Origin of the sequence: Parasphingorhabdus sp. (genome assembly GCF_048269865.1) — a bacterium.
Lineage (GTDB): Bacteria > Pseudomonadota > Alphaproteobacteria > Sphingomonadales > Sphingomonadaceae > Parasphingorhabdus.
On the sequence record NZ_JBLWUA010000006.1, the window covers coordinates 1 to 115,343 of the forward strand.

Below are 115,343 nucleotides of genomic sequence, written 5' to 3' on the forward strand. Positions count from 1 at the left end.
CCTTTCGATCCCGACGAGATCGACGAACGCGACGCAAAGCTCAGGATCGGCGCTATCGCCAAACGCCGCGCCGCCGACAAAGCCGCTCAGGCCAAAAAATCACGCTGACAAGGCGGCGTCCTCGCCACGCTTACCCAGAGGAAACTTTGGCGAGGTTAGAAGATGACGGTGGCCGGGAGCTGTTCGCGCGATAATCCAACTGCAGACCAAGTATGCATGCTTTCCGGAAATTTTGCTGGCCTGATTGTGCCGATGCTGGAATAGCAAAAAATATCAATGCTATGCTGCCCCAAATAGATAAATCGCCTGCTATCCGTTTCATTTCAACCTCCCCAGTCTAAAAACATTCCCGCTTTCTGCGCGCGCGAGATTTCCAACTTGTCCCGGCATCGGTGATAAGGGCGAAATGCATTTTGTGTTTTTTGCAGAGCTGCTTGCCGAATCTTTTGGTTGAGGCGGGCAGTTGCATTGTCCTTCGGCAGCGCGTTCATGAACGCGTTGGTCCAATTTTGGAATTGAGTCTTGCATTCACGGGCTATGCTACCATCAGCATCGCCTCCCCTGATGCCTGACCAATAGTCTTTGGCTGCCTCGTGCCAGAAGTCGGCTTCGGCACCGTTACCAAAAAGCACATTTGCGGGCCTCAATGTTTGCTGATCCAGATAATATATATCCTTTTCAAAAAGCGCATTGCCCAACTGTTCCTTCACGGCCTTTGAACATTTTGGATAGCATTGGGCAAAAGCAGTTCTTGCATCCCCGATCTTTCTCTCGAAAGCTGCCGCCTGCCCTCTGATTTGAGCCAGATTTCCCAATGCTTGTCCAGCTGAGCGCCCCATTCCCGCAAACAAATGTTCAGTGGGCGTCAAAAGAACGACTGATTGGGCTGAAACGGCGCCTGGCTTGCCAAGTCCAAGCAATAGGCCGACAACGACCAACAATTTTGGCAAGCTGAGCCAAGAAAAATTCTTAATTGCCATTTCGGTTCTCCTCTGCTGACTGGAAGGAACCGTAATATCCTGAATTCTGCGATTCAAATCACCATCAAAGTAAGGTTGAGAATCTTTGGCCAGCGATCAAAGCAAAGTGAGGGAGCAAAGCATGATCTTTCTCGCTTCAGTTAACTAGTAAAGAGTAGACTACTCGCTTTTCGTTCTCGTTCGAGACTTGGATGGCTAATTTGGTGGCCTTGTTTGTTACCATTCGGCAAATCGCGACTCCACGCCTTATAGAGTCACGACAGCGGCTCCCAGATACGGGGTCAGTCACTCGAAGTGTCATTTTGCCCGCAGTACTGGAAATCATAACAAGAGCAGACTGTTCACGCCGGAAAGCAATATGAAACACCGCATTTTGACGAGGTGGTAATGCGTGGAAGGATTCACTTGGCCCCGAAACCGATCCCCGTAAGGTGTCAACCTCCCCCTCAATGCCGGCACCCAGAATATTTTTGGGTGTAATTATCTCTGCAACATCAGAAGGACGAAAATCATCATTTCCAATGACCGGCTCTCGGACAACATGATTAATCCCTATCAACGACTCAATTTCGGACGAATTCTTACGATTTTCGGCGGAACCTGAGATCATAGCCGCGATCGACGAACGCCTCACTTCGTCGATCTTGACATTCGTATTATTGGTAGAACATCCAGCAAAAAATATGATTCCACACGCCAAAATACTCTTGGCCGCACGATCCGTTATTCGCATGGGAAAATCAAACTGACGGATAAGCCGGCACCTTCTTCCTTGAACGCTAGGCGAGCATTATGACGAAGCGCTATCGCTTGAACAAGGCGCAATCCCAATCCATGTTTCGTATCGGTCTTCTCGGTTCTGTTCCTAAGATCTGCAAATAATGTTGCTGGTGATCGTCCCCCTAAGCCGGGTCCTTCGTCGCTGATGCTGACAAGACAGTCTCTACCCTCCCGACAAACGCCAATAAGAACCTGCCCACCTTTTGGGCCGTATCTGATCGCGTTCGATACGAGATTTCCTATTGCCGTCCGCACCAGCCAGGGATCACCAAATATTTCGACCGGCATTAGATCCAAAACCAGCAGAGTTCTCGCTTGATCCGCTGTATCTTTAAAAAGATCACAGACTTCTTGAATTGCGGCGCTAATATCAAACACCGAAAAAGCATCATCTTGTTCTCTGCCAACCTCTATTTCGGCAAGTGACAATAAGCCGTGAAATGTTGCCGACATGTCGTCGAGGCGGTCCAGCAACTGTTCGGGCAGGCGTTTATCTTCGGAATGCTCAGCTAGGGCCTCTGCTTCAGTTATCGCTTGTTCTAGCGGCCTGACCAATTCATGGGCAATATTGGCTCCAAGCCGCCGAAGTGCCAAGTTTGAACTTTCAACCTTGGCAAGCAGCAGATTGATCCGGCGAACAATCAAGGCAAAATCAGATTCGGGTGGTTCCGTCAGCCGACGCCAAAACGCACCTGCCGTGGCTTCGTCGAGAGCGCTTGCGATTCCTGCCACGGTGGCACTAGTGCGGCGGTGGGTATGGCGCACCAGAAAAAAAGCCAAAGCGATGTTTAGAAGAACGGCTCCTACAACAATGGCGATCAGCGAATTTTGTATATTTTTCTTAGACTCAAGCTTTCGAGCGACAAGCATTTCAAAGTCGCCCCCGAATCGCTCGACAAATCCCACCGCCATAAGCTCTTGACCTTCAGGTGAGAAATCAAACAATTCAGCGATCGGTACACTGGAAGGCCAAGATACAAGATTTCCGGTTAAGATTGTTCCATCAGTTCGCCGGACCGAGTAAATCATATTATCATTTTTAGCGCGGTCGACAGACAGCCGCCGATCGATATCGTCAATTGGTGCGAGTGCACCCATGCTGGGCATTCGGCTCTTCAACTCATCTGATATTTGGCGAACGTTTCGAGCTGCTTCGTCATACTCCGACCGATCAACAGCACGATCGATCGCCAGACCTGAAAGAAGGATGGTTAGAATGAACATACCAGCTAAGGCTGGAATCACGGCATAAACCGGATCTTTTGACCATCGCAGCCATGAATATTTCATGATTGAATATTGAGACTATAACCGCGTCTTCTTATAGTTTTTACTTGTGGACCGTCTGGGACATTCTTCATCTCCTGCCGTAATCTGAAAATAGCTTGGTCGATAACGTCATTCTGTGGCTCAGCCCGCCATTCCGGCCATATCTGATGCCACAGAAGTTTACGAGACACGCAACCGCCGCGACCACGCGTAAGCAATTCCAAAATTGCGAAGCTCTGCGGAGAAAGTGTGTACGCCAGCCCGCGCCAACTTGCTGTCTCGCTATGCAATCGCAATTCCAGTCCCCCATATTGAAAAATTGCGCCTTTCGATCTGCCGTAACCATAGCGTCGCAAAATAGCGGCAACTGCGGCGGCCAATTCTGCATCCTCAAAGGGCTTTTCCAGATAGATATCAGCGCCCGCTGAAAAACCGCGCGTACGCTGCAGGCTGCTACCAATCGCGCTCAAGACTATCGTCGGCAGATTTAGTTCCTGACGGCGTAGTTCCGAAATTAGGGAGAGAGCATCTCCACTACCATCGTTAAGCATTCGGTCCAAAATCAGGAGATCATGGCCGCCATGCAATGCTGTGTTCAGACCATCTTCCCAAGTCCAGCAATGTCGAAGAAGCCAGCCTTCCGCTTGCGCTATCTTTTTGATCCTAGACGCAAAATATTCTTCATCTTCCACCAACAATAACGAGGCGGGCAAGGCCGTGGTCAACTCCCTCGATTCCAGATGATTCGTTTCGTCGCCCATACGGACCAACCATATCTACAAATATGAGTTTTGGCGACAGCCACCACGCAACCTCACTGCAATGGTGAGTTTTTTTGCCTGTCGCCTGATCCTAGCATCTGTTTATCCTGAGACTTTCGAGGGATCTGAAAATCGGGCACCACATCGGCTGTCCATTAAGAAAGGACAAAATATTTATGACCATAACTATTGATAAACGGCTCAAATATGCCGCAAAAATCCTCAAAGAAAATGGTTCGCAAAGCCAAATTTCTGCAGGATCGAGCCACAACACAAAGATGACATCTTGGGGCCCTCAAATGAAAAAATAAATTGTTGGCGGAGGGATGATCGGTCCCTCCGCAACCAGAGGAATTCCGCTATGGGACCCGTGAAACTTCTAATTCTACAGGGAACTACAAAGTGCAATCTCAACTGTAGTTACTGCTATATCAAGCAAAGTGCGCGCAAAACGGGTGCGACGATGAGTCTCGAGACCGTCGCGACGGTCTTTAATCGCCTTGTGGCTAGCGATCTTATCGGAAAGGAGCTTGAATGTATCTGGCATTCTGGCGAACCTCTTGTGCTGCCGGTCTCATATTATCGAGATGCAGTCGCGAGAATTGAACAGATTTTGGAAAATGCTGGTTCAAAGTGCCGTGTCCGGTTCGGCTTCCAAACCAATGCGACTTTGATCAACGATCAATGGACTGAATTTTGGAATGATCTAGCCAAGAGGGATCGGCTTCACCTTGGCGTAAGTTGCGATGGACCACCTTCATTTCATGACGAGTACCGGCGCAACTGGGGCGGTCGTGGATCACATGCGGCAACATTGCGAGGACTCAGGTTGATCAATCGTGCCGGAATCAGTTGTGATCTTATCGTGGTGCTCGGGAAACCCGCTTTGAAAGATCCCGATGGACTTTATGACTTTTTGCATGACCACAGAGCGCTTTTTGATCAAGTTCGCTTTAACTTGCCCGACGACTTCGACGTGCGAGGAACTCTTGATTCGGTAACTGCTACAAAACTTTATGGACCGTTTCTAAAAAGATGGATTGAGCGCATCGATATTGACGGATCGGAAGCGATAATTCCCAGAAACTTTACCGAATTCTATGCCCGTTTAAGGCGCTTCGGCAATGATATTCATCCCATTGGCATACGCGCTTTTGAAGCGATAAATGTCGATTCAAATGGAGATATTTCAACTTTTCACGCGGGCCTGACCGGAGATCAGCATGCCGACCTATATGGTGACCATAAAGGCCTAATTATCGGTAACATTGCAGAAGACAACTTTGATGCGATGAAAACATCATCAAAATTCAGCAACATTCAAAGAGATTTCGTTGCTGGCGAGAATGCCTGCCATCAAAGATGTGGTTTATATTCAGTTTGCCCTTCCGGATACGCGCTCGTCAAACACAGACGTTATGGTCGATTTGACGCAGATGAAACGCCAGAGTGCAGAGTCCAAGTTCAAACTCTAGCAGAGCATCTTCTGAGCGCTATCGAACAGGATTGAGCAGACTGACAGGCGGCATTCTACCCACATTCTCTTCATTTCGGATGAACGAAGCCTGCCGGAGCGCGAGCGCCAACAAAAGAAGTGTAGGGTTTGCCCAACCACCTGTAGGAAAAACACTACTACCCGAAACAAATAAATTGGAAACCCCGTGGACTTGTCCGTCGCTATTTGTCACCGAATTAGATTTTGACGATCCCATTCGCGTCGTCCCCATATGATGGCCGCACCATGGAGGTGAAAAAGCATGATCACACAGACTGGCCCATTTACCCGCAGCACGATTAACTGCGCCAGCGCATAATAGTGACTGTTCAAAAAACATGAGGCTGCGAGACATATATTCGCGATCGACAGGGCTTATTGCCCAACTAATGGAGAGCCTAGGTATCCCATCATCGTTCATTTTGTTGATTAAAGAGATACGGTTGGACGTTCGTGGACGCTGTTCGGCCATCAACCCGAGCGACATCGCCCCGTTCGCCGAGTGATAGAAAGGATGCAGGATGGCGTGGGGCAACTTTTCTTTTTCCCTCAAAGCTCTTGGTAATGCCAGAGCTAGTGCTTTCTCGCCGCAATCATTTTGGTTGATCCGCTTGTGAATCTTACCCATCCAAGATTCATTGGGAACCACAAGCCCTGTCACTTCCTGAACAATATGCTCCATGAAGCCGCGCCCTAACCAGGAAGAGAAACGTTTCCGGTTTTCTTGATCTGCTGAAAGCAAGATGCGCGCATTTTCAAGCCCGCCAGCTGCCAAAATAACTCGGCGGATTGGAAATTCATGTCGCTGTCCTTCCGAACACCGGATAGATGCGCCTACTACTTGCTTATCATCGCTAGAGAATATCAACTCCTGCAAGACCGTATTCAAGAAAATCGGTACTGATTTTGATGGCCGTTTGGGGGCTGAAGTCTGTACGAAACGCCAAAGGCGAGGTGAAAGACCGCAATCCTTAATCGCATTTGCAATGCCGCATGCTTTGGCAATTCCCTCTGCGTCTGCAGTTTCTGAGAGGCCCAGAGCCGCTTCTGCCTTTCTGCGCCAAGAAGATAATTCACTGTACCTGACGGGCCAAATATTACTGCCATCTGTCTTTTTGCAATCAATATCATCTTGTTCCGGCCAAGCGACATAACCTCCCCACAAAGCCACAGTTCCCCCAAAACCGCGGGCGCGATATTTTTCTCCGATTAGGGGTTCAGTACCCGCACATTTGTCCCATTTAGCAGGTTCTGCAAAGGCTGACCCGGCATCAACGACGATAAGTCCGTCGATATCGGCCAGTGCTTGAGCGATCGCCAATCCACAAAATCCAGCGCCAACGATAAGGGTTTTGGGTTCGCTGGGAGATTGGATTTGAAAACTTGTATTGTCTCTAATATACATAAATTGGCGATAAATGATCTTCTCATTATAGCGAAATCACGAATATAGTCAGGTTAAAGAATACAATATTCAACCCGCATGTCGGAAATCATAACCTCAGGAGCCCCCAAACTTTAGCAACTTCAGCTCATCGGTGGGGATAGTCGATCAAGGTGCTTCTAAAAAGCTCGGCTGGCGAGAGAATCTGGATCAAGCTGCTGGCCTTTTGATGAATTGATGTTGTCAGAAACCTTAAGACAGTTCGGTCCCTCACTGTGATCCAGCCACTTTTGGAGACAGTCGATCTCTTCGGGTTCAAGCTAGCCCACTTAGCTCGAACGGGGTCTGACCCGCTTTAGGAATTCCTAGACCTTTTTCTGTCGTGCGATGTGCAGCGGTTAGTCCGAAGGCGAGCTGCTTGCACTGACGCTTAGAATATTTCCTCATCACGATTTCTCCTACGAGATAAAGCATCGCGATACCCCGGTTAGGATAATATCCCTGGGCAATGGATAGGCGATGAGGAAGGTAAGCTTCTCGTAATCGGCTTCTCATAGAAGCGCGTTACATCACATAGGGTCGTGCGATACCTATAAGCTACCTAAGTAATCTCAGGTAGCATCGAAATTGTCGTTAAGTCATTGAAAGAAATGGAGTGGGCAAAGAGATTCGAACTCTCGTCCCCAACCTTGGCAACAGAATGTAAATACCTTCCGGAAACACTCATTCGGTTTTGTTTTCTCAGGCGTTATATTGGATAGCGCAGCGAAGAATTGTCATGTGGAATATCAACAGACGTTCAAGCGATAAGAGGATCGGTGGCGGGCCGACCTTTCCTCCCCCATTGGACCCACCGGCCCGTCATCACTCGCTTGAAGCTGGAGATCGCTGTCGATGCCGCCTAGGTCGGGACACCCATTATACGAAGCGAACTTGCCGCAGCCTATTAGCATGCGGGTGGACGATGCCTGCCGCTTTACCGGAATCAGCCGCAGCACGCTCTATCTGCTCATCGCCAGCGGTGAGATTGAGATCATCAAGCTTGGCGCATCCACGCTGGTTCTGACCGAAAGTCTTAGGCGTTTCATCAATAAAAAGCGGCGACGCGGCTCCTGACATATCAGGTTAAACAACCGGCATCATAGTTTAGAAAACTGTAGGAAAATCTGGACAAGATTGTGCGCTTCGCGCATAAGAATATCACACCGGTTTTGACCATAGGCGGATGCGTGTGGGAAGAGGTGTGGTAACGAAGATCTGGGTTTGATAACCTGCAAGTCATTACAAATACTTGCAAATGTTTTCTTAATCCCACCCTGTCCGCCACAATCCCTGACCTGAATGGCAATGCGAACCCCTTCCTGACAGTAACTCATTTTTGCACAAACTCCCGAAAACAAGGGTTAGGTGCCACGCAAAGTGCACGCCACGGTGCTGGCCGGTTGGACGAACAGACTAATTGGCAACCCAAAACCCAAACACGCCATGCTGGCATTAATAGCAGTATGGTAAACCGGCCTTCCCATTATGCCTTCAGGCTGAAGAAAGATGGGCGGAAATATGGCTGCGACAGGAAATTTCGACTATATCATTATCGGCGCGGGATCTGCTGGCTGTGTGCTGGCCAACCGTCTATCCGCTGATGCCCAAAACAAGGTGCTGCTGCTCGAGGCGGGAGCCGATGACGGCTACTGGTCGATCGCCGTCCCTGGGGCCTACGCATATACGCTCGACAATCCAAGCGTGCAGTGGCCCTATCATACGCAGGAAATCGAAGGTAGCGGTGGTCGCAGCTTTGCCTATCCGCGCGGCAAGGTGATAGGCGGCAGCGGTGCCCTCAATGGACTGCTCTATGTCCGGGGTCAGGCAAAAGATTATGATGATTGGGCTTCAGCGGGAAACCCGGGATGGAGTTGGTCGGAAGTCCTACCCTATTTCATGCGATCAGAGAGCCATGCGCGCGGGCCGGATCAATGGCATGGCACGACTGGGCCCCTGCATGTCGAGCATCTCGCCGACATGGAGGACAAGAATCCGCTCAGCGAGGCCTTTTTGAAGGCCGGTCAGCAAGCCGGGATGCCGCTCGCGGAAGACGTAAACCGCGGAGATCAGGATGGTATTTCCTATTTCCAGATCAACACCAATGATGGCACAAGATGCAACACCGCGCGGTCATTTCTAAAACAAGCCCGTCATCGGCCTAATCTCGTTGTTGCAACCAATGCTTCGGCCCAGAAGATCATACTGGACGGCAAAAATGCGCGCGGCGTCCAATACGTACAAGATGGGCAACGAAAGGATGCGCTGGCCAGCCGTGCTGTTGTCTTGTCAGCCGGTGCCATTGCCAGCCCTCAAATATTGGAGCTTTCCGGTATCGGTAATCCGGCGATATTGAAAGAAAATGGCGTGGAACCACGTCATGAATTGCCCGGCGTCGGGGAAAACCTGCAGGAACATTATATGGTGCCTTTTGTATGCCGTGCCAGCGAGCCTGTATCGATGAACGAGCAGGCAAGAGGCTTGCAGCTGATCAAGCAACTCCTGAAATATGGGCTGCGGCGCAAAGGGATATTGTCCAACAGCGGCTTCCATATTCAGGGCTATTTCAAGTCTCGGGAAGAGCTGGAGCGAAATGATATCCAGATCCATTTCTTTCCGTTCTCCGGCGAAACGGACCCCGAGAAGGCCAAGAAAAACAAGTTGCAGGATCAGCCCGGCTTTACGTTCATGTTCACCCAGATGCGGCCGGAAAGCCGTGGTCACACGCATATTCAAAGCAACAATCCAGATGACATTCCCGCGATAAATCCGGCCTTTCTAACCGAACCGGAAGACCGCAGGGTATATATCGACGCGGTCAAATATGGCCGCAAGATTTTATCGCAGCCCGCTATTTCGGCTCTAACCGCGGCGGAACTGGTACCCGGACCGGATGTGGAGAGCGATGAGGACATATCAAACTTTGTGAAATTTGCTGGGAACTCCATGTATCATGGTTGCGGAACCTGCAAAATGGGTTCGGATGACATGGCAGTTGTTGACAATCGGTTGAAGGTCCACGGTATAAATAATCTGTTCGTGGCAGACGCTTCGATCATGCCCCGGATCACATCTGGCAACACCAATGCACCAACCATCATGATTGCTGAAAAGGCAGCAGAAATGATCCTGAGCCGCAACTCTGTCTGAGACTCCGATTGCCGTGGTCCTATTCACATCGATCTGGTAGGTTGATGCTCAATCATGCCTGAATCGCCTCTTTACCCACTGATATTTACTGATCTCGACGGAACCTTGCTGGATCACAACAGCTATTCGGCGAAACCGGCTGATGTGTTGATCAGACGGATAATTGACCAGTCGATGGGGACCGTTATTCCCATAACAAGCAAAACGCGCGCAGAATTGCGGTCATTGCAAAATTCGATTGCAATTGGGGAGACGATTAGCGTCACCGAAAATGGATCCGTCATCTATGTACCTCCCGATTATCCGCTCGGCCAGACGAGTGACCCACAAGTCGTCCTCTTGGGAACCGGATATGCAGAAATTTTGGACAGGATAGCGGGTCTCCCCAAGACGTTGCGGCAGCATATCCGCGGTTTCGCCGATATGTCTGCAGCTGAAGTATCAGACGCCACAGGGCTTGGAACCGATGAGTCGATGTTGGCCAAGGAACGGGAAGCATCGGAACCTTTCCTCTGGTCGGGTTCGGACGAAGCATTGGAACAATTGCGGTCGGTGATGGCCGACGCCAATATCCGGATCCAGCGCGGCGGGCGCTTTTGTCATTTTACTGGCCACGCGACCAAGGAACAGGCGATGGCGCTGATAAAAACGTCTTTCATCGAACAGAAGACCGACTACGAAGTCGTCTCCATCGCACTCGGCGACGGGCCCAATGATCTGGGAATGATCGAAGCCGCGGATTTCGGGACGATCATGCCCAATCCCGCCGGTATCACCATTCGATCCAGCAAGCTACATGTCCGCACCGCACCTGCCCCCGGTCCTGAGGGATGGGTTATGGCGATCTCGGAAATTTTTGCGGAATTGGGTATTATACTTTCGGAAAGCTGATTAGGCAGTAATCTCGGTAACTGCAGGGGAAACTATGGCGGACTTTCATCAAAATGGCATCATATCGACACTCCACAATTTAACCGACCGCAGCACGGAATCGCTGGAGGCCGATCTGATGAAGTTTCGTTCGGCAAATCCGATGGCCCTCGTGTTACCTAGCCTGTTTTCAGAGCTCGAAGGCCCCGCTCTGGAACATATTGTCGATCAGCTGTGCGAAGTCCCCTATCTCGATGACATCATTATCGGGCTCGATCGCGCGGACCGAGACCAGTTCAAATTTGCCAAGGAATATTTTGCCCGCCTGCCACAACGGCACCATATTCTGTGGAATAGCGGTCCACGGCTGACGGCGCTCGATAACGAATTGAAAGAACGTGGCCTGTCGCCAGCACAGCCGGGCAAAGGCCGAAACGTATGGTTCTGTTTCGGCTATTTTCTGTCGGCCACCAACGCCCAGGTAGTCGGACTGCACGACTGCGATATCCTCACCTATGATCGGTCATTGCTTGCCCGGCTGATGTATCCCGTGGCCAATCCGTCTTTTCCCTACGTATTTTCCAAGGGCTATTATGCGAGAAACACCGAAGAGAAATTCAATGGACGAGTTGTGCGTCTGCTTATCGGACCGTTGCTGGCAGCCCTGAAAAAGGTGTGCGAGCCGAATGATTATATAATCTATCTGAACAGCTTTCGCTATGCGCTGGCCGGCGAGTTCGCGATGGGACGACAGGTCGTCAAGAATCTTCGAATACCATCGGACTGGGGTCTGGAAGTAGGGGTTTTATCGGAGGTGTGGCGCAATCATACCACGCAAGCGATATGTCAGGTCGAGATTGCCGACAATTATGATCACAAGCATCAATCCGTCTCACACGACAATCCGGAAACGGGCCTGTCGAAGATGAGCATCGATATTACTAAATCTATCTTTCGGAAGCTTGCGACCGACGGACAGATTTTTTCCCATGGTACCTTTCGAACGCTCAAGGCCACTTACTTCCGGATCGCGCTCGACCGGATAGAGACCTATTATAATGATGCAGTCATGAACGGCCTGACGCTTGATCGGCATCAAGAAGAAACAACAGTCGAACTCTTTGCCCAAAATATCATGGCGGCCGGTGAAGTTTTTCTGGAATCACCCAACGAGACGCCCTTCATGGCCAACTGGACCCGAATTCACAGCGCCATTCCCGATTTCACGGACCGGTTCAAGGAAGCCGTCCGGCTGGATAACGAAGACTAAACCGGGTTCGGGGACGTGTTACTGATCCAGACCGATTGGTAAGGAGACAAAGTCAACTCGCCCTCGATATCCGCTATGCTATCAGCAGAAATCAAGTCCCACCATCCATGCCCCGCAATCAGATTGATGTCAGCCAGCGACAGAGTCTTTTCTTCCTTTGTCACGTTGGTGATCGCAAAAATGCTCTGTCTTCGTTCGTGGCTTTGCCGCCAGATACCAAATAGGCCCTCAGGCAGCGCCAGCGTAAACTGTACGGCGTTTGGGTGAAAGGCTGGCTGTGTCTTGCGGATTTCCACGAGCGATAAAACTCGACCGAACACCTGGGCTTCTATCGTGGTGGGGTCTGCCAACTTGCCGTCGATCTCGTCATAATTGAGTTGCCGTCGATTAATCGACCGGTTGTGTCCCGTCGTGTTCACTTCCTCATATCCATTTGGCGTCGCTAGCAGGCTATGAATATAGAGGGCGGGAATCCCCTCCAGTGCGAGCATGATTGCCATTGCCGCCATAAACCGGTCCACCTGATGCTCGTCGGGGCCATCCAATGTCCCCTGCATCGCTTCAAAGTAGGAAATATTCATCTCATACGGTTTCTCCGTACCACCCGGGCCCCGCCGCATCGAGACCCTTCCACCAAAGCTTTGTATGGCCGCGAGCATCTGGTCAACTTCGCCCTGCGGCAATGCTCCTTCAGTCGGACGCAACCCAATTCCGTCATGGCTGGCGGTGAAATTAAGGTAGGTACACCCGGTCAAGGCCGGCGGATTGCTTCTTGTCAGGCGTTTGAGATAAAGAGCGTTCCCGGTCAGCAGAGCGTGGGTAAGCAATGGCGGGAGCGAGAAATTATAGATAACATGCGCTTCATTCTCGTTGCCGAAATAGGTCAAATTCTCGTGGTTGGGGATATTGGTTTCCGTAATGATGATCAGCGTCTCGGCATCGTGATCCATCAACGTTCTCAACAGCCTTACGATTTCATGGGTTTCATCCAGATTTATCGACGATGTGCCGATCTTCTTCCACAGAAAAGCAACCGCATCGAGCCTGAATATCCGCACACCATGATCGATATAGGCCCGGATAATCTTGATGAATTCGGCCAAAACTTCCGGATTCCGGAAGTCAAAATCGAGTTGATCCGTGCTAAACGTACTCCAGACGTAGCGGTCCCCGACCGAAGTCCGAAACGGTGTCAGCAAAGGATGTGCGCGGGGACGTACCACTTGCCCGAGATCGGCAGCCGGATCGGCGGTATAATAATAGTCTTTGCCCGGTGCCTCGTTGGACAGGAACTGCTGAAACCAGGCCGATTGGCTCGATCCGTGATTGATGACAAGATCGGCCATCAAGCGGTAATCGGATGCGATCGCTTCGATATCCGACCAGTCGCCGAGATCTTCATCAACCGAAAGATAGTCAATCACCCCAAATCCGTCGTCGCAGCTATAAGGGAAAAATGGCAGGATGTGGACCGCGCCAATTGTTTCGCCGATATATTTCTTTAAAAACCGGTGCAGCGTCCGCAGAGGCCGCTCGCCATCCGAGCGAAACGTACCGCCATATGTAATGATTGCAACGTCGCTCTCATCCCACAAATGCTTTTCGGCGATTTTCCTGCGATCGATAAGCTGGCTTTTGTCCGGCCAGAACAGGTCGAAAATGCGATCTGCCAAAACTGAGCAATCATGGTCTTGATACACCACAGTCAGATGGGCCGCCAGGCGCTGAAGCAAGTGATCTATAGTAGCGCGATCATTCATTTTTTCGGGTCACTCCGGTAAGCGGGCGGAAAAGCTGCTTGACCCAGCAGGGACAATCGGGCCTTTATTGTGCAGTGCATAAAACAGTAAATCCTGATTCCACAAAAGCTTTTTTGAAAAAGCTATACGAAACTGCACTGGCTCCAGCGTTACCAGCCAATGCAATGAAAGATCTGACTTGGCCGTCTGTGTCCGGCAGAACCTACCTGCTATCGGTCGGTAAAGCTGCGACGCAAATGGCAGAAGCGATTTATGACCGGCTTCCCGATGAAGCGGAAGGCCTGATTGTTACGCGGCAGGGCTATGTCCATTCCGGCTTCGCACCAGCCGACATCCCGATCATAGAGGCCTCGCATCCAGTACCAGATGCTGCGGGTGCGAAAGCGGCTCAAGCCATCTTGTCAGCAGTCGACGAGCTTTCGGAGAATGATTTGCTCCTTGTCCTGATGTCAGGCGGTGCGAGCGCCCTGCTCCCTGCTCCGGCCGAGTCCTTATCTCTCTCAGAAAAGCAGGCGGTGACGCGCGCCTTGCTGCATAGTGGTGCGCCGATCAGCGAGATGAATATCGTCCGCAAGCATCTCTCTGCCATCAAGGGCGGGCATCTAGCGGCGAGAGCCTGGCCAGCCACAACGCATATGATTGCAATTTCCGATATACCGGGTGACGATATTGCCATGATAGGATCTGGCCCTACATTGGCCGACAGCTCAACCTGCTGTGACACATTGGCGATCGCCAGGAAACACAAGATATCCTTGCCGCCCAGCGTCGAGGCTCAGCTAGAAAATGGCACGCTTGAAACGCCAAAACCCGACGACCTCCGTATGCAGCGCTCAACCGCGACACTTTGTGCCACCCCCGCCGACATGTGTGCGGCCGCCGCGAAAGCCGCCGATGCGCATGGCTATGAAATATTGATGCTAGGTGACGCGCTTGAAGGCGATGCCTTACAAATCGGACGGGATCACGCCTTGCAAGCGCTCTCGCTCAAGGCGCAGGGCCGGAAAGTGGCATTGATTTCTGGCGGAGAGGCAACCGTAATGGTGCGCAATCCGGATGGTCGGGGTGGACGATGCAGCGCCTATCTCCTGGCCTGTGCGCTGGCCCTGAAAGGAGAACCTGATATTTGCGGTTTTGCTGCAGATAGCGACGGGATCGATGGATCTGAAGATAATGCTGGCGCTTTTCTCTGGCCTGATATTCTGGAAGCGATGGGTGGTCCTGACTATGCCGCCGAGATGCTGAACCGGGACGATAGCTATCTGGCATTCGAGAAGGCAAATGGCCTGTTGATAACTGGTCCATCCGGAACCAACGTCAATGATCTGAGAATGTTACTCATCAACTGAGATTGTTTTGGGGGCCTCGGCATGAGACGGAATGGCAGAGCGTCTTGCAGACCTGTTGAGAACGACCGCCTACCCGACTGCCAGCGAATGCCAATCAGGCGGACAATCTGCTGTCGTCAACTTCGCGATCAAGCCAGTCGGCTTCGAACTGTTCTGACGTAAGCGGCTTTGAGATATGCCAGCCTTGACCATAATCGCAGCCGTAGCGGGTCAGCAATTCCAAACAGGGTTGGTCTTCAATTCCTTCGGCGACAATCTTGTACCCGAGTGCATGAGCCATTTTAATGGTCGATAGAACCATCACCCGGTTGGCGGAATTGGTGATCATTGTTTTTACAAAGCTTTGATCGAGTTTAACTTCGTCCACCGGAAGGCGCTGCAAATAACTCATCGTGGAATGGCCGGTACCATAGTCATCTATGGATACTCTGATGCCTGCGCTTTGAATCAATTTCAGCGCAAGCGCTGATTTTTCAGGGTTCTTCAGGGTTGCAGTTTCTGTGACTTCGAAAACGATCTGCCCATTGTCGACACTCGAATTTTCAACCATGCCAATGGCTTTATTGACGAAATCTCTGTCTCCCAAAAGTTTGGCTGAAATGTTGACAGAGCAACTTAAGCCTGGTCGCAGCTTTTCCCAATTGGTCAGGTCATCAAGCGTCTTTTGCAGGACGTAACATGTCAGGCCATCAATCCGACCAGCTTTCTCGAGCAACGGGATAAACAGTTCCGGGCTGATGAAACCACGCTCTTGATGCCGCCACCGAACGAGCGCTTCTGCACCTCCGAGCATGTTGGCAGACAGGTCCCATTTCGGCTGGTACACAACATCGAGTTCTCCACCTTTAATGGCCTGATCCAACTCGATCAGGAGATTGTGTTTTTGTCCGACAGCATCATCGAATTCGGAATCGTGCCAAGCCCATTTTTTCCCGGACAACAGCGCATGTTCAGAAGCAATTTTTGATTGATCAAGAGACTCACTGCTAATGCCGAAATTGGTCTCGATCTTGATTTTCGTTTGGTGCGCCATGATCGGAGCCTGCAGCAGCGCAGAAGCGGCGTCGAAATGTCCCCGAATATCGAGCGTATATTCAGTTTTAACAATCCAGGCGACCATATCCGGATCGACATGATAAACACGTTCATCCTGAGCCAGGTAGCTTAGCCGATCAGCAAGTTTTTGGAAAAAGTCTTTGCGCGAAGCAGTATTCGTCAGAACCAGCAATTCTCGAAAATCCGCGAGACGGGCGGTAGCAATATAGCCAAATTCCTTTGTGGCCAATATTTTCTGCAACGCCGCCTCATTCGGCAGGTCACTGATTTCGTTCACATATTGACTGTTTTTCAACGCGGTCGTTGTGGTCAAAAATTTTTGGGACAACATATAGACGCCGAGGAAGAAAAGAGCGGGCACATTTGAAAATGTGAACCAGTTTAGATATTCGACGACAAGCAGTAGAAAAACCAACGCGATGATCATCGCAAAAGCGATCCCGAGCAAACGGCGTGAGGACAGTTTTTTAGTGGCCACACATAGAAAGATGATGCTCGCTGCGAGCGCGAATGCCGGAAATTTTCCAAGATCATGTAAATTCGTTCCCTGGATGAGCGTTTCGCTAGCCATCGCTTGGATAACGACGCCAGGAATCATGCCAAAGCGGCCTGTCGAATAGCGATCACCCAACTCTATCGCTGTGGCACCAATCAATATTTTCTTGCCGAATAGCTGAGCAGGCAAATCATTGGAATTAATGAGGTCGACAAAGCTTAGTCGCGGAATTGTATCTGGATCGATCGACTGATCGATCGCGAAACTCTGATCAATATCGCCAGAGACTTCCGCAATCATGCTAGCCATCGACGGTCTTGGAGTAGCATCTGTCGCCAAGCCATAGCTATAGCGGTTCAGCTGTCCGCGACTGTCAGGATGCACATTGACAGAAGCCGAAAACGCATTCTTTCTCAGTACCGGGATCGGAAGACTTTCCACATAGTCGGAGCGCAAAGTTGATGCAGGCTGGCGAAAGGTTGCTAGAATAATCGTGGCATCCGAGTTTTCGATTGCATCGGCCAGTCGTTGATCCTGTTGTGGTGTCGATTGGGACGAGAAATCGATGTCAAACGCGATTAGCGCCGCCCCCGCCGCGTTGAGCTTTTCTATTGCGACTGCGTAATACTCACGGGAGAAAGGCCAGTTGCTTGTCTTCTGCAGTGATTCAGCGTCAATCTCGACAAGGACGACATCGCCCGATGCAGGCTTTTCAACAATATTGGCGCGTACATTACTAAGGCGCTGCTCCACGTCGTTACCGAAGTCGGCAATAACTAAGCCAACACCGGCAAACAGAGCCAATAGCCAGGGTAAAAACGTCAGCCGAAACGCCGTGACCCTGATAGAGGAAAAAACAGTAGCCAATAATATCTCCGCTCGTCACCTAACGGCCGCGTTTAATGAACACCTGTCTATTTTGGGTTAATGCAGAGAATAGTCTGTTTGGCGAACTGGACCAAGAAAACCGCAGACAATCGCGGAACTCTCATTTAGCTTTGCCGTTGCCACCCGGGTTACCGTTACCATTACCACCGGGATTGCCGTTACCATTCCCACCGGGATTGCCGTTACCATTACCGCCGGGATTGCCGTTGCCATTGCCACCCGGATTGCCGTTACCATTGCCACCGGGATTGCCGTTACCATTGCCACCGGGATTGCCGTTACCATTGCCACCGGGATTGCCGTTACCATTCCCACCGGGATTGCCGTTACCATTGCCACCGGGATTGCCGTTACCATTCCCACCGGAATTGCCGTTACCATTCCCGCCGGGATTGCCGTTACCATTGCCACCGGGATTGCCGTTACCATTCCCACCGGGATTGCCGTTGCCATTCCCTCCGGGGTTGCCGTTACCATTACCGCCGGGATTGCCATTACCATTACCACCGGGATTTCCGTTGCCGTTCCCGCCGGGGTTGCCGTTGCCATTTCCAGCCCCATTCCCAGAATTGTCGGATTGGCTGCCAAATGGATTGCCATTTCCATTACCCACAGCACCCGGATTCCCGTTGTTCACTCCATTGTTGGCGTTGGCAAACGCCGGCGCTGCTGGATTTACTGCTGCCACTTTAGTTGACATATTCGATGGTGCGCCGCTGCTGACCAACCCGCCCGTCAACTGGCTAAGCGAGACAGGGGCCTCCAGCACCGGAGCGCTAATGGTTCCTTCAAACGAACCATTGGCGATTTCAACCAAAGTTGCCTCATCCATGGGCTCCGGCGTGTCCGAACTCCCTGCTGGCGCATTTGGGGAATCAATCGTACGTGCGTGCGAACCAGTTATGTTGAGGCGAAATTGCTGATCGCGATTGACGATCCCAATCATGCCCGGCGACAGCAACTGTGTCGCTCCGCCATCTAGGGTCGATACCTGGACCGCACCCTCCGTTACCTGTACTGCAGTACCGGATTCAGAAACGGTCACGCTGAAGGTCGTGCCCTTAACGACAGCTGCGAGATAAGGAGTTGCTACGCCAAAATGCGGCGTTGCCTTTTTGTCGATGCGGAAAAGGACGTTGCCAATCTCTTCGAAAAATTGAACAATTCCACCACTTTGCTTCGGCGCGCTGATTCTCAGGCGACTGTTCGGCGAAACCACAACAAACTCCTGACCACGCACCAGTACGGCCCGACTCTTTTCGCCGGTTGCGATCACATCGCCGATTTTGAGACTGCCACCCATCATGGCAATCTTTGAAACGCCAGCCCGCAATATATTTACGGTGCCGGTACGCTCAGTCAACTTCCATTGCGGCGTTTCGGCATGAGCGACCCCGGCCGTCAAAAGCGCAGCGATTGCTAGAACTTTTTTCATATCTTTAATCATCACTTTACGTTGAGACCGGAAAATACCGGGGTTCATATAGTTCTTCATAGGGCATTTTAGGCATATATCGTCGGCAAAGCGTTTAAAAACGCCCTAAATATTCCGTAAACTACCCGCCTGCTAAGGAATTCCTAATAATTGTTTCATAATATAGAATGGTTTAGTATTCAGGAGTTCTTTGTGCAAAAGCGATTAAAAATCGTGACCTGGGCCATGATAGGTGGTTGTTCATCACCTACTATTGCCCAGCCGGCCGGCAATCCGTTTGAAAGCGTAACCAGCCAGGGCGAATGGACGGTCGGCCTACCGTCGGCCGCCGAAATCGCAGCACCAGACGTCGTTCCAGATCCGCAGGTTCCTGGCACCAGCGCAGCGCCCACAATTACAATTGGCGCGATCAGTCTGAGCTCCCAGTCTCAAATTCCGGCGGAATCCATCGCCACCAGTTACGAGAAATTCATCGGTCAGGAAGCCAGTCCGGATTTGCTAAAGGATCTGGCGAGTGCAGTGTCAGCGGCAGCCCGGAACAATGGTTATATCTTTGCAAGCGCGCAAATTCCGTCTCAATCGGTAAAGATCGGTGTAGTCGAAGTTCTGCTGGATCCTGGTGCCATCGACGAAGTTCGGATCATCGGGTCGCAGAATAGGCGGCTGCGAAAAATACTGAACAAGTTGCTATCTCCCGCCGCTCGGTCGGATGTCGTCGAACGACAATTGTTGCTCGCAGGTGATTTGCCTGGAATTACCCTTCTCAATTCCAACTACAATCGCGAAGATGGCAAGGGCGTACTGACGGTATCAGTGCGAGAGAATAAGGCTAAAGGATATCTGGCGCTGGACAATTATGGGCCGAATACTCTTGGCCCGGTACGCGCCCGACTTGATCTTGAGCTCGCCGGTTTGTTGAGTGACAGCGATGTGCTGACCACCAATGTCATCAGTTCAGCTCTTCAGCCCAAAGAGCTGACCTATATCAGTGCACGATATGCAACTACTTTGGGAGATGGCGGTACGGTCGTTGGCATAACTGGCGCAGCAGGCCGAACTATTTCCGGGGGCAACCTGAGCGCTTTCAATTTTAGCGGTCATAATCGATATATCTCCCTCTTCGTCAATCGCGCTCTAAAACGCAGCAATGACCTCAATCTTTGGTTAAATGCAGAATTGGCCTATCTTGATGTAGAGCAGTCACAGAATGGTGCCCTTTTTCAGGACGACCAGATCGCCACCGCTACAGTGAATTTTTCAGGCAACTACAATCTTGGCATTGGCAGAATTTATGGCGGTGTGGGAGTAACGCAGGGCCTCGGCATACTCGGTGCGACCAGAAGCGGAGATCCCCTGAATTCACGCGCCGACGGCAGCGGTAAATTTACAAAGGCAAATTTCTGGATCAATTCTATTCTGCAGTTTGGCAACGGCTTCGGGATGCGTCTGGCCGGCAACGCGCAAATCGCCTCAAGACCGCTGCTTTCTGCGAACGAAATTGCTTTGGGCGGCCCCTATTTTGGAAAGGGTTATGATTTTAGCGAAAGATTTGGTGACGAAGGTGTCCTCGGACTGGCTGAACTGCGCAAGGAGTTCAGCGACGTAACCGACTGGCTGGACTGGGTCCAGTTCTACACCTTCGTCGATGGCGGCTATGTTTCCAATATTGGTACCGGATTCGGAGATGGCTCTCTCGCTTCGGCCGGAGGCGGCATCCGATCCCAGATCGGTCGATTCGATATGGGCATTGAGGCCACGGCACCGCTCAACAGCGACAGGTTTGAAAGCGGCGACAAATCGCCCAAATTCAATGTTCAAGTCGGATTGCGATTCTGACCAGCTTTCATCGCCCTGCCCTCAGCTTATCCGCAACAACAGGACTTGGATCCAGCGCCTGTATCCTATTCCTCTTTAACCGGGCGGGTGTTTGAACTCGCATAGCCCGCATATCCATCTGTGAAAGAGAAAAGCACGCCGTCTGCTTCTTCCTTGGCATAACTGCTTGCTTCATCTTCGGAACTGCCAAATTCCATCTCGTCTTTTTTAATCGACGCAATCATCGCGGTCCGCTCGGACGGGCAAGCTGCAGCGGCAGCCTTCTTGAAGGTACCCGTGCCGACTTTCTCATCAAGTTGGGCGGTTGTAAATTCTACCAGACAGTTTGAATAAGCGACCCGCGCGGTATCGGCGTCTTCGATAGTAGCCGCTGAAACGGTGCTGAAAAAAGCAATACTCAATAATCCAATCATGACCAATCTTCCTCAAATGGGCAGGCCTTATAGCATGGTTGGATTCTTATAATGAAGCAGATTCAACATCTATTGAACGATATTTTATCGCTAATAATCAGTACCATGGGTTCATTTGAGACTACTCGGTCTGGAGCCCACCAGGGGCCGCGTTCGAGCTCGCCCGACTCGCAGGCAATTTAATTTTAGGGTTGCATCCGAACCGATTCTGAGAGAATGGGACGGCAGATATCGGGTTTCTCTTAATCGAGAATTCAAAGGGAAACCGGTGAGGACAAGGCTTATGCCCGTTCAAATCCGGTACTGCCCCCGCAACTGTAAGCGGCTAGCCGATATGCCAAATGCCACTGGATCTCCAGATCTGGGAAGGCGGCATATCAGCAGCGATCCGCGAGTCAGGAGACCTGCCCTATATCGTCGTTCTTCAGCCGGACGGGGTGTGTCGGGTGAACGGGGTTTTCCCCTGCGTAGCGGCAATCAATGTCGTTAACACAAGGGAATCCTGATGCCTAAATACCGTCCAATTACCGCTCAGCTATTGAGTTGCGCTGCGCTATTCTATTGCCCTTCGGCTTATGCCGAGGACGATGCGGGTGCCGATAGTCTTATCGTCGTCACCGGCACGCGTTCTGGTGATGCCATCTCGCCTGAGATCGATGCAGGTTCTCTAACTGTGATCGACAGCGACCAGATTGTTAACCGTCAGGTCCGCCATGTTTCTGACATATTGCGCGATGTTCCGGGAATTGCCGTGAGCGCCACCGCCGGACAAACCCAGTTACGCCTGCGTGGCGGCGAAGCCAATCATACGCTGTTCCTGATCGACGGTATCGAGGTTTCCGATCCCTTTTTCGGGGAATTTGATGTCAGCACCCTGGTCGCCGATGATATCGCACAGATCGAAATATTGCGCGGTGAGCAAAGCGCACTTTACGGTTCGGATGCGATTGGTGGCGTTATCCACTATCGCACGCTCACTGGTGCGGATGCACCCGGCCTTTCCGCTCGTGTCGAGGGAGGTTCCTTCAATTCCGTCAACGCCGCAGCCCGCCTGGGAGGAACTTCGGGCGCGTTCGACTATGCAATCACCTCTTCCATGACCAGCACCGATGGCCAGCCCAATGCGCGCGGCGGCACACGAGATCTCGGTAGTGATAGTGCAGCTATGGCTTTTGTCGGCAATCTGGAAGCGACCGACAATCTCCGCTTTGGTGTCGTCGCTCGTTATTCCGAAAATAGCGGCGATTTTAACGGCAGTGAAAGCGACCCAACGAGCCCGCGGTTCGGCCAGATTATTGATAGTCCCGGTAGACGCTTTGAGAATATTGGAGTCTATGGCCTGGTGAAGGCAGAACTGGACCTGATGGACGGGCGCTGGTCGCACCGGGCTTCTGCACAATTTGCGAACAGCAAACGGCGTAGCTATTCGGCCTCATCGCAAACCGGCGGAAGCGTAGGCAAGCGCCTAAAGGGTAGCTACGAAACCACCTTGAAATTCATCGGCGACGCAATGGAGCATCGACTGACATTTGCGGCCGATCTGGAGCGCGAAACCTTTCGGAATACCGACCAGTCCGCCTTCGCCGGAGAGAGAAGCAACGAAAATCTCGGTCTTGTCGGCCTTTACGAACTGGAAGTCGGTAGCCGGGCATTTTTCAGTGCCGCGATCAGATATGACGACAATGAGCGTTTTGCCAATGTCACCACCTATCGTCTGCAAGGTGCCTATCTGCTGCCGTCCGGAACCAAGCTTCAAGCGGCCTATGGAACCGGCGTCAAGAACCCCGGGTTTTTTGAATTGTTCGGCTATTATGACGGCCGATTTATCGGCAACCCGGACCTCACGCCGGAGAAATCCGAAGGGTGGGAAGCGGGCATAACCCAGCAATTTCTCAGCGGTGACGGGCAAATCGGACTGACTTACTTCGAGAGCCACCTGAAGGATGAGATATTTACGACCTATCCTCCTCCGACATTTACCGCGACGCCAGCTAATCGAGCGTCTCTGTCGAAGCGCAATGGCGTGGAAAGCTGGCTGGAGATTGCCCTCGATGACAGCTGGCGAATCAATGGCAGCTACACCTATTTGCGATCGCGCGAAAATGGTGTGCAGGAAGTCCGTCGCCCGAAGCATATTGGCAGTCTGGCAGTCGACTGGCACTTGCCGAACGACAAGGCAGGCCTGACCCTGGTGGGACGCTATAATGGGTCGCAACAAGATATCGCTTATACAGATCCAAGCTACATTCCTCTCGATGTCCGACTGGACGATTATCTGCTTATCAATTTGAACGGGCGTGTCGAGATTACTCCCGGCCTTGAGCTGTTCGGGCGCGTTGAAAACATTCTGGGTGAGCGTTATGAACAGGTGTTCAGCTATGTTTCAACTGGTAGAGCGGTTTACGCAGGCGTTCGCGGTCAATTTTGAAACTTTAAATGGAGGAAACAAACATATGACTAGGCAATCTTTTTCCGGAAAATCGGAAGATATCTGGGCCGCCACAGTAGCCACCGCAGCGATCCTGGGAAGCTGGATATTCGCATGTATCACGCCCTTTTCCGCCATTGGCGTCATGCTCGCCGCCACATTGTCCCCGCGCAAGGCGATGGCATGGATGGGCGGCGTCTGGCTCGCCAATCAACTGGTCGGCTATTTAATCCTCGATTACCCGCAGACGGCAAACAGCTTCGCTCATGGTGGCAGTTTGCTGCTTGCGAGCATGGCATGTCTCTTTGTCGCTATTGAGGTTCTCAAATGGCGCAAAGACGAAACACTGGTCAGCCTTGGACTGGCTTTTGGGGCGGCATTCATAGCCTATGAAGCGGTCCTATATGTTGCAGCGCTCTATCTCGGTGGAATCGGCACCTTTGCCCCAGATATTGTCTGGCTGATCGCCAAAAATGACTTTTTCTGGTTCGTTGGACTGCTTGCGGTACGCGCCGCTTTGACCCGCGCCCTGCCGCAGTTCTACGCGCCGAACCTGTCTGCTCGCTCCGCATGAGCAGCGACCTTCGTGTCGTCTCCTTGTTGCCCAGCGCCACGGAAATTGCCGTGGCGCTGGGACTGGAAGCCAATCTCGTCGGTCGGTCGCATGAATGCGACTTCCCGAATTTTGTCCGCGATCTTCCGGTATGCACCTCAACCAAATTGGAAAAAGGCCTGCAGTCGGATGAAATAGACAAGCGGGTGCAGGAAATCGTCCGCCAGGGTCTTTCGGTCTACGAAGTCGATACGCCCCTGCTCGAGTCTCTGGCACCGGACGTCATTCTGACCCAGTCCCAATGTGCGGTGTGCGCCGTCACGCCCAATGATCTGGAGGAAGCGTTGGCAACCTGGATAGGCAAGAAACCGCAGCTGATTTCGCTGGCCCCCGACAATCTCGCCGATGTGTGGGGCGACTTCCGCAAGGTTGGCGATGCGGTCGAACGGCCAGAGATAGCCGAGCAGGCAATTGAGAGGCTGCAGAAAAGTCTGGATAGCCTGACCGCCAGCACCGCAACGCAACCGACCGTCGCCGCAATCGAGTGGATCGAGCCGCTGATGGTTGCGGGAAACTGGGTACCCGAGCTGATCGAAATCGCCGGCGGCCAGTCGCTGTTTGCCACCGCAGGCCAGCATTCACCCTGGCTGGAATGGGACGACTTGCTCGCGTCCGATCCTGACAAAATCATTTTCATGCCATGCGGCTACCAGATTCCGCAAACGCTCGCCGAGATGCCGACGATGGAGAAGCACCCGCATTGGGAGAAGCTGTCCGCCGTCAAAAGTGGCGAAGTTTTCCTCGCCGATGGCCACCATTTCTTCAACCGCCCCGGCCCGAGGCTAGTCGAATCCGCGCAAATTATTGCGGATACACTCTACGCTGATGCCGATGACGACGGGGACCTGTCCAAGGGCTGGATTCGCTGGAAAGGTTGAGGGTCGTCTTCACAGACTGATCTTGTAACCCGACAGACTTTCATAAAATGGGCGACAGGCGTTCGCCACACGCTGGGCGGCTGTATCCAGCTGTGGCGCAGCCCTTTCGCCTCCGCCAAAGCCTGTCGTTTCGAGGACCCGGCCATACCAGTGTGTCGCCCATATGCCATCGCTGTTCCGCGGACCCGCTTCCCATTCCAGCATTCCAGCATCCCAAGGGATTTCCAGCGCGGCGCAGAGTGCCCTGAGATGGGCTTCCGGGTCCCGCAAAATATCGGCGCTATCCAGAACAATTGGTGCCTTGCCGGTCATTTGCGCCGCCTGGTCGACATAGTCGAGCTGCCGCTCATAGCCGAGATCTTCCGCTTCCACTTCGACCCGCTTGGCCGTGTAGCTCGCGACGACATTCGCGGGATCGCGAATGAGAAAAGCATGCCGGTGATCAGGGAAATCGGCGATCGAAACATCAGCCACCATATGATGCGGCATATGTTTCTGGTACCAGAACGCCTTGCCACCCGGCACCGGACCGCGCATGCTATCCGCCACCGATTGCCAGTCGCAATCCATTGACGCGATCACTTCCTCGGCCATCGGCTGCCGCTGCCCCGTCTGCTTCAGAAAGGCGCCATAGAAGGGCTCGTCAGTAACCGCACAATCACAACGTCCGCCAAAGCTGCGCATCATTGCGGTCGAGATATTGCGCGGGCCGGACCACATGGCGATGCGAACAGGATCGGTCATGGGCGGTCTTCTGTCATTGCGAGCGCAGCGAACCTATCCACTGCGTCGCTTGCCTCTCTGGATTGCTTACTCGCTACGCTCCTCGCAATGACGGGACTAGGCGACATCATTTTCGATCAGCTCCTTGTAGAGGACCTGCAGGCGCTCGACCATCGGCCCCCTGCCCTCGGTCAATATCCTGCCATCGACTTCGGTGGCCGGAACCACGCCGGCGAAGGTTCCGGTCACGAAGGCTTCATCCGCGCCGTAGACATCGGTCAGCGAGAAATTCTTCTCGAACACTGGAATATCATTTTCCCGGCAGATTCGGATAACGTTGGCCCGCGTTATCCCGCCCAGGCAATAGTCTCCGCTGGAGGTCCACACCTCGCCCTTGCGGACGATGAAGAAATGGGTGCTGTTGCAGGTCGCGACAAAGCCTTGCGGATCGAGCATCAGCCCCTCGTCCGCTCCGGCCTGGGTTGCCTGGATACAGGCGGTGATGCAGTTGAGCTTGCTGTGGGAATTGAGCTTCTGGTCCTGCACCGCCGGATCGCCCCGCCGGACATGAACGGTAAACAGGCGGATGCCGTCTTCGACCGTGCTTGGCAGCGCTTCCTTATATTCCGGGATGATCACGATGGTCGCCGGCGAGATGATGACCCGTGGATCCTGGTAGGGCGTCGATCTTATCCCTCGCGTGACCATCAGGCGGATGTGAACGCCTTCCTGATCCGTCATATTGTTGCCGCTGATCGTCTCGTAAAGCCGTTCCACCAATGCGTCTCGCGATATCCCGATATCCATCGCGATTGCCTTCGATCCCTCGAAAAGGCGATCAAGATGGGCGTCCAGAAACGCGATCTTTCCGCGGTGAACGCGCAGCCCTTCCCAGACCCCGTCGCCCAGCATGAATCCGCTATCGAAAACAGACACCACCGCTTCTGCTCGTGGCGTCATGACGCCATTAACGTTGATCAAAATAGTCTCGTTGCGGGGATCGGCGGCGAAGTCATGTGTGCCCTTAGCCATGAATTTTAACCTTCTGATTTATTGGAATAATGGAAGATGAACTTTACAAACTTTACAGTGTTCAAAGAAAAGAAACCGAGTGCCTCCAGAAGGGCATGGTGCCGGGGTGTTTGTGATATTGGCACTGGCACGACTCATGGTGCGCAAGCTAGCGCAATTGGGCGCCGGTAGGAAAGTGATTTGCGCGCCAGTCACTTGGAAGAGACCTGGTTCGAGAGGCAAGTCTCCCTCTCCCGCGAGGGAGAGGGTTGTGCAGGCTTGGCAGCTTGCTGCCTAGCCGGAGCTGGGTGAGGGTGTTCTTCGCTACAGAGAGCAGAACGCCCTCATCCAACTGCGCCTAGCTTCGCTCCTCAGCAAGGCTGCGTGTCCTTCTCCCTCACGGGAGAAGGGAAAATCAGAGAAAAGTGTTCAATGGCCATCTTGGTTATTCCCGGCCGAAGGGCGGGGTCCAGAACTGTCCAGCGCGATCGTCTGGACCCCGCCCTGCGGCGGGGAACAGTTCTAACCAAACCTACATATGCAAAACGCGCCCATAGGCATCGAGCACGCTCTCGTGCATCATCTCGCTGAGCGTCGGATGCGGGAAGACAGTGTTCATCAATTCGGCCTCGGTCGTTTCCAGCGTCTTACCGATGGTATAGCCCTGGATAAGCTCGGTGACTTCCGCGCCGATCATGTGGGCGCCGAGCAACTCACCCGTCTTGGCATCAAACACGGTCTTGATGAAGCCTTCGGTCTCGCCCAGCGCGATCGCCTTGCCATTGCCGATGAACGGGAATTTACCGACTTTGACATCATGACCGGCTTCCTTTGCCTTGGCTTCGGTCAGGCCGACACTGGCGATCTGCGGATGGCAATAGGTGCAGCCCGGAATATTGTTCACGTCCATCGTGTGCGGATGGCCGCCTGCGATGGTCTCTGCTGCTATGACGCCTTCATGGCTCGCCTTGTGCGCCAGCCATGGCCCTGCGGTGCAGTCGCCGATCGCGTAAATACCCTCGATATTGGTCCGGCAATGGTCATCGGTCTTGATATGGTAGCGCTCATCCGGCTCCACACCCAGTTCGTCTAGGCCGATTGTCTCGATATTGGGCTGGATGCCAACAGCGACGATGACATGGCTGAAGTCATGGCTTTCCTTCTTGCCCTTGCTGTCCTCGATCTCGGCCTTGACGCCCTTGTCACCGACTTCGATGCTCTTGACGCCAGCACCGGTCATGATGGTCATGCCCTGCTTTTTCAGTGCTTTCTGCAGGAAAGCTGAGACCTCTTCATCTTCCACTGGAACGACCCGGTCAAGCATCTCAACCACGGTAACGTCGACTCCGATATCATTGTAGAAGCTGGCAAATTCGATACCGATCGCGCCGGAGCCGATCACCAGCAATTTGGTCGGCGTTTCCGGTGGCGTCATCGCGTGACGATAAGTCCAGATGCGCTTGCCGTCGGCCTTTGCAAAAGGCAGATCACGGGCGCGCGCGCCGGTTGCTATGATGATATTCTTGGCGCTGAGCTCTTTCTCACCCTTTTCGGTCTTGACCGTCATCTTGCCCGGCGCAGTGATTTTGCCGTCGCCCATGACGACATCGATCTTGTTCTTTTTCATCAGCCCGGTCACGCCCTGGTTGAGCTGCTTGGCGACGCCACGCGAACGCTTGACGATCGCATCGAGATCGGCGCTGATCTTCTCCGCGGCAAGGCCATAGTCGCTGGCATGCTTCATATTATGAAACACCTCGGCCGAGCGCAGCATCGCCTTGGTCGGAATGCAGCCCCAGTTGAGGCAGATGCCGCCAAGATTTTCGCGTTCGACAATCGCGGTTTTGAGACCAAGTTGCGAGGCGCGGATCGCAGCGACATAGCCGCCGGGGCCGGATCCAAGAACGATGAGGTCGTAAGTGTCTGCCATGTTATTCCTCTTTGAGAATTTTCAATTCAGCGCCGGCACCTGCACTGGCTTACCATCTGCGTCTACCGCCACAAATGTGTAGACGCCTGACGCGGCCTTCGTCATTTCATCTTCATGCCGGTCACGCCGGTAGGCGTCGACCTGAACTGTCATCGAACTGCGGCCGATCTTTGTGAATTCGGCATAGACCGACAATTCATCACCGATTTCCACCGGATGCCCAAAACGGAGATCATTTGCACCAACCACGACCGACTGGTGCTTGCTGTGCTGCGCTGCAAGGGCGCCCCCGGCCTGCGCCATCTGCCCCATCAGCCAACCGCCAAAGGCTACGCCATAGGGATTGCCTTCGGTAGGCATGACGATCGTCCGGATAGACGGAACTTTCGCGCTCAGCGCGGTCAAGCAAGCATTCCCATTGGATTTTCAACAGTTTCCTTAAATGCTTTCATAAACGCTGCGCCTGTCGCGCCATCGATGGCGCGGTGGTCGAAACTTCCGGTCGCGGTCATGATCGTTGCAATCTGGACGCTGTCATCAATCACCACCGGTTTCTTGATACCGGCACTGATCGCCAGGATCATGCCCTGTGGCGGATTGATCACCGCATCGAAAGCGGTCACACCGAACATCCCCATGTTGGACAGGCTGGCGGTGCCGCCCTGATATTCATGCATCTTCAGCTTGCCGGCTTTGGCGCGCTCGGCGAGATCCTTCATTTCGGTCGCGATAGCGCTCAGAGATTTGGTATCGGCGCTGGTAATGATGGGGGTGATCAGACCGCCCTGGATGCTGACGGCCACCGCGATATCTGCGCGCTGGTAGCGGATGAGATTATCTTCGGTATAGCTGACATTGCAGTCCGCTGCCTGCATCAGAGCGACTGCCTGTGCCTTGATCAGCAGATCATTGACGGAGAGCTTGATACCGCGCGCTTCCAGCGATGCATTCAGCTCGCCACGCAGCTTCAGCAGCTTGTCGATATTGACGTCAATGCTGACCCGGTAATGCGGGATGGTCTGCTTGGCCTCGGTCAGGCGGCGGGCAATGGTCTTGCGCATTCCCGACAATTTCTCTGCGACATGCGGAATATCGAAATCGTCTGATGTCGATGCAGCCTTTGGTGCCGGAGTCGAAGTCGGAGCCGCGCTTGGTGCTGGCGCAGTCTTCTCGCTCTTGACCGGCGCTGTACCGCCTTCCGCTGCATCGATATCGGCCTTGATAATCCGGCCATTGGGGCCGGAGCCGGACACTGCGGCCAGATCAACCCCTTTCTGCTCAGCCAGACGCCGCGCCAAGGGGCTGATTTTCATGCGGTCATCGCCGCTATCCTGTTTCGCTTTGGCCGGAGACGGCGAAGGTGCTGAATCTATCTCCGGTTCTGGCGCAGGCGACGGCGTCGGCGCAGGCTTTTCTGCCTTGGTGTCTGCCGGTTCGGCCTTTTTCTGTTTCGGTTCAGCGGGGGCTTCGATGTCGCCCGCGTCTTCGCCTTCTTCGGCGATAATCGCGATCACATCTCCGACTTTTACATTGTCGGTACCTTCTGCGACGACGATCTTGGCAATGACCCCCTCATCGATCGCTTCGAATTCCATTGTTGCCTTGTCGGTCTCTATCTCGGCCAGCAAATCACCGGACGATATGCTATCGCCCTCCTTCACCAGCCATTTGGCGAGTGTTCCTTCCTCCATCGTCGGGGAGAGCGCAGGCATTTGGAGATTGATGGGCATGGCCGGTGATCTTTCCTGAAATAAGTCCTGTTTTCGCTTAAAGCTGTCGAACATTGCGCCAATGGCGTCAAGGGCGGTTGCTTGCCTTGCGAGCATTTTTGTCGCAACAGGTATTTCTGACAGGAGGAGGAGGCTTCATGCGTACATATCTTGTGGTAATCGACGAGACCGATGAGGCAAGCTTGGCGCTTCGCTTTGCCTCGCGCCGTGCGATGAAGACCAACAGCGGGTTACACATTCTGGCGCTGGTCGAGAGCGAGGACTTTGTCGCGTGGGGCGGCGTCCAGGCGACGCTTGCCGAAGAAGCGAAAAATCGCGCGGAAGCGCTGGTATCGGGTGCGGCGGGCAGTTTGTTTGAAGAAACCGGGATCCGCCCTTCGATCACGGTCAAGCAGGGCAAGGGTCCAAAAGTCGTGCGGGAGATGATGGATGACGTCGATGGCCTTGCCGCGCTGGTACTCGGCGCGGCAGCAACCGGTGTTCCAGGCCCGCTGGTAAGCCATTTTGCCGCGACCGAAGCCGGCTCCCTGCCCTGTCCCGTGATGGTTGTCCCCGGATCGCTGAGCAAGGAAGAGATTGACCGCCTCAGTTAATTCGATGGGGCCAGCGCGCCGCGTGCCGGATAATCATGGTCCAGCGCGTAATCGATGCCCTGGAGCAATTGATCCAGCGGTGGCCTGGTAAAAGGCATGCTTTGAATGCTGGCAAAATAGAGACTGCGATCGGGCTTGACCAGCAACATCGCCGGTTCGGAAAATATTCTGGGCTCTTCGCTTCCCGGACGGCCAGATGAAATATAGAGATCCAGTTGGCGCGCAGTATCTTCGGTGAGACCATAGCCGAGCAGCAGTTCCCCGATCTCCCACTCTTCCATTGATTTCTGTGCCCGCGCCTTGTTGTCCATGCTGATTGCGACCACCGTCACACCGCGCTTCGCAAAATCGTTCAATTTGCGTTGGAGTTCGCGCACCTGCATTTTGCAGATCGGACAGTGGGCTCCCCGATAGAATAGCAACAGGGTAAAATTGTCACCAAGGCGCTGGCTGAGTTGAAACTGGCCACCGTCGATCAGCCGGACGGTAAAATCAGGCACGGGGCGGGTTGGAAGAAGTCGAGGCATTGGGGGAATTCCTTTGTGATTGCTATCCTATACGCCTTTTTGAGGCAGATGGTTAACCTCTCACAGCAAAGACTTATTTTCTTCGCACCTTTCGCTTGCGGCCTTTTATATTAGCTGGACGTCCGGGCTTGCCCTTCCGGTGCGGCTTGCCTTTGCCGGCGCGGAACGGAGCCTTTCTGCCGGGCATATGGTTTGCGCCTTCCGGGAGTTCGAACAACAGGCCACCGGTGGCAGCGTTGGCCTCGACCAGACGGAGCTCGATTTTCTGACCGATATTGTAAGTGGTACCGCTCTCCATCCCGGTCAGCTGTTGCTTCGACTCGTCATAGTCGAATCGTTCCGCGCCAAGCGTGCGCACCGGCACCAGACCGTCACCACCCAGTTCCTCAACCGTGGCAAAGAAACCGAAATTCTGGACGCCGGTAATCCGGCATTTGACAACTTCGCCGATCCGGTTGGCCAGATGAGCGGAGATATAGCGGTCGATGGTTTCCCACTCCGCCTTCATCGCACGTCGTTCCAGCTTCGAGATTTTTTCCGATATCAGCTCAAGCCGCCCCGCCTCTTCCTTGTTCAAGCCTGAGTATTCCGGAATATCGTGGTTTTGCGGCGCAGGCTGTTCGAGCTTGCAGGCGGTCGCCAGAGCGCGATGAACGATAAGGTCAGCATAGCGCCGAATCGGGCTGGTAAAATGCGCGTAACTACCCAGCGACAGGCCGAAATGACCCAAATTGGTATGTCCATAATAAGCCTGGGTCTGGCTGCGCAAAATCTGCTCCATCACCAGCGGCAAAAGCAGTTCATCGTCGATCTGATCGATCAGATTGTTGAACACCGAGGGCTTGATCACCTGGCCCATGGCAAAGCTCATGTCGAACGTCTTGAGATAGTCCTTGAGCGCGATCAGCTTTTCGCGCGAAGGGGTTTCATGGACGCGGTAGATGACCGGAGACTTTTTGGATTCGAGCATCTTCGCGGCCGCCACATTGGCGACTATCATATAATCCTCGACCACGCGGTGGGCATCAAGACGTTCGCGGATCGCAATTTCCACAATCTTGCCCTGATCATCGAGAACAACGCGCTTTTCCGGCAGATCGAGATTAAGGGGCTCGCGTTCGTCGCGGGCCTTGGCCAGCAACTTCCAGCAGGCCCATAAAGGCTCCAGCGCTTTCTTCTTCAGCGGATGGTCGAGCTTGCCGTTGATCGCCGCCTGAGCATCTTCATAGGCGATATTGCCAGCCAGTTTCACAATCGCTCTGGTAAAGCGAGACGCGATCACCTGCCCTTTTGGGTTGATCGTCACGTGGCAAACCAGAGATGCCCGGTCCACGCCCTGTTTCAGCGAGCAGACATCGGTGGACAATGCCTCCGGTAGCATGGGTACAACCCGGTCGGGGAAATAGACGCTATTGCCACGTTTATAAGCTTCCCGGTCGAGCTTGCTTCCCGAACGCACGTAATAGGAGACATCGGCGATCGCGATCAGCGCCTTGAACCCGCCCTCGTTATCCGGACTGTCATCCGGCGCCGCCCAGATCGCGTCATCATGGTCACGAGCATCGGCAGGATCAATCGCAACGATCGGAAGATGCCGCAAATCTTCGCGTTTCTCTTTCGAAATCTCGAGCTTGGTCGCCAGCTCGGCTTCCTTTGTCACCGCATCAGGAAAATGCAGGGGGATATCAAATTTGTGGATCGCAATAAGGCTGAATGACTTGGGCGCGAACGGATCACCCAAAATTTCCTTCACCCGCGCCTTCACGTCGGAACCCCGCTTCAGCGGTTCGGCCAGCACCAGATTACCCGGCTCTGCCTCGCCCAGATCAATAATAGGCGTACTGCGGCGGATCTTGCGATCAACCGGTTTCAGCCAATAGCGGTCCTTCTCGTCTTTTTCGACGATGCCGAGCAGCATTTCGCTGCTCTGGGCCAGCTTTTTCATCAGAAAGGCAATATGCCCGTTCCCGCGCTCTTCGGTCCGCGCCAGAATGCGATCTCCAATCGCCAGAGCAGCCCTCCTGCCCTTTTCCCTGATCCGCAGCTTTGGTGCCGGCGCATTGTCGGCCTCCCATTTTTCGGGAATGCCGATTGCCTCGTTGCCGTCGATTTCGACGATTTTCAGAACCGTGACTTTTGGTATTCCGCCCATCTTGTGAAACGCCCGTCCCGGAGTGCTGTCGATCAGGCCTTCGTCAGCCATATCCTTGAGCAATGCTTTCAGGGCAATTTTGTCGGAACCCCTCAACCCGAATGCCTTGGCGATTTCACGTTTGCCAACCGGTTGATCCGATCGCTCGATAAGATCCATGATTTGCTTGCGCGTCGGAACCTGCTTCGGTTTGTGTGGTTTCCTCGGGCCAGCCATTAATAGGCTTTGCCGATGATGATCCGCTCATCGGCCGGTTCGCCACTGAAGATGCATTTACCGTCCGCTGGGCCAGCATCCACTGGTACGTTGCGGAAGGTGAGCTTCAGCTTTTTGAGCCGCTCCTCGATCGCTTCGAGATCGTCGCCGGTTGCTTTGCGCCACTGCACCTCCAGCCAACCCGGATATTTCTTCTTCTCTTTGTAGAAGTTCTCGACGTCCGCCCAGTTATCGACGCCCCGGGTGATGTTGTTATCAAGACGCTGCTTCGCCTCGTCGTGCAGTGCGGACTGGATATCTTTCAGCAAGGCCGGAATCTGCGGCAAGAACTCAGCCTTCGCCAGAAATTTCGTGTCCAGTTTGCCGCTATCCTGATACAAGGCATCGCGGCGGATCATCGCCACTTTGTCTTCTGCCATGTCCCGTGGACCGATTTCCAGAATGATCGGCGCGCCTTTTTTTACCCACGACCAGCGTTTGGTCTGAGTCTTGGCACCGCTGACATCGAGTTTGACCCGAACAGCTTCGTCAAAGGCTTTGAGGCCAGCGATCTCCTTCGCCAGCGCCTTGCAATAGGCGAGCACTTCCTCGTCTTCCGGCTTGTCGCGCAGCATCGGTACGATCACCACCTGATAAGGCGCGATCAGCGGCGGCACGCGCATGCCGTCATCGTCGCCATGGGTCATGATGACGCCACCAATCATCCGGGTCGATGTGCCCCAGCTGGTCGTATAGGCAAACTGGAATTCGCCCTCCTTGTCCTGAAAGCGGATATTCTGCGCCTTGCTGAAGGTCTGGCCGAGGAAGTGGCTGGTGCCGGCCTGCAAAGCCTTACCATCCTGCATCATCGCCTCGATCGAGTAGGTCGCGTCGGCACCGGGGAAGCGTTCATTCTCGGGCTTCTCGCCGGCGACAACCGGCATCGCCAGCACATTTTCGGAAAAATCGCGGTACATTTCCAGAATATTCAGCGTTTCTTCCATCGCTTCGGTCTTGGATGCATGCGCCGTATGCCCCTCCTGCCACAGGAATTCGCTGGTCCGCAGAAACATCCGCGTCCGCATTTCCCAGCGCACAACATTGGCCCACTGGTTGATCATCACCGGCAGGTCACGCCAGCTCTGGACCCAGCGGGAAAAGGCAGTGCCGATCACGGTTTCCGAGGTTGGCCGCACCACCAGCGGTTCCTCCAGCTTGGCGTCGGGGTCGACGACCAGACCACCGTCTTTGCCTTTGGTCAGCCGGTGATGCGTGACCACCGCCATTTCCTTGGCAAAGCCGTCGACATGTTCGGCTTCCTTGGCAAAATAGCTCAGCGGAATGAACAGTGGGAAATAGCAGTTTTCATGGCCGGTCGCCTTGATCCGCTGATCCATCAGATATTGCACCCGTTCCCAGATGCCATAGCCCCACGGACGCATGATCATGCAGCCGCGTACGCCCGATTCCTCGGCTAGATCCGCTTCGGTAATTACTTGTTGGTACCATCCCGCGAAATCATCTTCACGGGTAATGGAAAGCGCATTTTTCTTCACTTGGTTTTCCTGCGGATTATAGTGGTCCGGTATCAGTTATCGAGCTTGTCGATCTTGGACTGGATATCAGCCAGTTGCTGTTTCAAAGCGATGATTTCGGCGTCTTTATCGGATGTCGATTCCGTCGATCCATCACTGGTCTCTCCATTATTGGACTGACCAAGACTCAAGGCCTTTTCAAAAACGCCGGCAAGCGGGCTTGCTTTCAGCGCATTCTCGACCGCCTCCTGAAATTGTTTCTGGTTCTTGACCGCCATCTGACCCAACGGATTTTTGTTAAGTGCGCCTTCAACAGCCTCCTGAAACTGTTTCTGGTTTTTCCGAAAATTATCCATCGACGCTTCAAGATAGGATGGCATCAACGACTGCATGCTATTGCCGTACATAGAGATAAGCTGCCGCAAAAATTTTACCGGAAGCATCTGTTTGCCACTGCTTTCCTCGTCGACGATAATCTGGGTCAGCACGTTATGCGTGATGTCTTCGCCAGTCTTGGCGTCGACGACGATAAAGTCCTGATCCTTGCGAGTCATCTCGGCAAGAAAGTCGAGGGTAATGTAACTGGACGTCTCGGTATTGTAGAGCCGCCGATTGGCATATTTTTTTATGGTGATCGGATCGCCTGGATTGCTGTTCTTAGACTTGGCCATATCAGTTCCCGATAGGTTGTAATTGCTGAAGGTCTTAATGGCCTTCTAACCATCAATTATTAAATGTTGCACAAGCACTAAACCTATTTGTGCATTGCCGCAACTTCTGTTGTTGCGCAGCATTTTTGTGCAGCATTTTTTGTTTGTGCAATTGCGTAGGTTGGAGTGGCTTATGGTCTGTTAAACCCAGTAGCGGGACAGCCGGCTGCCCAGGCCGGTGATGAGTTCATATTGCGACAATCCGGATTGGGCCGAGGCCACGCGCAGATCATAGTCGCAATCGACCCAATCGCCCTCTTCCAGATCAGGGACGTTGGTCAGGTCGATAGCGATCAAGTCCATCGAGACGCGGCCGAGCACTGGCAGTTCCCTGCCTTCATGGCGGAAGAGGCCTCGATCCGAAAAACCGCGCAGATAGCCATCGGCATAGCCCATCGCCAGAATACCAACGCGATGTTCCCGCTTCGCTATATATCGCGCGTTATAGCCAAGCTTATCCCCGACATGGAGAGTCCGGACCTGGAGAATTTCTGCCTGCGGCGTCGCTACCTGGCGGATCACCGCTGCCAACTCGGGTCGCTGGATGCCGCCATAAAGAGCAAGACCCGGGCGAGTGAGATCGAAATGATAGTCGCTGCCCAACGCGATACCAGCGCTGTTCGCGAGACTCGTTCGTTGATGCGGCACGAGTTCCAACGCCGCAGTGTACTCGGCCAACTGGTCACGGTTTTGCGGTCCGTCCTCATCGGCTGAGGCAAGATGGCTCATTGCCAAATCGATCGACATCCCGGAGAACAGTTCCAGGTTAAGGTCTGCAACATTTAGCCCAAGCCGGTTCATGCCGCTGTTGATCATGATATCGCACGGCCGGTTGGATGACTGCCACCGATTCACCTGATCGACGCTGTTGAGTACAGGCTTGGCGGATGACTGCAGAGCGAAAGGCATGTCAGCATCGCGCACGCCATTGAGGACAGACACGGATGCCTTGCCAGCGGTCAGATCTTCGATCTCTCTCGCTTCCTGCCAATTGGCAACGAAGAAATCTTCGCAGCCGGCGTCCATCAGATGGCGCACGACATCACGCGCACTCAGGCCATAGCCATTGGCTTTCACAGCCGCACCAGCCTTTGCTTTGCCGGACAGATGGTCCAGCGCCTGCCAGTTTGCCGTGAGGGCCGTTCTATCCAGCCTTACGCTGGCGGTGGCTGGTATCGCCGGTTTCTTTTCACTCATGAAACGAGCGATAATGACTTTATCAGGCTTCGTCGAGCGCCGCTTCAGGATCACTGGGAATGCCCCACCAAGCGACGATGACGCCGAAGGCAACCACAGCCCAGGTGTACCAGAGGCCGGCATAGATATCGCCGGATCGCGCAACGATGTAGCCCGCAATCAGCGGCAAGAAGCCGCCCAGATAACCTGCCCCGATATGATAGGGTATCGACATGGAACTGTAACGGATTTTGGCGGGAAACATTTCCGACAGAAGCGCCGCAACCGATCCATAGGTCATGGCGCTCAAGGCACCTAAAACCAGCAAAATGGCGACGATGCCCAATATGCTCACGATCCCCGGCTGCTGCTTGGAGAAATCATAGCCATGAGCAGTGAGCGAGTCGCGAATACCGCTGCTTCTGGCATTGCCGTCCTCGAGCCAAGCGGGGTCAATCGCGATGGGTTCACCACCGGCACTCAGTCGCAATTCACTGGCGTCGGTGAGAGTATAGGACACCCCTGCGGATATAAGAGTCTCCAGAATTTTACCGCAATCGCTCTGCTCACGACTGAACAGCTCCGAAAAAGGATCAGTGCTGCAAGCATGGCCCTCGATCCGGACCGGGTTCGCCTCGGCAGCCTCCGTCAGTCCGGGATTGGCGAGTTGGCCCAGGCCCCAAAATGCCGGAAACAGCATTAATAACGAGAGCAGTGCACCAACGACGATCGGTTTTTTTCGCCCGACCCTGTCAGACCATTTTCCGACGACAAGATAGAAGGACATCGCGATCAGACCGGAAACGAACAATATGATTTCGACGGTGCGGGCTTCCATGTTCATCGGCCCTCTCAGAAAGGACATGCCGGAGAAAAACGCGGTGTACCAGATTGTCGTAAGCACACCCGTGATGCCAAAAAGCGCCACAAAAATCCGCTTCTTGTTTCCGGGATAAGTAAAGCTTTCCACAAAGGGATTTCCGGCCGTCTCACCCGCCGCTTTCATCGCCTGAAAGACCGGGCTTTCATTCAGCTTCAGCCGCATCCACAATGAAATAGCAAGCAGGATGATCGACAGAAGAAACGGCACCCGCCATCCCCAGTCGTTAAATGCCTGTTCCGGGATCAGGAAACGACAGGACAGGATCACACCGATCGACAAAACAAAGCCACCGGCGACGCTGGCCTGGATATAACTCGTGTAATAGCCCCGTTTTTCCTTTGGAGCATGTTCCGCAACATAAATTGCTGCCCCGCCATATTCCCCTCCGAGCGCCAGCCCCTGCAATATCCGCAGGAAGATAACGATCAGCGGAGCCGCAAGCCCAATCGTCGCTGCACTGGGTATGAAGCCGACCCCCGCAGTCGCGATACCCATCAGGGTGACGGTCACAAGAAACGTATATTTCCGCCCCAGCTTGTCGCCGAGAAAACCAAAGAGGATGGCACCAACAGGGCGGAAGCCGAAGCCAATCGCAAAGGTCGCCCAGACCATCAGGACTTCAAGTGTGGGATTACCGCTGGGAAAGAACGTCGGGCCGATGATGTAGAAGAGCGTGCCGTAGATGAAAAAATCATACCATTCAAAAATGGTTCCGGCGGAAGAGGCCGCGATGACGAGACGAATTTCTTTCTGCGTCGGCTCGCGCTGCCCCGCCATTGCAACTTCACTGGCCATTCATTGCCCTCCCAAAGGCGACTGCTACTCCAGTTCGAGTATCACGGCGTCGACGGCAAGACTATCCCCTTGTGCGGCTTCCAGCGATTTGACCACGCCATTTTTTTCCGCGCGCAGGATGTTTTCCATTTTCATCGCCTCGACAACCGCGAGCGGCTGGCCTTCAACAACCGTGTCGCCGACCTCGACATGCAGGGCAACCAGCAGGCCAGGCATCGGGCAGAGCAGATATTTGGACAGATCAGGCGGTATTTTCTCGATCATATGTTTCGCATGCTGCGCCACATGAGCCGGCAGAATCCGTGCCTTGTGGGTCGCGCCATGGCTGTTGAGCGCAAATCCGTCTGCAGTCTTGGCAATCTTCACAGACAACGGCTTGTCATCCACCTTGGCGAGGATCAGACTGTCACCAGGGGTATATTCCGTCGACAGATTGACCTCTTGGCCATCGACCGTAATTTCTTCTTCGGAAATCGACACGTCCATGATCTTGTCGCCGATCTTGACCTGCCAGTCCGACGGAGGATCCAGTCGCTTGCCGAGCTGATTGTCGACGCGGCGGGCGCGATCGGCATGCGCCGTGGCAGCAAAGGCGCCGATGGCAGCCAGATTGCGCAGCAGTTCATCGGATGCCGGCGCACCCTGGAAACCGTCGGGATATTCCTCGGCAATGAAATTGGTCGTAATATTGCCTTCACGGAACCGTTCGTGCTGCATCAGCGCCGAGAGGAAATCGATATTATGACCGGGCCCCTTGATCTCGAAACGGTTGAGCGCATCGATCTGGCGGTCGATCGCCTCGATCCGCGTTTCGCCATAGGTGATCAGCTTGGCGATCATCGGATCGTAGAAGATCGAAACTTCGCCGCCTTCGGCAACACCATCGTCAACGCGGATGCCGTCTTCGGCTTCCGGCGGGCGGTATTTGACCAAGCGGCCGGTCGACGGCAGGAAGCCGCGATAGGGATCTTCAGCGTAAACTCGGTTTTCCACGGCCCAGCCTGTCAGCGTAACATCATCCTGGGTCAGCGGCAGCTTCTCGCCGTAGGCGATGCGGATCATCTGCTCGACCAGATCGAGGCCAGTGATATATTCGGTGACCGGATGCTCAACCTGCAGACGGGTGTTCATTTCGAGAAAATAGAAACTCTTGTCGGCCCCGACGATCAGCTCGACCGTACCGGCGCTGTAATAGCCAACGGCCTGCGACAGAGCGACGGCCTGCTCGCCCATCTTCTTGCGCATTTCGGGATCAACGAACGGCGACGGCGCTTCCTCGACCACCTTCTGGTGGCGGCGCTGGATCGAACATTCACGCTCGCCCAGATAGATGACATTGCCATGCTTGTCGCCGAGCACCTGGATCTCGATATGGCGCGGCTGTTCGATGAATTTCTCGATAAATACGCGGTCGTCGCCAAAGCTGGCAAGCCCTTCGCGCTTGGTCGCTTCAAAGCCTTCGCGGACATCCTGTTCATTCCAGGCCAGGCGCATGCCCTTGCCACCGCCGCCGGCGCTGGCTTTCATCATCACCGGATAGCCGATATCCGAGGAAATCCGCACGGCATGTTCGGTATCGTCAATCTCGCCAATATGTCCGGGAACAACGCTGACCCCGGCCTTCTCGGCCAATTTCTTCGACTCGATCTTGTCCCCCATCGCGGCAATCGCGTTTGGTGGTGGCCCGATGAACGCAATATCATTGTCCGCCAGTTCCTGGGCAAAGCTGGTCCGTTCGGACAAGAAACCATAGCCGGGATGGACCGCTTCCGCGCCAGTATCCTTGCACGCCTGAATGATCTTCTCGGCGATCAGATAGGATTCCGCTGCAGGCGATGGACCGATGTGAACGGCTTCATCCGCCATCTTCACATGAGGGCTGCGCGCATCGGCGTCGGAGTAGACCGCAACCGTCTTGATGCCCATTTTCTGGGCGGTACGAATGACCCGGCAGGCGATTTCACCACGGTTTGCAATCAGGATTTTCTTGAACATAGTTTATTCAGCTGCCTCTAGTTGATTTTCTCTTGGCTCGGCTTCCATCGGAACAAGGCCGAGCTTTGCAAACATAGCTTCGTCGGCATCGTCTCCGGCATTGCCGGTGGTCAGCAATTTATCACCGGTGAAGATGCTGTTGGCTCCAGCGAGGAAGCACAAAGCCTGCGTACTTTCCGACATGCTTTCGCGGCCGGCGGACAAGCGCACCATTGACGCGGGCATGGTGATGCGCGCCACTGCGATCGTGCGGACAAATTCGATGTCGTCGATCTTCGCCAGCGGCGTATCGGCGAGCATGTCGCCCAGCACCGTGCCTTTGACCGGCACCAGTGCATTGACCGGCACGCTCTCGGGGTGCTTCGGCAAAGTCGCCAGAGCATGGACAAAGCCGACCCGGTCTTCGCGGGTCTCGCCCATGCCGACGATGCCGCCGGAACAGACGTTGATGCCGCTGTTGCGAACATTCTCCAGTGTTTCGAGCCGGTCGTCGAAGGTGCGCGTGGTGATCACCTTCTCATAATGTTCGGGCGAGGTATCGATATTGTGGTTGTAATAATCCAGCCCCGCCTCGGCGAGCATCTGCGACTGTTCCTTGGTCAGCATGCCGAGCGTCATGCAGGTTTCCATGCCCATCTGGCGGACGCCCTGCACCATCTCGATGATCGCCGGCATATCGCGATCCTTGGGATTGCGCCACGCCGCGCCCATGCAGAACCGCGACGATCCGCGATCCTTCGCCTGCGCCGCGGTCTGCAGCACAGTGCGGACGTCGAGCAATTTCTCTGCCTTCAGCCCGGATTTCGCGCCAGCGGACTGGTTGCAATAGCCGCAGTCCTCAGGACAACCGCCGGTCTTGATCGACAGCAGGGTGGAGAGTTGCACCTGCCCTGCCTTGTGGTTGGCGCGGTGAACGGTAGCGGCCTGAAACACCAGATCGTCAAACGGCAGTTCAAACAGCGCAGCTATTTCCTCGCGGGTCCAGTCGTTGCGGACTGCGTCCCCTGCCTGCTCTGGTGCAGGGCGTTTTTCGTCCAGACTCATTCCGCTGCTTCCTCTTCGGGAGGCATATTATGCCCCAGCAATCTCAAAATATCAGCCGCACATTCCACAATATTGCTGCCTGGTCCATAGATTCCGACGACGCCGCTGTTCCGCAGAAATTCGTAATCCTTTGCCGGAATGACTCCGCCGGCGAAAACTTTAATATCGCCGCGACCTGATTCTTTCAGCAGATCGATCAGTTCGGGAATTAGCGTCTTGTGGCCGGCTGCCAGACTGGAAGCGCCGACGGCATCGACATCCTCCGACAAAGCCAATTCAGCGGTCTCTTTCGGGGTCTGGAAAAGCGGGCCGGAAATCACGTCAAAGCCCATATCGGCAAACGCGCTGGACACGACATTCGCTCCGCGATCATGACCATCCTGCCCCATCTTTGCGACCAGGATCTTGGGTTTGCGGCCCAGTCGCTGTGACACGGCGTCCACGCCCTCTATCACCATCGCATAGCGAGCATCGCCCTCATAGGCAGCGCCATATATGCCTTTGACTGGCGTCGGTTGGGTCTCATAGCGCCCAAACACCGCTTCCATCGCGTCGGAAATTTCGCCAAGCGAGGCACGCTGGCGAGCGGCATCAACGGCGAGCGCCAGCACATTGCCGCCGCCTTTCGCGCCTTCGGTCAACGCCTTGAGCGCAGCCTGACAGGCTGCTTCGTCTCGCTCTGCCCGCATTTTCTCGAGCCGTGCAATCTGCCCCTGGCGGACCTTGGCATTGTCGATATCCAGGGTTTCCATCGGATCTTCTTCGGGCAACCGATATTTGTTGACGCCAACGATCACCGCATCGCCCTTGTCGACCGCGGCCTGCCGTCCGGCTGCCGCTTCCTCGATCATCGCCTTCGGCCAGCCATCGGCGACCGCCTTGGCCATACCACCCTCTGTATTGACCTTTTCGATAATCTCCCAGGCCTTTTCGACCAGTTCATCGGTCAGCGCCTCGATATAATAGCTGCCGCCAAGCGGATCGACGACCTTGGTTATTCCGGCTTCTTCCTGCAGCACGATCTGCGTGTTGCGGGCGATCCGGGCGGAAAAGTCGGTCGGCAGCGCGATCGCTTCATCCAGCGCATTGGTGTGCAAAGACTGGGTTCCGCCTAATGTTGCCGCCATCGCCTCGATCGTCGTGCGTATTACGTTGTTGTACGGATCCTGCTCGGTCAGCGACACTCCGGAGGTCTGACAATGGGTGCGCAGCGTCTTCGAACGTTCGGACTTCGCACCGAGCTCGGTCGTCACCCGATACCAGAGGGTCCGCGCCGCGCGCAGTTTCGCCACTTCCATGAAGAAGTTCATACCGATGCCAAAGAAGAAGCTCAGCCGTCCGGCAAAAGCATCGATGTCCAGGCCCGTTTCCATCGCCTGCTTGGCATATTCGCGGCCGTCGGCAATCGTGAATGCCAGCTCCTGCACCGCCGTCGCCCCGGCTTCGTGCATATGATAACCGCTGATCGAAATGCTGTTGAACTTCGGCATATGCTCGGACGTGTAAGCAATAATATCGGAAATGATCCGCATGCTCGGTGCCGGCGGGTAGATATAGGTATTGCGGACCATGAACTCCTTCAGAATGTCATTCTGAATAGTGCCCGAGAGCTTGTCCTGTGAAACGCCCTGCTCTTCTGCCGCAATGATATAGAAAGCGAGACAGGGAATGACCGCTCCGTTCATCGTCATCGACACCGACATTTCGTCGAGCGGAATCTGGTCGAACAGGATTTTCATATCCTCGATACTGTCGATGGCGACACCAGCCTTGCCGACGTCGCCGACCACGCGTGGATGATCGCTGTCATAACCGCGATGCGTTGCGAGATCGAAGGCCACCGAAAGCCCCTTCTGCCCCGCCGCCAGATTGCGGCGATAGAAGGCGTTGGATTCCTCGGCAGTCGAAAAACCGGCATATTGGCGGATCGTCCATGGCCGCCCGGCATACATGCTGGCCTTCACGCCGCGCGTAAATGGTCCAAAGCCGGGCAATCCGGGATCAATCCCCTGTCCGCTGACATCCTCCGCCGTGTAGAGCGGTTTTACATCAATACCCTCCGGGGTTTGCCACGTCAGGTCCCGGCCTTTGACTTCCTTGTCAGCCAGTTCCTGCCAATCCTTGATCGTCGGTTTATCGGTCATATCTGCCCTGTGTAAAAATATTCGGCGTTAATAGTTATCAATGGCGAGACTGTCGAACCCCACCCGTCAATATAGGTCTTCCGCTGATATCCTCAGAACTGAAGGATATCATTCACCTTTAAATTCCGTCTTGCGTTTCTGCAAAAACGCGATCGCGCCTTCGCGGGCATCCTTGCTGTCTCCAGCAATCCGCTGCCCTTCGGCCTCGCGCACCAGTGCGGAAGCATAATCGCTTTCCAGGGCCGCCGCCAAATTCTGACGCATCACGCCGAGAGCCACGGTCGGGCCTGCAGCCAAGCGCTTTGCGAGTGTGTTGGTTTCTTCCATCAAGGCGTCGTCTTCAACGCATTTGTAAATCATTCCCCAATCTGCGGCTTTTTCGCCGGGAACCTTCTCACCCAGCAGCATCATTTCGGTTGCCCGGGCCTTGCCAACCAGACGGGTCAGCATCCACGAAGCACCGCCATCCGGCACGAGACCGATATTGACGAAGGCCTGAAGGAAATAGGCAGATTTACTGGCGATCGCAAAGTCACTGGCCAGCGCAATCGAACAACCCACGCCCGCGGCAGGACCATTGACGCCGGTGATGGTCGGGATGTTCAGCTTGGCCAGTTTCAGCATCAGCGGGTTATAATGCTGATTGAGCGCTGCATAGCTGCCCTGCCCGCCCGACAAGGCACTGTCATTCTTTGCCTGTAGATCGGCACCCGCACAAAAAGCCCGGCCTTCACCGGTAATCACGACGGCGCGCGCGTCTTCAAGCTTGTCCAGCGCCACGTAGATATCATCCGCCATACCCAGCGAACAAGCGTTCAAGCGCTCTGGTCTGTTGAGCGTGATCGTTGCCACCTGGTCGGCGATGTCCAGTTTGATGTTCTCGAATTCCATATTCGGTCCTTTTGAATGGTTGGTCATCCTGAACTTGTTTCAGGACCCCCTCGAGATCCTGACACAGGTTCAGGATGACGAGTTTAAGTTCAATGCCCTTTGGGCGTTTCCATAATTTCGGTTAGCATCCCGCCCATATCCTTGGGATGCACAAAAAAGATAAGCGTTCCGTGCGCTCCGATCCGTGGCTCGCCCAGGACGCGCTTACCCATCGATTCGAACTCCGCCTTGGCCGCATGAATGTCGGGCACCTCGAAGCAGATATGGTGTTGGCCACCGAGTGGATTCTTCGTGAGGAATCCGTAAATCGGGCTATCTTCGCCCAGCGGTTCGATCAGTTCGATCTGGGTGCCGTTCGTCGGCCCCTCTGCCGGCGTATCGACAAAACAGACTTTCACGCCCTGTTCCGGCAGGTCAAACGGCTCGCAAATCGAGGTTGCGCCCATGACATCACGCCAGTGGGCGATGCTGTCGGTGATCGATGGCGTAACAACGCCGATATGGTTCATTCTTCCGAGTTTCATCTAATGAGCCTCTCCATGCGGGAATATTCGGTGAACAAGCGGGGCGATAACGGCGCCGATGGCGACGCCCAACACGCCCGACAAAATGGCAAATATGATGCTGTAAAGCGTTCCGGCGATGGCCTGCGGAGCCTGGGTCACCAGCGGGATAGACAGCGATTTAATCAGGTGCTCCGGCGCGTGCCAACCGAGCTCGGCAACATTATGGATCAACAATCCACCGCCGACCCAGGCCATGGCCAGCGTGCCGATAACCGATATGGCGGCCAGCAGCTTCGGCATCATCTTGATCAGCCCTCGACCAACGGACGCAACAATACCTTCATTCTCTCTCGCCAGATGCAGGCCGATATCATCCATCTTCACGATCAGCGCAACCGCACCATAAACACCGACGGTGATTACCACCGCGATCAGCGCCAATATAATCGCCTGCTGCCACCAGACCTGCTCGGTCACTTCCGAAAGCGCGATCGCCATGATTTCGGCGGACAGGATCAGATCGGTGCGGATCGCGCTCGATACCATCTCTGCTTCGCGGCCAGGGCCCTCGTCCAGCGCGGGCTTTTCGTGCTTGTTGGTCTCGTCGATATGGAACAGTTCCAGGACTTTTTCGGCGGCTTCATAGCTGAGGAACAAACCGCCACAAATGAGAATGACCGGGATCAAAAATGGCGCAAATTGTCCTAAAACTACCGCAGCCGGTAGTAAAAAGAGCAATTTATTCCGGAACGAGCCCTTGGTAATTTTCCAGATCATCGGCAATTCGCGCGCCGGCGAAAAACCCGTCATATATTGCGGTGTCACCGCCGCATCGTCGATTACCACGCCGGCGGACTTGGTGCCCGCACGCGCTGCGGCAGCACCGATATCATCCACCGATGCGGCAGCGACTTTCGCAATGGCTGCGACATCATCGAGAAGGGCTACTAGGCCTGTGGGCATTAGAGGCTTCCAGTCATTGTGTTATTTCGCCTTCCAACGCCGATCCTGAGCAAGCCTGATAAAACTCGATCCCTATATCCGTTAGCGCAACTAGATCCACCCAAGCGGGCTGATTAGCCATCAATGGAATTGAAACTCGCACAAACTTAAAGATTCTTGATCGTTCTAGGATTTCTATGGAAAGACGATTGTCCGAATACCATTTTTTGGTTGTCATTCCCCAAACGAGACCATTGCCTTTATCCTCCGGAATTGCCCATGCATAAGTTCTAATAGGTACGGGAATGTTAGGGTTTTCGAAATGTTGATGCACGAAATTGATATTATCTCCCGTAAGCGGAAACTTTTCGATTACGCGATTTAGCAACCGATCCTGAACCAGCGGACCAAGCTTCCTGGCGGCCGCTCGCTCGGAAGCCGGCAAATGTTCGACTTGTTGTCGATAGTAAGCAACAAATTCTTCCAGTACGTTCGCCTCGTTCGGGCCAATCATGGCCATAATATCCGAAAATACAGCCTGGACATTGGTTTCGACCTGCCGCGAGCCCGCGGAAACAAAAAGATTCGCCCACCACTGAGTTATTCCGTCATTCTCCTCCGAAAAAGACGCATCAATGATCATTTTTGTAAGCAAGCCAGGCTTAATAGGGCCAATCTGAATATTGCCTTCCTTAGCAAGGGTTTCAGCTCGGTTAAAGATCGCGGGAACGCGAGACTCAAGGTGCGCTTTCAAGCCTCCACCAATAGCATCTGCGCTTGGACCAAAGACCTTATTCGCAAACCACCCTAAACCGACGAGCGCAGCTGTAGAAACGGGCTCAACCATGAGCCGTGTTACAACGGAATATTATCATGCTTCTTCCACGGATTCTCCAGCTGCTTGTTGCGCAGCTTCCGCAGCCCCAGCGCCACCCGGCGGCGGGTCGAGTGCGGCATGATCACCTCGTCGATAAAGCCCTTTTGCGCCGCGATAAACGGGTTGGCGAAGCGGGCCTCATATTCGGCGGTGCGTTCGGCGATTTCTTCCGGCGTCTTGCCGCGGAAGATGATTTCGACCGCGCCCTTGGCGCCCATCACGGCGATTTCGGCGGTCGGCCAGGCATAGTTGAGATCGCCGCGCAGATGTTTGGAGGCCATCACGTCATAGGCGCCGCCATAGGCCTTGCGGGTAATGATGGTGATTTTTGGCACCGTCGCTTCGGCATAGGCAAAGAGCAGTTTTGCGCCGTGCTTGATAATGCCGTTATGCTCTTGTGATGTGCCGGGCAGAAAGCCGGGAACGTCAACCAGAGTCACAATCGGAATATTGAACGCATCGCAATAGCGGACGAAACGCGCCGCTTTCTTGGAAGCATTGATATCGAGGCAACCGGCGAGGATCATTGGCTGGTTGGCGACCACACCAACGGTGGCGCCTTCCATCCGGCCAAAGCCGCAAATGATATTGCCGGCATGGGCTGGCTGGACTTCAAAGAAATCACCCTCGTCGAGCATCTTGCGGATGACTTCGTGCATGTCATAGGGCTGATTGGCATTGGCCGGGATCAGCGTATCGAGGCTTTCCTCGAGCCGGTCCCAGGGATCGGCGGTCGGCCGTTCCGGCACGTCCTCTCGGTTAGACAGCGGCATGAAATCGATAAAGTCGCGCGCCGCGAGCAGTGCCTCGATATCATTTTCATATGCCACATCGGCAACGCTGGTCTTGGTCGTGTGCGTTACCGCGCCGCCAAGCTCTTCCTGCGTCACGATTTCGTTGGTCACCGTCTTGACCACATCCGGGCCGGTGACGAACATATAGGAACTGTCCTTCACCATGAAGATGAAGTCGGTCATCGCCGGCGAATAGACCGCGCCGCCAGCACAGGGGCCCATGATGAGGCTGAGCTGGGGGATGACGCCGCTGGCGAGGACATTTTTCTGGAACACGTCAGCATAGCCGCCTAGCGAGGCGACGCCTTCCTGGATCCGGGCCCCGCCGCTGTCATTGATGCCGATGACCGGCGCGCCGACCTTCATAGCATTGTCCAGCACCTTGCAGATCTTTTCGGCATGGCGCTCGGACAGCGAACCGCCGAAGACGGTGAAGTCCTGTGAGAAGACATAGACAAGACGGCCGTTGATCGTACCGCTACCGGTTACCACGCCATCGCCGGGGATATGCTGCTCGTCCATTCCGAAATCGACGCAATTATGCTCGACATACATATCGATTTCTTCGAACGACCCTTCGTCGAGCAGGATATGGATACGCTCACGGGCGGTCAGCTTGCCTTTTGCATGCTGGCTGTCGATCCGCTTTTGCCCGCCGCCCAGCATGGCTTCGGCGCGTTTGGCTTCCAATTGTGCGATAATGTCTGACATGTATCCCCCGGCTGTGAATCACTTGGTTTGGAATGCCCTAGTCAATGCACAGCCGGTTAGGCAATCGTCAATAGTAATTAATCGTGCGATTAAACGTGAGCTTTGGCCGCCTGTGCCGTAGCGTTATCTATTTAAATAGCACCAATTCCTCAGCCATACTGGGGTGCAGGGCTACGGTATCGTCAAAGGCCTGTTTGGTAAGGCCTGCCTTCACCGCAATGGCCGCCGCTTGCAGGATCTCGGGTGCATCGGGGCCGATCATGTGCAGGCCGAGGATTTTCTCGGTCGGATGCTCGACGATCATCTTGTAAAGACTGCGCTCGGCACGGTCCGCAAACACGTTGCGCATGGCCCGGAAATCGGAGGAGTAGACTTTGATGTTTCCGTATCTTTCGCGCGCCTCGCCCTCTGTCAAGCCGACCGACGCGATCGGCGGTTGGGAAAAAACCGCGGCCGGGATATTGTCATAATCGACGGTGCGCGGATTGTCACCGAACACCGTATCAGCAAAGGCCTGCCCCTCGCGAATGGCGACCGGAGTCAGCTGCACCCGATTGGTCACATCACCGACAGCGTAAATATGGTCGACATTGGTCTTGCTATATTCGTCGACCTTGATCGCGCCGCTATCGTCCGTTTCAACGCCTGCTGTTTCAAGGCCAAGGCCGTCAATCTTTGGCCGACGGCCGGTCGCAGCAAGCACCACGTCAGCGCGGACCGGGCGGCTTGTCCCATTCATATAGACATCCAGCGAGCCATCGTCCTGCTTTTCAATCTTGTCGAACGAGCACTGAAATTTATAGTTGATACCCTTTGCTAGCGAGATCTGGATCAGCCGATCACGGATGCTCTCGTCATAACCGCGCAATATGATATCCGACCGATTGACGACCGTGACATCGCTACCCAGACCGTTGAAAATGCCTGCAAACTCGTTGGCGATATAGCCGCCGCCGGATATAATCACGGTCTCCGGCAGCTTTTCGAGATGAAACATCTCGTTCGATGTGGACATATGCTCGCTTCCTGGGAACTCCGCCACCGCAGGCCATGCCCCGACCGCGATCAGTATAGTCTTCGCGGTTACGGTCTTGCCGCCGGCCAGCTTGATCTCATGCGGACCAGTCAGTTCCGCCCGTTCCAGGATAATCTCGACGCCATGATTTTTGAGCGTATCGGTATAGGCATTGTTCAGCCGATCGACGTCTTTCAGAACATGATCGCGCAGCGTCAGCCAGTCGAATTTGGCATTTTCCCAGGTCCAGCCGAAATTTTTGCCGTCTTCGAGTTCTTCCGCAAAATGCGATCCATAGACCAACAGCTTTTTCGGCACGCAGCCGCGAATTACGCAGGTGCCGCCAACACGATATTCTTCGGCAACAGCAACCTTTGCGCCGTAGGACGACGAAACCCGCGCAGCACGCGTTCCTCCGGAACCTGCCCCGATAACGAACAGGTCATAATCAAATTCAGCCATCAAAATTTCCTCGTTCTCAGGGTCCAAAGGCCCGTTTTTTTAGTTCTTCGGTCGATTCATCCAACCGGTTACCGTCGTCAGCAGCCAGCTTGTTGGCCATTTGCTTGCCAAGCTCCACGCCAAACTGATCAAACGGATTGATGTTCAACAAAACGGCATTCACGAATGTCCGATGCTCGTAAAAAGCAAGGAGCGCACCCAGTGAACGTGCTTCCAATTCTTCCATTAATATGGTGACCGACGGTCTGTCACCCGGATAGTTTCGATGACTGTCATCGGAATTTTTACCCGCCATGAGCGCCGCCCCCTGGGCAAAGCAGTTCAACAGCAGACCGTTATGATGCGCAGGATCCAGGGAATCACCAGGTTCCACCACCGCCAGAAACTCGACCGGGACGAGATGACTGCCCTGATGGAGCAACTGAAAAACTGCGTGTTGAGCATCTGTGCCAACACCGCCCCAGACAACCGGGCTGGAATGCAAGGATAGCGGTGCGCCTTCGATGGTCACCGACTTCCCGTTACTCTCCATTTCCAGTTGCTGCAGATAGTCTGGAAGGAGCCCCAATCGCTCGTCATAGGCAAAGACAGCGCGGGTCTGACAGCCACGCACTTGCGCATAATATTGATCGGCAAAAGCTGCGATCACCGGAATATTGCTTTCCAAGGGTGTATCCTGGAAATGCCGATCCATCGCCGCAGCTCCGTCGAGCAGATCAGCAAAAACATCATAGCCGAGCGCAAGCGCAACACTGAACCCTATCGAGGACCACAGCGAGTAGCGCCCTCCCACGGTTTCGGAGAAAGGCAATATGCGGGTCTCGTCTATGCCCCATTTCACCGCTTGTTCCGGGTCGGCCGTTAGCGCAACCACCTGCCCCAACGGATCATCGAGGCCCTGCTCCCGCATCCAATCGACTACCGACTGGGCATTCAGCAGCGTCTCGGCAGTGGTAAAAGTTTTGGACGCAATCACCAGCAAGGTCTTGGCTGGATCAAACCGCTCCAGCACCGGTTCCAGAGCGGCGCCATCGATGTTGGACACCACTGCGAGCTCGTATTTTTCATCGCCCAGTTTGAGTGCCTGATGCAGCATTTTGGGTCCCAGCGCCGACCCGCCTATCCCAAGATGGATGATCTGGGTAAATTCACCGATCGCACCGGAATCAATGATCTCAATCAGACTTTTCATGCGTTCGTGTAATGCATGGGCGTTGTCGACGCTGGCGGGGTTGCCGATGCCACGCTCCGCGCAATGTTCCGCAGCCCGACCTTCACTTACATTGATAAGCTCTCCAGAAATCAGCGCATTGGTTTTAGCCGACAGTTCAAGGTCATCTGCCAGTTCAGCAAAAGCCTGAACGACGTCACTATTCAGGTGGGTTTTTGAAAAATCGAAATAGAGACCCTTTTTGTCAAAGCCGAGCTCTGCAACCCGGTTGCCATTGTTTTCAAAGAGCTGATTTAGCGAAACCTGGGGGAGTTCGCGAATCTTGCGCCAATGGTCTGAAGTCATTCTGTCATCCAATCTGTTGCATCTGAAGTTAGCGAACCCTTTGACCTACCCTGCACTATCCGCCGGACAGACCTGTCTCAAGTTGAAAATCAACGACTACCGGTTCGCGCAAGAAATCTTGACGGCAATGCCATTGTCAGCGAAGGGGCGCCATGACGCGAAAGAAAGCAGAAAGATCGGAAACCGGCGACTTTGTCGCGTTCCTAATAAAACTCGCCTTGTTTATCCTGATATTGCGCAGTTTCATCTTCTCCCCATTCAACATTCCCTCTGAGTCCATGCAGCCTCGCCTGATCGTGGGCGATTATCTGCTGGTAGCGAAATGGCCCTACGGCTTTTCCCAATACAGCCTGCCCTTCAGCGTGCCCCTGATTCCAGGACGAATATTGCCGCATTCCCCAGAACCGGGGGATGTGGTAGTTTTCAAAGCACCGCCAAGCGCCCATGAAGACTATATCAAGCGTGTGATTGCCTTATCAGGCGACATTGTTCAGGTGTCGAATGGTGTCGTCTCCATCAACGGGACGCCGGTTGACCACAAAAGAATCGCCGATTTCGAACTGCCGATCACACCCAACAGTCCTTGCTATCGTCCGGAGTTTGAATCCACGGTAGAAAATGGCAAAAGGGTTTGTCGTTATCCGCAGTTTCAGGAAACTCTGCCCAATGGAGTGAGCTATCGCATTCTGGATATTTACGAAGATTCGGAGGGAGACAACACTCAGGCTTTTGTCGTTCCGGAGGGTCATATGTTTCTGATGGGAGACAATCGGGACCGTAGCGCCGATAGTCGCTTTCCTGCCCAAGAAGGTCAGGCAATCGGGATGGTGCCGGAAGAGAATCTGATCGGCAGGGCTTTGATCTCGGTCTTTTCGACCGATGGTTCCGCAGAGTGGATCAAGCCATGGACCTGGTTTACCGCGGCCCGCTGGGATCGAATTGGAGAAACATTTTGAGCCGGTCAGACTTTCTCGACTGGATCGCAGAGATCACCGACGCGCAACCAGTATCTCCAAATCTCTATATCAGAGCGACGACTCATGGCAGCCACGGCGACGAAGACTATCAGCGGCTTGAATTTCTCGGTGACCGGGTCTTGGGCCTCGTGATTGCCGATCACCTCTACCACCAGTTCCCGAATGAACCCGAAGGCCAATTATCGCAACGGCTTAACGGCCTGGTTTCCGGACCTGTATGCGGGGATGTCGCCAAAACGATCGGGGTCGGGAACCACCTGCTGCTTGGAAAGCAAGCGCGTGATGACGGGGCCCGACAAAGTGTCAAAGTGTTGGGTGACGTGATGGAGTCCCTGATTGGCGCGGTTTATCTCGACCATGGCATCGAGGCGGCACGCAATTTCATACTTAAACATTGGGGTAGCCGAATAACTGCAGCAGTGACCGACGTCCGGCATCCCAAGTCCGCTTTGCAGGAATGGGCCGCCAGCAACAATCGCAAGGTTCCGACTTATGAATTGATCGACAAACGCGGTCCTCACCACGATCTAAAATTCACGGTTCGCGTGAGCATTAGCAATATCGGCGAGGTCGAGGCGACCGCTTCCGCCATTCAGGCGGCCGAGACCGCAGCAGCCAAGAAATTTCTGGAAAAATTCACATGACTCAAAAATGCGGCGTAGTGGCATTGATTGGCGCCCCCAATGCCGGAAAATCGACCTTGATTAACGCTTTGGTGGGTCAGAAAGTCGCTATTACCAGTTCCAAGCCGCAAACCACCCGGACGAGGCTTTTGGGTATTGCGATTGAAGAGGATACGCAGCTGCTCCTGGTCGACACACCGGGTATTTTTGAACCGCACCGACGCCTGGACCGTGCGATGGTGTCGGCCGCCTGGGAAGGCGCTGAGGATGCCGATATTATCGTCATGCTTGTTGATGCCCGAGCCGGCCTCGGCACCAAGGTTACCTCCATCGTCGAACGCATTCAGCATCGCTCTGAAAAAACCATTCTGGTAATGAACAAGGTCGACATCGCCGCAAAAGACAAGATGCTAGGCCACGTCGTCAAACTGCATGAACAGGCGGATTTTGACGAGACATTCTTCGCGAGCGCCAAAACTGGCGACGGACTTGAAGAACTCAAGGCCTATTTGACACAGGCGATGCCCGAAGGCCCCTGGCATTTCCCTGCTGATCAGGTTTCCGATGCCAGCGAGCGTATTCTTGCAGCAGAAATCACCCGCGAGCAGGTTTTTCGGCAACTCCATGCCGAACTGCCCTATGCTACCGCGATCGCGATGGAACAATATAAGGAGCGGCCTGACGGCTCGCTAGAGATCCATCAGCAAATCCTCGTCGAAAAGGCCAGCCAGAAAGCCATCATTCTTGGCAAGGGTGGGCACCAGATCAAGGACATCGGTGCCAAGGCCCGTGCCGAACTGTCGGAGATATTGGGAAAGCCGGTCCATCTCTATTTGCACGTCAAGGTCAGCGCGAACTGGGACGAGGACCGGAGTCTCTATCAGGACATGGGTCTTGATTGGGTCAAATAGCGGCCCTGATTTCCCAAGCGACGGCGATCTAACAATCTTCTGCTAGCCGGAGGGCGACGCGGAAAGGCGTCGTCCTCCTGATCGGCAATTCGATTATTCTGATTTGGCTTTTGCCGGTGCTTTCTTCGCGGCAGGCTTCTTTTTCGCCGCCGTCTTTTTCTTGGCAGCCGGTTTCTTTTTGGGAGCGGCTTTCTTGGTCCGCTTTTTGGCTGGACCTTTGGCAGCACGGTCGTCGATCAGCTGGGCCGCTTCTTCTAGGGTTAGCTGATCCTTGTCGACGGTTTTCGGCAGGGACGCATTGGTCGTGCCATCGGTGACATACGGACCGTAGCGGCCGTCCATCAACTTGATCTCAGCCTCGGTGCGCGGATGATTGCCCATGATCTTGAGCGGTTCCATCTTGCCGCGACCGCGGCCGCCGCCATTTTTCGCCGCATCCGCCAGTTTGGCGACCGCAGCATTCATACCGATCTCAAACACTTCCAGCGTGTTTTCGAGCCGCGCCGATTTGCCATTATGGCTCAGATAGGGACCATAACGTCCAATCTGTGCCATCACCGGTTCGCCGGTTTCGGGATGAATGCCAACCTCGCGAGGGAGCGATAGCAGCTTCACGGCCCATTCAAGGCCGAAATCTTCCGGTGGAATATCCTTGGGTATCGATGAGCGCTTGGCTTCCTTGCCCTCGCCTTTTTCAACATAGGGCCCAAAACGACCCACTTTTTTGGTGATTTTCTCATCGCTGTCGGGATCAACGCCCAGTTCTTGCGGGCCTTCATCCTCATCCGCATTGGCGCTGCCGCCCTGTGCAAAACGGCGAGTGAATTTGCATTCGGGATAATTGGAACAGGCAACAAAAGCCCCGAAACGGCCGCCACGCAGCGCCAGTTTGCCTTCGTTGCAACGCGGACAAAGTCGGGGGTCGCTGCCATCTTCTTTTTCGGGAAAAAGATAGGGCTCGAGAAATTTGTCCAGCTCCGCCGTCACTTCTGATGGCAGCTTTTCCATGATCTCAACGGTCTTCGGCTTGAAATCATGCCAGAAGGCCTCAAGGATCTTCTGCCATTGCGCTCGCCCGCCACTAACCTCGTCGAGCTCGTCTTCGAGGCCAGCGGTATAATCATAGGCCACGTAACGATCAAAAAACCGTTCGAGAAACCCGGTCAGCAGGCGTCCGCTCTCCTCTGCAAAGAAACGGTTCTTCTCGATCCGCACATAAGCGCGATCTTTCAGGGTCTTGATGATCGAGGCATAGGTCGATGGTCGCCCGATCCCCAATTCTTCCATCTTCTTGACCAGGCTGGCTTCGCTGTAACGCGGCGGTGGCTGGGTAAAATGCTGGACCGCATCCACTGCTTTCTTGGCCGGGCTGTCGCCTTTTGACATCACCGGAAGCAAACCGCTGTCTTCATCCTTTTCGTCGTCTCGGCCTTCTTCATAGAGCGCGAGAAATCCGGGAAATTTGACCACCTGACCGTTTGCTCGCAAGCCTGTCTTTCCGGTTCCATCAAGCATCTCGACCGTTGTTCGCTCCAGTCGAGCAGATGCCATCTGGCTGGCCATCGCGCGTTTCAGGATGAGATCATAGAGTTTTGCGTGGTCGCCACTGCCGGCAGTACGTTTTGTGAAGCTGGTAGGCCGAATCGCTTCGTGCGCCTCCTGGGCATTTTTTGCCTTGCTCTTGTAGATCCGCGGGCTGTCCGGAATGTAGCTTGCGTCATAACGGTCAGCGATCGCCTTGCGTGCTGCCGAAATCGCGCTGCCGTCCATCTGGACGCCATCCGTCCGCATGTAGGTAATCGCGCCATCTTCATATAGTTGCTGCGCAATTCGCATAGTATGGCTCGAGGAATAGCCCAGCTTGCGAGCGGCCTCCTGCTGCAACGTCGACGTCGTAAAGGGCGGAGGCGGATTGCGGGTCAGCGGTTTGGTTTCAATCGATTCAACGGTGAAAAGACCGTTTTCGACAGCGGCCTTGGCCAGCATCGCCTGCTCTTCATTGGCCAGATCCATCTTGCCAAGTTTATTGCCTTCATGAATCGTCAGCCGGGCATCAAAGGCTTGGCCGGCCTGTTCCATCCGGGCGGTGACGGACCAATATTCCTGAGGGTTGAACGCTTCTATTTCCCGTTCTCGCTCGACGATCAGACGGAGCGATACTGACTGAACGCGGCCTGCGGACTTAGCGCCCGGAAGTTTGCGCCACAGCACCGGGGACAAGGTAAACCCGACCAGATAGTCCAGTGCCCGACGTGCGCGATAGGCATCAATCAGATCTTCATCCAGTGCGCGCGGATGCGCCATCGCGTCTGTCACAGCAGCTTTCGTAATCGCATTAAATGTGACCCGGTCGACCGTGTCCGGAAGCGCCTTTTTGTTGCGCAATACTTCCAGCACATGCCAGCTTATCGCCTCGCCTTCGCGGTCAGGGTCAGTCGCGAGGATCAGTCGGCTGGCTTTTTTCGATTCGGCTGTGATCTCTTTAAGCTGCTTGGCTTTGTCGGTGTAATTCTGCCAGGTCATTGCAAAACCATCATCCGGGTCTACCGAGCCATCCTTGGGCGGGAGGTCGCGAATATGACCGTAGGAGGCCAATACCTTGAAGTCCGACCCAAGATATTTTTCGATGGTTTTAGCCTTGGCTGGCGACTCTACAATAACTAGCTGCATAGGTTCCGATTTCGTTGTTCTCACGTATACGCGCGAGGCTGTGACAAGGATTGGGCATAGGTCAAGGCCCTGATTGAACGTTTTTGTCAATGGCGATCACAAATTTAGCCCACCGCCCAGACATCAATCGGCAAGGCTGACTTTGGCGCCAGCGTGTCGTGTCAGCCGTCCGGCCAGCTCCAGTTCGAGCAACGTCATATGGACGGTCTGCGGCGACAAACCCGATTGTCTGACCAATTCGTCGATCGATACCGGCGTCACACTCAACAGCTCGATAAGCGGCGCGCGCTGAGTGTTTGGGATATCCGTCGGATCCCGTTGAGGCACGCTGGAACCCTGAACGTTGTCGGAGAATGCGGCAACCGGAACCGTATATTCTGCTCGATCATCAAAATGGCGGATCAATTCCAAAACATCGTCTGCCGACTGGATTAATGTCGCTCCCTCCCGGATCAGCATGTTGCAGCCGGTTGACCTGGGATCGAGCGGAGAACCCGGAACCGCCATGACCTGTCTACCAGCTTCGGCTGCCAGCCTCGCTGTGATCAGCGAACCGGAGCGCGGCGCAGCCTCGATCACCACTGTGCCTCTCGCCAGTCCGGCTATGATGCGGTTGCGATACGGAAAGTGTCGTGCGCGCGGCTCAGTGCACATAGCTTGTTCCGCCAGCAATAATCCACGTTCGGCAATTTCTTTCTGGAGTCGCTCGTTTTCGGGTGGGTAAAAAACGTCCAGTCCGCCTGCGATGACGCCTATAGTAGCCGTTGCCAGCGAGCCTTGATGGGCGGCGGTATCGATGCCTTTGGCCAAGCCAGACACGATCGTTACGCCTGATTGAGCCAAATTATTCGCTAACTCATGGGCGAATCTGCAGGCTGCAGCAGATGCGTTTCGAGCGCCGACCATTGCGACCGTTGGCCGTTCTATGAAAGCCAAGCTGCCTTGCCAGAGGAGCAGAGGTGGAGCGTTAGACAGTTCAGCCAGCAAAGAGGGATAAGCACGGTCGCCAAGGAACAACATATTGGCTCCGGCTTTCCTGATGGCGTTCAGCTCGGACTCAATCTTCTTCGCGCTGGCAACGCGAGGTGATCGTCCGCCACCACGAGCTGCAAGGTCGGGAAGAGCCTCCAGCACGGCCGCTGCCGAACCAAATCTTCGGACCAACTGTCGATATGAGACAGGGCCGATATTCTCGGAGCGGATTAGCCGAAGTCGATCAAACGCTTCCTGACTGGCGGCGTCCACTTCAAGCGCTTTTTCTGGCCCCGACTTTCGGTTCTTCGCCAGCGATCAAACGTTCGATATTCGAACGATGTTTCCACAATACCAACAGAGCCAGACCGATGAACATGGGCATCATCGCATATTCTCCCAGGGCGAAGACCGCGATCGGAACCGATATGGCGGCGAGCATCCCTCCTACGGAAGAATAGCGCCAAAGTGCAAGCGACCCCAGCCAAGTGACCGCAAATATCAACCCTGCCGTTGGTACCAGGGCAGATACGATACCCAGCAAGGTGGCCACGCCTTTTCCGCCGTTAAATTTCAACCAGACAGGATAGAGATGCCCGAGGAAAGCACCTAAGCCTGCGAGCACGCCGAGGCCGCTCGAAATTTGCAGGGCAATATAGACCGCAGCGTAGCCCTTGCCGATGTCCAGAAGGAGAGTCAGCGCTGCCAGCCCCTTGTTGCCTGTGCGCAGGACATTGGTCGCGCCAATATTGCCGGATCCCGTCTGCCGCAGATCGCCCCCGCCGGAAAGACGAGTCAATACCAGGCCAAATGGAATTGAACCGAGCAAATAGCCCAACAATAACGCAAATATCGGTTCTACCCACATAGACTGCACTCAAAATACCCTGTTGTTACGATCGCAGCTATATTCACAGGCGATAACGAGCAAGCATCTCGTCGCAAAAAACGGCCAAGGCCAAACGCTTGTCAGACGAACCGAAGCAGTTGCCGTTGCCATGCTATTCTGGCTATGGGAAAAACATGACAGAAGCACAGGCTGGCGAATGCCCTCCCCTATTATTTTTCGATTCCGGAGTGGGTGGCCTTTCGGTTTTGAGCGAGACGGTCAAATTGCTGCCTCATGCACCGATCGTCTATGCTGCGGACTATGCTGGCCTGCCCTATGGCATGAAGACCGAGGCGGAACTCGCTGCACGCGTGCCGGCGCTTCTGGGACGGCTGGTCGAGCGATATAAACCGATTTTGGCAACGATCGCGTGCAACACGGCGTCCACCATTGCGCTCGAGCATGTCCGCTCGGCTTTAGATATTCCGGTCGTCGGAACCGTGCCGGCCATCAAACCAGCCAGCGAGCAAACGCTCACGGGTGTAATCGGATTGCTGGGTACGCAAGCGACCGTCCGGCAGCCCTATGTGGACAAGCTCGCAGCCAATTTTGCATCCGACAAGATCTTGCTGCGTCATGCCGCTCCGGGACTGGTTTATGCGGCAGAGGCAAAACTGCGCGGCGAAAAGCCGGACACGGATGTCATTCGCGAAGCGATGGCCGGATTGTTTGATCAGGTCGACGGAGACCGGATCGATACGGTCATTTTGGCCTGCACGCATTTCCCGCTGCTGCGAGACGAGCTGGCGGACGCCGCAACCGGCTCGGTTGCATTCATCGATGGTGCCGCCGGAATTGCCCGACGGATCGCCTATCTGACCAAGGATGTGCGCTGGCCAGTCGAACGCCGCGAAGGCATATTTGTGACGACCGGCGATCTGGGAGATGTCGCGCCCTATCGCTCAGCTATCGCCGACCACGGCAACACCCGATTTGAAAAGCTCTAGGGCGCAAGCGGCGGAAATCTTGAAATCTTATTGCGAGCGGTTCGCGCTGGAAATTGTTGGAAAAGGCCGCTAAGAGCCCCACCAACGAGATCGCAAGGACAGATTTGACGCAGGATTTGGTGACATAGTGGACTACGACAAGATATTCTCACAAGCGATTGATCGCTTGCACACAGAAGGCCGTTACAGAGTCTTTATCGATATTCTACGGAACAAGGGTTCCTTTCCCAACGCGCGCTGTTTCGCCCATCACAATGGACCGCAGCCAGTAACCGTCTGGTGCTCGAACGATTATCTGGCGATGGGTCAACACCCCGATGTGATCGCTGCGATGGAAGAAGCGCTGCATGATGTTGGCGCAGGATCCGGCGGGACTCGCAATATCGGCGGCAACACCCATTATCATATCCAGCTCGAGCGGGAACTGGCCGACTGGCACTGCAAGTCGGGCGCCCTGCTGTTCACGTCCGGATATGTCTCGAACGAGGCAACGCTGTCGACGCTGACCAAGATCCTGCCTGGCTGTATCATCTTTTCCGATGAGTTGAACCACGCATCCATGATCGCCGGGATCAAGAACAGCGGCTGCGAGAAGCGGGTTTTCCGTCACAATGATCTGGAGCATCTCGAAGAATTGCTGGCCGCGGAAGATACTGAAGTACCAAAGCTTATCGCCTTCGAAAGCATCTATTCGATGGATGGCGACATCGCGCCGCTGCACGCGATTTGCGATCTGGCAGACAAATATAATGCGCTGACCTATTGTGATGAAGTCCATGCCGTCGGCATGTACGGAAAACGCGGCGGCGGCATTTCTGAACGCGATGCGGCAGCGAAAAGAATCACTATTATCGAAGGCACATTGGCCAAGGCCGTTGGTGTTATGGGCGGCTATATTACGGCCGACCAGAAGATCATCGACGTGATCCGGTCCTATGCTCCCGGCTTTATTTTCACCACCAGCCTGTCTCCGGTTCTCGTTGCTGGCGCGCTGGCCAGCATCCGCCATTTGAAGCAGTCGACCGCCGAGCGGGACGGCCAGCAGGCAGCGGCGCAGACGCTCAAGGACCTGTTCAAAAATGCCGGCCTGCCGGTGATGGAATCCTCGACCCATATCGTTCCGCTACAGGTGGGTGATCCGGTCAAGGCCAAGAAAATCAGCGATATATTGCTCGCAGAATATGGCGTCTACGTACAGCCAATCAACTATCCGACCGTACCCCGCGGCACCGAGCGCCTGCGCTTTACCCCGGGTCCGGCGCATAGCGAAGCGATGATGGTCGATCTGACCAATGCACTGGTCGAAATCTGGAGCCGGATGGATCTGGAGCGGGCGATAGCAGCCTAGATATATGCGGTGGAGCAAAGTCAGGTCACTCGTAGTGTCTAGATTTGCTCCCGGCTTGAAGGGCAGATTAGATATTCACAGTACAGCCTATGGTAATTGTTCCTGCGGTCACGCTTGGCTAACATTCGACGGGAAAGTGATAGCCAATTTTTGCACCAGAGCATATTACAACGCTCAAGGATTCGAGACAAAATCGCCTAGCCCCAATGGAATGTACAGCGATCACCTGACCTCATATGGTGAATTGAGTCGGCAAGATGCCTATGAAGCGTGCTGGTCATTTCTTCACGAATTGTCGATTGAGGAAGCCCTGGCCGAACCAGATCCATTAATTCAGAGTTTGGCAGTAGCGGACTCCTGGCTAGGCAAGAGGCGACTGCTAAAATTGGACGCATCCAGCTTGCACCCGTTGGCGCAGTTCATTCTGGAACAACGAGTTCCCAAATCCTGCGGCGTTGTAACAGCTTAGCTCGCTGAAATCACATTCGCGAATAGCGCGGGATCAACATTGCCGCCGGACAAGGTGATAGCCGTGCCATCAGTCAGCGGTACCTTGCCGGCCAGGACCGCAGCGAGCGCTACCGCGCCGCCTGGCTCCACGACCAGATGCAGTTTTTCAAAAGCTATGCGCATGGCGTGGTGCACTTCCTCCGCTGATACCGACAGGCCGAGGGCATTGCGGGCCTTCAATATATCAAAGGTAATCGGCGCCACGCGCATGGTTTGCAGCGCGTCGCATTCGGTTGCCGGCGGATTGTCGCCAACAGGAACGATAGAGCCGCCCTCGAGCGATCGTTTCATATCGTCCCAGCCTTGCGGTTCGACGACGACGATGCGCGCGTCGGGATTGGCCAGAGCCGAGCCGGTCGCCAGCCCGCCACCGCCGCAGCAGGCAACAATCTGGTCGGGCTCTGATCCGGTCAAGGCAAGCATCTGCTCGCGGATTTCGAGCCCGCAACTGCCCTGCCCCTCAACAATCCAGGGGTCATCGAAGCTAGGGACCACCACCGCTCCGGTTTTGCCCGCCAGCTCGGCGGCAAGCTGTTCGCGCGAGCCACCCATACGGTCGTAGGTCACAACCTCCGCGCCGAGCTCACGCGTATTGTCCAGTTTCGCCCTGGGGGCGTCGTCCGGCATCACGATGATAGCCGGGACACCTAGGCGCCGCGCGGCCCAGGCGACGCCCTGCGCGTGATTGCCGCTGGAAAAGGCGACCACGCCGCGGGGGCGCTGGTCGTCGGTAAGATCGGTCAGCCGGTGCCAGCCACCACGGATTTTGAACGCCCCGATCGGTTGCAGGCACTCAGCCTTGCACCAGACGACCCGGCCCTCGACTTCGAGCGGCAGCAGCGGCGTATTCGGCAATATGGCAGCAATTTTCTTCGCTGCGCGCTCCACTCCCTCCAAAGTTGGTTGCCGCTCAGGATTCATCAGGTGTTGTTCTGTCATGACCTCTCCCTATATGCGGTATTCTACTTTCTCCAGCATTTAGAGTGAAAAGCATGAGCAAAATATTGGTAATCGGTGCAGGCGGCGTCAGTTCGGTGGCGGTGCACAAGATGGCGCAACTGATCGCGGCGGGCAATGCCACGTTTGGCGAGATAGTGCTGGCCAGCCGCACGCTGTCCAAATGCGAAGCGATCGCCGAGTCGGTCAAGCAGCGGACAGGCGTAGCCATCACCACCGCGCAGATCGATGCCGATGATGTGCCGGCGATGACCGCCCTGATCGAAAAGGAAAAGCCCGATCTGGTGGTCAATCTGGCACTGCCCTATCAGGATCTGCCAATCATGGACGCTTGCCTGGCGACCGGCACCGATTATCTCGACACTGCCAATTACGAGCCGCGCGACGAGGCGAAGTTCGAATATAAATGGCAGTGGGATTATCACGACCGGTTCAAGGAAGCGGGGATCATGGCGTTGCTCGGCTCCGGCTTTGATCCCGGCGTGACCAGCGTGTTCACCTGCTGGCTAAAGAAACATCATTTCGACCGGATCGATACGCTCGACATTCTGGACTGCAACGGCGGCGATCATGGCCAGCATTTCGCGACCAATTTCAATCCCGAGATCAATATCCGCGAAGTAACTGCCAATTCCCGCCACTGGGAGAAAGGCCAGTGGGTTGAGGGGCCGCCGCTGACCCAGAAACAGGAATTTGATTTCGAGGCCGTAGGCCCGAAGAATATGTATCTGATGTATCACGAGGAAATCGAATCGCTGAAGACGCATCTGCCGGAGATCCAGCGGATCCGTTTCTGGATGACCTTTGGTGATGCCTATCTCACGCATCTGGCGGTGCTGCAGAATGTTGGCATGACCCGGATCGACCCGGTGATGTACGAAGGCCGCGAAATCATCCCGTTGCAGTTCCTGAAAGCCGTATTGCCGGAACCGGCCAGCCTCGGCGAGACGACCAAGGGCAATACCAATATCGGCGTGATCGCAACGGGTATGAAGGACGGCGTGCAGAAGACGCTCTACGTCAAGAATATCTGCAGCCATGAAGCCGCCTATGAGGAAACCGGCAACCAGGGTGTCAGCTATACCACCGGCGTGCCGGCAATGATCGGCGCGGCGATGATGTTGTCCGGCCAGTGGCAGGGCAAGGGCGTCTTCAACATGGAAGAGTTCGATCCGGACCCGTTCATGGAGATGCTGAACCAGCATGGTCTGCCCTGGACCGTGGAAGAATTGGAAGCACCTTTGGCGTTTTGACCATGGAGACCAAGGCAGGCGATCCCGGCGCTTTTGCGCATTTTGATCTGGGGCGGGTGCCCTCTCCTGCTTTTGTTGTGGACGAGGTTGCGGTGCGCCGGAATCTGGAGATTCTGGCCGATATCAGTGCGCGGTCGGGGGCCAAGGTGCTGCTGGCGCTGAAGGCCTTTTCGATGTGGTCGCTGGCGCCGTTGATCGACGAATATCTGGATGGCTATTGCGCTTCGGGCCTGTGGGAAGCGCGGCTGGCGAAGGAGCATTTTCGAGGTCCGATCAGCACCTATTCTCCCGCCTATAAAGCCGAAGACTTAGCCGAGCTGACCCGGATATCGGAGCATATCACCTTCAACAATCCGCAGCAGATCGAACGCTGGAAAGGTGCATCCAATCAGGATATTGTGCTCGATAGTTCTGAAATTGGTTTAAGAATAAACCCCCAGATCGCGCTCGGCGAGACCGAGAAATATGATCCGAGCCAACCGCACAGTCGGCTCGGCTTTCCGATCAGCCAGTTGCGACCGGAACATTTTGCGCATCTTTCCGGAATCCATTTCCATAATCTGTGCGAACAGGGTTTTGATGCGCTCGAGCAGACATGGGAACAGGTCGAGCCGTTCATCGCACCACATTTCGGCACGCTGAAATGGATCAATCTCGGCGGGGGTCATCATATCACGCGCGAGGACTATGATCGCGACGCGCTGGTTGGGTTTCTGAAGGACCTGAAAGCCAGAAGCGGCTGCGAAATCTATCTCGAGCCCGGTGAAGCCGTCGCCCTGGATGCTGGCATTCTGGTTGGCGAAATTCTCGATATCTTCGACAATGACATGGCAGTCGGGATTATCGATATTTCGGCGACCTGCCATATGCCAGATGTGATCGAAGCGCCCTATCGCCCGGCTATGCTGAACGAACGCGCAGAGGGGCCGGCAATCCGCCTCGGCGGACCGAGTTGCCTCGCCGGCGACATCATCGGCGACTATCGGCTACCCGAAGCGCCTCATATCGGGCAACGGTTCGCTTTCCTGGACCAGGCGCATTATTCGATGGTAAAGACCAACACGTTCAATGGCGTGCCGCTGCCCTCCATCTGGCTCTGGAATAGCGAAAGCGACGCCCTGCAATGCATCAAGAGATTCGACTGGAAGGAGTTCAGAGATCGGCTCAGCTAAAAAAACATTATTGTTCAGCCTGTGTAAGGACTTCGGTCTTTACAGACCAATCAAGTGGCCATATAGCCGCGCCTTGCTGCCCCATGGCCGCTTGCGAATCCGCAAGGCAGCTCAATCGATCTTAGCCTATAAGGGGGTCCCTTGAGTTGCACCATTATCTTGATGCTGAGGAGCTGACGAAGGCTCTAAGCCCAGACATTCCAGTTTTGCTGAACCGGCCGCACGCAGCGCGTCGCGCGGCGCGTTATTTTGTCGACCAGTTTCCCGGCAAGTCACTCTATGCGGTAAAAGCCAATCCGACTCCTGCCCTGCTGCAATTGCTGTGGGAAGAAGGCATTACAAATTTCGACGTGGCTTCGATCGACGAAGTGCGCCTGGCGCGCGCGGCGCTGCCGGATGCGACTTTGTGTTACATGAACCCGGTCAAGCAACTGTCTTCGATCCGCGAAGCCTATCATAAGCATGGCGTGCGGATTTTCTCGCTCGACAGCATCGAGGAACTGGAAAAGATCGAACTGGGCACGGACGGAGCCGACGATCTGACGCTGTGCGTCCGCTTGCGCGTCGCCTCGGAATTTGCGGAAATCAGCCTGGCAGCGAAATTCGGCATTGAAGTCGATGAATCGGCAGAATTGCTGCAGCGTGCGCGGCAGACAGCGGACAGCCTCGGCATCTGTTTCCATGTCGGCAGCCAGGCGATGACGCCGCTGGCCTATGTCCATGCGCTGGAACGCGTGCGCGCCGCAATCGTCGGTGCGTCGGTCACTGTCGACATCGTCAATGTCGGCGGTGGGTTTCCGTCGATCTATCCGGATCTGGAGCCGGTTTCGCTGAACCATTATTTCACCGCCATCGACCGGACCTTCGAGGATCTGCCGATCAGCTATTCCGCCGAACTGTGGTGCGAGCCAGGGCGCGCATTGTCGGCCGAATATAGCTCGCTGGTGGTCAAGGTCGAACGCCGGCGCGGCAACGAACTCTATATCAATGATGGGGCTTACGGCACTTTGTTCGATGCCGCCCATATCGGATGGCGCTTTCCTGTTCGACAGGTGGGAGCAGAGAGCGGAGACGGAACGTTAACCGGATTCAGCTTCTACGGCCCCACCTGTGACGACATGGATTTCATGGCGGGTCCCTTCAACTTGCCTGACAGCATCAAGGCAGGAGACTATATCGAAATCGGCATGGTCGGCGCTTATGGCTCGGCGATGCGGACGAAGTTCAACGGCTATGGCAATAGCGAAGAATATGACGTTGCCGATGAACCGATGGCCAGTCTCTATGTCGGCGACAATCTTGACCGGTCCGATCGCGACAATGTGGTGTCTTTTCCGCGCGTTTGAGGCTGCAACTAGGTTGCAATTGACAATCGGTTTCAACTAACGCAATTTCTCCCGACAGTTTTTGGGGAGGAAGCTCATGGATATTCCGATTTTGGCACCGGCGGCGCTGCTGGTCATCTGGTCGCTAATCATGCTGTTCTGGATGGCGGGGACAAGATTTCCGGCCATGGCAAAATCCGGGGCGGACCTTAGCAAGGCGAAGCCTGGCGGTCGCGGAAGCGATCTGGAAGGGGTGATCCCCGACAAGGTGAACTGGAAATCCCACAATTACACCCATCTGATGGAGCAGCCGACGCTGTTCTATGCGACGGTGGTGATTCTGGCGATGGCCGGAGCGGGGCACGGGCTGAACCTTTATCTTGCCTGGGGCTATGTGATCCTCCGGATCATCCACAGCATCTGGCAAGCGACGGTCAATCTCGTCAACGTCCGTTTTCTGCTGTTTATCGCTTCAACCATCTGCTTGTTGATCATGGCGATCAACGCGCTGTGGGTCACGCTTTTCTGAATTCATATCAATGAACGGGAGATAATTTGATGGAACCCAGCGCCATGCTGCAACCAATGGTTGCGCTTATTTTATGGACGATGCTGATCTGGCTGTGGATGTATGTCACGCGGATTCCGGCGATGAACAAGGCGAAGATCGATACCGCCAATCTGGTTGGCGGCAAGGGCGGCGATCTCGATGAGCTGCTGCCACCCGAAGTCCAGTGGAAGGCGCACAATTATAACCATTTGCTGACAGAACCGACGCTTTTTTACGCCATTTGTGTGATTTTGATCCTTTCCGGGCAGGATTATGGACTGAATCTGACAATCGCCTGGGCCTATGTCGGCCTGCGGGTGCTGCACAGCCTGGTGCAGGTCACGGTCAACCGGGTGATCATCCGCTTTGCGCTCTTCGCGCTGTCGAGCCTGTGCATTATCGCGCTGGCCATTCACGCCGCGCTGGCGGTGTTTCACTAGTCACCGGCTGAAGCTGGACACTAGCTCGACATGGGTTGACCACAGAAACTGGCCAACGGGCCAGACCTCGCGGAGCTTGTAGCCGGCATCGCAAAGCTGCTTCGCATCGCGGGCAAAGCTGGCCGGGTTGCAGCTGATATAGCAGATTTTGGGCACGTCCGATTGGGCCAGCTGCAAAATCTGCTCGCGGGCACCGGCTCGGGGCGGATCGAGGACGACCGCACCGAAGCGATTGAGCTCTTCAGCGCTGAGCGGGCGGCGGAAAAGATCCCGATGTTCGCAGAAAATCTGGCGGGTGCTATGGTTAGCTGCCAGCTTTAAAGCGCCGATGGCGTCGCGCGCGCCTTCTGCGGCATAGACTTTCTGGTCCTCGCCTAGCGCCAATGTGAAAGTTCCGAGGCCAGCGAACAGATCCGCGACAAGACGCGCGTCGCCGACCACTTCCCGCATCGCTGCAATCAGAACCTGCTGGCCCTCCCGGGTAGGTTGCAGGAAGCTGCTGTGGGGGAAGTTGACCGTGGTCCCGCCAAGCGTGACGGTTACCGGTTCCGGCTCCCACTGGGTTTCCGGACCATAGCCACCATCGACCGACAGCCGTGCCAGCCCGTTGGATTTTGCGAATTCGGACAGGGCTTCGCGCTGTTCCAGGCCCTCTGGTTCATAGTTGCTGATCAGCAAGTCGACGCCCTGATCGACCAGCGTCATTTCGATATTCATATCATGCTTGCGGCGCGCGACATTCTTGAGAAAGGCGCGCAACGGGGCCAGCAGGCTGAACAGTTCCGGCGCCATGATCTCGCACTGTTTCAGATCGACGATCCGGTGACTGCCCGCGCCGCTGAAGCCGAGCTTGAACTGGTCTCCCAGTCTGGCAGCCCGCAAGCTGGCGCGGATCCGGGTTTTCGGGCTTGATATCCGGGGTGGGTGAAGCCGCTCGGCGGTCAGCCCCTGCCCTTCCAGTGCATAGGCGACCCGGTCTGTGAGAAACTGGGTGTAGCTCTCCATATCCAGATGCTGCAGGCTGCAACCCCCGCAGGACCGGAAATGCTGGCAGGGCGGTTCGACGTGATGTGGCCCCTTGATCAGCCCGCCGTCATCGTTGAGCCGGTCCAAAGGCGCGGAAAAGGCGACATGGCGACCATCTGCTGTGACGCCATCGCCCTTTGCTGCGACGCGCAGGATCAGGTCTGGATCGGGAGTGGCGGTCATAAACATTCCTGCAAAGTGGCGGGCAGTTGGTCGATCAGCATTTCTGGCGTGAATGCAGGCCCAGCCATTGTGCCGGCGCGGCTGTGCAGCCATTGGCCCTCGCACGCTGCCTTATAACCACTCATCCCGGTTGCCAAGCGACTTGCGATAATACCGGCGAGAACATCGCCCGTTCCAGCGGTCGAAAGCCAGGGACAGGATACACCAGCGATCGATGCTTTGCGGTCAGGGCCTGCTATGACGGTGTCAGCGCCTTTCAGCAGAATTGTGCAGCCGGCCTGACTGGCCAACGCGCGAGAATCCTCAATCTTGTTCTGCAGGTCGCCGGCTATCAGGCCGGCAAATTCTCCCGCATGCGGCGTTGCGACGGTCTCTGCCGAACGTGCTTTGACAAGATCTCCGAATTGCGAACCGGCAACGGTCAGCGCGTCGGCATCGATCACCAGCGGCAGGTCTGAAGCGAGTACCACTTTCAGCAAAGCGAGCGCCTCGTCATCGCGGCCGAGGCCAGGGCCGATGACCAGCGATGAAATGCGACTGTCTTCCAGCGCCTCGCGGAGCTCGTCCTTATCGACGACCGTATCGACGACAATACTGGGATGCGGCGTCACGAAACCGGAGGCCGCGAAAATTTTGACATAGCCTGCGCCCGATTTCTGCGCAGCCATCGCGGTGAGCTTCGCGGCACCGGTCATCGCGCCGGCAACCACGGCGACGAGACCGCGGCTATATTTATGATCCTGTGCGCCCGGTTCGGAGACCTGTGGTTTTGCGAGAATATTGAGATCGCTGTCTGCGCTGATGCCGATATCTATACCGACGAGATCTCCCACTTTGGAGCGCGCCGATTCGAGAAAGTGCGCAGGCTTGAAAGCGCCGAGCGCAATTGTGGCATCGAAAGGCCCGATGTCATTGAGCAATTCCCCATGATCGGCTTCGACGCCGCTCGGCAGGTCGATCGCGACCCGGCGCCTGGCACCGGAGTAGAGTCGCTCGAAATGGGCAAACCAGTCGTCGCTCACGGCGCGAGTCAGTCCGGTTCCGAACAGGCAGTCAACAAATTGCCGTTTCGGCTGGGCATCGGCCATGGCCAGCGTATCACCGCGCCACATGGACTTCGCCTTTTGCGCCGCGTCAGTCTTGGGCTCACCGGTCGCAACAACGCAGACATCCACGCCTTTTTCCAGCAGCCATTGGGCGATGACATAGCCGTCGCCCCCATTATTGCCGGGACCGCAGAGAACCACGGTCGGCATATCAGCGGAGATGCGCCAGATCATCTGGGCTGCGCCCTGCCCCGCCCGGCGCATCAGTTCATCGACCGGAACCCCGGCTTCCATTACCGCCTGTTCCGCCGACTGCATTTCAGCGGCGGTCAATATTTTCCCGTGATTGAGCACGTCTGCCTCTAGTTTCCGGCTTGTGCCGGTTCCTCCGGCTGGCCGCTTTCTGTCGCTGTCTTTGCGTTCGACTTTATCTGGGCCGGTAGCAAATAGCGATCGGGACCGACGCTGACCAATATCTTGCCATCTTCGACGATCGACACAGATGCCTTGTCAAAACCATCGGCGGCTTCGAGACCATGGCCATCGGTCAAAATATTGAAGCGGCGAAATCCGCCATCGGGATGGCGAATGATCATTGTCACCCCACCCTCACCGCTCAACCTTTCGGTGTAACAGTCGCGCGTAAAATTGCTTTCGCCGTCGATAGCGCATTCGATCCTGCCGTCATCGACTGCTTCAGCCGCAGCGCGCTGTTCCGCTTCGGCAAGCACAGCATTGTCAGGCCGGTTTTCACAGGCCGTCAGCAACAGCGTCAAAGCAACGACTCTAGATATCCGCATAGGCATTTTTTTCGGCCTTGGCTCCGGGGTGGGTGACCGCCCCCTGATAGGCCGGTCCGACATTTTGCGCATAACGCCATAAAGCCCCTGAACCATAATCGGTTTCGCGTCTTGTAAATTTTTTCCGGCGCTCTTCCATTATGTTGTCATCGACTTCCAGATCAATGACTCCGGCCACGGCGTCGATATTGATGATATCGCCGTCCTCGATCAGGCCGATCGGGCCGCCATCGGCGGCTTCGGGGCCGACATGGCCGATGCAGAATCCACGGGTGCCGCCGGAGAAACGGCCGTCGGTGATCAAGGCGACCTTCTCGCCCATACCCTGGCCATAGAGGGCCGCAGTGGTAGCGAGCATTTCGCGCATACCGGGACCGCCTTTGGGCCCTTCGTTGCGGATAACAATCACCGCGCCTTCCTTGATCTGGCGCTGCTCGACCGCAGCATAGGCATCTTCCTCGCATTCGAAGACCTGAGCCGGACCGCGGAACTGCAGGCGCGCCATGCCGGCGACCTTGACGATCGCACCCTCCGGCGCCAGCGACCCGCGCAAGCCGACGACGCCGCCCGTCTTGGTAATCGCGTGCTGGACATCATAGATAACCTTCTGGTCCGGGTTCCAGGTGATTTCCTCGATATTCTCGCCCAGCGTCTTGCCGGTGACGGTGATGCAGTCGCCCTTGATCAGGTCGTTCTCCATCATCGTTTTCATCAGCATGTAGACACCGCCCGCTGCGTGCATGTCCTTGGCGACATATTTGCCGCCCGGTTTCAGGTCGGCCAGATAGGGCGTGGTCTTGAAGATTTCGGCAACGTCGAACAGGTCGAAGTCGATTCCGGCTTCATTTGCCATCGCTGGCAGATGCAGGGCCGCGTTGGTCGAGCCGCCGGTGGCGGCGACAACGCGCGCGGCGTTGATGAAGGCATCCTTGGTGCAAATATCGCGCGGCCGCAGATTAAGCTCGATCAGGTTCATGATCTGGCGGCCCGCAGCCCGCGCCATATCGTCTCGGGTTTCATAGGGCGCCGGCGCCATATTGCTGTTGGGCAGCGACAGGCCGATCGCCTCGGCGACGCAGGCCATGGTGTTGGCGGTAAATTGACCACCGCAGGCCCCGTGGCCAGGACAGGCGACTTTTTCCAGCTCGATCAGTTCCTGCAGCGGGCAATTGCCGGCGCTGTGCTGGCCAACCGCTTCGAATACATCGACGACGGTGACGTCCTGATCGTGGAAGCGACCGGGCAGGATCGAGCCGCCGTAAACGAAGATCGACGGCACGTTGAGCCGCAGCATTGCCATCATCATGCCGGGCAGGCTTTTGTCGCAGCCGGCATAGCCGATCACCGCATCATAGCAGTGACCGCGGACGCTGAGCTCGACGCTGTCGGCGATGACTTCGCGCGAGACCAGTGAAGCCTTCATGCCCTGATGCCCCATGGCGATACCGTCGGTAACGGTGATCGTGTTGAAGCGGCGCGGCGTGCCGCCGGCCTCGATCACGCCTTCGCGGGCCGTATCCGCCTGTACATCGAGCAAGGTGTTGCACGGCGCGCTATCATTGCCGGCGGAGGCGATGCCGACGAAAGGCTTGTTGATATCTTCTTCGGACATTCCCATCGCATAATAATAGCTGCGCTGCGGGGCGCGTTCCGGGCCGACGCTGACATGGCGGCTGGGCAAGCGGGATTTGTCGAATCTGTTGGTCATTCTGGCTTCCAATATGGTGTTTTCGGGAGCGTCCTTCCAAAAGTCGGGCGGTTACGCAAGGGCCGTTCTTATTTTATCGCAAGTACGCAATAAAATATCAGCAAAACGGGCCTGTCCTGTTTCATCCCGGATCAGATCCTGGCGCACTTCCACGCCAATATAGGGCTGACCAATCGCTTCGCACTGACGGTTCATCGTCGCGTTCAGATCCTTGCCCGAATAGGGCTGTTGATCGCCAACGGTCAAACCACCCTCTTCCTCCAGAAACTGCAGCGCCAGACGCGGAGCGATATCATGGTCATTATACATTATGCCCATATCCCAGGGCCTTTCCAGACCGGGATTGGAACGCAGCGTCGGAGAAAAGCTGTGCAGCGACGCAACCAAAGCGGGTTTCAGATCGGCAATCAGCTCTCCCACCCGGTCATGATAGGGATGATAGAAGCGGCCTAGTCTGGCTTGTTTTTGTTCGGCGGAGAGATGATTGCCCGGTATTTCCACGCCGTCACTGCTGGCGACAATCACTGCATCTTCGTCGGGATAGCGATTGAGATCAACGATCAGCCGCGACGCCGTACTGAGAATAGCAAGATATCCGCTCTTTTCCGACATCCGCCTGGCAATCGGCGCGATGCCAGGATCATAGGCGATATGATCGTCCCGATATTCCGGCGAAATAGCCAGATCTATATCATCGGGAACATGGCAAGAGGCATGATCCACGACAATCAATACGCCGCCTTCCGAAGGAACACCGGATATTTCGAAAGCTTGTGTCATCGCATTTGTCCAATCAGGGTCCATAGACCATTCCTTGCCTGCTGACAGTTCTGTCCGGCCTTTCTCGCCTCTTCGGGTGTAGCAAACAGGGCGAAGCAGGTCGCACCCGATCCCGACATTCGGGCCAGAAGGGGATGCTGGTCCTCCAATATTTGCAATATATCCGTCAGCATCGGCACCAGGGCGACCGCCGGTTTCTGAAGATCATTTCTTCCCTGCCTCGCCATCGACAACAGGCCATCGCCCTCGAGAGCGCCGCGGTCCAAGCCGTCCCAGGCGGCAAATATATCGGCTGTCGAAACCGGAACCAGCGGATTGACCAGCAGCGCCGCGCAACCGCGTATGTCATTATCGACCACCGGTAAAAGGTCCTGCCCGATGCCGCTGCCTCTGCTGGTTTCGCTGAGCACACAGGCGGGAACATCGGCGCCGAGTGGCTTTGCCAACTCCGCCAGATCATCAAGCGAAAGATCCAAGCCCCAAAAGCGGTTCAGCAAGCGCAGGGTCGCAGCAGCATCCGCCGACCCGCCGCCGATACCGGAGGCGACCGGAAGCCGCTTGTCCAGATGCAGGTGCGCGCCGTGCGATATATGCGCGTTGTTCGCGAGGGCCTTGGCCGCCTGCAAGACCAGATTGTCCGTTTCACTTAAACCTTCCGCGAACGGCCCGCTGATGGTCAGCGCCAAACTGTCGCCCGGTTGCACCGACAGCACATCACCCTGATCAAGAAAGGCAAATATTGTTTCCAGCTCGTGATAGCCATTGGGCAGTCGTTTGCGGACATGCAGAGCCAGATTGATTTTTGCATAGGCGATTTCGCTGTGCGTCGCGCCCGAAACGGATTCGGACATCAGGGCGAGACGAGTTCTGGCTGCAGGCCCAGGTCAATCTTGCTGGCGAGACGCTGCATGTCCTCGCCCTCGGCAAATAATTTTGCCGATTTCCAGGCGTATCGCGCTTCATAACGACGACCGACGGCCCAATAGGCATCGCCGAGATGCTCGTTGATCGTCGGGTCCTCCGGCTGGCCTTCGCGCGCGCTTTCCAGATAGGTGACAGCCTTGTCATGGTCGCCGATGATGAAATAGGCCCAGCCAAGAGAATCGGTAATTGCGGGCGATGACGAGCGCAAATCATGCGCCTGCTTGATCGCGGCAACGGCGGCCGCCTGATTCTCGCGCCGTTCAAGCTGCGAGTAGCCGAGATAATTCAGAATTGAAGGCGAGTTGGGCAGCAGTTCATTAGCCTTTTGCAAGGACTGCAAAGCTTCCGGCCACATCCCCGCCTGCTCCTGAACGCCGCCGAGGGCGAGCCAGTAATTGGCCATCAACGCATCCGAGCGGCCGAGCTTCTCAGCCAGAGCAATAGCGGTTTGAAAAGAACCCGCCGCCGCTGCATTATCGCCTTTCGCCTGCAGCGACTGGCCTTTCAGAATATGTAATTCTGGAGCGTCCGCGTCATTTTCAATGGCGGAATCCAGACCCACGATCGCTTGGTCAAAATCACCAGCGGCGACAAGACTGGCTATCCGCGAACTGATACCGACCAGATAATAGGGACTGGCTGGCGGGATCGCGGCAAATTCCGCGACGGCCAGTTGATGGCTTTCGGACTCGGCATAGGCTCGACCCAATATCAAATGGCCATAATCTGACTGGCCCGCGATCCGTTTGCCGGACTGCGCCATAACCAGAGCCAAAAACTCTGCCTGCTGCACCGCGAGATCACTGGACAGCCGCTGAAAAAGGAAGGCGAGGCCGATCGCTGGCGTGACCTTTTGCGCAACGTCCTTTGTCTGGCCGGCGGTAATGCTGGCCAACAACCGCTGCTCCGGTCCGGAGGAACCCTTTTTCAGGATTTCCCGGGCCGTTGTCTCATCATTCTTCGCCAAGAAATGCTGCGCGGCCAAAAGCCGAACCGGCGCCATGCGCGGTTCATCGCGTTCGACCACCCTGGCCAACAGAGCCAGCGCCTGTTGATCGCGGCCGCTGGCGAGCGTGTTCAATATGAGTTGCTCTTCGAGATAATATTTTGCCGTGTTGCTGGCCTGAGCCTGTGCGATAGCGGTGGTCGCATCGCGGCCTCGGGCGGTGTCTTCCCAGGCTTTGAGAAAGGGAGACATAAACGCAAAGTTCTTCGACGCGTTGAGATCGGCAATCGCAAGCTTCGTCCCGGTCCAGTCCCGCTGCGCGAAGGCGTCCGCATAGCGCAAAAGCGGCATTTCCGGATTGGCAATGCCGTGCGATTGCATCGTGCGAACGGCTTTCAGCGCCAGGTCAAAATCGCCCACTTCGACCGCGTTGGCATAAGCCCGTCCGGCCAAAAGATTATTGTCCGGCTGCTCTTTCAAACCCTCAGCGTAGAGCGTCGCGGCAGTCTTTAACTCGTTCGAGGACTCCGCCAATCGGGCCTCAACATATCGGTTCAGAGCGACTGCCGGATCGCCGCGGCTTGCCAGTGCTGGTGACATGGCGTGACCAGCCAGCACCAGCGCACCTAAGCCAAGACTACATATTCGGGTAATTTGGACCTCCGCCACCTTCGGGTACCACCCAATTGATATTCTGTTCAGGGTCTTTGATATCACAGGTTTTGCAGTGAACGCAATTCTGTGCGTTGATCTGGAATTTGGGCTCGCCCGCCTCGTCCTCCACAAATTCATAGACACCCGCCGGACAGTAGCGGGCCGATGGGCCTGCAAAAACAGGAAGATTGACGTCTACCGGAATCGAAGGGTCCTTCAGTTGCAGATGCACGGGCTGATCTTCTTCGTGATTGGTGTTCGACAGGAACACCGAGGACAGGCGGTCAAAGCTGATTTTTCCATCAGGCTTCGGATATTCGATCTTCACGCAATGTTCTGCCCGTTTCAGTCGCGACCAGTCCGGATGCAGCTTCATGGTGAACGGCATTTTGATCTTCAGATGCTCTGCCCACATATTGATGCCGGACAGGATCGTGCCAAGAAAATCGCCATATTTTTCCACCGATGGTAGGACATTGCGGACCACTCGCAATTCTTCGCGAACCCAGCTGTTTTCGTAAGCGGTGCCATAGGCGGTCAGTTCATCGCTGCTGCGATCTGCAACAATCGCTTCGAACGCGGCCTCGGCCGCCATCATGCCGGTCTTCATCGCGGTATGCGTACCCTTGATCCGTGGAACGTTGACGAACCCGGCGGAACAGCCGATCAACGCGCCGCCCGGGAAATAGAGCTTCGGAACGGCCTGGAACCCACCATCGTTGATCGCGCGTGCGCCATAGGAAACGCGCTTGCCGCCTTCCAGTATCTTGCGAATTTCAGGATGCTGCTTCCACCGCTGCATTTCCTCGAACGGGGAAAGATAGGGGTTTTCGTAGTTCAGCCAGGTGACGAAGCCGAGCGCGACCTGGTTGTCGGCCTGGTGGTACAGGAAACCACCGCCATTGGCGCCTTCGCCGAGCGGCCAGCCCTGGGTATGGATGACCCGGCCCGGTTTGTGCTTGGCCGGGTCGATGTCCCACAGCTCCTTGACGCCGAGGCCGTAGATCTGCGGCTGGCTCTCGGCATCGAGCGCGAACTGGTTCTTCAGGATCTTGGTCAGGTGGCCGCGCGCGCCTTCGGCAAAGAATGTATATTTGGCATGCAATTCCAGGCCGGGTTCGTAGTCCGGCTTGTGGCTGCCGTCGCGGGCTACGCCCATGTCGCCGGTGGCCACGCCCTTCACCGAACCGTCCTCATTGTACAATATCTCGGCTGCGGCAAAGCCGGGGAATATTTCTATTCCCATATTCTCCGCACGCTCGGCGAGCCAGCGGCACAGATTGCCCAGCGAACCGGTGTAGGTGCCCTTGTTGTGCATGAAGGAAGGCGTCATCAGATGCGGGAGAGCGATTTTCTTTTTCTTGGTCAAAATCCAGTGATGGTTTTCCGTGACCGGCGTTTTCGCCAGAGGGCAGTCCTCGTCACGCCAGTCCGGAAAAAGCTCGTCGAGACCCTTGGGATCGATGACCGCACCGGACAGAATATGGGCACCGATTTCAGACCCTTTTTCCAGGATACAGACGGAGAGATCCTTGCCTGCTGCATCGGCCAATTGCTTGAACTTTATGGCTGCACTGAGACCGGCGGGGCCACCCCCGACTATCACCAGATCATAAGGCATTGACTCTCGTTCACTCATCTCGATTTTCCTACAATTCTTGCTTTTATTCCGTTGTAAATTCGGTCTGTCGCAAACCGCAACCCGCTGGGCACAAACCTGCTTTCCCGCCAATTGACCTATTCGTCAACTCATGACTCTATGTATAAATGAATTTAATTTCGCCACCAACGGCTATTCAACCCTCAGAAGCGATGATCAGCAGCCTCCAGCATTGGTGGTCGTTGGCCGGGGTAGATCTGGATTACGGCGACCAGCCCACGGCTTTGTTGGAGGCCGAGCCACAGGCGCCAGCGCCGATTGCCGCTCCTCCCGCCGCCGTTACGGAACACCGGCCTGAACCGACCAAAACGGTGCCTGTGCACAGCCCTCCTCCTGCCGTTTATGAGGACTTTATTGCTTGGCTGGCGAACGACAAGGGCCTCATAGAAGCGGGATGGTCAAAGAGCCGGGTGGCGCCTGAAGGTGTGCTCGAGCCGGAAATCATGATTATCTCCGGTCTTCCTGAAAAAGACCGGAATGGCAATGTCCAGCTGTTCAATCCGGACAATCGGAAATTGCTCGAGAAGATGTTGGCGGCGATTGGCTGCGATTCGGACCATTCCTATATTTCGACCATCGCCGCCGCCGCGTCGTTCGACGGCAGGATCGACGAACAGCACTGGGCCGCCTTCAAAGAGCGTACGCTCCATCATATCGGTCTTGTCCGTCCGAAGCGTGTCATCTGCTTCGGCGACCTCGCCGCTAAAATCATATTCGGTCAAGATATGCTAACGGCGCGGAAAAATAAGCAATTTATTAACCATGAATCTTCAAAAACAGAGGCAATCGTAACATTTCATCCGCGGATCCTGATCGAGCGGCCATTGTTCAAAGCCGAAGCGTGGAAGGATCTGCAAATGCTGACAAGGATTTCTGCCCCGTGAAACTGAAAATTGCCCTCACCGCCTCCCTTATCACATGGATCGCAACCCCTGCTCTGGCCGATGATGGTGCGGTGCTCTATAACAGCGCCTCGATCGCCAAATATGTCCCATCGCAGTTGAAGCAGAGCCAGTCGGACCATTATCGGGCGCTGTTTTCAGCAATGAGTTCCAACCAGTGGGACACAGCGAAAAACCTCATCGACACGGCTCCGGACGGTCCACTGAAATCTATCGCAAAGGCAGAATATTTTCTGGCGGCCAATAGCCCCCGGGCGGAACTTGGACCGTTGTTGGTCCTGGTGAATGAGGCACCGCAGATCCCGCAGGCCGCACAACTTGGCCGTCTGGCGCAGAAACGCGGTGCGCAATTGCTGCCGGACCTGCCTCAGCGCAGAAACTTGTCCTGGGTGCCCGGTTCGCCGATCCGTTCGAAACCAAAGGATGTGGACTCGGATCGCGCGGCGAACGGCATTCGTGGCCAGATCATCCAGTTTATCAAGACCGACAATCCACAGGGCGCAGAAGAACTCCTGAATATAAATGCAATGGAGATGTCCGCCGAAGGTCGCACCGAACTGGAACAGCGGATTGCCTGGTCCTATTATATTGAAAATGACGATACGTCGGCTCTACGTCTCGCCCGACGGGCACAAAATGGCGCCGGCGAATGGGTTGGACATGCAGACTGGGTCGCTGGCCTTGCCGCATGGCGTTTGAATGATTGCCAATCCGCCAGCAGCGCGTTCGAGAGAGTGGGACGGTCAGCTGCAAATGTCGACCTGAAAGCGGCCGGCCTTTACTGGAGCGCGCGCGCAGATTTGCGATGCGGCCAGCCAACCAAGGTTCAAGGCAAATTGCAGGCCGCAGCCCGCCATGACGATAGCTTTTACGGCATGCTGGCGGCGCAGACATTGGGTATGACCACGACTACAACGAAAGCAGACGACACATTCGAAAAATCGGACTGGCGCGCGCTGGAGCGGCACGAAAATGTCCGCGCCGCCATTGCGCTGGTGGAAATTGGCGAAGAACGCCTGGCGGATGAAGCGCTTCGGCATCAAGCAACCATCGGCCCGGACAGCGATCACCCTGCCCTGATCAAATTGGCCAGAGAGCTGAACCTGCCGCGCACCCAGCTATGGCTCGCTCATAATGCGCCGCGCGGCATGAGGCCCGATGCACTGGCCGGCTTTCCCGCGCCGAAATGGAAGCCTGATGGCGGCTGGCGTGTCGACCCTGCGCTGATCTACGCTCATACGCTGCAGGAATCGGCGTTTCGCAGCCAGGTCGTGAGTCCAGCCAACGCGATCGGACTGATGCAGGTCCGTCCGGGCACGGCCGGTGACATCGCCCGCGCCAATGGCAGGAGTTTCAACGAAGCAGACCTCTACCGTCCCTCAACCAATCTCGAATATGGCCAGTCCTATCTCGAATATCTTGGCAATTCTTCCATAACCGAAGGCAAGCTGCCGAAAATTGCCGCTGCCTATAATGCCGGCCCCGGCTCGGTGCAGCGCTGGAACAGCGAAATCAAGGACAATGACGATCCGCTGCTGTTCATGGAGAGCATCCCCTACGTCGAAACCCGCGGTTATGTCTCGATCATAATGCGCAACTACTGGATGTACGAGAAACAGGCCGGCATTCCGTCGGTCAGCGCGCGGGCCCTTTCACAAAATCACTGGCCCCGGTTTCCCGGTCACCCCGACAAGAGAAAGATTCAGTTCACGTCGCGTTGATCGCGATGCTGCAGACATGAAAAAGCCGGGCCTTGCGATATGCAGGGCCCGGCTTTTTATGTTGGGAGGCTTTATCGCCTAGTAGCGATAATGATCCGGTTTGAACGGGCCTTCCGTCGGCACGCCAATATAGTCAGCCTGTTCCTTGGTCAGCTTGTCCAGCTTCACGCCGAGTTTCGACAGATGCAGTTCGGCGACTTTCTCGTCGAGATGCTTGGGCAGAACATAGACATCATTTTCATATTGCTCGGGACGGAGCCACAGTTCGATCTGCGCCAGCACCTGGTTGGTGAAGCTTGCAGACATCACGAAGCTTGGGTGACCCGTTGCACAGCCCAGATTGACCAGACGGCCCTGCGCCAGGACGATCAGTTTCTTGCCATCCGCAAATTCGACTTCGTCGACTTGCGGCTTGATTTCGGTCCATTTCATATTCTTGAGAGCGCCGATCTGAATCTCGCTGTCAAAGTGGCCGATGTTACAGACGATCGCCCGATCCTTCATGGCGCGCATGTGATCGACGGTGATGACGTCCTTGTTGCCGGTGGTGGTGACGAAAATGTCGCCGCGCTTGGTGCCTTCGTCCATAGTTACGACTTCAAAGCCTTCCATCGCCGCCTGCAATGCGCAAATCGGATCGATTTCGGTGACCAGCACGCGCGCGCCGCCGTTGCGGAGCGACTGGGCCGAGCCCTTGCCGACATCGCCGAAACCGGCGACAACCGCGACCTTACCGGCCAGCATGACGTCGGTGGCGCGACGGATCGCGTCGACCAGCGACTCTTTACAACCATAGAGATTGTCGAATTTCGACTTGGTCACACTATCGTTGACGTTGATCGCCGGGAACGGCAGCTTGCCGATTTTCGCCAGTTCATAGAGACGGTGAACGCCGGTGGTGGTTTCTTCCGAAACACCCTTGATGGCTTCCACGGTCCGGGTCAGATAACCGGGACGTTCCGCCAGAAAGCGGGTCAGCGTCGCGACGAAGACTTCTTCTTCTTCGTTTTCCGGCTTGAACAATTCTTCACCGGCTTCGACACGTGCACCCCAAAGAGCGAACATGGTGGCGTCGCCACCATCGTCGAGGATCAGGTTGCAGGTTTCGTCCGTGCCCCAGTCGAAAATGCGCTCAACATATGCCCAATATTCTTCGAGAGTTTCGCCCTTGATGGCGAAGACCGGAGTGCCGCCGGCTGCGATAGCGGCTGCGGCATGATCCTGGGTGGAGAAAATATTGCAGGAAGCCCAGCGGACTTCGGCACCAAGCTCGAGCAGCGTTTCAATCAAAACGGCCGTTTGAATGGTCATATGCAGCGAGCCAGTGATCCGCGCGCCTTTCAGAGGCTTTTCGGTGCCAAATTCCTCGCGCAGAGCCATCAGGCCAGGCATTTCGGTTTCGGCTATTTCAATCTCTCTCCGGCCGAAATCGGCGAGGGAAATATCCTTGATAACATAGTCTTGGGTTGCGGTGTCCGCTGCGGTTGCCACGTCTTATCTCCTTGGAAAACGAAATGCCGCACAGATGATACGGTGCGGCAACATTCTTTATTAATAGACGTTCGACGCTTCAGAAGCAAATATAAAGATGTCTTTATATTTGAAATTTTGTGAGCCTGCGGTGATCCGGCCCGTAAGATTCAAAGGGTCACGCGCTGCCAAATCCACTGGACAGCTTGTTTGGATCGATGCCCAACGCTTCCCAGGCCATCACCCATTTGTCGGCGGAACCGGTGTCGTACAGCCAGTCCGGCGTGCCCTTGGCAATCGACCAGCCATTCTGGGTCAGTTCGTCCTCCAGCTGACCCTCGCCCCATCCGGCATAACCAAGAGCGATCGTCCATTTTTCCGGGCCGCGGCCCTTGGCAATGGCATTGAGCATGTCGACCGAACTGCTCAGTCCCCAGGAATTGCCGACCTGAAGCGTGTCGAGCATGTTGATATCAAGGCTGTGGAGGATGAAGCCACGCTGCGTTTCCATCGGGCCGCCGAGAAATACCTCCCGGTCCGGTGCGTCTGCCGTATCGATATCGAACTGCTTGAGAATATCGTGAAAGCTGATCCCCTCCACAGTTTCGCCAATATTGATCCCCAGCGCGCCATTTACATCATGGGAACAGATGGCCACCACTGATCGGGCGAAGCGCGGGTCGGCCATCCCTGGCGTCGCGAGCAGGAATTGCCCGGAGAAGAAGATAGTGTCATCCATTGCAGGCAGCATAGCGAGCCAATGTTCGGCTGCCCATGGCAAAATTGCTAAACTCCATGGCTTGGCCGCCTTGTCCGCTTGCAATTTCATCCGCGGATCACCACTATCTGCTTCAGAGGCAAGCGTTCTCAGCCCAATCAAAAATCAGGAGCAGAATATGATTAACAAAGGCGACAAAGTCCCCGACGTGAAATTGGTCAAGGCGACCGCAGACGGCCCGCAGCAGATCAGCTCAAGCGAATATTTCGCTGGCAAGAAAGTGGCACTCTTCTCCGTTCCTGGTGCGTTTACGCCAACCTGCTCGGCCAAGCATCTTCCCGGCTATGTCGAAAAAGCATCTGAGCTGAAAGCCAAAGGCGTCGACGAGATTGCCTGCACCGCTGTCAACGACGCGTTCGTAATGGGCGCATGGAATGATGCCGCAGGCTCAGAAGACGTGACCATGCTGGCTGACGGCAATGGCGATTTCGCCGAAGCCGTTGGACTCACCATGGATGGCTCCGGCTTTGGCCTCGGCAAGCGCGGCCAGCGTTTCTCGATGATCGTCAATGACGGTGTCGTTGAAGAGCTGAACGTCGAAGCGCCGGGCGACTTCAAGGTCAGCGCAGCGGAATATATGCTCGACCAGCTTTAATAGCAAAAACACTAATGAAAAAGCCGGCAGAAGCGTGAGTTTCCGCCGGCTTTTTCATGCTTACCATCCGCAGGATTTTCCCTTATTCTCTTCTTTCAGCCAATCCATCAGCGGCGCGAAATAGCTGATCATCGCTGAGCCATCCATTTCACGGGTACCGGTGAAGGCTTCGAGTGCATCGGGCCATGGCTTGGACGCGCCCATTTCCAGCATCGCGTTCAGCTTCGCACCGACTTCCTTGTTACCGTAGAAGGAGCAGCGGTGCAGCGGTCCTTTCCAGCCAGCGGCATCGCAAGCAGCCTTGTAGAACTGGAACTGCAAAATGCGGGCGAGAAAATAACGTGAGTAAGGCGTGTTGCCCGGAATATGATATTTCGCACCGGGATCAAAGGCATCGTCGGGCCGGTCAACCGGCGGTGTGATCCCCTGATATTGCAGACGCAGTTCGTTCCAGGCCGGGGTATAGTCTGCCGGCTTGATATCGCCGGAAAAGACGCCCCAGCGCCATTTGTCGACCAGCAGGCCGAACGGCAGGAAGGCAACCTTGTCCATCGCCTGCCGCAGCAGAAGACCGAGGTCCTTGTCGGCTCCGGGCACTTCGGACTTGTTGAGCAGCCCGATCTGCACGAGATATTCTGGCGTTATCGAGAGCGCGACCGAATCGCCGATCGCCTCGTGGAACCCGTCATTGGCACCGTCCTGGAACAGGAAGCTCTGGTCCTTGTAGGCGCGCTGGTAATAGTTGTGGCCAAGCTCATGGTGGATCGTGGTGAAGTCGTCGCCATTCACCTTGATGCACATCTTGATGCGAATATCGTCCTTGGCATCAATATCCCAGGCACTCGCGTGACAGACGACTTCGCGGTCCGCCGGCTTGGTGAACAACGACCGCTCGTAGAAGGTCTTTGGCAGCGCCTCAAAACCGAGCGAGGAGAAGAAGCCTTCGCCGGTATTGACCATTTTCAGCGGGTCATAGCCCTTAGCCTTGAGCAATTCGGTGGTGTCATAACCGATATCCCCTGCCCCTGCCGGTGCGACGATATCATAGATATTGCCCCACTCCTGGGCCCACATATTACCGAGCAGATCGGCGCGGATCGGGCCGGTTGCCGGCTGCACATCGTCACCATATTTCTCGTTCAGCTTTTCGCGGGTGTAACAGTGCAGCTGGTCGTAGAGCGGCTTCACCTGCGCCCATAGCTTGTCGGTCAGCTTGGCGAAATCGTCGGCCGGCATGTCATAACCGGAGCGCCACATCGCGCCGACATCGGCAAAGCCCAGTTCACGAGCGCCTTCGTTGGCGATCTCGACCATGCGGGCGTAATCATCCTTCATCGGCGCACCGACGTTGGTGTGCCAGCTTTCCCACATTTCGGCGAGCTCATCCGGATTGCGGTTGGTGCCCATTGCGGCCTCGATGTCCGAGCCGTTGATCGGCTCGCCATTCAGCGTGCCCTTGCCCTTGCCGTAGGCCGAGTTGAGCTTGGTCGCGATCTCGTTGAGTTCGGTGGCAGCACCGTCAGTCGTCGGCGCCGGCAGCACGATGCCGCCGCGCAGCTTGTTCAGCTTGCGGGTATCGGCGGAATCAAGCCCGGCGACGCCCTTGAACTTGGCTGCATCGATCGCCGCCTCGACCGCCATGGTCGTGCCTTCGGCGCCAACTTTTGCAGCCATCGCATCAGTATCGTCGGTGATATAGGTGCTGTTGACCCAGTAGACGCGGCTGGCGTCGACGTTGAATTCAGCCATTTTATTTTCGGTCTCGGCAATAAACTCACGCGCGTCAGCGGCGGTCGGCTTGGCGTCCGCTTTCATCTCACCCTCTTCATGATGCTTGGCAAGAGCAGGGGTTGATAGGGCAAAGGCGGCAAGCGCCAACAGGGAAGCGGTGGTTTTCATGGAGCGATCCTTGGCTGATGGTAATTAAGTTGAATTTGAAACTTTATCGCGTGCCGGTCAAGTGCGTGTTTCACGCCATCGCCAGACCAGCGCGACCATCATTACGACGGTGCCGATGATCCAGGCGATGATCTTGACCGGGCGAGCGATTGCCGCGGTTCCGGCGAGCCAGTCGCTGCCTTGCTCGTTAACGAGCTGAACCAGTTGACAGATGGTTTCGACATAGTCGGACAGGCCGAAGAGGAAATAGACGAGCACGCTCAGCAGACCGAGCTTCTTCAAGGCGGGAGATCGGGCCCACTGCCAGATCAGCCGTCCGCCGATGATACCACCGGACATGTAAAGAGTGATAAAAACAAGGTCGAGGATCATGCCCCAGCGCGCGAGATTGAGCACACCGGCCTCGTCCCAGCTTTGCTGGATCGCGTTGACCCGCGCGGCGGTTGCGGCGCTTTGATGATCGAGGATGCCATTGGGGGCAACGGCAGTTTCGAGCGCTCCACCGGAAAGGATCAGATAGGCAAACAGGGCCAGCCCGCCGCCCCAGAATATCCAGAAATTCCGCCAACTATAAAGCCCGGGCATATCCCCTCCTATCCCTCCAGAAAGCGCACCATCTCCTGACCCAGTTCCGGCTTGGTCACGCTGCTCATGTGCGTTCCGGGAATGGCGACATAGTGACCGTTGAGCAAGATCGCCGCGAGCTCTTCCGGATCACCGTTGTCGTCATCTTCGCTGCCGCACAGGACCAAGGTTTCGGTCTCAATGCTGGCGGCCTCGGCCGGGTCCATATCGGAGAAGGTTCCCAGCAATAATCTTGCCGCTTCCGGATCGATCTTCTGGCTTTTCATAAACTGGATCGCCATCCAGTGCGGGTCGCCGCGTTTGGCGCTGTCTCTGGTATCAATCGCCCGATAAAAGAAATCCCGCCTGCGGGCCCATCCGGACAGGCCTTGCAGGCCCATGCCCGCCAGGATCGCCCTGCGCGGAAGGGTGCCGGTCGCGAGCAATTTCGCGGTCGTGCGCGCGCCAAGAGAAAATCCGCCCAGATCGAAGTCCGACAAGCCGAGATGGCTGATCAGAGCCCTGACATCTTTCACCAGCACATCGGCGGGATAGGCCGCGGGATCATGCGGCGCTTCGCTTTCGCCGTGAGCCCGCAGGTCTGGCATGATCACGTGAAAGCCGGCATCGGCCAGAGCCTGTGCGTGACCGAATTTGATCCAGTTGGTCTCGGCGTTGGAGAACAGGCCGTGGAGCAGAATGACCGTGCGATTTCCTTCTTTCGTTTGGCGCATTTCGTGAATTTTGAGCTTTATTCCGTCGAAGGAGGGAAAATCCCATTTTGTTGCGGTCATCAATTGAATCTCATCTTCCAAAGTTCGTTAAATCAGCAACGACCATGCCTAACCTTTTGATCCCGTGCAGGAAAGGGCAAAGCCGCCATCGTCATGCGATCCTGACCAGATCGGCGCGCCAGCGAACGAGATCGTCCGGTTGGGTCTGATGCTGGTCGCTGGCCGGATCCAGTTCAAATCCGGGCTGTTTTTTCGACACCCACAAATGCCCCGACGGCGCGATCCCCGAGGGATCGTCCAATGTTCCCACTTTCAGCGTAATCGCATCGGGGGGATTGGTTGGCGAGTGCCACAGCCTTGTGCCGCATTGGCCGCAAAAATAATTATGCTTTGCCTTGCCGCTATGGGCCACAGTCTCGAAGGAGGCGACGTCTCCCTGCACGGTCAGCTGCGAATATCGTATTGGCACCGCCATCGAAAAGGCGCTGGCGCTCTGCTTTTTGCACTCGCCGCAATGGCACGCATAGGCTGGAGGTATTGGGCCTTCAAACCTGTACCGCACGGCGCCGCACTGGCATCCGCCTGCGATTGTCATGAATCGGGGGCCAATATTTTGACCCAGCCTTCGGGCGTGTCGGGCTGCGTCTCCAGCTGGGGCACATCGTCGGAAATAACAATCCAGGGCTGCTTGCTGGCAACCCAGAAATGCGCCTGCGGACTCATTTCCTTGCTGTTGTCCAGCGTTCCCGCCCGCAGGCTGACGATGCCGGGACGCAGGTCATTTCTTGCATATATCCGGGCCTTGCAGCGGGCGCAGCCGACGATCGTGCTGTTTGCTCCGCTCGGCTGGGTGACATGTCCCTCGTCCACTTCTCCGCTCAGTTCGCAATCATTTTCCATCACCGCCATATGGAAGCTGAAGGCGCTGCCGGTCCGTCTCTGGCAATCGGTGCAGTGGCAGGCATAAGGCTTCATGCGCAAACCGGGCTTCAACGTATAGCGGACCGCGCCACAGACGCAGCCACCTGTCAGATTCTCGGTCATCGCTCCGCAAGTCCTTTCTGCTTCATTCGCCAGACCGCCAGGTCGATCCGGTCCTGCCCGAAGAAGGGTTCGCCCTCGAAAACCAGTGTCGGCACGCCCCAGTGGCCGGCAGCCTCGAGCGCGGCCTGATTGTCAGCAATCTCGGCATCCAGTTCATCCGGCTGCGCCTGCGCTTCTGCCTTCAGCTCAGCGAAATCCAGACCTGCGCGAGCGGTGGCCTTTTTTAGATGATCACCTTCGTTCCAGCCAGCGGTGCCGCCCCAGATCATCTGTGACACTCCATTGGCAAAATCCAGCCCCTTGCCGCGCCGCGCGGCCGCCTGCCCCATCCGGGTCAGTTCGAAAATATAGGGCTGGTCCTTGGCGATCTTGCGGGTCGCAATATCCTGCACAATCGGATCGGGATTAGGCGGAGCCATTGGAATGCCCATATATTGCGCGACGCGGAACATGTCGCGAAACGTATAGCCAAGCCAGTTGGGATGGTTTTTCTCGAAGAAATCCGGCTCCCGGATCGCCAGCGGATAGACAAAGCGCTGGTTAATTTTCAGGTCATATTGCTCGGTCAGATCGACATAGCGCCGCGTTGCAAGATAGCTGTAAGGCGAGCGGAAGGACCAGTAGACGTCTGCTTGTAATGTCATCTGCTTATCGTACCCGGGATTGCAATCTTCGCAAGCACAGAGTGTTGCGATTAGTAAGCATTGCTATTATATATTCACTTATGAGCGAAGCTATCGGATTTCTGATTCACGACACCGCGCGGCTGTTCCGCAGGGAACTAAACGACCGTATGCGCCACAGCGGCGTTACCGCCCTGCAATGGCGGCTGCTCGCCTATCTCGCGCGCAACGAGGGTACGAACCAGGTAAAACTGGCGGAATTCCTGGAGGTCGAGCCGATAACGCTATCCCGAATGATCGATCGACTAGCCGATGCAGGCATGCTCAGCCGCCGCCGTGATCCGGATGATCGCCGGGCCTGGTGCCTCTATCTTGAAGATAAATCGCTGCCCCTGATCGATGAACTGCGGTCTGCTTCCGCGGCGCTTACCGAGTCCGCCCATGAGGGACTGACCAAGGAAGAGCGCAAGCAGCTGGCGGATCTTGTCGAACGGATGCGGCAAAACCTGTCGCGCAAGGCGTGCGATGCAAAACAATCGGAACAGGCAGCCTGACGACATGTTAAAATCCAAAGATATGCCCGAACAATATGATATGTCCGACACGCTGGCCGAAGAGGAGCAAGTCATCCCCGGTGCCGATAATGCCGCCACAGACGAGCCCCGCCGCCGCTGGCTGCGCTGGCTGGTCATGGCGATCGTGCCGCTGGCCCTGATCGCGGGCGGCGGATATATTTGGCTGACCAGCGGACGGAGCGTGTCGACCGACAATGCCTATGTCCAACAGGACCGGGTGTCGGTTTCGGCCGAGGTCGGCGGGCGGATCGTTGAGGCGAATGTCAGCAGCGATGATATCGTCAAGAAGGGCGACATACTGTTCCGGATCGATCCGGAACCGTTCAAAATCGCTCTGGCGCAGGCCAATGCCGCGATTGCTGCCGCAGAGGTGCAGGTGCAAGCGCTGCGGACCTCGGCAGCCGGAAGCGGCGTTGATATCGCGGCCGCTCGTGAGGATATCGCCTTCGCCCAGGCCACATATGAACGGCAACGCGCCCTGATGCAGCGCGGTTTTACCACCAAGGCAGATTTTGAGGCAGCCCAGCATGCGGTCGAACAGGCGCGGGAGCGGCTGCGACAGGCCCAGGCCGATTCAGCCGAAGCGAACAGCCTTGCGGCCAATGCCCGGTCGATGCCGGGCGAGAACCCCGCCATCGCCGCCGCCAAAGTGCAGCGCGAACAGGCGCAGTTGAACCTCTCCCGCACGACCGTCCGTGCGCCGACATCGGGGCGGGTGGCACAGGCCGACCGCCTGCAGGTCGGACAGATGATGGTCAGCGGACTCCCTGCCCTGACGATTGTCGCTGATGAAAAGACTTGGGTGGAAGCCAATTTCAAGGAAACCGATCTGGCAAACATGAAAATTGGACAGCCCGCCGAACTGACTTTTGATGCCTATCCGGATATCAAGCTGAAGGGCCATGTCCAGAGCATCGGCGCCGGGACCGGCAGCGAATTTTCGGTGCTGCCAGCGCAGAACGCAACCGGCAACTGGGTCAAGGTAACGCAGCGGGTGCCGGTACGGATTGCGATTGACGAAAAATCGCCTCGCCCGCTGATCGCCGGGCTTTCTTCCGAAGTGACCGTCGATATTCGTTCCAAGGGCCGATAGATGGCAACCGCTGCAGCTGTCGCAGGAGCCTCGCCGCAGGCCGCTATGACGGGATTGCGTCGCGGGTTGCTGACCGTCGCTGTCATGGGTGCGTCGGTGATCCAGATTCTGGACTCGACGATCGCCAACGTCGCACTGCCGCACATGCAGACCAGTCTCGGCGCTTCGCTGGATACCGTGACCTGGGTCCTGACCAGCTATATTATCGCGTCTGCGATCGCGATGCCGATTACCGGCTGGCTGGCAGACCGGATCGGTGGGCGTCAGCTGTTTCTTATCTCGGTCACCGGCTTTGTTCTGGCATCAATGCTTTGCGGGCTGGCCACGAGTCTCGAGGAAATGGTTCTCTTTCGTGTCATGCAAGGCATCAGCGGCGCGTTCATTGCCCCGCTGGCGCAAACCGTCATGCTCGATATTAACCCGCCCGAGCGACACGCCAGGGCGATGGCGATCTGGGGCATGGGGATTATGGTGGGACCGATCATGGGGCCCATCATCGGCGGCTGGCTGACCGAAAATTATAGCTGGCGCTGGTGCTTCTACGTCAATGTGCCGATCGGCATCGTGACCATATCGGCGCTGTGGGCGCTGCTGCCGCACAAGCCGATATTCCGCCGAAAATTTGACCATCTCGGCTTCTGGGCACTGGCCGTGGGGCTCGGCAGCCTGCAGCTGATGCTCGATCGCGGCGCCCAGCTGGACTGGTTTGACAGCTGGGAAATCAGAATCGAAACGGGAATAGCGATCGGCGCCTTCTGGGTTTTCGCCGTGCAGATGGCCAGCGCGAAAAACGCGTTATTTGCCAAACAGATGCTGACCAACCGGAGTTTTGCGACCAGCCTGTTCTTCATGATTGTCATCGGTGTCGTGATGTTCGCGAACATGGCCCTGTTGCCGCCGATGATGCAACATCTCTATGGTTATCCCGTGATCGATACCGGCCTGCTGCTGGCGCCGCGCGGCGTCGGCATCCTGCTCAGCATGGCGGTCGCCGGGCGACTGGTCGGCAAGGTCGATGCCCGTATATTGGTCGGGACCGGCTTTTCCATCGCAGCCTATTCGATGTGGCAGATGAGCCAGTGGTCGATGGATATGGACTGGCGGCCCTTTGCCATCAGCGGCCTGGTTCAGGGGATGGGCATGGGACTGGTTTTCATTCCGCTGAACACACTGGCCTTTGCTTCCCTGCCGGCGAGCATGCGCACCGATGGCGCGAGCCTGCTCAACCTTTTCCGCAGTGTCGGTGCATCGGTCGGCATCTCGATCGCGTCGGCCCTGCTGAGCCGGAATATCCAGACCAGCCACAGCGATCTGGCCTCCCATGTCACCGGTTCGACATTCAACAATGTCGATGCCAGCACCGCAGACCGTTTCCAGGGACTGGGCGATCAGGCGCTGATGATGGCTGACGCGCTTATCAACAAACAGGCGTCAATGATCGCCTATCTCGACGATTACTGGGCGATGATGTGGGTCACGATCGCAGTGATCCCGCTGGTGTTCCTGTTGCAGAAACCCGAGCCGGGCGCACAGGCCGGACCGATGATGGAGTGATCAGCCCTTCTGCAGATGCTTTCGCCCTAGCAGTTCTGCAATCTGCACCGCGTTGAGCGCAGCGCCCTTGCGCAGATTGTCGCTGACGCACCAGATGTTCAGGCCGTTTTCGACCGTCGGATCCTCGCGCACGCGGCTGATGAAGGTGGCGCCGTCGCCGACACATTCGACCGGCGTAACATAGCCTTCGTCTTCGCGCTTATCGACCAGCATGATGCCGGGCGCGTCCCGCAGGATTTTCTGCGCGTCTGATGAGGACAGCTCATTCTCAAACTCGATATTGATCGACTCGCTGTGACCGACAAACACCGGTACCCGAACACAGGTTGCGGTCAGTTTGATTTTCGGATCGAGGATCTTCTTGGTCTCGACGATCATTTTCCACTCTTCCTTGGTCGATCCGTCGTCGAGGAACACGTCGATATGCGGAATCACGTTGAACGCGATCTGCTTGGTGAAGACGTTGTTTTCCTTGGGGTCGCCGACAAATATGGCGCGCGACTGTTCGAACAGTTCGTCCATGCCGCCTTTGCCCGCGCCGGACACCGACTGGTAGGTCGAAACAACGACGCGCTTGATCTTGGCGGCATCGTGCAGCGGCTTGAGAGCCACCACCATCTGTGCGGTCGAGCAATTGGGATTGGCGATGATATTGCGCTTGGTATAGCCGCTGATGGCTTCAGGGTTCACTTCGGGCACGATCAGGGGCACATCCGGGTCCATGCGGTAGAGCGAGCTGTTGTCGATCACCACGCAGCCGGCAGCGGCAGCCTTTGGGGCATATTCCTTGGTCGCGGCGGAGCCGGCAGCAAACAGGGCCATGTCCCAGCCAGTGAAATCGAAATGCTCGATATTCTGAACCTTGAGCATCTTGCCAGTGTCGCCAATTTCAATCTCATTGCCCTGCGAACGCGACGACGCGACCGCAGCCAGTTCATCATATGGAAATTCGCGCTCGACCAAGACGTTCAGCATTTCGCGTCCGACATTGCCCGTGGCACCGACAACTACAATTTTGTAACCCATGAAACTTTTCCTGTGGCTGATAGTAAAACAGCCGGTTTTCCTGATGGGGAGAACCGGCTGTTTGAAACTCTGATGAAGCGATGATTATTTGGCTTCGGTGCCTTTCGCAGGCTGGTTCAAACGGCGCTCCGCAATACGGGCCCGCTTACCAGTGCGGCCGCGCAGATAGTAAAGTTTCGCGCGACGCACGATACCGCGGCGAACCACGGTAATGCTTTCAATGTTCGGGGAGTAGAGCGGGAACACACGCTCAACACCTTCACCGAACGACATTTTGCGCACGGTGAAGTTGGAGCCCATGCCGCGATTGGTGCGGGCGATGCACACGCCTTCAAAATTCTGGGTACGAACGCGTTCGCCTTCAACGACGCGGACGCCAACGCGCAGCGTGTCGCCAGCGCGAAATGATGGTATTTCCTTGGAAGCGACGAATGCATCGACCGCTTCTTGTTCCAGTGTCTGAATCAGGTTCATGACCTATTCCTTATCTTTATCTTTTTCCTGCGCACCAGAGGGCGACTGATCCGGACCGTCCCTGTGACGCTCCCATAAATCCGGCCGCCTTAGCCGTGTATCTTCCTCTGCCCTTTGTTTCCGCCAAGCAGCTATTTTCGCATGATCCCCCGATCGCAAGACTTCAGGGATGATGCGCCCTTCCCATATTTGAGGTCGGGTATATTGCGGATATTCCAGAATTCCGGTCTCGAAACTCTCTTCATCTCCGCTAGAAGACGCGCCCATTACCCCGGGAAGCAGCCGAATGCAAGCGTCTAAAAGCACCAGCGCGCCCATTTCTCCGCCGGACAGGATATAGTCGCCGATCGAGACTTCTTCTATGTCGCGCGCTTCGAACAGGCGCTCGTCAAAACCCTCGAAACGGCCGCAGATTATGGTGATACCGGGACCGGCAGCGATTTCGCGGACGCGGGCCTGGGTGAGCGGTTTGCCGCGGGGAGTCATGGCCAGGATGGGGGCGGCGGATTGCGGATGATCCGTTGGTGGTGAGCCTGTCGAACCACGCCTCTCGGTCGAGAAGCGCCCTTCGACAAGCTCAGGGCTAACGGAATTTAAATGCCCCTCTTCCCCGTTCGTGTCGAGCGAAGTCGAGACATTCCTCCCAGCCAATCCGTCTCTCGACTGCGCTCGAGACGAACGGACCTTCTCCGCCATTCGCTCAACCGCATGATCGACCGCCGCAGCCATGATATCGGCGCGCAGCACCATGCCGGCCCCGCCGCCTGCTGGCGTATCATCGACGCTGCGATGCCTGTCGGTGGCGAAGTCGCGAGGGTTGATGGTGTCGCAGGCCCACTTTCCTTCTTCCAGCGCCCTGCCCGCCAGCGATGTGCCGAGCGGTCCGGGAAACATTTCCGGGTAGAGAGTGAGGATTTGCGCGGTGAAGGTCACTTCTTTTTACGTCCGTTGATCCATAAAATCGACGTCGTCATGCCAACAAAGAAACTGCCGAAAAGGGCTACGGCCGTGCCAAGGGACATGGATATCATCCCTTCCCGGCTGCAGAGCTCAACGTCCACGCAATTATCCGATTGCAGCCACCAGAGATTGAACAGCCAGTAGATCACCAGCAACCCGGGTATCGGCAGGCTAGCCCGGAAAGGCAGCCAAGCGAGATTGGTGTCCGGATTGGCGCGCTTCATAATCTCGATGATCGCGATGGTCAGGCCGGCAATGACAAAGATGGCGATGAGGAGGATCATTGCGGCTCGACAAACTCCGCCTGCACGATCGCCGGATCACTGCGCATGTCGATGGCCTTGACCGGCACCATGAACTTCTTGCCGCTGGCGCGTTCGATCTCGATCACGTCGCCGGCACCAAATTCGTAGATCGCGAAGACAGTGCCCAACTCCTCGCCGGCATCCGAGACGCAGCGCAGGCCGATGATGTCGATATGGTAATATTCGTCTTCGTCCAGTTCCGGCAAGGCCGAGCGCGGGACGGTGAGTTCGGTTCCGCGAGCGGCTTCGGCGCCGTTGCGGTCGGTTATTTCGGCAATACGGGCAATAGCCCCCATCTTGTGCGGCTTCACCGATTTCAGGGTGAGCTTGCCACCGCTGAAATTTTTGTGCTGCGCCAGACTGTCGAAACTGTCGCAGAACAGCTTGAGCCGGACTTCCCCGGTCACCCCGTGCGCGCCAATGATGACGGCAAGGGGGACGGGTTTGTCCGGATCAATCTTGTCCAAGGATTAGCCCTCGGCCTTTTCTTCTGCAGGCGCTTCTTCAGCCTTGGCTTCTTCGGCAGGAGCCTCTTCCGCGGGCGCTTCTTCTGCAGGAGCAGCAGCGGCTTCCTTGGCGGCTTCTTCAGCAGCAGCGGCCTTTTCAGCTTTCTCTTCCATACGCTCGGTGGCTTTTTCGCCTGGCTTGCCCTTGTTCGGGTTGTTGCGGGCTTCGCGCTTCATCAGACCGGCCGCGTCGAGAAAACGAGCAACGCGATCCGAAGGCTTGGCACCCATTTCGAGCCAGTGCTTGGCACGCTCAGTATTCAGGACAACACGCTTTTCATCATCCTTTGCGAGCAGCGGATTGTAGCTGCCGACCCGTTCGATGAACTTGCCATCACGCGGCGCACGGACGTCAGCAACGACGATTTTATAATAAGGGCGCTTCTTGGAACCGCCACGGGACATTCTGATTGCTACTGCCATTGTAATAAACCTTTCTAAAAATACAAAAATTCAAATTGTTACTGTCATTTCTTCTTGTTCAATAATTTTGCCAGATCAGGCGGAAGGCCGTCGGGAGACATATCGGGAAGCCCGGGCATGCCGGACATGCCGCCGCCCTGTCCGCCCATTCCGGCACCAGCGGCTCCGCCGCCACCGCCGAACATCGACATCAGGCCCTTGATTCCGCCCATCTTCTTGATGCGCTTCATTGCCTTGGCCATTTCTTGATGCATTTTGAGCAGCTTGTTGACGTCCTGCACGGTCGTGCCGGAACCGATCGCAACCCGCCGCTTGCGTTTGGCGTTGAGCAGGCCGGGCCGGATCCGCTCTTCCTTGGTCATCGACCCGATGATCGCATCCATACGGACCAGAACCTTGTCGTCCATCGCTCCGCCAGCCATCGCCGCCTTGGCTTTCTTCATGCCCGGCATCATCGAAGCGAGCGCACCGAGTCCGCCCATTTTGGTCATCTGGGCCAGTTGCGAGCGCAGGTCATTGAGGTCGAACTGACCCTTGAGCATTTTCTCGGCAAGCGCTTCGGATTCTTCCTTGTCGACAACCTGCGCCGCTTTTTCGACGAGGCTGACAACGTCGCCCATGCCCAATATCCGGCCCGCAACGCGTTCCGGGTGGAATTCTTCCAGAGCGTCAATTTTCTCGCCAACGCCAACAAATTTGATCGGCTTGCCGGTGACCGCGCGCATCGACAGCGCCGCGCCGCCGCGGGCATCGCCGTCCATCCGGGTCAGAACCACACCGCTCAGATCGACCTGATCGGAGAAATTCTGTGCGACATTGACGGCATCCTGGCCGGTCAATGAATCGACGACCAGCAAGATTTCCTGCGGATTGGAGATATTGGCAACCGCCTTCATCTCGTCCATTAACTGCTGGTCAACGTGAAGCCGTCCAGCGGTATCCAGCAACAGAACGTCAAAACCCTGCAATTTCGCGGCCTGAAGCGCGCGCTTGGCGATTTCAACCGGCTGCTGCCCGGCAACGATCGGCAAGGTGGCGGAGCCGATCTGTTCGCCCAATACGGCCAACTGTTCCTGAGCCGCCGGACGATTGACGTCGAGCGAGGCCATCATGACCTTCTTGTTCTCTTTGTCTTTCAGCCGCTTGGCTATTTTTGCGGTCGTCGTTGTTTTACCGGACCCCTGCAGGCCGACCATCATGATAATGGCGGGCGGTGCCACGGAAAGCTCAAGCGCGCTGACTTCCGAACCCAGCATCTCGGTCAGGCCGTCGTTGACAATCTTGACCACCTGTTGGCCAGGCGTCACCGATTTCAGCACCGATTGGCCAACCGCCTTCTCAGTGACTTTTTCAACAAAATCCTTAACGACTGGCAGTGCGACATCGGCTTCAAGCAACGCGATGCGCACTTCCCGCATGGCGCCGCGGACATCTTCTTCGCGCAACGCTCCGCGGCCGCGCAGCTTGTCAAAGACTCCGCCAAGGCGGTCGCTCAACTTATCAAACATGTTCCCGCCTTTCCTTCTTCAACACGGCCTGCTTTCCGGCCAACGCAAAAAACGCCGATGGGCGAAACCTCGCTGATCGACGTGTGAGTTTTTCGAACTCTAAACTGGATCGACAATGAATTCATTGCCTAATTCAAGTGCCCATTAGGGGAGTTATCAGAATATCGCAAGCCCTTCATTTCCCGGAATATGAACGCCAGTTAACCAGAAATTGATATCTTTTGGTCCAATAGACAGGTTCGCAATTGTGGAAAGATAATTATGGCTGGACCAGTAGCCGAGCAACATCTGAAAGTGATGAAGAACGGTTATAAGCTGTCGGTCGGACGTGACGTTTTGACCGGCGTGATCGTGATATTGGCAATCCTTATGTTTGCCGGCACCGGTGGCACCGTGGTGACCGATGCCATTGACTCCCTTTCCGGCCAGCCCGGAACGGGCGACAATGTGCTGGTCCCTGCGTTCCTGCTCAATATTGCGCTGATCCTGTTCGGCTGGCGTCGGTACAAGGACCTGACAAAAGAAGTCGAGGAACGGGCCGCCGCAGAAGAGCGCGCCAATTCCCTCGCTGCCACCGATCCGCTCACTGGCTTGCTCAATCGTCGCACCATCGGGGAACGAACGGCGGAGATGATCAGCATCGCCCAGCGCAAGCAAAAGAGCATCACATTCCTGATGCTCGATCTGGACAATTTCAAGAATATCAATGACGTCCACGGGCACAGCGCCGGGGATGCCGTATTGAAAGAGGTGGCAAAGCGTGTGTCGCGCGTCGTTCCCCCGCATAACCTGCTGGCACGACTGGGGGGCGACGAATTCGCCTGCGCCTTCATTTTTGCTCCCGAACAACCCAAAATGGTCGAACGGATCGCCGACGATCTGATTGACGCGATAGCCGCCCCGATCATCGAGAATGGCCACCAGTTGGTTGTTACGACCTCGATCGGTATGTCGCGTTATGATTCGGACTCCGAGGGCGTAGACGCCCTCATGCGCCGGGCTGACATTGCCATGTACTGCTCCAAACGACAGGGTCGGAACCGGCACTGCTGGTTTGACACCAGTATGGAGCAGGAGCTGCAAACGCGCAGTTTGCTTGAAGAGGGCATGCGTAGCGGAATCCCCGGCGGCGAGTTTTTCCCGTATTTTGAACCGCAGATTGACCTGCTGACCGGCAAGCTGACGGGATTCGAGACGCTGGCACGCTGGGAGTCGCCGACACAGGGATCCATTTCGCCGGAAATCTTCATCCCCATCGCAGAAGAAACCGGCATGATCGGCGATCTGTCGATCCAGATCATGCGGCTGGCGCTCAACCAGGCCAAGAATTGGCACCCTTCGCTGAGCCTTGCGATTAATATTTCACCGATCCAGCTGCTGGATCCCTGGCTGGCGCAGAAAATCGTAAAATTGCTGTTGGAAACCGGATTTCCGCCCAATCGTCTGGAAATCGAGATCACCGAAAGTGCGCTGTTTGATAACCTCAGTTTGGCCCAGTCTATCGTAGGAAGCCTGAAAAACCAGGGCATCAAAATCGCCCTGGATGATTTTGGGATCGGCCATAGCTCCCTCGCCCACTTGCGGGCCCTGCCATTTGACCGGATAAAAATCGATCGCAGTTTTGTTGCTTCGATTCTGGAAAATGCAGAAAGCCAGGCAATCGTAAGAGCGATCAATGGTCTCGGCGAAAGCCTCGGCATGCCGATCACGGCAGAAGGCATTGAGGATCAGGAAACCGAAGCCGCATTGCGCACTATTGGCTGCGCAAAGGGCCAGGGATGGCTTTACGGGCTCCCTCTATCGATGGAGGAGACGGACGAGATCCTGGCAGAGCGAGGCCTGCTTCAGGACGAGGAGCAAGAGCACGATCGAAAGGACATTACTGCTTGGCTAGCAGATCCGAAATATCTCCCTGACGAGCCAAAGTCCCTGCAAAAAGTACATTAGGGCGGCCCACCGGCAGTCTCGGCCAGCCGATTTACTGGACTCCGGTCAACGGCACCCCTAAATCGCCAGACATGACGACAGGACGCTTTCACAAAATGCACGGGCTGGGCAATGATTTTGTCATCATCGACGCGCGCGAAGAACAGACCGAACTGTCCGCAGCACAAGTTGCAGCGATCGCAGATCGCCATAGCGGTATCGGTTGCGATCAGTTGATCATATTGCGCCCGTCCGAAAATGCCGACGTCAAAATGCAGATTTTCAACGCCGATGGCAGCGAAGTCGAGGCTTGCGGCAATGCAGCGCGATGCGTTGCAAAACTTGTCGGGAATCAAACCCGGATCGAAACAGCCGGCGGGATCATCATTGGCAATGCCACGAAAGAGGGCGCGATTGTCGATATGGGGCAGCCCCGCTTTGAGTGGGACTCGATCCCCCTCGCCTACGCCATGGACACGCTTGCCATGCCGGTCGGCTGGGAGAACCTGCAAAACCCGGCAGCGGTCAACGTCGGCAATCCGCATGTAATTTTCTTTGTTGACGACAGCGCCGCTGTGGAGCTGGACCGCCTCGGACCGATGATCGAGGTCGACCCGCTGTTTCCGGACAAAGTGAATGTCAATGTGGCAGACATTCGGGATGGCCGCATCAATTTACGCGTCTGGGAGCGCGGTGTCGGACTGACCAGAGCTTGCGGTACTGGCGCTTGCGCCACCGCCGTTGCAGCCATCAAGCGCGGATTGGCAACCAGTCCCGTGGAAGTGAAGCTGCCCGGCGGCGCGCTGCAAATCCGCTGGTCAGAAGGCACGAATATCGAAATGCAAGGACCGACGACCTATGTCTTTGCTGGCGAAGCGGACTGGGCTGAGTTCGGATGAGCGCGCCCGAAATGATCAGCATGGGTTGCCGCCTCAACATTGCCGAAAGCGAGGCCCTGCAACAGAATCTGGCCGCCAGCAATATTGACAGCGAGCATCTGATCATCGTCAACAGCTGTGCGGTGACCAATGAAGCGGTCCGGCAAACCCGGCAAGCCATTCGCAAGGCCAAGAAAGCCAATCCGGGCAAGCAGATTGTCGTCACCGGCTGTGCCGCACAGGTCGATCCGGCGATGTTTGCCGCGATGCCGGAGACCAGCGCTGTGGTCGGCAATATCGATAAATATGATGCAGCGAATTTCAAACTCGGAACCCAGAGCAATCGGTCCGATATCCGCGTGTCCGATATCATGCAGATCACCGAAACGGCACCGCACATGGTCAGCGCTTTTGGCGACCGCTCCCGGGCTTTCGTCGAGATCCAGAACGGCTGCGACCATCGCTGTACATTTTGCATCATCCCCTTTGGCCGCGGCAATAGCCGCTCGGTGCCCGCTGGTCTGGTGGTCGATCAGGTTCAGGCACTGGTCGATAAGGGTTTTCAGGAAGTCGTTCTGACCGGGGTCGATGTGACCAGCTACGGACCCGATCTGCCCGGGCAGCCGACGCTTGGCATGCTGGTCGAGCGGATTTTGAAGCATGTCCCCGATCTGCCAAGACTAAGGCTTTCCTCGCTCGACGGAATCGAGATCGATGACCGCCTGTTTGATCTGCTCACCGGAGAAGCACGGATGATGCCGCACGTGCATCTGTCGCTGCAATCCGGCGATAATATGATCCTGAAGCGGATGAAGCGGCGGCACAGCCGGGAGCAAGCGATTGATCTCGTCGCGCGGCTCAAAGCCAAACGGCCGGACATCGTGATCGGCGCAGATATCATCGCCGGCTTTCCGACCGAAACGGACGCAATGTTCGCCAATAGTCTGGCGATCATCGATCAGTGCGATATTGTTCATGGCCACATATTCCCCTATTCGCCGAAACAGGGCACGCCAGCGGCAAAAATGCCGCAGCTTGACGGTGGCGTGATCAAGGAAAGAGCAAAGATATTGCGCAATGCCGTGGCACGACGCGCTGAGGCTTGGCGGCAAACGCTGATCGGCTCACGTCAGAATATACTTGCCGAAATGTCTGGAAACGCGGGCTACGCAGAGAATTTTGCTCGCGTGTTATTTGATGCGCCAGCAGACAAGCGGCAAATCGTGCCCGTTGAAATCACGGGCGTTCAGAACAAACAGTTGATTGGCAGGATAGCAGTGTGACCGAGAATAGCAGTTGGAAAGATCGCCTGTTCGGCGGTTTCAGCAAAACATCATCGCGCCTGACCGAGAATCTGGCCGGCCTGGTTACCAAGGCCAAGCTCGACGAGGCGACGCTCGACGATATTGAAGACGCTTTGATCCTGTCCGACCTCGGCCCGGCGACGGCGGCGACTATTCGGGAAAAGCTGTCCGCCGAGCGGTTCGAAAAAGGGCTGACCGAATATGCGGTCAAAGAAATTATCAAACGCGAGATCACGGCAATATTGGAACCGGTTGCCGTGCCCCTCGAAATCGCAGCCTTTCCGCGCCCGCAGGTAATCCTGGTAATTGGCGTCAACGGTTCGGGAAAAACCACCACCATTGCCAAATTGGCCCATCTGTTTCTGGAGCAGGACTATGGCGTCATGCTGGCGGCCGGCGACACGTTCCGGGCGGCTGCCATCGGGCAGCTGAAAGTCTGGGCCGAGCGGCTGGGCGTGCCGATCATCAGCGGCCCGCAGGGCGGCGACAGCGCCAGCATCGTCTATGAGGGCGTAAAGCAGGCGACAGCTACCGGTATCGACGTGTTAATCGTTGATACAGCCGGGCGCCTGCAGAATCGCAGCGAACTGATGGACGAACTGGACAAGATTCGGCGCGTGCTGGGCCGGCTTAATCCGGAAGCGCCGCATGATGTGGTGCTGGTACTGGATGCCACGACCGGGCAGAATGCACTGTCCCAGATCGAGGTATTTCGGGATGTCGCGAAGGTCACCGGATTGATCATGACCAAGCTGGATGGCACCGCGCGAGGTGGTGTTCTGGTCGCTGCCGCGAAACAATTCGGATTGCCGATCCATGCCATCGGCATCGGCGAAACCGTCGAAGACTTGAGACCGTTCAAGGCCGAAGATTTGGCCGCAGCCATAGCCGGGATAGAAAAATGACCGAATCAACCGCGATTGAAGAAATTCCGAAAGAGAACCGAGGCCTCAGCTTCGGGCTGGATTTCGGCCCCCTGCTGATCTTCTTTCTGGTGTATAAATTTGGTGCACCGGAAGGCAATCCGATCACCGCAGCCGTTTATGGTACGATCGCTTTCATGATTGCGATTGTTATTGCGATGGTCATTTCAAAGTGGAAGCTGGGCAAAGTCTCTCCGATGATGTGGATGTCGGCCATCCTGATCCTGGGATTCGGAGCGCTGACCATCTATTTCAATGACCCCCGCTTCATCCAGCACAAGCCGACGATCATCTATGCAGGGTTCGCGCTGATATTGGCTGGCGGACTGATGCGCGGCAAACCGATGTTGAAAAGCCTGCTGCAGGCGGCATTCGAAGGGTTGAGCGACGAAGGCTGGCTCAAACTTTCGCGCAACTGGGCGATATTTTTTGCGGCGATGGCACTCGTCAATGAGCTGATGGTGGCGACCATGAGTTTCGACTTGTGGCTGACCATCAAGGTCTGGGGCGTGCCGGCGATTTCATTCCTGTTTGCAATGGCCAACATACCGATGCTGATGAAATACGGGTTTACGGTCGAAGAAAAGCCGCGCCCTGAAGGTCAGGACGCGGCTTAAACGTTTTAGCGGTTTTGACTAATCAGCCTTGATCGGCGCGGCTTACGCCATCTCCATCAAGGTTCAGGGCAACAAAGTCCCAGTCAATGGCGTTATCGAGCAAAGCGGAAACATAATCAGGACGCGCGTTCTGATAGTCCAGATAATAAGCATGTTCCCAGACATCGAGCGTGAACAGCGGTTTCACACCGTGCGCGACGGGCGTGTCTGCGTCATGATAAGACGTGATTTTCAGCTCATCTCCATCGAGTACCAGCCAAGCCCAACCGCTAGCGAAATGGCCGGTCGCTTCATCCTTGAATTTCGATTTGAAATCATCGATCGAACCGAAGGTTTTTTCCAAGCGGTCCTTCAGATCGCCCGAAATCTCCTTTTTCTCCGGCGAGAGGCAGAGCCAGTAGAAGCTGTGGTTCCAGACCTGGGCCGCGTTGTTGAACAGGCCGCCATCGGCAACATCGATGATTTCCGAAAGCTTCTTGCCTTCATGATCGGTGCCCTTGATGGCGTCATTGGTCTTGGTGACATAGGCATTGTGGTGCTTGCCGTGATGATAGTTGAAGGTCTCTTCGGAGATCAGGTCTCCGAAAGCAGTTTTATCATAAGGAAGCGCGGGAAGTTCGAAAGCCATGTTGTCGTTTCTCCATTGTTTTGAGATCTGTTGTTCTAACGCATCAATAGCAAAAAAGATGCAAGGTCAATTATCGCTTTGGAGCAAGCGCGGCTAAAACCGCTCTTTCGCCGTCATATCCTGTATGCGCGCAGACAAGCTTGCCATTTTGCGATCACTCGGGACCGATAATGCCGAAGCGTTATGAGAATTTCAATGGCGGTCAAATCGGAAGAAATGGAAGCATAAAAGGCGCTGCCAGCCCCCTGCTTAGGAGCCGAGCAGATCATGCCGCTTTAGAGCGTGCCGCAACTGATCATATGTGAGGTTGAGCGCCTTGGCCGTGTGCCTCTGATTGTAGCGCGCCTTTGCCAGGGCCGCCTCCAATATGCGCTTTTCAAAAGCTTCCACCGCTGCTTTCATGTCGTCGACACCATCGAAGGACGGATCAGGCGTAGCAGTCCCGGTGTGGTCCTGCGAGACCTTCCCGGATTCGGGCGCCGTCGGTTCGGCTTCCGCTTTTGGCTTCTTTTCCCTGGGTTTCCAGGGCGATTCGAAGGGATCGAAGACGACATGGTCAACCGGCCTGCTGTGGTCATTCCACAGATATACGGCGCGCTCTACCACATTGCGCAATTCGCGAACATTACCCGGCCATTCATGCCGGTTGAGCGCTTCAGATGCCAGGCGGCCAAAACCGGGCCAGGACGGCCATTCCAGCTCCGCCGCCATGCGTCGACCAAAATAGTCCGTGAGGACCGGGATATCCCCTTCCCTCACGCGCAGTGGTGGCAAGGTTACAACTTCGAAGGACAGGCGGTCGAGCAAGTCGGCGCGAAACCGGTTATCTTCCGCCATTTTTGGCAGATCGGCATTGGTCGCAGCAACGATCCGGACATCGACGCGCTGCGGCCGGGACGAACCAATGCGGGTAATTTCACCATATTCGACGGCTCTCAAAAGGCGCTCCTGTGCACCGGACGATAATGTACCGAGCTCATCAAGGAACAAGGTTCCGCCATCGGCTTCTTCGAAGCGCCCTACCCGCGCCTTGGTTGCGCCGGTGAAAGCGCCCGCTTCATGACCGAATAGTTCTGCTTCAATGAGAGTTTCGGGCATTGCTGCACAATTAAGGGTAATAAACGGTCCATCCCACCGCATGCTGAGCCGGTGCAGGCGCTCCGCTATCAGTTCCTTGCCGGTGCCGCGCTCCCCCACGACCAGTACCGGGCGATCAAGCGGTGCCGCCCGGCTGGCTTTTTCCACCGCATCAAGGAAGGCTCCCGATTCGCCTACAAATTGACTTTCCCGTTTCATGACCAAGATATAGTGCAAATTCCCATTAAATGGCAATTAATACTATTCGCGGCAGGCCGGAAAAATTCGATATTTCTTGTTTTTCAATGGCTTAATGAAGTTGGCACGGCTTCTGCAATGTTGGTTTCATATACGAAACACACGAACTTCTGGAGGGCACCATGCCAGCACTGAACAAAATGACCCGCACCGATATTTCCGCGATCGTCTCGATCCTGCTCTTCGGTGTAACAATTTTGGTCAGCGCCGTGGGCCCGGCACAAGCCGAAAACACGACGGTGAACAGCCAGAACGATTCCCCCGCTGTCAGCTTTGTTACCATGGGTTACCGAGCATGACAGACAAAATGGCCGGGACCCCTTCTTTTCCCCTTGCCGAAGTCAGGTCCCGGCCACCTTTTGAAATTCAACAGGTTGATGTAGAACAGGACTGGAGCGACGGCTCGAACAAGTTCAAACACAATCACAGACCGAACCGGAGTATGTACATGGCAGGTATTTTTTCAAGAACGCGCGATATCATCGCCGCCAACGTTACCGACATGCTGGACAAGGCTGAAGACCCGTCGAAGATGATCCGCATGATCATCCTCGAAATGGAGGAAACCCTGGTTGAAGTCCGCGCCTCGGCCGCTCGCACCATTGCCGATCAGAAAGAGATGCGTCGGCATATCGACAAGCTCGATGATCTGACCGAGGACTGGAGCGAAAAGGCGCAACTGGCGCTGTCCAAGGATCGGGAAGATCTGGCCAAGGCCGCTTTGGTTGAAAAGCGCAAGGCCGCTGACATGGCGGATCAGCTGAAAGCGGAAATTCAGGTTCTTGATGACTCGCTGCGCGCCTCCGAAGGCGACATTGCGAAGCTGCAGAAGAAATTGCAGGAAGCGCGTTCGCGTCAAAGCAATCTGGTCAATCGCCTCGAGAGCGCCGAGAACCGGGTCAAGCTTCGCGAAATGTACAATGGCGAGAAAGTGCACGATGCCTTTTCCCGCTTTGAATATCTCGAACGGCAAGTCGATTTTGCCGAAGGCCGGGCCGATGCCCTGGGCATGGGCGGCGAACCCCAAAGTCTGGAAAGCCAGATCGCCGCGCTCGAATCCAACGACAAGGTCGACGAAGAACTGGAAGCCATGAAGGCGGCCATGAAGAAAGGTGACGCATAATGCAGGAAGAACTGATCATCATTCCCATCGTGATGGGTACGCTATTTATCGGTCTGCCATGGTTGATATTTCACTATGTCACCAAATGGAAAACCGCTGCAACGATCACCAACGAAGACGAAAATCTGCTCGAAGAGCTCCATCATATGGCCCGCCGCCTGGATGACCGGATGGAAACCATCGAACGGATCATGGCGGCAGACAATCCCGATTGGCGTCATTCCGCATTGCCAAAACCATCCACCGAATCCGCGCCAACGCTCGACAATTTCGACGAGCTGCTGAAAAAAGAAAGGCACCCATCATGAGCTCTTCCCGCACAAAATTCTATCTCGACAAGAGACGCGCCAAATGGAGTGGTGTCTGCGCCGGGATCGCCGATTATACCGGGATCAATGTGGCCTGGGTTCGACTGGCAGCGATTATCGCGACCGTTACCTTCGCCTTCCCGTGGACCCTGGTAGCCTATTGGGTTGCCGCCAAAATATCCGATCCCAAGCCCACCGGCATGTATCTGAACGATCCGGAAGACACGAAATTCTGGCAGGGCGTACGTCAGTCCCCGCGCCGCACAACACGGGATATCAAATCCCGGTTCCGGGAAATCGACCGTAAGCTGGCCGACATGGAACTCTACTACACGAGCAAGAATACCGCGCTGTCGAACGAGATCGAGAATCTGCGCTAAGCGTCTGAACAGGGAGAATGGAAATGGATTGGGGAAGCCCGCAATTTGTCCTGGCAATCATCGCCATCAGCTACGGAGCGTGGATCGTCAACAACTGGATCCGAGCCAAGCATGGCTACGAGCTGGAAGACGAATGGGGCGGAAAGTCCGGCAAAAACAGCCCGGATGAGCAACGCAAGATCGAACTGCTGTCGAACGAGAATGCCCAACTGGTCGGCAAGATCGACCGGTTGCAGGAACGGCTCCAGGTGCTCGAGCGGATTGCCACCGATCCGGCCAAACGCACCGCCGACGAAATTGAAGCCTTGCGGGAGCAGAACTGATGGATCCGGATAAAGTGATATTGCTTACCGAATTGGCCCCGATGCTGGCAGTTGGCTGTGTGGTCGTAACGATCGGCTGGGTCACGACCACCTGGATGCGGATCAAGAACGGCTATCCCCTGGAGAACCAGTGGGGCAAGTCGGTCTATCCCAAAACCGACCGCGAGGCGGTCGAGCGAGTGAAGTTGCTGACCAATGAAAATGCCGAACTGCGCGCCGAACTCGGGTCGGTCAAAGACCGGCTGGCCAATGTCGAACGGATTGTCACCGACGACAGCCACCGGCTGACCCAGGAAATCGAGCAATTGCGCGACAAGCGGGCGAACTAGAGTGAGGAAATGCGGAGCGCAATCGATGACATACGCGACGCCGCTGACAAAAAGGAACTGAACTGATGGGTTTTGAATTTGCACTTCTCATTCCACTCGCCCCCTTCGCAGTGGGAGCGCTGTGGATATGGACCCGGCACCAAGCCAAGATGGCTGAAAAATACGGCCATCTTCCCAAAGGTGTGGACGCGGATGCCGACCGGATGCGCGAAGAGATGAAATATCTGAAAGAGCGCGTTGCCGTGCTTGAGCAGATTACCACCGATGGTCACAGCACCAAGCAGCTGAAAAACGAGATCGAAAAGCTGCGGGATCGCTGACCGGATTGATTGAGGGAGATTTACTATGGGTTGGCCTGAAGCTGTCGTTGCCATCATCATCATCGTAACAATCGGACGCGTGATGCGGTCCAAATATCGCGCCGAGCACGGCATTCTTGAGGACAACCGGGGCAACGCCATCGGATCCCAGGCCCGCAACGAGCCGCAGACCGAACGTCTGCAGGAAGAAGTGAAATATCTCAAAGAGCGCGTGGCGGTGCTTGAAAAAATCGCCACCGATGACCGCGGATCCCGCGATCTGCAAAACGAGATCGAGAAATTACGCGACCGCTAATCCGGTCCGGAAAGTAGAAGGACAAGCATGATGCAAGAACCTGCTTTTTATATGATTACCGCCGCCTTTTCGCTAATCGGCCTGACGGTTGTGGCGCTGGTTACGCTGCGTGGCTGGCGGGACTGGATCGCTCTGAAAGCCCGGGAACTGGAGCAGCGGCGCGAGGATAATCCGCCCACCGCAACATCGCGGATCGAAGTCGCGGATCTGAAAGAACGGATCCGTAAATTGGAAGCAATCGCGGCGGGGGTTGAACTGTAAGCAACCCGACCCGAATTCCGTTCGCGTCGAGCGAAGTCGAGACACGCGAGAGCCTGTCGACTGCGCTCGAGGCGAACGGTGAAAATGGGTGACGTTGCCACTCTCCCCTGCTAACCGCCCTTCCCATGAGCAAAATTGACGATTTAATCGAAGAATATGAGTTTCTCGAGGCCGATGATCGCTACCGGCTGCTGATTGATCTGGGCAAGCAACTCGACCCGATGCCGGATGCCCTGAAGACCGATGCCACGCTGGTGCGCGGCTGCTCCGCTTCTGTCTGGGTCTATCCCACGCAACTGGACGACGGCCGCCTGCATTTTCTCGCCGACAGCAACGCCGCAATTACAAAGGGGATTATCGCCCTGGTGCTGGAAACTGTTCAGGATCAGGCCGCTGAGCAGATCAAAAATACGGATATTGCTGCCGTACTGGAGCCGTTTGATCTGAAAAATCAGCTGAGTTCAAACCGGACCCAGGGCATTCCCAATATGATTGCGCTGATTCAGGACACCGCAACGCGGCTGGATGAAGCCTAGACCGGCTTCCAGACGCGCCGCTCTTCGGCTATCCGCAGCACATCATAGGCCGCCTGGGCCGCCTGAAATTTCTTGGCCGCTTCCTCATCGCCGGGATTGACGTCCGGATGATATTCCTTGGCCATTAACCGCCAAGCCTTTTTCACGGTCTCGAATTCGACATCGGGGGTGAGATCGAAAATCTCCAGCGCGGTCATTTCGTCGCGCGAACGGCTGCCGTCTCCGGAACCCATCCAGCTATAATGGGCCGCTTCCTGATAGGCGTTGGCATCACGTTGCTCGTCGGCTTCGCGCTTCTTGCGCTCTTCCTTGTCGAGCCCTTCGAAATAATCCCAGCCACGGTTATATTCCGCAGCGTGTGTCTGGCAGAAATACCAGCGTTCGGGGCTGTTGGGGGATTTGGGCGCAGGGCAATTGCCCGCTTCATCGCAACCGTGGCGGTCGCAAATCTTCACTTGCTGGGTTTCTCGTGAACTTTCGTAGCTTCCCCATCTTGGGAAACCCCAGTTATCTGATCGTTTTGCTCTTGGCATAGTCCCTATTCTATCAGAGGATTCCAGCGAGTTCTACCGCTAAGATAATACCAGAGGGTCTGTAAGCCGGGTTCTGTCCATTCGCCGAAACGAAATAGCCAGCCATTCATCTAGGCCATGCATTGCTGCGTGGCTCCAGCAACCAACCCGGGCTGCAGGCCGAAAAAGCCATATGCCGCCCCTATTTGGTTTTGCTCCAGGTGGGGTTTACCGTGCCAGACCTGTTGCCAGGCCCGCGGTGCGCTCTTACCGCACCCTTTCATTATCACGTGGCCGAAGCCGTCGCGACCTGCTTTCTGTTGCACTGTCCCTAGGGTTGCCCCCGCCGGCCATTAACCGGCACCTTTTAATCGTGGAGCCCGGACTTTCCTCGACATAAATGCCGCGGCTGGCCGACCCTCTGGTGGAGCCTATTTAGTGATCCCGCGCTCTCTGTCCAACATTAAAGACAAAAGCAGCGAGCGGCATTCGCCGTCGATCACCCCGTCGACCGTTTTTGGGCGAAAGCGCCGCTGAAAAGCGACAACCGCTGCGGTCTGGTCGGAGATATCATAGCCGAAGCGTTCCAGGGCCAGCATGAAGCCGCCGTCGGTCCACGGCGGATCACCCAATTTGAGCGGCGGTTTCTTCAGCGCAATGCCGTGGCGGGCCAGTCGCTCCCAATCGAACAGTTCGCCGGGATCCTGCTTGCGCGCCGGAGCGAGGTCGCTGTGCCCGATGACATTGGTCGGGGTGATATTGTGGCGCTGGACGATCTCATGGGCGAGCCGGGTCACTGCATCCATCTGCTCTTCCGGGAACGGGACATAGCCCCATTCATGCCCCGGATTGACAATTTCGATGCCGATACTCGCGCTGTTCACGTCCGTGATACCGCGCCAATAGCCGCGACCGGCATGCCAGGCCCGCTTGCTTTCGTCTACCATCTGGACGACCTGACCATCCTCGGTCACCACATAATGCGCTGACACCTTGGCTTCGGGATTGGCGAGCCAGTTTATCGCCGACGCCGCGTCCTTCATCCCGGTGTAATGCATCACCAGAATCGTGATCGGCAGGCTGCGTTCGTCAAAATTGGGCGACGGCGTCCATATCACATCCATCCAAGGCTTCCTTATCCTGCTCAGGCGGTGACGATAGCACCCAAAAGCAATTCTGTCGTCGATGGCGGGGAAATCCGCAAATCGCCACCATTTTTCAGCGCCAAATCCCGGGTCATCCAGCCCGCAGCGGTTCTCGCGCTGAGATCGGCAGGGTCAATCGTGCCGTCAAGCGCCGTCCGGATACCGTCGTCCAGTGAGACCTTGGTGCCTTCGGCCCGGATCACCACTTCGATACCTAGGTCGCCCTGCTCCGCACCGACATCGAGCCTGCCGCCTCTGACCAGCGTTTCCTTTGCAATCAGCGCGAGATTGAGCAGAATCTTGATCGCCTTTTTCGGCAATGCCTCGGCCTGCACCGCCCAGCCCAGCGTGATCTTGCCCGAATCGCCGAGAAGCGATTCAATCAGCTGCCGAGCCTCTGCGGGATCGATATCATCGCCAAAACCACCAGCGGCACCAAAGGCTAGCCGAAAATATTTCAGCTTGTCAGCCGACACTCTGGCGCTGTCTGCTAGCAGATCCATACACCGATCGCGCATCACCGGGTCGGTTTCGCCTTCGAGCAGTTCGAGTCCGTTATTGAGCGCGCCGACGGGACTCAGCAGATCATGGCAAATTTTGGAACAAAGCAGAGATGCCAGGTCAACTTCACTATTCGACATATATACGAGCCCTTAACTATGATTCCGGTTCGGCGGCTGTTTGGCCTTTTGCACCAAAGCAATCAAGCGGGATCGCGCTGAAACGACCATAAATGTCGCCGTCTTCAGTGGCCTGCCATGCGGCGGCCTTTTGTCCGTTCACAATCAGCCACAGGCGCTCATCCGGCGCTGCGCTGGCCGCGTCTGTCGTCGATGGCTCCACGGTGCCGTCCGGATGCGAATGATAATAGCCCAGGATGGGTTCGCCCCCGTTGCGCTGTTCCCGTTCCGCAGCAATCAACGTCCGGGGATCGATCTCGAAATGGAGGACCGGATCGGCCGCGACATTTTTTGCGGCACGGCGGGCGCTCACGCGGCCGTTCTGTCCAAATAATATTCCGCATATTTCCTCGGGCGCTGCAGCCACGGCCAATTGCTGAAGATCGTCCAACATCACGCTTGATATAAGGAGTGGCATGGCCCACATCTACGCGATGAATGCGGGGCAATCCACCATATCCGGAATCTTGCCGGAATCCGAGAAAAAGCAGCGCCTGGATGCCGCGCTAACAGAAGCGGTAGACGGGCTGTCGCGCGAGCGCGTCAAGTCCCTGATATCCGAAGGAAACCTGCTGATTGACGGCGCGACATTCACGGATCCGTCGGCGAAGAAATTGAGCGGTAAGTCCTTTGAGCTGACCATTCCGGAACCGATTGCCGGCCCTGCCCTGGCGCAGGATATTCCGCTCGATGTCGTGTTCGAAGACTCGCATCTGATCGTCATCAACAAGCCGGCGGGGCTGGTCGTGCATCCGGCTGCCGGGCATGCCGATGGCACGCTGGTCAATGCCCTGCTGCATCACTGCAGAGGTCAGTTGTCGGGTATCGGAGGGGTGACCAGACCGGGGATTGTCCACCGGATCGACAAGGATACGTCCGGTTTGATGGTCGCAGCCAAAACCGACGCCGCGCACCAGGGGTTGAGCGCTCTGTTTGCAAAGCATGATATCGAACGGCGCTATATGGCAATCGTCAACGGCCGCCCCAATCCGGCCTCTGCTACGATCGAGGGCAGTATTGGCAGAAGCAATGTGAATCGCAAGAAGATGGCGGTGGTGGGCGATGACCGGGGCAAGCCGGCCATGACCCACTATACGGTCAAGGAAATGCTCGACGGGGCTGCTCTGGTCGAGTGCACGCTGGAAACGGGCCGAACCCACCAGGTGCGCGTCCATATGACGCATATCGGCCATAGCCTGATCGGGGATCCGCTTTATGGCACCCGTCGAAAATCAATGCTTTCCCGGCGAAAAGATATTCAATTTGGACGGCAGGCGCTGCATGCTGCTAGTCTTGGATTTGTTCACCCCATAACGGACGAAAAATTGACGTTTTCTATCGATTTTCCCGACGATATGCAGGAACTATTCATGAAGTTGCGGGTATAAGGATCAGACCTTATATAAGCTTTGACCAATGGGTGCTTAATGAGGCCCGGCGGCACAACATACAAAGGAACGAAAATGGCTAATGGTAGCAATGTTCCGGCAAAAATCCCTGCCTTAGGGGGGGACGCGAGCCTGAACCGGTATCTTTCGGAAGTTCGGAAATTTCCGTTATTGACTCCTGAACAAGAATATATGCTGGCGAAACGCTATTCTGAACATAAGGATCAGGAAGCGGCTGCCCAGCTTGTCACCTCGCATCTGCGGCTCGTTGCCAAGATCGCGATGGGCTTTCGGGGCTATGGCCTGCCGGTGTCCGACCTGATTTCCGAAGGCAATGTCGGCCTGATGCAGGGCGTTAAGAAATTTGAACCCGATCGCGGTTTCCGCCTCGCGACCTACGCTATGTGGTGGATCCGTGCGTCGATCCAGGAATATGTGCTGCGCAGCTGGAGCCTCGTCAAGATGGGGACAACCGCAGCGCAGAAGAAGCTGTTCTTCAACCTGCGCCGGATGAAGAACAACCTCGACGCATTCGAAGATGGCGATCTGTCGCCGGAAGACGTGCAGAAAATCTCCACCGATCTCGGTGTGGCTGAGCATGAGGTGGTCAATATGAACCGCCGCATGTCGATGGGCGGCGATGCGTCGCTGAACGTCTCGCTGTCATCCGAAGACGGCGACAGTGGTCAATGGCAGGACATTTTGGAAGACGACGGCCCGCTGCACGACGAAGCAATTGCCGCTTCGCAGGAAGCCGATTTCCGGCATGAAATGCTGTCCGAGGCAATGGGCTCGCTGAACGAACGCGAGCAGCATATTCTCGCCGAGCGCCGCCTGTCGGAAGATCCCAAGACGCTGGAAGACCTGAGCAAGGTCTATGACGTCAGCCGCGAGCGCATCAGGCAGATCGAAGTGCGCGCGTTTGAAAAGCTGCAAAAAGCGATGCTGCGCATTGCCGGCGAAAAGCAACTGCTCGCCGCTAACTAGCAAATCAGACCTGGTCTGAAATCAATCGCTCAGCGCCCCGAAACAGGATTTGTTTTCGGGGCGCTTTGCATTAAGATTGCCTAGATGCGGGCGATCAAATTTCTTCTGAAACTGGCGGTCTATTTTCTGCTGATCACGGTCGCGTGGGTCGGACTTTACGCGGTTGTCCCGCCACCAGTCACCGCAACCATGATTCTCGACGAGAATGGGATTACCAAGGACTGGACCGGTTTCAGCGATATTTCTCCCAATATGGTGCGGGCGGTTATTGCCGCCGAAGACGGCAAATTCTGCAGCCATAACGGTTTTGACACCGAGGCGATCCAGAAGGCGATCGAGCGCAACGCACAGGGCGGAAGGCTTCGTGGTGCCTCGACGATTTCCCAGCAGGTCGCGAAAAACGCCTTTCTCTGGCAGGACGGCGGTTTTTTCCGCAAGGGCCTGGAGGCTTATTTCACCTTTCTGATCGAGACGATCTGGAGCAAGAAACGGATCATGGAGGTCTATCTGAACATCGCGGAGACCGGCATCGGCACCTATGGCGTGCAGGCCGGTGCACAGCGCTATTTCAAAAAGGACGCGAAGGATCTGACGACGATCGAGGCCGCGCGCATCGCCGCAGCCCTGCCCTCACCGAAAACCCGGGCAGTCAATGGCGCCAGCGGCTTTACCCGGCGCTATGGCAATACGATTGCCGCGCGGATCAATGTGGTGCGGAACGAGAAGCTGGATAGCTGTATCTATAAGTGACGGCGTGCCCGCGCAGGCGGGAACGGACACGGCAGAATCGCAAGGGGCAAAACGTCCCTCGCTTTATATCGGAATTTCAGGAGATGGGCCCCGGCCTTCGCCGGGGCACGGCGGCGCTAGGCCGCGTCTTCTTTCTCGGCCTTGGCGCTTTTGGCGATGACCTTGACCGGTTCCTTGGTGCCAGCGATCACATCCTTGTCGATGACGATCTCATCCACGCCCTCAAAATCGGGCAGGTCGAACATCGTGTCGAGCAGGATGTTTTCAACGATGGAGCGCAGGCCGCGGGCACCGGTTTTGCGTTCGATCGCTTTCTGAGCGACGGCTACCAATGCGTCATCGGTGAAGGTCAATCCGACATCTTCCAGCTCGAACAGCTTGCGATATTGTTTCACCAGCGCGTTTTTCGGTTCCTGAAGGATCGTCACGAGCGCATCGATGTCGAGATCTTCCAGCGTCGCGATTACCGGCAGACGACCGACAAATTCCGGGATCAGGCCGAATTTCAGCAGATCTTCCGGTTCGCCCTGGGCCAACAGTTCGCCGACACGGCGCTCTTCGGGAGCGGCGACATGGGCGCCGAAACCGATGGATTTTCCTTCGAGACGGTCACCAATGATCTTTTCCAGACCAGCGAAGGCACCGCCGCAGATGAACAGGATATTGGTGGTATCGACCTGCAGAAATTCCTGCTGCGGATGCTTGCGGCCACCCTGTGGAGGAACGCTGGCGGTCGTGCCTTCCATCAGCTTGAGCAGCGCCTGCTGCACGCCTTCGCCCGAGACATCGCGGGTGATCGATGGATTCTCGGCCTTGCGGCTGATCTTGTCGATTTCGTCGATATAGACGATGCCGCGCTGCGCCTTCTCGACATTATAGTCGGAAGACTGGAGCAATTTCAGAATGATATTTTCGACGTCCTCGCCGACATAGCCGGCTTCGGTCAGCGTGGTCGCGTCGGCCATGGTGAACGGCACATCGAAGGTTTTTGCCAGCGTTTGTGCCAGCAAGGTCTTGCCGCAGCCGGTCGGACCGACCAGCAAAATGTTCGATTTGGCCAGCTCGATATCGCCGGCTTTGGCAGCATGATTGAGCCGCTTGTAGTGATTGTGCACGGCAACCGACAGAACCCGCTTTGCGCGGCTTTGACCGATTACATAATCGTTCAGCACATCGCAGATTTCCTGCGGCGTCGGCACTTCACCTTCTTTGCGACCGGTCGCAGTCCCCTTGGTTTCCTCGCGGATGATGTCGTTGCACAGCTCAACACACTCATCGCAAATGAACACCGTGGGTCCGGCAATCAGCTTGCGGACTTCATGTTGGGATTTACCGCAGAAAGAGCAATATAACGTGCTCTTCGAATCAGATCCCGTCAATTTCGTCATAAAAAGTCCTTTAAAACGGTCGTTTTTGTAATCTAACCGTCAAATTCCAAAATGCCACCGCTTTTTTCAGCGCTTTTCCAGCGGATAACGATGTGTATCAAATGCGGCTTAAATTTTATTTAGGGTGGCGCTAACCGCTTATTTAGAGTCTTCGACCGGTACCGGACGCTTGTTGTAGACTTCGTCAACGATGCCAAAGGCTTTCGCTTCGTCCGCTTCCAGAAACGTGTCGCGGTCCATGGCTTTTTCAATCTCTTCCACCGGTTTACCGGTATATTGAGCGTAGAGTTCGTTCATTCTGGACCGTATGCGCAGAATTTCCTTTGCCTGAATCTCGATATCCGAAGCCATGCCCTGCGCACCGCCCGATGGCTGATGGACCATGATCCGCGCATTGGTCGTCGCCATGCGCATGCCCGGTTCACCCGCAGCCAGCAGAAAACTGCCCATCGAAGCGGCCTGGCCGACGCATACGGTTCCGACCCGAGGGCGAATATATTGCATGGTATCATGAATCGCCATGCCGGCTGTCACGACACCGCCGGGGGAATTGATATAGAGATAGATATCTTTCTTGGGATTTTCCGATTCCAGGAAAAGCAGCTGCGCGGTGATAATCGAGGCCATGCCGTCTTCAATCGGCCCAGTCACGAAAACGATTCGTTCCCGCAAAAGCCGCGAGAAAATATCGAAACTGCGCTCGCCCCGGTTCGACTGTTCGACAACCATCGGGATTAGAGCGTCTGTGATCGGATCATGCATGTTGTAAGTCGTCCTGTTGTTAGCTGCCATTGAGCGTGTCTTTAGCGTCGGCACTACATCGGGATTATAGCGGAATTGTTCAAGGGCTTTAACGATGTTGGTGACATTCATTGCCTTTGAGAAAAAATAGCCGGGCTACACGAGGATCATTGCGCACCATCCCGCCCGTCCCTACATGTTGTCCAAGGCAATGCTGATCATTCTGTGATCGGT

General features: G+C 55.7%; 109 protein-coding genes, 1 other RNA gene, 1 pseudogene and 1 riboswitch. Of the genes and pseudogenes, 46 read left to right on the forward strand and 65 right to left on the reverse strand.

The features are described from left to right. Positions 1-323: 323 nt before the first annotated feature. From ACN0WW_RS09165 to ACN0WW_RS09175, 3 genes are all read right to left on the reverse strand, one after another. Positions 324-980: a hypothetical protein gene (locus tag ACN0WW_RS09165; RefSeq protein ID WP_417611677.1), complete on the reverse strand. Its 657-nt coding sequence runs from the start codon at positions 978-980 to the stop codon at positions 324-326. 723 nt (positions 981-1,703) lie between these two features. Next, complete coding sequence (locus ACN0WW_RS09170; RefSeq protein ID WP_417611679.1) at positions 1,704-3,050, reverse strand: sensor histidine kinase; 1,347 nt, start codon at positions 3,048-3,050, stop codon at positions 1,704-1,706. Beyond that, positions 3,047-3,790, reverse strand: coding sequence for a response regulator transcription factor (locus ACN0WW_RS09175; RefSeq protein ID WP_417611681.1), 744 nt, complete (start codon positions 3,788-3,790; stop codon positions 3,047-3,049). The genes ACN0WW_RS09170 and ACN0WW_RS09175 overlap by 4 nt, the downstream gene beginning before the upstream one ends. Before the next feature lie 361 nt (positions 3,791-4,151). Here ACN0WW_RS09175 and ACN0WW_RS09180 point away from each other — a divergent pair, with 361 nt between their 5' ends. Continuing rightward, positions 4,152-5,300, forward strand: coding sequence for a radical SAM protein (locus ACN0WW_RS09180; RefSeq protein WP_417611683.1), 1,149 nt, complete (start codon positions 4,152-4,154; stop codon positions 5,298-5,300). Here ACN0WW_RS09180 and ACN0WW_RS09185 read toward each other — a convergent pair. Further along, complete coding sequence (locus ACN0WW_RS09185; protein WP_417611685.1) at positions 5,284-6,690, reverse strand: GMC oxidoreductase; 1,407 nt, start codon at positions 6,688-6,690, stop codon at positions 5,284-5,286. The genes ACN0WW_RS09180 and ACN0WW_RS09185 overlap by 17 nt on opposite strands. A 912-nt stretch (positions 6,691-7,602) precedes the next feature. On the opposite strand from ACN0WW_RS09185, the gene ACN0WW_RS09190 reads away from it, so the two are divergent. The 4 genes from ACN0WW_RS09190 to ACN0WW_RS09205 all read left to right on the forward strand — a co-directional run bounded on the left by ACN0WW_RS09190 (position 7,603) and on the right by ACN0WW_RS09205 (position 11,998). Continuing rightward, positions 7,603-7,785, forward strand: a complete 183-nt coding sequence (locus ACN0WW_RS09190) for a helix-turn-helix domain-containing protein (protein ID WP_417611687.1) — start codon at positions 7,603-7,605, stop codon at positions 7,783-7,785. Positions 7,786-8,229: 444 nt separating this feature from the next. After that, complete coding sequence (locus ACN0WW_RS09195) at positions 8,230-9,858, forward strand: GMC family oxidoreductase (protein ID WP_417611689.1); 1,629 nt, start codon at positions 8,230-8,232, stop codon at positions 9,856-9,858. A gap of 54 nt (positions 9,859-9,912) precedes the next feature. Further along, positions 9,913-10,749 carry an HAD-IIB family hydrolase gene (locus ACN0WW_RS09200; RefSeq protein ID WP_417611691.1) on the forward strand — a complete coding sequence of 279 codons (837 nt, stop codon included), beginning with the start codon at positions 9,913-9,915 and terminating at the stop codon, positions 10,747-10,749. Positions 10,750-10,783: 34 nt separating this feature from the next. Beyond that, positions 10,784-11,998: a glucosyl-3-phosphoglycerate synthase gene (locus ACN0WW_RS09205; protein WP_417611693.1), complete on the forward strand. Its 1,215-nt coding sequence runs from the start codon at positions 10,784-10,786 to the stop codon at positions 11,996-11,998. On the opposite strand, the gene ACN0WW_RS09210 is transcribed toward ACN0WW_RS09205, so the two are convergent. Further along, the gene (locus tag ACN0WW_RS09210) at positions 11,995-13,671 is read right to left on the reverse strand and encodes a sugar phosphorylase (RefSeq protein WP_417611695.1); all 1,677 of its coding nucleotides are present in this window, start codon (positions 13,669-13,671) and stop codon (positions 11,995-11,997) included. The genes ACN0WW_RS09205 and ACN0WW_RS09210 overlap by 4 nt on opposite strands. Before the next feature lie 161 nt (positions 13,672-13,832). Between ACN0WW_RS09210 and ACN0WW_RS09215 the strand changes: the two genes are divergently transcribed. Beyond that, positions 13,833-15,107, forward strand: coding sequence for a glycerate kinase type-2 family protein (locus ACN0WW_RS09215; protein ID WP_417611697.1), 1,275 nt, complete (start codon positions 13,833-13,835; stop codon positions 15,105-15,107). A gap of 94 nt (positions 15,108-15,201) precedes the next feature. Here the strand turns inward: ACN0WW_RS09215 and ACN0WW_RS09220 are convergent, their stop codons facing one another. Both ACN0WW_RS09220 and ACN0WW_RS09225 read right to left on the reverse strand, forming a co-directional pair. After that, entirely contained in the window at positions 15,202-17,526 is a 2,325-nt protein-coding gene (locus ACN0WW_RS09220; protein WP_417611699.1) for an EAL domain-containing protein, read from the reverse strand. A 121-nt stretch (positions 17,527-17,647) separates the two neighbouring features. Next, positions 17,648-19,030, reverse strand: a complete 1,383-nt coding sequence (locus ACN0WW_RS09225; protein ID WP_417611701.1) for a FecR domain-containing protein — start codon at positions 19,028-19,030, stop codon at positions 17,648-17,650. Positions 19,031-19,207: 177 nt separating this feature from the next. Between ACN0WW_RS09225 and ACN0WW_RS09230 the strand changes: the two are divergent. After that, positions 19,208-19,582, forward strand: a pseudogene (locus ACN0WW_RS09230) (POTRA domain-containing protein); the annotation flags it as partial. Between the two features lie 129 nt (positions 19,583-19,711). Then, positions 19,712-20,818: a ShlB/FhaC/HecB family hemolysin secretion/activation protein gene (locus ACN0WW_RS09235; RefSeq protein ID WP_417612127.1), complete on the forward strand. Its 1,107-nt coding sequence runs from the start codon at positions 19,712-19,714 to the stop codon at positions 20,816-20,818. A 65-nt stretch (positions 20,819-20,883) separates the two neighbouring features. Here the strand turns inward: ACN0WW_RS09235 and ACN0WW_RS09240 are convergent, their stop codons facing one another. Then, positions 20,884-21,231, reverse strand: a complete 348-nt coding sequence (locus tag ACN0WW_RS09240; RefSeq protein ID WP_417611703.1) for a hypothetical protein — start codon at positions 21,229-21,231, stop codon at positions 20,884-20,886. A 216-nt stretch (positions 21,232-21,447) separates the two neighbouring features. Further along, positions 21,448-21,658, forward strand: a riboswitch (cobalamin riboswitch). Between the two features lie 78 nt (positions 21,659-21,736). Between ACN0WW_RS09240 and ACN0WW_RS09245 the strand changes: the two genes are divergently transcribed. The 3 genes from ACN0WW_RS09245 to ACN0WW_RS09255 are packed head-to-tail and all read left to right on the forward strand — an operon-like array spanning position 21,737 to position 25,150. Continuing rightward, positions 21,737-23,659 carry a TonB-dependent receptor plug domain-containing protein gene (locus ACN0WW_RS09245; protein ID WP_417611705.1) on the forward strand — a complete coding sequence of 641 codons (1,923 nt, stop codon included), beginning with the start codon at positions 21,737-21,739 and terminating at the stop codon, positions 23,657-23,659. A 25-nt stretch (positions 23,660-23,684) separates the two neighbouring features. Continuing rightward, positions 23,685-24,233: a hypothetical protein gene (locus tag ACN0WW_RS09250; protein ID WP_417611707.1), complete on the forward strand. Its 549-nt coding sequence runs from the start codon at positions 23,685-23,687 to the stop codon at positions 24,231-24,233. Continuing rightward, the gene (locus ACN0WW_RS09255) at positions 24,230-25,150 is read left to right on the forward strand and encodes a cobalamin-binding protein (RefSeq protein WP_417611709.1); all 921 of its coding nucleotides are present in this window, start codon (positions 24,230-24,232) and stop codon (positions 25,148-25,150) included. Before ACN0WW_RS09250 ends, ACN0WW_RS09255 begins: the two co-directional genes overlap by 4 nt. A 9-nt stretch (positions 25,151-25,159) precedes the next feature. On the opposite strand, the gene ACN0WW_RS09260 is transcribed toward ACN0WW_RS09255, so the two are convergent. The 5 genes from ACN0WW_RS09260 to ACN0WW_RS09280 all read right to left on the reverse strand — a co-directional run bounded on the left by ACN0WW_RS09260 (position 25,160) and on the right by ACN0WW_RS09280 (position 30,544). Next, positions 25,160-25,894, reverse strand: coding sequence for a sulfotransferase (locus ACN0WW_RS09260; RefSeq protein WP_417611711.1), 735 nt, complete (start codon positions 25,892-25,894; stop codon positions 25,160-25,162). A gap of 96 nt (positions 25,895-25,990) precedes the next feature. After that, positions 25,991-26,905 carry an aminotransferase class IV gene (locus ACN0WW_RS09265; protein WP_417611713.1) on the reverse strand — a complete coding sequence of 305 codons (915 nt, stop codon included), beginning with the start codon at positions 26,903-26,905 and terminating at the stop codon, positions 25,991-25,993. Between the two features lie 511 nt (positions 26,906-27,416). Further along, complete coding sequence (gene lpdA / locus ACN0WW_RS09270; RefSeq protein WP_417611715.1) at positions 27,417-28,814, reverse strand: dihydrolipoyl dehydrogenase; 1,398 nt, start codon at positions 28,812-28,814, stop codon at positions 27,417-27,419. Positions 28,815-28,835: 21 nt separating this feature from the next. Continuing rightward, positions 28,836-29,219, reverse strand: coding sequence for an acyl-CoA thioesterase (locus ACN0WW_RS09275; protein ID WP_417611717.1), 384 nt, complete (start codon positions 29,217-29,219; stop codon positions 28,836-28,838). Further along, the gene (locus tag ACN0WW_RS09280) at positions 29,216-30,544 is read right to left on the reverse strand and encodes a pyruvate dehydrogenase complex dihydrolipoamide acetyltransferase (protein WP_417611719.1); all 1,329 of its coding nucleotides are present in this window, start codon (positions 30,542-30,544) and stop codon (positions 29,216-29,218) included. Before ACN0WW_RS09280 ends, ACN0WW_RS09275 begins: the two co-directional genes overlap by 4 nt. Before the next feature lie 137 nt (positions 30,545-30,681). Here ACN0WW_RS09280 and ACN0WW_RS09285 point away from each other — a divergent pair, with 137 nt between their 5' ends. Next, on the forward strand, positions 30,682-31,137 hold the full coding sequence (locus ACN0WW_RS09285; protein ID WP_417611721.1) for a universal stress protein: 456 nt from the start codon (positions 30,682-30,684) through the stop codon (positions 31,135-31,137). Here ACN0WW_RS09285 and ACN0WW_RS09290 read toward each other — a convergent pair. The 16 genes from ACN0WW_RS09290 to pgi all read right to left on the reverse strand — a co-directional run bounded on the left by ACN0WW_RS09290 (position 31,134) and on the right by pgi (position 52,007). Then, positions 31,134-31,664 carry a peroxiredoxin-like family protein gene (locus tag ACN0WW_RS09290; protein WP_417611723.1) on the reverse strand — a complete coding sequence of 177 codons (531 nt, stop codon included), beginning with the start codon at positions 31,662-31,664 and terminating at the stop codon, positions 31,134-31,136. The two genes, ACN0WW_RS09285 and ACN0WW_RS09290, sit on opposite strands and share 4 nt — an antisense overlap. A 73-nt stretch (positions 31,665-31,737) precedes the next feature. Further along, complete coding sequence (rnr, locus tag ACN0WW_RS09295; RefSeq protein WP_417611725.1) at positions 31,738-34,032, reverse strand: ribonuclease R; 2,295 nt, start codon at positions 34,030-34,032, stop codon at positions 31,738-31,740. Continuing rightward, positions 34,032-35,567, reverse strand: coding sequence for a proline--tRNA ligase (proS, locus tag ACN0WW_RS09300; RefSeq protein WP_417611727.1), 1,536 nt, complete (start codon positions 35,565-35,567; stop codon positions 34,032-34,034). The genes rnr and proS overlap by 1 nt, the downstream gene beginning before the upstream one ends. A gap of 32 nt (positions 35,568-35,599) precedes the next feature. Further along, on the reverse strand, positions 35,600-36,217 hold the full coding sequence (gene phaR / locus ACN0WW_RS09305) for a polyhydroxyalkanoate synthesis repressor PhaR (RefSeq protein WP_417611729.1): 618 nt from the start codon (positions 36,215-36,217) through the stop codon (positions 35,600-35,602). Positions 36,218-36,397: 180 nt separating this feature from the next. Continuing rightward, the gene (gene alr / locus ACN0WW_RS09310) at positions 36,398-37,453 is read right to left on the reverse strand and encodes an alanine racemase (protein WP_417611731.1); all 1,056 of its coding nucleotides are present in this window, start codon (positions 37,451-37,453) and stop codon (positions 36,398-36,400) included. 22 nt (positions 37,454-37,475) lie between these two features. Beyond that, a complete protein-coding gene (locus tag ACN0WW_RS09315) occupies positions 37,476-39,110 on the reverse strand; it encodes an MFS transporter (RefSeq protein ID WP_417611733.1) in 1,635 nt (544 codons plus the stop codon). 24 nt (positions 39,111-39,134) lie between these two features. Beyond that, positions 39,135-41,105, reverse strand: a complete 1,971-nt coding sequence (locus ACN0WW_RS09320; protein ID WP_417611735.1) for an acetyl-CoA carboxylase biotin carboxylase subunit — start codon at positions 41,103-41,105, stop codon at positions 39,135-39,137. Between the two features lie 3 nt (positions 41,106-41,108). Then, a complete protein-coding gene (gene bioB / locus ACN0WW_RS09325; RefSeq protein WP_417611737.1) occupies positions 41,109-42,149 on the reverse strand; it encodes a biotin synthase BioB in 1,041 nt (346 codons plus the stop codon). Beyond that, complete coding sequence (scpA, locus tag ACN0WW_RS09330; protein WP_417611739.1) at positions 42,146-44,293, reverse strand: methylmalonyl-CoA mutase; 2,148 nt, start codon at positions 44,291-44,293, stop codon at positions 42,146-42,148. Before scpA ends, bioB begins: the two co-directional genes overlap by 4 nt. Before the next feature lie 108 nt (positions 44,294-44,401). After that, positions 44,402-45,184 carry an enoyl-CoA hydratase-related protein gene (locus ACN0WW_RS09335; protein ID WP_417611740.1) on the reverse strand — a complete coding sequence of 261 codons (783 nt, stop codon included), beginning with the start codon at positions 45,182-45,184 and terminating at the stop codon, positions 44,402-44,404. Positions 45,185-45,273: 89 nt separating this feature from the next. Further along, positions 45,274-45,708: a methylmalonyl-CoA epimerase gene (gene mce / locus ACN0WW_RS09340; RefSeq protein WP_417611742.1), complete on the reverse strand. Its 435-nt coding sequence runs from the start codon at positions 45,706-45,708 to the stop codon at positions 45,274-45,276. Then, on the reverse strand, positions 45,709-46,653 hold the full coding sequence (locus tag ACN0WW_RS09345; protein WP_417611744.1) for a DUF808 domain-containing protein: 945 nt from the start codon (positions 46,651-46,653) through the stop codon (positions 45,709-45,711). It lies immediately after the preceding gene. A gap of 13 nt (positions 46,654-46,666) precedes the next feature. Further along, on the reverse strand, positions 46,667-47,479 hold the full coding sequence (locus ACN0WW_RS09350) for an Abi-alpha family protein (RefSeq protein WP_417611746.1): 813 nt from the start codon (positions 47,477-47,479) through the stop codon (positions 46,667-46,669). A gap of 8 nt (positions 47,480-47,487) precedes the next feature. After that, positions 47,488-49,014: an acyl-CoA carboxylase subunit beta gene (locus ACN0WW_RS09355; protein ID WP_417611748.1), complete on the reverse strand. Its 1,527-nt coding sequence runs from the start codon at positions 49,012-49,014 to the stop codon at positions 47,488-47,490. Between the two features lie 127 nt (positions 49,015-49,141). Continuing rightward, on the reverse strand, positions 49,142-50,491 hold the full coding sequence (gene gor / locus ACN0WW_RS09360) for a glutathione-disulfide reductase (RefSeq protein WP_417611750.1): 1,350 nt from the start codon (positions 50,489-50,491) through the stop codon (positions 49,142-49,144). Positions 50,492-50,507: 16 nt separating this feature from the next. After that, positions 50,508-52,007: a glucose-6-phosphate isomerase gene (gene pgi / locus ACN0WW_RS09365; protein ID WP_417611752.1), complete on the reverse strand. Its 1,500-nt coding sequence runs from the start codon at positions 52,005-52,007 to the stop codon at positions 50,508-50,510. Positions 52,008-52,159: 152 nt separating this feature from the next. Here pgi and lepB point away from each other — a divergent pair, with 152 nt between their 5' ends. The 3 genes from lepB to era are packed head-to-tail and all read left to right on the forward strand — an operon-like array spanning position 52,160 to position 54,518. Next, positions 52,160-52,963 carry a signal peptidase I gene (gene lepB / locus ACN0WW_RS09370; protein WP_417611754.1) on the forward strand — a complete coding sequence of 268 codons (804 nt, stop codon included), beginning with the start codon at positions 52,160-52,162 and terminating at the stop codon, positions 52,961-52,963. Beyond that, positions 52,960-53,628 (forward strand): ribonuclease III, encoded by a 669-nt coding sequence (gene rnc, locus ACN0WW_RS09375; RefSeq protein ID WP_417611756.1) that lies wholly within the window; start codon positions 52,960-52,962, stop codon positions 53,626-53,628. Before lepB ends, rnc begins: the two co-directional genes overlap by 4 nt. Then, positions 53,625-54,518, forward strand: coding sequence for a GTPase Era (gene era / locus ACN0WW_RS09380; protein ID WP_417611758.1), 894 nt, complete (start codon positions 53,625-53,627; stop codon positions 54,516-54,518). The genes rnc and era overlap by 4 nt, the downstream gene beginning before the upstream one ends. A 93-nt stretch (positions 54,519-54,611) precedes the next feature. On the opposite strand, the gene topA is transcribed toward era, so the two are convergent. The 3 genes from topA to plsY form a co-directional block, all read right to left on the reverse strand. After that, on the reverse strand, positions 54,612-57,188 hold the full coding sequence (topA, locus tag ACN0WW_RS09385) for a type I DNA topoisomerase (protein ID WP_417611760.1): 2,577 nt from the start codon (positions 57,186-57,188) through the stop codon (positions 54,612-54,614). 123 nt (positions 57,189-57,311) lie between these two features. Then, the gene (gene dprA, locus ACN0WW_RS09390) at positions 57,312-58,433 is read right to left on the reverse strand and encodes a DNA-processing protein DprA (RefSeq protein WP_417611762.1); all 1,122 of its coding nucleotides are present in this window, start codon (positions 58,431-58,433) and stop codon (positions 57,312-57,314) included. 1 nt (position 58,434) lies between these two features. Further along, positions 58,435-59,028 (reverse strand): glycerol-3-phosphate 1-O-acyltransferase PlsY, encoded by a 594-nt coding sequence (gene plsY / locus ACN0WW_RS09395; protein WP_417611764.1) that lies wholly within the window; start codon positions 59,026-59,028, stop codon positions 58,435-58,437. 155 nt (positions 59,029-59,183) lie between these two features. On the opposite strand from plsY, the gene murI reads away from it, so the two are divergent. Together murI and hemA are read left to right on the forward strand one after the other, a co-directional pair. Continuing rightward, a complete protein-coding gene (gene murI, locus ACN0WW_RS09400) occupies positions 59,184-59,996 on the forward strand; it encodes a glutamate racemase (protein WP_417611766.1) in 813 nt (270 codons plus the stop codon). 127 nt (positions 59,997-60,123) lie between these two features. Further along, positions 60,124-61,344: a 5-aminolevulinate synthase gene (gene hemA / locus ACN0WW_RS09405; RefSeq protein ID WP_417611768.1), complete on the forward strand. Its 1,221-nt coding sequence runs from the start codon at positions 60,124-60,126 to the stop codon at positions 61,342-61,344. Positions 61,345-61,809: 465 nt separating this feature from the next. Here the strand turns inward: hemA and ACN0WW_RS09410 are convergent, their stop codons facing one another. Then, the gene (locus tag ACN0WW_RS09410) at positions 61,810-62,793 is read right to left on the reverse strand and encodes a threonine ammonia-lyase (protein WP_417611770.1); all 984 of its coding nucleotides are present in this window, start codon (positions 62,791-62,793) and stop codon (positions 61,810-61,812) included. 53 nt (positions 62,794-62,846) lie between these two features. Here ACN0WW_RS09410 and ACN0WW_RS09415 point away from each other — a divergent pair, with 53 nt between their 5' ends. The 5 genes from ACN0WW_RS09415 to ACN0WW_RS09435 all read left to right on the forward strand — a co-directional run bounded on the left by ACN0WW_RS09415 (position 62,847) and on the right by ACN0WW_RS09435 (position 67,551). Beyond that, positions 62,847-64,064: a saccharopine dehydrogenase C-terminal domain-containing protein gene (locus ACN0WW_RS09415; RefSeq protein WP_417611772.1), complete on the forward strand. Its 1,218-nt coding sequence runs from the start codon at positions 62,847-62,849 to the stop codon at positions 64,062-64,064. 2 nt (positions 64,065-64,066) lie between these two features. Then, positions 64,067-65,236, forward strand: a complete 1,170-nt coding sequence (locus tag ACN0WW_RS09420) for a carboxynorspermidine decarboxylase (protein WP_417611774.1) — start codon at positions 64,067-64,069, stop codon at positions 65,234-65,236. 146 nt (positions 65,237-65,382) lie between these two features. Continuing rightward, positions 65,383-66,582, forward strand: coding sequence for a type III PLP-dependent enzyme (locus tag ACN0WW_RS09425; protein ID WP_417611776.1), 1,200 nt, complete (start codon positions 65,383-65,385; stop codon positions 66,580-66,582). 76 nt (positions 66,583-66,658) lie between these two features. Further along, complete coding sequence (locus tag ACN0WW_RS09430) at positions 66,659-67,090, forward strand: MAPEG family protein (protein WP_417611778.1); 432 nt, start codon at positions 66,659-66,661, stop codon at positions 67,088-67,090. Between the two features lie 29 nt (positions 67,091-67,119). After that, complete coding sequence (locus ACN0WW_RS09435; RefSeq protein ID WP_417612129.1) at positions 67,120-67,551, forward strand: MAPEG family protein; 432 nt, start codon at positions 67,120-67,122, stop codon at positions 67,549-67,551. Here the strand turns inward: ACN0WW_RS09435 and ACN0WW_RS09440 are convergent, their stop codons facing one another. From ACN0WW_RS09440 to ACN0WW_RS09475, 8 genes are read right to left on the reverse strand one after another with little or no spacing between them, the layout of a single operon-like run. After that, positions 67,552-68,760, reverse strand: coding sequence for a class I SAM-dependent RNA methyltransferase (locus ACN0WW_RS09440; RefSeq protein WP_417611780.1), 1,209 nt, complete (start codon positions 68,758-68,760; stop codon positions 67,552-67,554). Next, complete coding sequence (locus tag ACN0WW_RS09445; protein ID WP_417611782.1) at positions 68,757-70,139, reverse strand: NAD(P)H-hydrate dehydratase; 1,383 nt, start codon at positions 70,137-70,139, stop codon at positions 68,757-68,759. The genes ACN0WW_RS09440 and ACN0WW_RS09445 overlap by 4 nt, the downstream gene beginning before the upstream one ends. Before the next feature lie 29 nt (positions 70,140-70,168). Then, a complete protein-coding gene (locus ACN0WW_RS09450; protein ID WP_417611784.1) occupies positions 70,169-70,612 on the reverse strand; it encodes a hypothetical protein in 444 nt (147 codons plus the stop codon). Beyond that, the gene (gene ilvD, locus ACN0WW_RS09455; RefSeq protein WP_417611786.1) at positions 70,593-72,314 is read right to left on the reverse strand and encodes a dihydroxy-acid dehydratase; all 1,722 of its coding nucleotides are present in this window, start codon (positions 72,312-72,314) and stop codon (positions 70,593-70,595) included. Before ilvD ends, ACN0WW_RS09450 begins: the two co-directional genes overlap by 20 nt. A gap of 51 nt (positions 72,315-72,365) precedes the next feature. Next, entirely contained in the window at positions 72,366-73,094 is a 729-nt protein-coding gene (locus ACN0WW_RS09460) for an N-formylglutamate amidohydrolase (protein WP_417611788.1), read from the reverse strand. Next, positions 73,091-73,945: a 4-(cytidine 5'-diphospho)-2-C-methyl-D-erythritol kinase gene (locus tag ACN0WW_RS09465; protein WP_417611790.1), complete on the reverse strand. Its 855-nt coding sequence runs from the start codon at positions 73,943-73,945 to the stop codon at positions 73,091-73,093. The genes ACN0WW_RS09460 and ACN0WW_RS09465 overlap by 4 nt, the downstream gene beginning before the upstream one ends. After that, complete coding sequence (locus ACN0WW_RS09470) at positions 73,945-75,564, reverse strand: tetratricopeptide repeat protein (protein ID WP_417611792.1); 1,620 nt, start codon at positions 75,562-75,564, stop codon at positions 73,945-73,947. Before ACN0WW_RS09470 ends, ACN0WW_RS09465 begins: the two co-directional genes overlap by 1 nt. A gap of 37 nt (positions 75,565-75,601) precedes the next feature. Beyond that, the gene (locus ACN0WW_RS09475; RefSeq protein ID WP_417611794.1) at positions 75,602-77,257 is read right to left on the reverse strand and encodes an electron transfer flavoprotein-ubiquinone oxidoreductase; all 1,656 of its coding nucleotides are present in this window, start codon (positions 77,255-77,257) and stop codon (positions 75,602-75,604) included. 173 nt (positions 77,258-77,430) lie between these two features. Between ACN0WW_RS09475 and ACN0WW_RS09480 the strand changes: the two genes are divergently transcribed. After that, entirely contained in the window at positions 77,431-78,162 is a 732-nt protein-coding gene (locus ACN0WW_RS09480) for a uracil-DNA glycosylase family protein (protein ID WP_417611796.1), read from the forward strand. Beyond that, entirely contained in the window at positions 78,159-79,901 is a 1,743-nt protein-coding gene (locus ACN0WW_RS09485; RefSeq protein WP_417611798.1) for a lytic transglycosylase domain-containing protein, read from the forward strand. Before ACN0WW_RS09480 ends, ACN0WW_RS09485 begins: the two co-directional genes overlap by 4 nt. Before the next feature lie 78 nt (positions 79,902-79,979). Here the strand turns inward: ACN0WW_RS09485 and ahcY are convergent, their stop codons facing one another. Both ahcY and ACN0WW_RS09495 read right to left on the reverse strand, forming a co-directional pair. Continuing rightward, positions 79,980-81,392, reverse strand: coding sequence for an adenosylhomocysteinase (gene ahcY / locus ACN0WW_RS09490; RefSeq protein WP_417611800.1), 1,413 nt, complete (start codon positions 81,390-81,392; stop codon positions 79,980-79,982). A 157-nt stretch (positions 81,393-81,549) separates the two neighbouring features. Beyond that, positions 81,550-82,200 (reverse strand): YqgE/AlgH family protein, encoded by a 651-nt coding sequence (locus ACN0WW_RS09495; RefSeq protein WP_417611802.1) that lies wholly within the window; start codon positions 82,198-82,200, stop codon positions 81,550-81,552. Positions 82,201-82,267: 67 nt separating this feature from the next. Here ACN0WW_RS09495 and ACN0WW_RS09500 point away from each other — a divergent pair, with 67 nt between their 5' ends. Continuing rightward, positions 82,268-82,744, forward strand: coding sequence for a peroxiredoxin (locus tag ACN0WW_RS09500; RefSeq protein ID WP_417611804.1), 477 nt, complete (start codon positions 82,268-82,270; stop codon positions 82,742-82,744). A 60-nt stretch (positions 82,745-82,804) separates the two neighbouring features. On the opposite strand, the gene ACN0WW_RS09505 is transcribed toward ACN0WW_RS09500, so the two are convergent. From ACN0WW_RS09505 to ACN0WW_RS09530, 6 genes are all read right to left on the reverse strand, one after another. Beyond that, positions 82,805-84,643 carry a M2 family metallopeptidase gene (locus tag ACN0WW_RS09505; RefSeq protein ID WP_417611806.1) on the reverse strand — a complete coding sequence of 613 codons (1,839 nt, stop codon included), beginning with the start codon at positions 84,641-84,643 and terminating at the stop codon, positions 82,805-82,807. A gap of 57 nt (positions 84,644-84,700) precedes the next feature. Further along, complete coding sequence (locus tag ACN0WW_RS09510) at positions 84,701-85,228, reverse strand: hypothetical protein (RefSeq protein WP_417611808.1); 528 nt, start codon at positions 85,226-85,228, stop codon at positions 84,701-84,703. 8 nt (positions 85,229-85,236) lie between these two features. Continuing rightward, positions 85,237-86,001, reverse strand: coding sequence for an alpha/beta fold hydrolase (locus ACN0WW_RS09515; RefSeq protein WP_417611810.1), 765 nt, complete (start codon positions 85,999-86,001; stop codon positions 85,237-85,239). 91 nt (positions 86,002-86,092) lie between these two features. Further along, positions 86,093-86,536, reverse strand: a complete 444-nt coding sequence (locus ACN0WW_RS09520; RefSeq protein ID WP_417611812.1) for a GFA family protein — start codon at positions 86,534-86,536, stop codon at positions 86,093-86,095. After that, complete coding sequence (locus ACN0WW_RS09525; protein ID WP_417611814.1) at positions 86,533-86,985, reverse strand: GFA family protein; 453 nt, start codon at positions 86,983-86,985, stop codon at positions 86,533-86,535. Before ACN0WW_RS09525 ends, ACN0WW_RS09520 begins: the two co-directional genes overlap by 4 nt. Further along, positions 86,982-87,629: a 2-hydroxychromene-2-carboxylate isomerase gene (locus tag ACN0WW_RS09530; protein ID WP_417611816.1), complete on the reverse strand. Its 648-nt coding sequence runs from the start codon at positions 87,627-87,629 to the stop codon at positions 86,982-86,984. Before ACN0WW_RS09530 ends, ACN0WW_RS09525 begins: the two co-directional genes overlap by 4 nt. Before the next feature lie 80 nt (positions 87,630-87,709). Here ACN0WW_RS09530 and ACN0WW_RS09535 point away from each other — a divergent pair, with 80 nt between their 5' ends. Genes ACN0WW_RS09535 through ACN0WW_RS09545 form a run of 3 tightly spaced genes read left to right on the forward strand, consistent with a single transcriptional unit; the run spans position 87,710 to position 90,830 of the window. After that, positions 87,710-88,162: a MarR family winged helix-turn-helix transcriptional regulator gene (locus ACN0WW_RS09535; protein ID WP_417611818.1), complete on the forward strand. Its 453-nt coding sequence runs from the start codon at positions 87,710-87,712 to the stop codon at positions 88,160-88,162. A 4-nt stretch (positions 88,163-88,166) separates the two neighbouring features. After that, positions 88,167-89,276 (forward strand): HlyD family secretion protein, encoded by a 1,110-nt coding sequence (locus tag ACN0WW_RS09540; protein WP_417611820.1) that lies wholly within the window; start codon positions 88,167-88,169, stop codon positions 89,274-89,276. After that, positions 89,277-90,830, forward strand: coding sequence for a DHA2 family efflux MFS transporter permease subunit (locus tag ACN0WW_RS09545; protein ID WP_417611822.1), 1,554 nt, complete (start codon positions 89,277-89,279; stop codon positions 90,828-90,830). Here ACN0WW_RS09545 and ACN0WW_RS09550 read toward each other — a convergent pair whose 3' ends face one another. From ACN0WW_RS09550 to ffh, 7 genes are all read right to left on the reverse strand, one after another. After that, positions 90,831-91,856, reverse strand: a complete 1,026-nt coding sequence (locus tag ACN0WW_RS09550; RefSeq protein ID WP_417611824.1) for an aspartate-semialdehyde dehydrogenase — start codon at positions 91,854-91,856, stop codon at positions 90,831-90,833. It lies immediately after the preceding gene. 84 nt (positions 91,857-91,940) lie between these two features. After that, positions 91,941-92,330, reverse strand: a complete 390-nt coding sequence (gene rplS, locus ACN0WW_RS09555; protein WP_417611826.1) for a 50S ribosomal protein L19 — start codon at positions 92,328-92,330, stop codon at positions 91,941-91,943. A gap of 3 nt (positions 92,331-92,333) precedes the next feature. Next, on the reverse strand, positions 92,334-93,263 hold the full coding sequence (trmD, locus tag ACN0WW_RS09560; RefSeq protein ID WP_417611828.1) for a tRNA (guanosine(37)-N1)-methyltransferase TrmD: 930 nt from the start codon (positions 93,261-93,263) through the stop codon (positions 92,334-92,336). Continuing rightward, positions 93,260-93,574 carry a hypothetical protein gene (locus tag ACN0WW_RS09565; protein WP_417611830.1) on the reverse strand — a complete coding sequence of 105 codons (315 nt, stop codon included), beginning with the start codon at positions 93,572-93,574 and terminating at the stop codon, positions 93,260-93,262. The genes trmD and ACN0WW_RS09565 overlap by 4 nt, the downstream gene beginning before the upstream one ends. Next, positions 93,571-94,053, reverse strand: a complete 483-nt coding sequence (rimM, locus tag ACN0WW_RS09570) for a ribosome maturation factor RimM (protein WP_417612131.1) — start codon at positions 94,051-94,053, stop codon at positions 93,571-93,573. The genes ACN0WW_RS09565 and rimM overlap by 4 nt, the downstream gene beginning before the upstream one ends. A gap of 12 nt (positions 94,054-94,065) precedes the next feature. After that, entirely contained in the window at positions 94,066-94,524 is a 459-nt protein-coding gene (gene rpsP / locus ACN0WW_RS09575; protein WP_417611832.1) for a 30S ribosomal protein S16, read from the reverse strand. Between the two features lie 44 nt (positions 94,525-94,568). Beyond that, complete coding sequence (gene ffh / locus ACN0WW_RS09580) at positions 94,569-96,032, reverse strand: signal recognition particle protein (protein ID WP_417611834.1); 1,464 nt, start codon at positions 96,030-96,032, stop codon at positions 94,569-94,571. Between the two features lie 261 nt (positions 96,033-96,293). Between ffh and ACN0WW_RS09585 the strand changes: the two genes are divergently transcribed. From ACN0WW_RS09585 to ispZ, 5 genes are all read left to right on the forward strand, one after another. Next, the gene (locus ACN0WW_RS09585; RefSeq protein ID WP_417611836.1) at positions 96,294-97,979 is read left to right on the forward strand and encodes a putative bifunctional diguanylate cyclase/phosphodiesterase; all 1,686 of its coding nucleotides are present in this window, start codon (positions 96,294-96,296) and stop codon (positions 97,977-97,979) included. Between the two features lie 71 nt (positions 97,980-98,050). Next, a complete protein-coding gene (dapF, locus tag ACN0WW_RS09590; protein ID WP_417611838.1) occupies positions 98,051-98,857 on the forward strand; it encodes a diaminopimelate epimerase in 807 nt (268 codons plus the stop codon). Beyond that, a complete protein-coding gene (mtaB, locus tag ACN0WW_RS09595) occupies positions 98,854-100,119 on the forward strand; it encodes a tRNA (N(6)-L-threonylcarbamoyladenosine(37)-C(2))-methylthiotransferase MtaB (RefSeq protein ID WP_417611840.1) in 1,266 nt (421 codons plus the stop codon). Before dapF ends, mtaB begins: the two co-directional genes overlap by 4 nt. Next, positions 100,116-101,045: a signal recognition particle-docking protein FtsY gene (gene ftsY / locus ACN0WW_RS09600; RefSeq protein WP_417611842.1), complete on the forward strand. Its 930-nt coding sequence runs from the start codon at positions 100,116-100,118 to the stop codon at positions 101,043-101,045. The genes mtaB and ftsY overlap by 4 nt, the downstream gene beginning before the upstream one ends. Continuing rightward, positions 101,042-101,680: a septation protein IspZ gene (gene ispZ, locus ACN0WW_RS09605; protein WP_417611844.1), complete on the forward strand. Its 639-nt coding sequence runs from the start codon at positions 101,042-101,044 to the stop codon at positions 101,678-101,680. Before ftsY ends, ispZ begins: the two co-directional genes overlap by 4 nt. A 22-nt stretch (positions 101,681-101,702) precedes the next feature. Here the strand turns inward: ispZ and ACN0WW_RS09610 are convergent, their stop codons facing one another. After that, on the reverse strand, positions 101,703-102,308 hold the full coding sequence (locus tag ACN0WW_RS09610; protein ID WP_417611846.1) for a superoxide dismutase: 606 nt from the start codon (positions 102,306-102,308) through the stop codon (positions 101,703-101,705). A 249-nt stretch (positions 102,309-102,557) separates the two neighbouring features. Beyond that, entirely contained in the window at positions 102,558-103,604 is a 1,047-nt protein-coding gene (gene pspF, locus ACN0WW_RS09615; protein WP_417611848.1) for a phage shock protein operon transcriptional activator, read from the reverse strand. 161 nt (positions 103,605-103,765) lie between these two features. Here pspF and ACN0WW_RS09620 point away from each other — a divergent pair, with 161 nt between their 5' ends. The 10 genes from ACN0WW_RS09620 to ACN0WW_RS09665 all read left to right on the forward strand — a co-directional run bounded on the left by ACN0WW_RS09620 (position 103,766) and on the right by ACN0WW_RS09665 (position 107,518). Next, entirely contained in the window at positions 103,766-103,942 is a 177-nt protein-coding gene (locus ACN0WW_RS09620) for a hypothetical protein (RefSeq protein WP_417611850.1), read from the forward strand. A gap of 149 nt (positions 103,943-104,091) precedes the next feature. Next, complete coding sequence (pspA, locus tag ACN0WW_RS09625) at positions 104,092-104,766, forward strand: phage shock protein PspA (RefSeq protein WP_417611852.1); 675 nt, start codon at positions 104,092-104,094, stop codon at positions 104,764-104,766. Further along, entirely contained in the window at positions 104,766-105,074 is a 309-nt protein-coding gene (gene pspB, locus ACN0WW_RS09630) for an envelope stress response membrane protein PspB (RefSeq protein ID WP_417611854.1), read from the forward strand. The genes pspA and pspB overlap by 1 nt, the downstream gene beginning before the upstream one ends. Then, entirely contained in the window at positions 105,071-105,454 is a 384-nt protein-coding gene (gene pspC, locus ACN0WW_RS09635; protein WP_417611856.1) for an envelope stress response membrane protein PspC, read from the forward strand. The genes pspB and pspC overlap by 4 nt, the downstream gene beginning before the upstream one ends. A 23-nt stretch (positions 105,455-105,477) precedes the next feature. Then, positions 105,478-105,777 carry a hypothetical protein gene (locus ACN0WW_RS09640; protein ID WP_417611858.1) on the forward strand — a complete coding sequence of 100 codons (300 nt, stop codon included), beginning with the start codon at positions 105,478-105,480 and terminating at the stop codon, positions 105,775-105,777. Further along, complete coding sequence (locus tag ACN0WW_RS09645) at positions 105,777-106,106, forward strand: hypothetical protein (RefSeq protein WP_417611860.1); 330 nt, start codon at positions 105,777-105,779, stop codon at positions 106,104-106,106. Before ACN0WW_RS09640 ends, ACN0WW_RS09645 begins: the two co-directional genes overlap by 1 nt. 65 nt (positions 106,107-106,171) lie before the next feature. Further along, positions 106,172-106,426, forward strand: a complete 255-nt coding sequence (locus ACN0WW_RS09650) for a hypothetical protein (protein WP_417611862.1) — start codon at positions 106,172-106,174, stop codon at positions 106,424-106,426. A gap of 25 nt (positions 106,427-106,451) precedes the next feature. After that, entirely contained in the window at positions 106,452-106,721 is a 270-nt protein-coding gene (locus tag ACN0WW_RS09655) for a hypothetical protein (protein ID WP_417611864.1), read from the forward strand. 30 nt (positions 106,722-106,751) lie between these two features. Beyond that, positions 106,752-106,982 carry a hypothetical protein gene (locus tag ACN0WW_RS09660; protein ID WP_417612133.1) on the forward strand — a complete coding sequence of 77 codons (231 nt, stop codon included), beginning with the start codon at positions 106,752-106,754 and terminating at the stop codon, positions 106,980-106,982. Between the two features lie 125 nt (positions 106,983-107,107). Further along, positions 107,108-107,518 (forward strand): SufE family protein, encoded by a 411-nt coding sequence (locus ACN0WW_RS09665; RefSeq protein ID WP_417611866.1) that lies wholly within the window; start codon positions 107,108-107,110, stop codon positions 107,516-107,518. Here the strand turns inward: ACN0WW_RS09665 and ACN0WW_RS09670 are convergent. The 5 genes from ACN0WW_RS09670 to ACN0WW_RS09690 all read right to left on the reverse strand — a co-directional run bounded on the left by ACN0WW_RS09670 (position 107,515) and on the right by ACN0WW_RS09690 (position 110,282). Next, the gene (locus ACN0WW_RS09670; protein ID WP_417611868.1) at positions 107,515-108,051 is read right to left on the reverse strand and encodes a DnaJ domain-containing protein; all 537 of its coding nucleotides are present in this window, start codon (positions 108,049-108,051) and stop codon (positions 107,515-107,517) included. The genes ACN0WW_RS09665 and ACN0WW_RS09670 overlap by 4 nt on opposite strands. Before the next feature lie 46 nt (positions 108,052-108,097). Then, positions 108,098-108,455: RNase P RNA component class A (gene rnpB, locus ACN0WW_RS09675), an RNA gene on the reverse strand. A gap of 6 nt (positions 108,456-108,461) precedes the next feature. Further along, positions 108,462-109,154 carry an N-acetylmuramoyl-L-alanine amidase gene (locus ACN0WW_RS09680; protein ID WP_417611870.1) on the reverse strand — a complete coding sequence of 231 codons (693 nt, stop codon included), beginning with the start codon at positions 109,152-109,154 and terminating at the stop codon, positions 108,462-108,464. 20 nt (positions 109,155-109,174) lie between these two features. Next, entirely contained in the window at positions 109,175-109,816 is a 642-nt protein-coding gene (locus ACN0WW_RS09685; protein WP_417611872.1) for a histidine phosphotransferase family protein, read from the reverse strand. Between the two features lie 16 nt (positions 109,817-109,832). Next, positions 109,833-110,282 carry a Mov34/MPN/PAD-1 family protein gene (locus ACN0WW_RS09690; RefSeq protein WP_417611874.1) on the reverse strand — a complete coding sequence of 150 codons (450 nt, stop codon included), beginning with the start codon at positions 110,280-110,282 and terminating at the stop codon, positions 109,833-109,835. 7 nt (positions 110,283-110,289) lie between these two features. On the opposite strand from ACN0WW_RS09690, the gene ACN0WW_RS09695 reads away from it, so the two are divergent. From ACN0WW_RS09695 to mtgA, 3 genes are all read left to right on the forward strand, one after another. Next, positions 110,290-111,243, forward strand: a complete 954-nt coding sequence (locus ACN0WW_RS09695; protein ID WP_417612135.1) for an RluA family pseudouridine synthase — start codon at positions 110,290-110,292, stop codon at positions 111,241-111,243. Between the two features lie 75 nt (positions 111,244-111,318). Continuing rightward, positions 111,319-112,230: an RNA polymerase sigma factor RpoH gene (gene rpoH, locus ACN0WW_RS09700; RefSeq protein WP_417611876.1), complete on the forward strand. Its 912-nt coding sequence runs from the start codon at positions 111,319-111,321 to the stop codon at positions 112,228-112,230. Between the two features lie 84 nt (positions 112,231-112,314). Further along, positions 112,315-112,980 carry a monofunctional biosynthetic peptidoglycan transglycosylase gene (mtgA, locus tag ACN0WW_RS09705; protein ID WP_417611878.1) on the forward strand — a complete coding sequence of 222 codons (666 nt, stop codon included), beginning with the start codon at positions 112,315-112,317 and terminating at the stop codon, positions 112,978-112,980. Between the two features lie 116 nt (positions 112,981-113,096). Here the strand turns inward: mtgA and clpX are convergent, their stop codons facing one another. Together clpX and ACN0WW_RS09715 are read right to left on the reverse strand one after the other, a co-directional pair. After that, complete coding sequence (gene clpX, locus ACN0WW_RS09710) at positions 113,097-114,368, reverse strand: ATP-dependent Clp protease ATP-binding subunit ClpX (protein ID WP_417611880.1); 1,272 nt, start codon at positions 114,366-114,368, stop codon at positions 113,097-113,099. 138 nt (positions 114,369-114,506) lie between these two features. Further along, a complete protein-coding gene (locus ACN0WW_RS09715) occupies positions 114,507-115,130 on the reverse strand; it encodes an ATP-dependent Clp protease proteolytic subunit (RefSeq protein WP_417612137.1) in 624 nt (207 codons plus the stop codon). Positions 115,131-115,343 lie beyond the last annotated feature (213 nt).

Bases quoted from the DNA above. Each gene is read 5' to 3' on its own strand.
- ACN0WW_RS09165 (WP_417611677.1), bottom strand. From the start codon at position 980: ATGGCAATTAAGAATTTTTCTTGGCTCAGCTTGCCAAAATTGTTGGTC.
- ACN0WW_RS09170 (WP_417611679.1), bottom strand. From the start codon at position 3,050: ATGAAATATTCATGGCTGCGATGGTCAAAAGATCCGGTTTATGCCGTG.
- ACN0WW_RS09175 (WP_417611681.1), bottom strand. From the start codon at position 3,790: ATGGGCGACGAAACGAATCATCTGGAATCGAGGGAGTTGACCACGGCC.
- ACN0WW_RS09180 (WP_417611683.1), top strand. From the start codon at position 4,152: ATGGGACCCGTGAAACTTCTAATTCTACAGGGAACTACAAAGTGCAAT.
- ACN0WW_RS09185 (WP_417611685.1), bottom strand. From the start codon at position 6,690: ATGTATATTAGAGACAATACAAGTTTTCAAATCCAATCTCCCAGCGAA.
- ACN0WW_RS09195 (WP_417611689.1), top strand. From the start codon at position 8,230: ATGGCTGCGACAGGAAATTTCGACTATATCATTATCGGCGCGGGATCT.
- ACN0WW_RS09200 (WP_417611691.1), top strand. From the start codon at position 9,913: ATGCCTGAATCGCCTCTTTACCCACTGATATTTACTGATCTCGACGGA.
- ACN0WW_RS09205 (WP_417611693.1), top strand. From the start codon at position 10,784: ATGGCGGACTTTCATCAAAATGGCATCATATCGACACTCCACAATTTA.
- ACN0WW_RS09225 (WP_417611701.1), bottom strand. From the start codon at position 19,030: ATGAACCCCGGTATTTTCCGGTCTCAACGTAAAGTGATGATTAAAGAT.
- ACN0WW_RS09240 (WP_417611703.1), bottom strand. From the start codon at position 21,231: ATGATTGGATTATTGAGTATTGCTTTTTTCAGCACCGTTTCAGCGGCT.
- ACN0WW_RS09245 (WP_417611705.1), top strand. From the start codon at position 21,737: ATGCCTAAATACCGTCCAATTACCGCTCAGCTATTGAGTTGCGCTGCG.
- ACN0WW_RS09250 (WP_417611707.1), top strand. From the start codon at position 23,685: ATGACTAGGCAATCTTTTTCCGGAAAATCGGAAGATATCTGGGCCGCC.
- ACN0WW_RS09255 (WP_417611709.1), top strand. From the start codon at position 24,230: ATGAGCAGCGACCTTCGTGTCGTCTCCTTGTTGCCCAGCGCCACGGAA.
- ACN0WW_RS09260 (WP_417611711.1), bottom strand. From the start codon at position 25,894: ATGACCGATCCTGTTCGCATCGCCATGTGGTCCGGCCCGCGCAATATC.
- ACN0WW_RS09265 (WP_417611713.1), bottom strand. From the start codon at position 26,905: ATGGCTAAGGGCACACATGACTTCGCCGCCGATCCCCGCAACGAGACT.
- lpdA (WP_417611715.1), bottom strand. From the start codon at position 28,814: ATGGCAGACACTTACGACCTCATCGTTCTTGGATCCGGCCCCGGCGGC.
- ACN0WW_RS09280 (WP_417611719.1), bottom strand. From the start codon at position 30,544: ATGCCCATCAATCTCCAAATGCCTGCGCTCTCCCCGACGATGGAGGAA.
- ACN0WW_RS09285 (WP_417611721.1), top strand. From the start codon at position 30,682: ATGCGTACATATCTTGTGGTAATCGACGAGACCGATGAGGCAAGCTTG.
- ACN0WW_RS09290 (WP_417611723.1), bottom strand. From the start codon at position 31,664: ATGCCTCGACTTCTTCCAACCCGCCCCGTGCCTGATTTTACCGTCCGG.
- rnr (WP_417611725.1), bottom strand. From the start codon at position 34,032: ATGGCTGGCCCGAGGAAACCACACAAACCGAAGCAGGTTCCGACGCGC.
- phaR (WP_417611729.1), bottom strand. From the start codon at position 36,217: ATGGCCAAGTCTAAGAACAGCAATCCAGGCGATCCGATCACCATAAAA.
- alr (WP_417611731.1), bottom strand. From the start codon at position 37,453: ATGAGTGAAAAGAAACCGGCGATACCAGCCACCGCCAGCGTAAGGCTG.
- ACN0WW_RS09315 (WP_417611733.1), bottom strand. From the start codon at position 39,110: ATGGCCAGTGAAGTTGCAATGGCGGGGCAGCGCGAGCCGACGCAGAAA.
- ACN0WW_RS09320 (WP_417611735.1), bottom strand. From the start codon at position 41,105: ATGTTCAAGAAAATCCTGATTGCAAACCGTGGTGAAATCGCCTGCCGG.
- bioB (WP_417611737.1), bottom strand. From the start codon at position 42,149: ATGAGTCTGGACGAAAAACGCCCTGCACCAGAGCAGGCAGGGGACGCA.
- scpA (WP_417611739.1), bottom strand. From the start codon at position 44,293: ATGACCGATAAACCGACGATCAAGGATTGGCAGGAACTGGCTGACAAG.
- ACN0WW_RS09335 (WP_417611740.1), bottom strand. From the start codon at position 45,184: ATGGAATTCGAGAACATCAAACTGGACATCGCCGACCAGGTGGCAACG.
- mce (WP_417611742.1), bottom strand. From the start codon at position 45,708: ATGAAACTCGGAAGAATGAACCATATCGGCGTTGTTACGCCATCGATC.
- ACN0WW_RS09345 (WP_417611744.1), bottom strand. From the start codon at position 46,653: ATGCCCACAGGCCTAGTAGCCCTTCTCGATGATGTCGCAGCCATTGCG.
- ACN0WW_RS09350 (WP_417611746.1), bottom strand. From the start codon at position 47,479: ATGGTTGAGCCCGTTTCTACAGCTGCGCTCGTCGGTTTAGGGTGGTTT.
- ACN0WW_RS09355 (WP_417611748.1), bottom strand. From the start codon at position 49,014: ATGTCAGACATTATCGCACAATTGGAAGCCAAACGCGCCGAAGCCATG.
- gor (WP_417611750.1), bottom strand. From the start codon at position 50,491: ATGGCTGAATTTGATTATGACCTGTTCGTTATCGGGGCAGGTTCCGGA.
- pgi (WP_417611752.1), bottom strand. From the start codon at position 52,007: ATGACTTCAGACCATTGGCGCAAGATTCGCGAACTCCCCCAGGTTTCG.
- lepB (WP_417611754.1), top strand. From the start codon at position 52,160: ATGACGCGAAAGAAAGCAGAAAGATCGGAAACCGGCGACTTTGTCGCG.
- era (WP_417611758.1), top strand. From the start codon at position 53,625: ATGACTCAAAAATGCGGCGTAGTGGCATTGATTGGCGCCCCCAATGCC.
- topA (WP_417611760.1), bottom strand. From the start codon at position 57,188: ATGCAGCTAGTTATTGTAGAGTCGCCAGCCAAGGCTAAAACCATCGAA.
- plsY (WP_417611764.1), bottom strand. From the start codon at position 59,028: ATGTGGGTAGAACCGATATTTGCGTTATTGTTGGGCTATTTGCTCGGT.
- murI (WP_417611766.1), top strand. From the start codon at position 59,184: ATGACAGAAGCACAGGCTGGCGAATGCCCTCCCCTATTATTTTTCGAT.
- ACN0WW_RS09410 (WP_417611770.1), bottom strand. From the start codon at position 62,793: ATGACAGAACAACACCTGATGAATCCTGAGCGGCAACCAACTTTGGAG.
- ACN0WW_RS09415 (WP_417611772.1), top strand. From the start codon at position 62,847: ATGAGCAAAATATTGGTAATCGGTGCAGGCGGCGTCAGTTCGGTGGCG.
- ACN0WW_RS09420 (WP_417611774.1), top strand. From the start codon at position 64,067: ATGGAGACCAAGGCAGGCGATCCCGGCGCTTTTGCGCATTTTGATCTG.
- ACN0WW_RS09430 (WP_417611778.1), top strand. From the start codon at position 66,659: ATGGATATTCCGATTTTGGCACCGGCGGCGCTGCTGGTCATCTGGTCG.
- ACN0WW_RS09435 (WP_417612129.1), top strand. From the start codon at position 67,120: ATGGAACCCAGCGCCATGCTGCAACCAATGGTTGCGCTTATTTTATGG.
- ACN0WW_RS09440 (WP_417611780.1), bottom strand. From the start codon at position 68,760: ATGACCGCCACTCCCGATCCAGACCTGATCCTGCGCGTCGCAGCAAAG.
- ACN0WW_RS09450 (WP_417611784.1), bottom strand. From the start codon at position 70,612: ATGCCTATGCGGATATCTAGAGTCGTTGCTTTGACGCTGTTGCTGACG.
- ilvD (WP_417611786.1), bottom strand. From the start codon at position 72,314: ATGACCAACAGATTCGACAAATCCCGCTTGCCCAGCCGCCATGTCAGC.
- ACN0WW_RS09460 (WP_417611788.1), bottom strand. From the start codon at position 73,094: ATGACACAAGCTTTCGAAATATCCGGTGTTCCTTCGGAAGGCGGCGTA.
- ACN0WW_RS09465 (WP_417611790.1), bottom strand. From the start codon at position 73,945: ATGTCCGAATCCGTTTCGGGCGCGACGCACAGCGAAATCGCCTATGCA.
- ACN0WW_RS09470 (WP_417611792.1), bottom strand. From the start codon at position 75,564: ATGTCACCAGCACTGGCAAGCCGCGGCGATCCGGCAGTCGCTCTGAAC.
- ACN0WW_RS09475 (WP_417611794.1), bottom strand. From the start codon at position 77,257: ATGAGTGAACGAGAGTCAATGCCTTATGATCTGGTGATAGTCGGGGGT.
- ACN0WW_RS09480 (WP_417611796.1), top strand. From the start codon at position 77,431: ATGATCAGCAGCCTCCAGCATTGGTGGTCGTTGGCCGGGGTAGATCTG.
- ACN0WW_RS09495 (WP_417611802.1), bottom strand. From the start codon at position 82,200: ATGAAATTGCAAGCGGACAAGGCGGCCAAGCCATGGAGTTTAGCAATT.
- ACN0WW_RS09500 (WP_417611804.1), top strand. From the start codon at position 82,268: ATGATTAACAAAGGCGACAAAGTCCCCGACGTGAAATTGGTCAAGGCG.
- ACN0WW_RS09505 (WP_417611806.1), bottom strand. From the start codon at position 84,643: ATGAAAACCACCGCTTCCCTGTTGGCGCTTGCCGCCTTTGCCCTATCA.
- ACN0WW_RS09510 (WP_417611808.1), bottom strand. From the start codon at position 85,228: ATGCCCGGGCTTTATAGTTGGCGGAATTTCTGGATATTCTGGGGCGGC.
- ACN0WW_RS09515 (WP_417611810.1), bottom strand. From the start codon at position 86,001: ATGACCGCAACAAAATGGGATTTTCCCTCCTTCGACGGAATAAAGCTC.
- ACN0WW_RS09520 (WP_417611812.1), bottom strand. From the start codon at position 86,536: ATGACAATCGCAGGCGGATGCCAGTGCGGCGCCGTGCGGTACAGGTTT.
- ACN0WW_RS09525 (WP_417611814.1), bottom strand. From the start codon at position 86,985: ATGACCGAGAATCTGACAGGTGGCTGCGTCTGTGGCGCGGTCCGCTAT.
- ACN0WW_RS09530 (WP_417611816.1), bottom strand. From the start codon at position 87,629: ATGACATTACAAGCAGACGTCTACTGGTCCTTCCGCTCGCCTTACAGC.
- ACN0WW_RS09535 (WP_417611818.1), top strand. From the start codon at position 87,710: ATGAGCGAAGCTATCGGATTTCTGATTCACGACACCGCGCGGCTGTTC.
- ACN0WW_RS09540 (WP_417611820.1), top strand. From the start codon at position 88,167: ATGTTAAAATCCAAAGATATGCCCGAACAATATGATATGTCCGACACG.
- ACN0WW_RS09545 (WP_417611822.1), top strand. From the start codon at position 89,277: ATGGCAACCGCTGCAGCTGTCGCAGGAGCCTCGCCGCAGGCCGCTATG.
- ACN0WW_RS09550 (WP_417611824.1), bottom strand. From the start codon at position 91,856: ATGGGTTACAAAATTGTAGTTGTCGGTGCCACGGGCAATGTCGGACGC.
- rplS (WP_417611826.1), bottom strand. From the start codon at position 92,330: ATGAACCTGATTCAGACACTGGAACAAGAAGCGGTCGATGCATTCGTC.
- ACN0WW_RS09565 (WP_417611830.1), bottom strand. From the start codon at position 93,574: ATGATCCTCCTCATCGCCATCTTTGTCATTGCCGGCCTGACCATCGCG.
- rpsP (WP_417611832.1), bottom strand. From the start codon at position 94,524: ATGGCAGTAGCAATCAGAATGTCCCGTGGCGGTTCCAAGAAGCGCCCT.
- ffh (WP_417611834.1), bottom strand. From the start codon at position 96,032: ATGTTTGATAAGTTGAGCGACCGCCTTGGCGGAGTCTTTGACAAGCTG.
- ACN0WW_RS09585 (WP_417611836.1), top strand. From the start codon at position 96,294: ATGGCTGGACCAGTAGCCGAGCAACATCTGAAAGTGATGAAGAACGGT.
- dapF (WP_417611838.1), top strand. From the start codon at position 98,051: ATGACGACAGGACGCTTTCACAAAATGCACGGGCTGGGCAATGATTTT.
- mtaB (WP_417611840.1), top strand. From the start codon at position 98,854: ATGAGCGCGCCCGAAATGATCAGCATGGGTTGCCGCCTCAACATTGCC.
- ispZ (WP_417611844.1), top strand. From the start codon at position 101,042: ATGACCGAATCAACCGCGATTGAAGAAATTCCGAAAGAGAACCGAGGC.
- ACN0WW_RS09610 (WP_417611846.1), bottom strand. From the start codon at position 102,308: ATGGCTTTCGAACTTCCCGCGCTTCCTTATGATAAAACTGCTTTCGGA.
- pspF (WP_417611848.1), bottom strand. From the start codon at position 103,604: ATGAAACGGGAAAGTCAATTTGTAGGCGAATCGGGAGCCTTCCTTGAT.
- ACN0WW_RS09620 (WP_417611850.1), top strand. From the start codon at position 103,766: ATGCCAGCACTGAACAAAATGACCCGCACCGATATTTCCGCGATCGTC.
- pspA (WP_417611852.1), top strand. From the start codon at position 104,092: ATGGCAGGTATTTTTTCAAGAACGCGCGATATCATCGCCGCCAACGTT.
- pspB (WP_417611854.1), top strand. From the start codon at position 104,766: ATGCAGGAAGAACTGATCATCATTCCCATCGTGATGGGTACGCTATTT.
- pspC (WP_417611856.1), top strand. From the start codon at position 105,071: ATGAGCTCTTCCCGCACAAAATTCTATCTCGACAAGAGACGCGCCAAA.
- ACN0WW_RS09640 (WP_417611858.1), top strand. From the start codon at position 105,478: ATGGATTGGGGAAGCCCGCAATTTGTCCTGGCAATCATCGCCATCAGC.
- ACN0WW_RS09645 (WP_417611860.1), top strand. From the start codon at position 105,777: ATGGATCCGGATAAAGTGATATTGCTTACCGAATTGGCCCCGATGCTG.
- ACN0WW_RS09650 (WP_417611862.1), top strand. From the start codon at position 106,172: ATGGGTTTTGAATTTGCACTTCTCATTCCACTCGCCCCCTTCGCAGTG.
- ACN0WW_RS09655 (WP_417611864.1), top strand. From the start codon at position 106,452: ATGGGTTGGCCTGAAGCTGTCGTTGCCATCATCATCATCGTAACAATC.
- ACN0WW_RS09660 (WP_417612133.1), top strand. From the start codon at position 106,752: ATGCAAGAACCTGCTTTTTATATGATTACCGCCGCCTTTTCGCTAATC.
- ACN0WW_RS09665 (WP_417611866.1), top strand. From the start codon at position 107,108: ATGAGCAAAATTGACGATTTAATCGAAGAATATGAGTTTCTCGAGGCC.
- ACN0WW_RS09670 (WP_417611868.1), bottom strand. From the start codon at position 108,051: ATGCCAAGAGCAAAACGATCAGATAACTGGGGTTTCCCAAGATGGGGA.
- ACN0WW_RS09680 (WP_417611870.1), bottom strand. From the start codon at position 109,154: ATGGATGTGATATGGACGCCGTCGCCCAATTTTGACGAACGCAGCCTG.
- ACN0WW_RS09685 (WP_417611872.1), bottom strand. From the start codon at position 109,816: ATGTCGAATAGTGAAGTTGACCTGGCATCTCTGCTTTGTTCCAAAATT.
- ACN0WW_RS09690 (WP_417611874.1), bottom strand. From the start codon at position 110,282: ATGTGGGCCATGCCACTCCTTATATCAAGCGTGATGTTGGACGATCTT.
- ACN0WW_RS09695 (WP_417612135.1), top strand. From the start codon at position 110,290: ATGAATGCGGGGCAATCCACCATATCCGGAATCTTGCCGGAATCCGAG.
- rpoH (WP_417611876.1), top strand. From the start codon at position 111,319: ATGGCTAATGGTAGCAATGTTCCGGCAAAAATCCCTGCCTTAGGGGGG.
- mtgA (WP_417611878.1), top strand. From the start codon at position 112,315: ATGCGGGCGATCAAATTTCTTCTGAAACTGGCGGTCTATTTTCTGCTG.
- clpX (WP_417611880.1), bottom strand. From the start codon at position 114,368: ATGACGAAATTGACGGGATCTGATTCGAAGAGCACGTTATATTGCTCT.
- ACN0WW_RS09715 (WP_417612137.1), bottom strand. From the start codon at position 115,130: ATGCATGATCCGATCACAGACGCTCTAATCCCGATGGTTGTCGAACAG.